Genomic DNA, 114,514 nt, shown 5'->3' on the forward strand with positions numbered 1-114,514 from the left:
CGGCATCCTTGTCGAGGTCGGTGACCAGCACCGCCGCGCCCGCCTCGGCCAGCGCGGTCGCCACCGCCGAGCCGATGCCGCCAGCGGCGCCGGTGACCAGCGCCGCGCGGCCGGTCAGATCGAAGTAGCCGCCCATCAGTAACTCTTGGGCAGGCCGAGCACATTCGCCCCCAGGAAGTTCAGGATCATCTCCTGGCTCACCGGGGCGATCTTCATCAGCCGCGACTCGCGGAAGTAACGCGAGATGTTGTACTCCTCCGAATACCCCATACCGCCGTGTGTCTGCAGGGCGCGGTCGGCGGCGTCGAATCCCGCGTCGGCGCAGAGGTACTTGGCCATGTTGGCCTCGCGGCCGCACGGCTTGCCGTTGTCGTAGAGCCAGGTCGACTTGCGCAGGATCAACTCCGCCGCGTCGAGGCGGGCCAGCGAATCGGCCAGCGGGAACTGGATCCCTTGGTTCATGCCGATCTGCCGGCCGAACACCACCCGGTCGTTGGCGTAGCGCACCGCGCGGTCCAGCGCGACGCGCCCGATGCCGAGCGCCTCGGCGGCGATCAGCATCCGCTCCGGGTTGAGCCCGTGCAGGATGTACTGGAAGCCCTTGCCCTCGTCGCCGATTCGGTCCTCGACCGGCACGCGCAGGTCGTCGATGAACAACTCGTTGGAGCTGACGGCGTTGCGGCCCATCTTCTTGATCGGCCGGATGTCGACGTGGTCGCGGTCGAGGTCGGTGAGGAACAGCGACAGGCCGTCGGTCTTCTTCGTGACGTCGTCGTAGGGCGTGGTGCGAGCGAGCAGCAGGATCTTCTCCGACTCGAGCGCCTTGGAGATCCACACCTTGCGGCCGTTGACGATGTAGTGGTCGCCGTCTCGCTTGGCGAACGTGGTGATGCGCGACGTGTCCAGTCCCGCACCCGGTTCGGTGACGCCGAAGCAGACGTGCAGCGACCCGTCGACGATCCGGGGCAGCGTGGCCGCCTTCATCTCCTCGGAGCCGAACACCACCACCGGCTGCATGCCGAAGATCGACAGGTGAATCGCGCTGGCGGCGTTCATCGCACCACCGGACCGGGCCACCTCCTCGGCCAGGATGGTCGCCTCGGTGATGCCGAGGCCGTGCCCGCCGTACTGCTCGGGGATGGTCATCCCCAGCCAGCCGCCACTGGCGATGGCGTCGTAGAACTCGCGCGGGAACTCGTGCGCGAGGTCCTTCTCCATCCAGTAGGTGTCATCGAACTTCGAGGCCAGTTCCCGCACCGACTTGCGGATCAGTTCCTGGTCCTCGGTGAGCTCGAAGCTCATTCCGCCCGACACTGCAATCTCCGTCCTCGTCATCGAAATCTCTGCCCGGCGTCGCCGGATCGTGGAGCCGCGCCGGTGCTCTCAGTCCCTGGCGCCGCTGACGGCCTTCGCATTGGCCGCGAAGTCGGCGAAGTTGGCGCCCGTCTTCTCCTTCTTCGACAGCGCCTGGATCGACACGTCGTGGCCCTCGGCGGCCTTGCGCAGCGCCCCGACCGTCGCCTGCTCCTTCGGGACGTGCTTGAAGGGTTCGAAGTGGTACCAGCGCATGGCGTTCTCGTGGGTGATCTTGTTGATCTCGTCGTCGGGCACGTCGTATTTGTCGAACACCTTGCCGAGCTCTTCGGGCGCACCGGGCCACATCGAGTCGCTGTGCGGGTAGTCCATCTCCCAGCAGATGTTGTCGATGCCGATCTCGTGGCGGTTCTTCACCCCGACCGGGTCGGAGATGAAACACGTCAGGAAGTGCTCGCGGAACACCTCCGAGGGCAGCTTGCCGCCGAAGTCCTGATGGGTCCACGTCGAGTGCATGTCATAGGTGCGGTCCACCCGGTCCAGGAAGTACGGGATCCACCCGGTGCCACCCTCGCTCAGCGCGATCCTCAGGTCCGGATACTCCTTGATCGGCTTGGACCACAACAGATCCGCCGCGGCCTGCACGATGTTCATCGGCTGCAGCGTGATCATCACGTCCATCGGCGCGTCCGGCGCGGTGATCGCCAGCTTTCCCGACGAACCGATGTGGACGTTCATGATGGTCTCGGTCTCGACCAGCGCCTCCCACAACGGCTTCCAGTGCTCGAGGTCGTGGAAGGAGGGATAACCCAGAGTCGAGGGGTTCTCGGTGAACGTCAGCGAGTGCACGCCCTTCTTCGACACCCGGCGCACCTCGTCGGCGCACAGCTGCGGGTCCCAGATCGCCGGGATCGCCATCGGGATGAACCGGCCCGGGTTGGACCCGCACCACTCGTCGATGTGCCAGTCGTTGTAGGCCTGCACCAGCGCCAGCGAGAACTCCGCATCCTCGGTGGCGAACAGCCGCGCCGCGAAGCCGGGGAACGACGGGAAGTTCATGGTGGCCAGCACGCCGCCGGCATTCATGTCCTTCACCCGCTCGTTCGGGTCCCAGCAGCCCTTGCGGATCTCGTCGAGGCCCTGGGGTTCCAGGCCGTACTCCTCTTTGGGCCGGCCCGCGACCGCGTTGAGCGCGACGTTCGGGATCACCGTGTCGCGGAACTGCCAGGTGTCCGAGCCGTCCGGGTTGTGCACCAGTCGCGGCGCCTCGTCCCGGTACTTCGCGGGCAGATGGTTCTTGAACATGTCCGGCGGCTCGATGATGTGATCGTCCACGCTGATCAGGATCATGTCGTCGTAGTTCATCGCGGTTCCTTCCGATACCGGCCGCGCGGGCCGGTGACGTGTTGCCCGACTGTGTTCTCCTACTGAGAAAACTAGCTTCTCGCCCGGCGAGAATCAACGTAGACCATGATCGACCACAGGTTTCACCGGCGGCTGCGCCGCTGGTCACACGTCTGCTATTGACCATCGGGGCGAAAGATGGAAACCTCTTAGTCAGAAATGAGAACCGGATTCTCCTAAGTGAGAGTCGCTCGCTGGTCGCATACGAAGGGAGAGACCGTGCGCCTGGCCCCGTTGCCGGCAGAACAATGGGACGACGAGGTCGTCGGATCGCTGCGCGGCTTCCTCCCGCGCGCACGCCAGAACCCCGATGGGGCAGGCAACGCGATGTCGACCATGGTCCACCACCCCGCGCTGACCAAGGCGTTCATGCCGCTGAACCTGCACCTGCTGTTCAGCTCCACGCTGGACCCGCGGCTGCGCGAACTCGCGATCCTGCGGGTGGCGCACCGGCGCGAATCCCCGTACGAGTGGGCGCACCACACGTCGATGGCCAAGATGCTCGGCGTCACCGACGACGAGATCGAGTCGGTGCGTCGCGGTGAAGCCGCCGACGACTTCGAGCGGCTCGTGCTCGCCGCGGTCGACGAGCTCGACGACAACAACGGACTGACCGACGAGACCTGGACCGCCCTCGGTGAGCGTCTCGACGAGCGGCAGCGCATGGATCTGATCTTCACCGTCGGCACCTACAACATGCTGGCCATGGCCTTCAACACATTCGGCGTCCAGCTCGACAAGCAGGAGAGGTAACACACTGATGGCGTTCTTCCAGAAACCGGCCGCAGGCAGCTGGACCGAGAACTGGCCCGAACTCGGCACCGCCCCGGTCAACTACGAGGACTCGATCGATCCGGAGCACTGGCTGCTCGAGCAGCAGGCCATCTTCAAGAAGACCTGGCTCAAGATCGGTCGCGTCGAGCAGTTGCCGAAGAAGGGCAGCTACTTCACCCGTGAGCTGCCGTCGGTGGGCCCCGGTACCTCGGTGATCATCGTCAAGGACAAAGAGGAGGTCGTCCGCGCCTTCCACAACCTGTGCCGGCACCGCGGAAACAAGCTGGTGTGGAGCGACTTCCCCGGCGAAGAGGTGTCCGGCGTCTGCAGGCAGTTCACCTGCAAGTACCACGCCTGGCGCTACGCGCTCAACGGCGACCTCACCTTCGTGCAGCAGGAGGGCGAGTTCTTCGACCTGGACAAGTCCGACTACGGCCTGGTGCCGGTCCGCTGCGAGGTGTGGGAGGGCTTCATCTTCGTCAACTACGACGACGACGCCGCGCCGCTGCGGGAGTACCTCGGCGAGTTCGCCGAAGGGCTCGAGGGTTACCCGTTCCACGAGATGACCGAGCACTACAGCTACCGCTCGGAGATCAACGCGAACTGGAAGCTGTTCATCGACGCGTTCACCGAGTTCTACCACGCGCCGATCCTGCACATGAAGCAGGCGGAGAAGGAGGAGGCCGAGAAGCTGGCCAAGTTCGGCTTCGAGGCGCTGGCCTACGACATCAAGGGTGACCACTCGATGGTGTCGTCGTGGGGCGGCATGTCGCCGCCGAAGGATCTCAGCATGGTCAAGCCGATCGAGCGGATCCTGCACAGTGGTCTGTTCGGGCCGTGGGATCGTCCCGACATCAAGGGCATCCTGCCCGAGGAGCTGCCACCGGCCATCAACCCCGGACGGCACAAGTCCTGGGGCACCGACTCGTTCGAGTTCTTCCCGAACTTCACCCTGCTGTTCTGGGCGCCGGGCTGGTATCTCACCTACAACTACTGGCCCACCGCGGTGGACAAGCACATCTTCGAGGCCGACCTCTACTTCGTGCCGCCGAAGAACCTCCGCGAGCGGCTCTCCCAGGAACTGGCCGCGGTGACGTTCAAGGAGTACGCATTCCAGGACGCCAACACCCTCGAGGCCACCCAGACGCAGATCGGCACCCGGGTGGTGACGGACTTCCCCCTGTGCGACCAGGAGATCCTGCTTCGGCACCTGCACATGACGGCTCACCAGTACGTTGACAGGTACAAGGAGTCGCTGGCGAAGGGCAACGGTTCCCCGAACGGGAAGCATGCCGCCACCACGTCGGAAGACTCAGCGAAGGATTCAGTGAATGTCTAAGTTGCCCGAGGAGTTCGCCGATCTCGAGCGGTTCGCCGACTGGTGCCTGCCCACCGAGGAGGAGCGGTACGCGAAGCGGCTGAACTCGACGATGGCCGAGATGCAGGAGCTGTACGACGCGGGCATGGCCCGCCTCGAGGACATCATGGTCTACGTCGACGCCCGCTTCCCGCTCGCGGGGATGCCCGAGGACGCCAAAGCGCTGGTGCACCTTGGTCAGTCGATCGTCATGGTGAGTTTCCCGATCGAGGTGTGGAAGCAGCCGCGCGTGCTCGACAGCGGCGCGGCCTACATCAAGCTCATCAAGGAGCCGGTGGTCTAGTCGTGCTGACCCTCAGAGCGGCGGGTCTGGTCGACGTCGACACCGGTGAGGTCATCCGGCCGGGGATCGTCAGGATCGAGGACGACACGATCGTCGGAGTCGGGGGCGATCCCGAAGGCGAGATCATCGATCTCGGCGACTCGATCCTGTTGCCGGGCCTGATGGACATGGAGGTCAACCTGCTCATGGGGGGCCGGGGCGAGAACCCGGGCTTGTCCCAGGTGCAGGACGATCCCGCGACGCGCGTGTTGCGCTCCGTGGGCAACGCCCGCCGTACCCTGCGCGCGGGCTTCACCACGGTGCGTAACCTCGGGCTGTTCGTGAAGACCGGTGGCTATCTTCTGGATGTCGCGCTGAGCAAGGCCATCGACGCGGGGTGGATCGACGGTCCGAGGGTCATCCCGGCCGGGCACGCCATCACCCCCACCGGCGGGCACCTGGACCCGACGATGTTCGCCGCGTTCATGCCCGGCGCCCTCGAGCTCACCGTCGAGGAGGGCATCGCCAACGGCGTCGACGAGATCCGCAAGGCGGTCCGCTACCAGATCAAGCACGGCGCACAGCTGATCAAGGTCTGCGTCTCGGGCGGCGTCATGTCGTTGACGGGAGAGGCCGGCGCACAGCACTATTCGGACGAGGAGCTGCGGGCCATCGTCGACGAGGCGCACCGGCGCGGGTTGCGGGTCGCGGCCCACACGCACGGCGCCGAGGCGGTGAAGCACGCGGTGGCGTGCGGCATCGACTGCATCGAGCACGGCTTCCTGATGGACGACGAGGCGATCCAGATGCTGGTCGACAACGACCGGTTCCTGGTCACCACCCGGCGTCTGGCCGAGGCGATGGACGTCTCACGCGCTCCGAAGGAGTTGCAGGACAAGGCCGCAGAGATGTTCCCGAAGGCGCGGACGTCGATCAAGGCGGCCTACGAGGCCGGTGTGAAGATCGCCGTCGGCACCGACGCACCGGCGATCCCGCACGGCCGCAACGCCGACGAACTGGTCACCCTCGTCGACTGGGGGATGCCGCCCGCGGCGGTGCTCAAGGCCGCGACGGTGGTGGCCGCCGAACTGATCAACTCGACGAGGCTCGGCCGGATCGCCGAAGGCTATCTGGCCGACATCATCGCGGTGCCGGGTGACCCGATCGCCGACATCACCGTTACACGACATGTCAACTTCGTAATGAAGGGCGGTAAGGTCTTCAAGAATGACAGCGCCAACTGACGGCAAGCGGATATCCGATCTTGTCGAGATCCAACAGGTACTGGCCAAGTACGCCGTCACCATCACCCAGGGCGACATCGACGGGCTGGTCAGCGTGTTCACGCCGGACGGCACCTACAGCGCGTTCGGTGACACGTACACACTCGACCGGTTCCCCGTCCTCGTCGATGCGGCCCCCAAGGGGCTCTTCATGACTGGTACCGCCCTGGTCGACCTCGTCGACGGTGCGGACACCGCGAGCGGCACCCAGCCGCTGTGCTTCATCGAGCATTCCAAGCACGACATGCGCATCGGCTACTACAACGACACCTACGTCCGCACCGACGGCGGCTGGCGGATCAAGACGCGTGCCATGACCTTCATCCGACGCAACGGCGACCACGACCACGGCCGGCCGCATGCGATCGGCAGGCCGAGCGCGTGACGGATCTGTTCGAGCCGGCGACGTTCCGCACCGCCCTGCGGACCTGGCTGGACGACAACCCCGACCTGGCGCCGTCCGGCGACCACTCCCTGCAGGGACATGTCCGTCAGTTCGCGCGGGTCCAGCACGCGCTCTACGACGCGGGCTGGAGCCGCTACGGCTGGCCCGAGCACGCCGGCGGACTCGGCGGTCCGGCGATGCTGCGCGCCATCGTCGGCGAGGAGGTGGTGGGCCGGCGGCTGGCCGAGCCGGGGCCCTACTCCATGCTCGAGGTGCTGGCGCCGACGATGATCGACTACGCCCCCGCCGAACTGGCCGCCGAGATGGTGCCGAAACTGCTCAGCGGCGAAGAGCAGTGGTGCCAGGGGTTCTCCGAGCCCGGCTCGGGCAGTGACCTGGCGTCGCTGACCACCCGCGCGGCGCTCGATCCGGAGTCCGACCGCTACATCGTCAACGGCCAGAAGGTGTGGACCAGCTTCGCCCAGTACTCACACCGGTGCGTGCTGCTCACCCGTACCGGTGACGCGGACACGCCCAACCACGAGGCGATCACCGCCTTCTTCGTCGACCTCGACACCCCCGGCATCACCGTCCGGCCGTTGCGGACCATGCACGGTGTCGACGAGTTCTGCGAGGTGTACTTCGACGACGTCGCGATCGATGCGAACCGGATGCTGGGCAAGCCCGGTGACGGCTGGCGGCTGGCGATGGACCTGCTGCCCTACGAACGGTCGACGTGCTTCTGGCAGCGGATCGCCTACCTGTACTCGCGATTCGACGCGCTGATCAACGAGGTCAAGAACCTCGGCCAGGTCACCGACTCCGATCTGGGCGAGGCGTACCTGGCCCTGCACACCCTGCGTTGCCGGTCACGTGCCACCCAGTACCGGCTCGCCGACGGCGACAAGCTCGGCCCGGAGACCTCGATCGACAAGGTGCTGCTGGCCGGCGCCGAACAACGGCTCTACGACACCGCGCGCGAATTGCTGCCCGGCGTCATCGAACTCGAGGACACCGAGTGGCGCACCGAGTACCTGTACTCGCGTGCGGCCACCATCTACGGCGGCACCGCTGAGGTTCAGCGCAACATCATCGCCCGCCGCCTGCTCGACCTGGGGAAGGAATGACGATGACCCCGCCATCCGACACAGAGACGGACATCGACCTCGGCCTGCTCGAGGACGGACTGCGCAAGTCGATGTTGTCGCGCTCCGGCGCCGACCTCGACGCCGCGCTGGCCGAACTGGGCTGGGCGGAGATGCTCGCCGACCTGCCCGACGTGGCGATCCCACTGGTGTTCCGGCTGCTGGGTGAAACCGGTTCGCACGCATCGATCCTCAACGATGTGCTGCTGGAGACCATCGGCGGCCTTCCCGGCGGCACCCCGCCGCTGCCCTACGCCGGCGGCGCATGGGTGATCTGGGAGCGCGGCGAGGCGAGCGCCAACGAGACGCTTGGCGGGCTGCCGCTGCGCGTGATCCCCGACGGCGAGACGATGCGGCTGGGCGAGGCCCGTAAGGCGGTCGGCTGGTGGCTGTGCGGCACGGCGCGGGCGATGCTCGCGTTGGCCCGGCAACATGCGCTGGACCGGAAGCAGTTCGGTCGGCCGATCGCGGGCTTCCAGGCCGTGCGGCACCGGCTGGCCGAGACGCTGGTGGCCATCGAGGGCGCCGAGGCGACACTGGGCCTGCACGGCAATGAGAGTCCCGACCTGACCGCGATGCTGGCCAAGGCCGCAGCAGGGCGGGCCGCGCTGACCGCGGCCCGGCACTGCCAGCAGGTGCTCGCCGGTATCGGCTTCACCGAGGAGCACGATCTGCACCACCACGTGAAGCGCGCGCTGGTGCTCGACGGCCTGCTCGGCAACTCGAAGGAACTCACGCGCAAGGCCGGCGCGGGACTGCGGGCCCGCGGCTCGGCGCCGCGGCTCGCGCAGCTCTAGTCCTGCGCTACTTCACGTTCGACTTCATGTCGTCGAGGTTCACCAGCACCGGCCACCCGCTGACACTCAGCGCATTGCCGTGGCCGGTCTGGTGGATGTCGAACACCGACTGGATGGCGGCGTAGAAGCCCTGCACGTCGAGGGTCTGATTGACCGCGCGCTTGGCCTGACGCAGCGCGAAGGGCGGCATCGTGGCGATCTGCTCGGCCAGCGCCCTGGTCTCCGTGTCGAGGTCCGCCCGCGGCACCACCCGGTTGACCATGCCGGTCTTCTCGGCCTCCTCGGCGGTCAGCGGCCGGCCGGTGAACAGGATCTCCTTGGCCTTGCGCGGGCCGAGTTCCCAGGTGTGGCCGTGGTATTCGACGCCGCCGATTCCCATCAGCGCCACCGGGTCGGAGAACAGTGCGTCGTCGGCGGCCACGATCAGGTCGCACGGCCAGCACAGCATCAGCCCCCCGGAGATGCAGCGGCCCTGGACGGCGGCGATCGACGGCTTGGTCGTGTTGCGCCACTTGAGGGTGTACTCCAGGTAGCGCTTGTGCTCGTGCTGGATCAGGAACTCCAGCGTGATCTTGTCGGGCACCGGGCCGCCACCGCGCAGGTCGTGACCGGCGGAGAAGTGTTTCCCGTTCGCGCGCAACACGATCACCACGACCTCGGGGTCCTCGGCGGCCTTCGTCCATGCGGCGTCGAGTTCGTCGAGCAGTTCCGGGTTCTGGGCGTTGGCCGCCTCCGGCCGGTTGAGCGTGATGGTGGCGATCTTGTCGGCGACGTCGTAGTCGATGTACACGGTGGCGTCCTCTGTTCTGGTGGTCGATCAGGTCCGGGGCAGGCCGAGCGCCCGCTGGGCGATGATGTTGCGCTGGATCTCGGAGGTGCCGCCGGCGATGGTGCCGGCGAAGCTTCGGGTGTACCGCTCGAACCACCCGCACGAGTGGCCCTCGATGTTCAGCGGCGTGTACGGGCCGATGGTGGTCGGATGCGCCAGGCCGTCGGCGCCCGCGGCGGCCAGCGCGTACTCGGTCGCCGACTGGTTGGCTTCCGATCCGAGCAACTTGAGCACCGACAGCGCGGCCGGGTCCTCGTCGCCGCGCGCGGCGCGGGCGAGTGCGATGGAGCCCAACAGGCGCAGCGCCTCGGTGTCCATCGCCAGCGTCGCGTATCGGTCGCGGTCGAGTGTGGTGCTCGGCCGGAAGTCGTCGACGAGGTCGGTCAAGCGGTCGGCGTAGCTCAGCCACAGCATGTTCCGCTCGTGGCCGAGCGAACCGTTGGCCACCCGCCAGCCGTCGTTCTCCGGTCCGATCAAGTTGGCGGCGGGCACCCGGACGTCGTTGAAGAAGACCTCGTTGAAGTCGAGGTCGTCACGGTCGCACACGGATGCGAACGGCCTGCAGACCACACCGGGCAGGTCGGTCGGGATCATCAGCACGCTGATCCCCCGGTGCTTCGTCGCGTCCGGGTCGGTGCGGACGAACGTGAGCACCATGTCGGCGTCGTGGGCGCCCGACGTCCACACCTTCTGTCCGTTGACGACGTACACCGCGTCGTCGCCGCTGCCCTCCCGTACCGCCCGGGTGCGCAGCGATGCGAGGTCGGAGCCCGCGCCCGGCTCGCTCATGCCGAGCGCAGCGGTCTTCTCCGCCTTGAGGATCGGCACCGCCCACTGCTGCTGTTGCTCGGGCGTCCCGAACGAGATCAGCGATGCCGCGATGATGCCGACGCCCTGCGGGTTGAAACTCAGGTAGATCCGCCGCCGGGACAGCTCGAGCTGATGGACGTACTGCTGCAGCAGGGTGGCGTTGCGGCCGCCGAACTCCGGTGAGTGTCCGGGCAGCAACCAGCCGTGGTCGAACAGCTTGCGCTGCCACCTCCGCGCCCAATCGGGGATGTGCGCGGTGGACCGGGGCCGCTCGACCGCGTCGGCGTGCGGTGGGAGGTGTTCGTCCAGAAAGGCGGCGAATTCCGCCCGGAAAGCCTCGACATCGGCGTCAAATGACAGCTGCACGGCACTCCCGGGGCGCTCGCAAACGTGGAAAGCCTTCTCTAATCTTCAGAATGAGAATACTATTCTCATCGTGAGAAAGTTACAATCTCAGGCACGTCGGTCGCGAGGGGGTCCAGGACCACAATGCCAAGGCGTTCTCCGGTACAGTTCATCCATGTTCTCCCCAGTCGGCAAGCGTCTGAGCAGCCGGTGAGCACCCCCAGCGAAGAGCCGGCCTGGAAGCAGCGCGCGGTCGAGCGGTCCATCAAGACCGCCAAGCTGCGCGCCGCACAGCGGGTCCAGCGCTTCCTGGATGCGGCCCAGGCGATCATCATCGAAAAGGGCAGTACCGACTTCACCGTCCAAGAGGTCGTCGACCGTTCACGGCAGTCGCTGCGCAGTTTCTATCTGCAGTTCGACGGCAAACACGAGCTGCTGCTGGCGCTCTTCGAAGACGCGTTGAGCCGGTCGGCCGAGCAGATCCGCGCCGCGACGGCCAGCCACTCCGACCCGATCGAGCGCCTGAAGGTGGCCATTCAGCTGCTGTTCGAGTCGTCGCGACCCGATCCCACCGCCAAGCGGCCGCTGTTCACCGACTTCGCACCCCGGTTGCTGGTGTCCCACCCGGCCGAGGTCAAGATCGCGCACGCGCCCTTGCTCGCGCTGCTCACCGAGCTGATGGAAGACGCCAGTGAGGCGGGCCGGCTGCGGGAGGGGATCAACCCCAAGCGGATGGCGGCGATGACGATGCAGACCGTCATGTTCGTCGCCCAGTCCAGTGGCGGAAACGATGATGCCACCATCCACCCCATCGGTGCCGAAGAGGTGTGGGACTTCTGCTCCCACGGGTTCGCCGCCAGCTAGCGGAGAACCGAGTTCTCGGCTGCCGAGAGGGCATTCACATCGCGGACACGCCCGTGGTCGCCAACCGTTGCCGAGAATGGGATTCTCGTAAGCGGAGAGTATAAATCGCGCGGAATGAGCGCCTCATTGACACAATTGGACACCGGTGACAGAGTGCCCGATGAGAAGTGCTGTGCAATCGCCCAACATGCCACTGCCGACATCAGACACCGCGGACGTGTTCGACCGTCGGCGCCACATACACACCACGAAGTCCCCTGTGAAGAATCGAGGAATCAATGACCGGACGCGTAGAGGGCAAGGTCGCCTTCATCACCGGTGCCGCACGCGGGCAGGGTCGCGCGCATGCGGTGCGACTCGCCCAGGAGGGCGCGGACATCATCGCCGTCGACATCTGCAAGCAGATCGACAGTGTCCGGATCCCGCTGTCCACGCCCGAGGATCTGGCCGAGACCGCGGATCTGGTCAAGAACGCGGGCGCCCGCATCTACACGGCCGAGGCGGACACGCGTGACTACGACACGCTGAAGGCGGCCGTCGACGCCGGCGTCGAGGAGTTCGGTCGGCTCGACATCATCGTGGCCAACGCCGGCATCGGCAACGGCGGCGAGACGCTGGACAAGACCAGCGAGGGTGACTGGACGGACATGATCGACGTCAACCTCGGCGGCGTGTGGAAGACGGTCAAGGCCGGTGTCCCGCACATCCTCGCGGGCGAGCGCGGCGGGTCGATCATCCTCACCAGCTCGGTCGGCGGCCTGAAGGCCTACCCGCACACCGGTCACTACGTCGCCGCCAAGCACGGCGTCGTCGGCCTGATGCGCACCTTCGCGGTCGAACTGGGCGCCAAGAACATCCGCGTCAACTCGGTGCACCCGACTAACGTGAACACGCCGCTGTTCATGAACGAGGGCACGATGAAGCTGTTCCGCCCCGACCTGGAGAACCCGGGCCCCGACGACATGAAGGTGGTCGGCGAGTTCATGCACACGCTGCCCATCGGATGGGTCGAGCCCGAGGACATCGCCAACGCGGTGCTGTTCCTGGCCTCCGACGAGGCCCGCTACATCACCGGCGTCACGCTGCCGGTCGACGGCGGCAGCTGCCTCAAGTAGCTCGTCACGAATGCCCCGGGTGCGGACACCGTCCGCGCCCGGGCATTCGGCACTTCGGCCTAAACCCTCCGGCCGTCGGCGCCGGGATGGTTGCATGGTTTCCTGGGGCCGCGGGGAACCCCACTGCAGGAGCGCTGGGCGATCCGTGGGGCAGAAACGAGGTGGGGCGTGAAGCGGCTCAACGGCATGGACGCCATGCTGCTGTACAGCGAGACCCCGAACCTGCACACCCACACCATGAAGGTGGCGATCATCAACGCCGCCGAGTACGTGCCCGACCCGGCCGACGACGGCAATGCGGAATTCTCGTTCGATGTGTTCCGCCGCACCATCGCCCGCCGGCTGTACATGCTCGACCCGCTGCGCTACCGGCTGATCGACATCCCGTTCCGCCTGCACCATCCGATGTGGCTGGAGAACTGCCCGGTCGACCTCGACTACCACGTGCGCAGGGTGCGGGTCCCGGCGCCCGGCGGGCGGCGCGAACTCGACCGGGTGATCGGCGAGATCGCCGGCACCCCACTCGACCGCAGTCGTCCGCTGTGGGAGTTCTACTTCGCCGAGGACATGGCCGACGACCGGTACGCCCTGATCGGCAAGGTGCACCACACCCTGGCCGACGGGGTCGCCTCGGCGAATCTGCTGGCTCGCCTGATGGACCTCGCGGGCACGCCGCGCACGGAGCAGGACGAGTACGCCACCTGCGAGCTGCCGACGACGACCGAGCTGGTGCGGGAGGCCGCCCGCGACCACATGCACCAGATCTCGGAGATTCCGAGCCTGGTGCGCGACGCGGCCCGCGGCATCGCCCGGGTGCGGCGGCGTTCGCGCGAGAAGCACGACGACGCAGGGATGGCGAAGATGTTCGACACCCCGCCGACATTCCTCAACCACGTGGTGTCACCGGTGCGGACCTTCGCGACCGCCTCGGTGGCGCTGACGGAGGTGAAGGAGACCGCGAAGCACCTCGGGGTCACCTTCAACGACATCGTGCTGGCGATGGCCGCCGGTGGTCTGCGGGAACTGTTGCTGCGCTACGACGGTCGTGCCGACCGGCCGATCCTGGCCTCGGTACCGGTGAGCACCAACCGCTCCGCCGACCGGGTCACCGGCAACGAGATCAGCGGTCTGGCGGTGTCGCTGCCGGTGCACGTCGACGATCCGCTGGAACGGGTCCGGCTCACGTCGCAGGCGGCCCGCAGCGCCAAGGAGTTCAACGAGCTGCTCGGCCCGGGCCTGCAGGGCAGGATGATGGAATTCCTGCCCACCGCGGTCGCACCGGGCGCCTTCCGGTGGCAGTCCCAGCGCGCCGCGCACAACCGCATCATGAACGTCGCCGTGTCGAACGTGCCGGGACCCCGAGAACGCGGCCACATCGGCGGCGCCCCGGTGACCGAGATCTACTCCGTCGGCGTGCTGTCACCCGCCAGCGCGTTCAACATGACCGTGTGGAGCTATGTCGACCAGGTCGACATCTCGGTGCTGTCCGACGACCGGACATTCGACGACGTGCACGAGGCCACCGACGCGATGGTGCACGAACTGGCCGAGATCCGGCGCGCCGCAGGGCTGCCCGGACTCACCGAGGTCACCACCGCGATGAAGCCGGCTCCGGCGGCCGGCTAGTCGAGGTGCGCGCGCAGATCGTTGCGCAGCACCTTGCCGGTGCTGCCCCGCGGTAACTCGTCGAGCACGGCGATCTCGCGCGGCACCTTGTAGTTCGCCAGGTTCTCGCGGACGTGCTGTTTGAGGGTGTCCGGTGTGGTGGCGCCGCGGTCGGCATCGCCCGAGAGCACCACGAACGCCGCAAGGCGCTGGCCGTACTCGGCGTCGTCCACCCCGATCACCGCGGCCTCGGCCACGTCGGGGTGCTTGATCAGCGCCTTCTCCACCTCGATCGGGTACACGTTCTCGCCGCCCGAGACGATCATCTCGTCGTCGCGACCGACGACGAACAGCCTGCCCTCGTCGTCGAGATAGCCGAGATCGCCGGAGGCCATGAAGTCCTCGTGGAAGTCCTTGGTGGCCCCCGAGGTGTAGCCGTCGAACAGGGTTCCGCTGCGCACGTAGATCCCACCGGTCTCACCGGCGGGAAGCGGGCGGAACTCGGCGTCGAGGATGCGGATCTCGGTGCCCGGAGCCGGTTTTCCGGCGGTGTCGGGTGCGGCACGGAGGTCGGCCGGGGTGGCGGTGGCGATCATGCCTGCCTCGGTGGCGTTGTAGTTGTTGTAGATGACGTCACCGAACTGGTCCATGAACCGGATCACCACGTCGGGGTGCATCCGCGAACCCGACGCGGCCGCGAACCGTAGTGTCTTGCCGCTGTAGCGGTTCCGCACCTCGTCGGGCAGGTCCATGATCCGGTCGAACATCACCGGCACCACGATCAGCCCGGTCGCTCGGTGCTCGTCGATCAGGGCGAGCGTGGCCTCTGGGTCGAACTTCCGCCGGGTGACGATGGTGCACGCCATCAGCGCGGAGAAGAGCAGCTGCGAGAACCCCCAGGCGTGGAACATCGGTGCGGCGACGACCGTGGTCTCCTCGGCACGCCACGGTGTGCGGTCCAGGATCGCCTTCAGGTCCCCCGCGCCGCCGCCACCCTCGGCGCGCCGCGCTCCCTTCGGGGCGCCGGTGGTGCCGGACGTCAACAGGATCATCCGGCTCTTGCTGGTTGCCGGCTCGGGCCGCTTCCCGGCGTTCTCCTCGACGAGGCCCTCGACGGAGCGGATGCCGTCGCCGGCCGGCGCGTCGGTCCAGCCGAGGATCCGCACGGCGTCCGGCAGGGCGGCGAGTGCGGTGTCCACCACCGCCGTGAACTCCTCGTCGTAGATCACCACGTCGGCGCCTTCGCGCTCGACGACGTCGGCCAGCGCCGGACCGGCGAAGGAGGTGTTCAGTAGCAGGATGTCGGCGCCGATGCGGTTGGTGGCCACCAGTGCCTCGACGAATCCGCGGTGGTTGCGACACATGATGGCAACGGATTTCGGGGTGCCACCCGGCAGCCGCTGCAGGGCGACCGCGAGTGCATCGCACCGGTCGTCGAGTTCCCGCCAGGTCAGCGTGCCGATCTCGTCGATCAACCCGGCCCGGTCGGGGCAGCGCTCGGCAGCGGCGGCCACGCCCATGGTCGCGGTCAGTCCGACCCGTCGACCCGCCAACGCCATCCGCACGTAGCGGTCGGGCCGCATCGGTGCGATCAGCCGGGCACGCCAGAGGGTCTGCACGAATCCGAGGATGTCGGCCATCGTTCCTTCCTATCCGATCGGGAGCGCGAACCCCGCGGCCGGGATCAGCCCAGTATCGGGAAGCGGCGCTCGCGGGCCAATTCGTCCAGCGCGCTCTGCATGACCGACCGCACGTGCGCGTCGACCGCCTTGACGTCGGCGTCTTCGCCGAATTCCGCCACGACGTCGATCGGGTCGAGCACGCGGGCGACGACCTTGGCGGGCAGCGGCAGGTTGGGCGGGAAGATCGCGGAGAGTCCGAACGGGAACCCGAAGCTGACGGGCAGGATCTCCATCCGGAACTTCTTGAGTCCCAGCTTTCTGGCCAGCGAGTCGCCGCGGGCCAAGAACAGCTGCGTCTCCTGTCCACCGATCGACACCACGGGCACGATCGGCACGCCGGCGTCTATTGCCGTCCTGATGTAACCGGTGCGCCCGGCGAAATCGATCTTGTTCTCGAACGTCGGCCGGTAAGAGTCGTAGTCACCACCGGGGAAAACCAACACCACCGCGCCGTCGCGCAGTGCCTTGCCTGCGTTCTCGCGGCTGGCTCCGATGACCCCGAGGCGGCGCAGCAGGCTGCCGATGGGCGGCACGAAGACGCCGTCGTGGGCCAGCGTGTACACCGGCCGGTCGAATCCGAACTTGTCGTAGAAGGCCGGCGCGAAGATCAGCACGTCCGGCGTCAGCATGCCGCCGGAGTGGTTCGACACGACCAGCGCGCCACCGGTGCTCGGGATGCTGTCCAGCCCGCGCACCTCCGAGCGGAAATAGCGCCTGATGGCGGCGCCTGCCGTCTTCGCGATCGTCGCCGTGAATTCCGGGTCCCATTTCGCGACCTCCGGACGCTCCGCGGGTACCCAGTCCTGGTCGTCGCTCATCGCTCCCCCTGATGGCCGTTGATCAGCGATTACGTTACTCTCCCGAAAAGAGAACGACATACTCAGGTGACCGGATACCGGACGCCTCCCCCGTCGTCATAGGAGAACAATGTCAGATCCGGTGTTGGTGACCGGTGGTTTTGGGCTGGTGGGATCGCAGACGGTTCGGCGCCTCGCGGCGCTGGGCCGACGGGTGGTGGCCACCGACCTCGGGACAGAGGGCAATCGCAAGGCGGCAGCCGCGCTGCCCGATGGCGCCGAGGCCCGCTGGGCCGACCTCACCGACCCGGCCGAGGTCGACAGGCTGCTGACCGAGGTGGCGCCGGCGGCGATCATCCATCTCGCCGCGGTCATTCCGCCGCCGATCTATCGCAACCCGAAGATCGCCCGCAAGGTCAACGTCGACGCCACCGCCACACTGGTCCGTGCGGCGGAGAAGCTGGCCTCCCCACCCCGCTTCGTGCAGGCGTCGAGCAACGCCGTCTACGGTTCGCGGAATCCGCACCGGTACACCGAGCCGGTGCGCGCCGAGGATCCGCCGCACCCGACCGACCTGTACGGCGGCCACAAGCTCGAGGCCGAGGAGCTGGTGCGGGCCTCGACGCTGCCGTGGGTGGTGCTGCGCCTCGGCGGCGTGTTGAGCACCGACCCGAAGGCCATGCCGTTCACCACCGACGCGCTGTTCTTCGAGAGCGCGCTGCCGACCGACAACCGGATGCACAGTGTCGACGTGCGGGACGTGGCCTGGGCGTTCGCCGCCGCCACCACCGCCGACGTGGTGGGCGAGATCCTGTTGATCGCCGGCGACGACTCCCACAAGGTCCGCTACGGCGACGTGGGTCGCGCGCTCGCCGGCGCCCGCGGCATGGCCGGTGCGCTGCCACCGGGACGCCCTGGCGATCCGGACAAGGACGAGGCGTGGTTCGTCACCGACTGGATGGACACCACGCGGGCCCAGGAAGCGCTGCAATTCCAGCACCACACGTGGCCGGACATGCTCGCCGAGATGCGCAGCCAGGCCGGCTGGACGCGTTACGTGCTGCCGGTGCTCGCGCCGCTGGCGCGGGTGTACATCAAGCGCCACTCCGCCGCTCGCGTCGTGCCCGGCCGCTATTCCGACCCGTGGGCGGCGATCCGGCAGAAACTCGGCGAGCCCGGGCTCGACCGCCCCTAGGGCTCGCCGGAACCCGTGGTTGCCGGTCCGCGAGTGCTGAGTCAGGCGGCTGCCGGTGGTGGCTGCGGTTGAAACGGCTCGTACCACCACCAGTCGGCCCGTTCGCCGGTGGGCCCGGGACAGGGTGGGACATCGGGTGGTGGTGTGGTCGGCGGGCGGGCCAGTGATGTCGAACTCAGTTGCTCCCCTTCGCCATCGGTGACGATGAGGTGCTGCGCGGGTCCGGTGATGGTGATGCCGCCCCGATGGTGCATCCGGTGGTGATACGGGCAGACCAGAACCAGGTTGTCGAGTTCGGTGAGGCCGCCGTCCTCCCAGTGCCGAATGTGGTGGGCGTGCAGACCCCGGGTGGCCCCACACTCCGGGACCACGCAGCAGCGGTCCCGGTGCTCCAACGCCCGACGAAGCCGGCGGCTGATCTGTCGAGAGTCGCGCCCGGACCCGATGGGTTGCCCGTTCCGTTCGAGCCACACCTCGAAGGTGGCGTCGCACAGCAGGAATCGGCGGTCGCCATCAGTCAGCAGCGGGCCCAGATGCAACGACGCGACCCGGTCCTTGACATCCACGTGCGCCACCACCGTGGTGCGCTGCCCGTGCGGGCGGCGGGCTACCTCGGCATCCCAGCCGGCCTCGACGACGCTCATGAACGCATCGACAGTCGTGGGCATCGGCGGCGCCTGCTCCGATGCACCGTCGGCGTGGTCGCGTTTCCAGTCGACGACCATCCGGTCGAGATGGGCCGCCACCGCGGCGTCGAGCTTGGCCGCCTCCAGATGCGGCAGAAAGATCCGGTAGGTGGTGCCGTGTTCGTCGCAGTTCTTGGCGTATGACGGTGTGGGTTCGGGTTTCGGATCGGGTTCAGGTCGCGGTTCGAGCTTGATCGCGGTGCGCAACTGGTTCACCGTCGCGGCGGTGACCAACTGGGCGTAGTGCGCATCAGAGCCCGGCCCGGCCTTCTCGGCGATCACCCCGACCTGATCGAGTGACACCCGACCGTCGCGCAAGAGTTGGGTGCAGCGCGGCAATTCCTCCCACCGCTGCGCGACGGCGGTGACGATTTCAGCGTTGCGCGGTGACGACCCGGTCTTCCACGCCACCATCGCCGCCACCGACCGCGCGCCCGTCATGCCCCACAACCCGTCGCGGTCAATCTCGGCGACGATCTCCACCAACCGCCCGTCGATCGCATTGCGCTGACCGCACAGCTCCGCGATCTCGTCGAACAACACCGCCAGCCGGTCCTTCGGCCGCACCGAAGGAACGAAAGCTGTTGCGCTCGAGGACATGACCCCATCATCGCAGAGGGGTCCGACAAATCTGAGCCGCAGCGGATTCCGTGTAGCCCCGTTCCGCAGCTAAGCCGGCGGCCCCAGCGTCGCGGCACCGGACTGCGGATGGCGGTACCAGCCGCCCGCCGCATGGGTACCGCCGTCGACGTGGATGGTCTGACCGGTGATGTAGCTCGACATGTCGGACGCCAGGAACACCGCCGCCGAAGCCATCTCGTCGACGTGGCCGGGCCGGCCGAGCGGCACCGTGTGGTTCAGCTTGTCGGGCAGACCGCCGGGCGACATCGCCAGCAGGCCCTCGGTGACGGTGATATCGGGCGCCAGCGCGTTGATCCGGATGCCGTGCGGCGCCAGCTCGAAAGACGCGGTCTGGGTGTAGTTGATGACGCCCGCCTTCGCCGCCGCGTAGGCCGCGTAACCGGGAGCGGCACGCACCCCCTCGATCGAGGTGACGTTGATGACGCTGCCCGACAGCCCCGCCGCCGCCAGTTGCCGCGACACCCGCTGCGTGCACAGCAGAACGTGGCGCAGATTCGCTTTGTAGAGGGCGTCCCAGCCGTTTTCGCTGGTGTCGAGCAGCGGGGACGGGAACACGCCGCCGGCGTTGTTCACCAGGATCCGCACCGGGCCGAGTTCGTTGGCGGTGCGCTCGAGCGCCGCGTCGACCTGTGCGGCGTCGCGCACGTCGGTGACGATTCCCATCGCGCCGATCGAGTCCGCTGCGGCCGCACAGGTGCCGGGATCACGCTCCCAGATCGCGACGCGTGCGCCGAAAGCCGCCAGGCCTGCAGCGATTCCGCGGCCGATGCCCGCTCCCCCGCCGGTCACCACCGCCGTGCGGCCGGTGAGCAGGATCTGCGACGGGTCGATGGTCATGTCAGTGAGCTAACCAAACAGCTCAGCGGGTGACCTTGCGGGGCCGGTGCGACGGCGGTGCGTGTCCGATCACGTCGTCGGCCTCCAGCTCGGCGATCTCCGCCGCGGACAACCCGAGCTCGGTGAGCAGTTCAACGTTGTGCTGGCCCAGCAGCGGGGCGGGGTGGCGATGGAACCGCTGCGGCCCCGGCGACAGCCGGAACGGCAGCGCACTGTGCGGCGTCGGGTCGTTGACAGGGTGGCCGACGTCTTCGAAGAAGCCGCGTGCGGTCAACTGTGGCAGCTCGGTCTGCCGGTGCGGCTGCATCACCTTGGCCACCGGAACCCCTGCCGCCCATAGCGTTTCGATGACGTCGTCGGCGGTGCGCTGCGCCGTCCACTCCCCGAGCCGGTCGTCGACGAGGTCGTGGTGCGCCCGCCTGCCCGCGACGGTCGCCAGCTCCGGAGCCGTCGCCCAATCCGGACGGCCGAGTGCGTCGACCAGCGAGGCCCACTGCTCGTCGCTGGCGACGGCCACGGCCACCCAGCAGTCCTCTCGGCCGAACTCGTCGATCCCGCAGGTGCGGTACAGGTTCTGTGGTGCGGCGGTGGGGCCGCGGTTGCCCGCCCGCTGCAGCACCGCGCCGTAGGCCGAGTACTCGATGACCTGTTCGGCGGCCACGTTGAGGGCGGCGTCCACCATGGCGGCCTCCACCAGCACACCCTCGCCCGTGCGGCGACGGTGCTCGATGGCGAGCAGCAGACCGTTGAGCGCGTGGATCCCGGCATTCGGGTCGCCGACCGAGTACGGCTCGTTCGGGTTGCGATCGGCATAACCGGTGAGCCAGCTGATCCCGGCGGCGGCCTCGATGACGTAGGCGAATGCCGGGTTGTCACGCCACGGCCCGTCCAGCCCGAAGCCGGGCATCCGCACCATGATCGCGTCGGGCCGCAGCGACTGCACCTTCGCGAAGTCCAAGCCGATCTGGTCGAGCACCCGCGGGGTGAAGTTCTCGACGATCACGTCGCAGGTCGGGATCAGCCGGTCGAGCAGGGCACGGCCCCGCTCGGACTGCAGGTCGAGGGTCAGGCCCTTCTTGTTGGTGTTGAGCCCCGAGAAGATCGGCGAGCGCTCCCACCACTGCGGTTCGGTCGCCGGAATCCCGGCGATCAGTCGGGTGCCGTCCGGGTGGCGGGTGGACTCGACGTGGATCACCTCGGCGCCCAGCAGCGCGAGGATGTGCGTGCACGACGGCCCCGCCCAGAACGTCGTCATGTCCAGCACCCGCATCCCCTCGAACGGCAGCTGCGCCGGAACCGGGGGTACCTCCCGCTTGCGGGGGCCATTCCCGGTCGTCAGGCCGCGCTCTTGATCGCCGGGAATGCAGTTCCGGCGATGAGCCTCGGTGTGTTCGCCCAGACGGGGCGCGGGGCGGGGCGGGCTGAGCAGCGGCGGCGAGGTCCGGTACGGCGGGCCGGGCCGGTCGAAGCCGTCGCGCGGATCGGTGGTGAACGAGCCGCGCTCGCGGAAGTGGTCGAGTTCGGTGATGTTGGCGCCGTTGGCCACCGGTGCGTTGGGAATGCGGAATGCGGTGGCGAGGTCGCGGATGTCGTCGACGACCTGGCTACGCACCCAGGCGTACAGTTCCTCGGCCTTCTCGTTGGCCTGCTGGGTGATCGACAGGGACGAGTCCTCGTCGATCCACTCCTCGTGGCCGGTCATCGCGCACAGGTCGAACCACTGCTGCGCGGTGCCGCACCCGATGTCGACGAGCCCGTCGGCGGCCTGCGCGATGCCCGGGACGGTGAGGCGGCGGGCGTCGCGCCACGGCCTGCCGAGCATCTCGTGGAACGTCACCGGGTAGTAGGTCAGGCCGAGGATCTGCGTCTCCAGCATCGACAGGTCGATGAGGGCGCCGCCGCGGTGCTGCGCGGCGAGTGTGGCGGCGGCGGCGTACGCGCCGGCCAGGTATTCCCCGACCTGCCCGCCGACGTACACCGGCGCGCGGTCGGCGGCTCCCCGGCCGAGGCCGACGATCCCGCCCGACCAGGCCTGCAGGGTGAACTCGGTGGCCGCCCGATCGCGCCAGGGTCCGGTCAGGCCGAAGGGTGTGATCGCGGTGACGGTGAGCCGGGGATGACGCCCGTGCATGTCCGCCGGCGAGAACCGCGGGTGCTCAGCCACATCGGAGCCGCGCGACCAGACGACGGCGTCCGCCCCCGCCAGCAGCCCGTCGACGAAGTCGGCGTCTGACCCGTCCGTGGGATCGGCCACCACGCCGTGCTTGGAGCTCGCGAGGAAGGTGAACAGCGCGCCGTCGGCCCCGGCGGCGATGTCGGCGCCCGAGGCCGACCACCGCCGCAACGGGTCACCCTGCGGCGGTTCGACTTTGACGACCTCGGCGCCGCCGTCGGCCAGCAGCTTGGTGCAGTAGGCGCCGGCGATGCCGGTGGACAGGTCGATGACGCGGTAGCCGGCCAGCGGCGGCACGCTCACTCCTTCTTCGCGCGGTTCGACTTGCTCAGCCGGAAGTCGGGCGGGAACTTGCTGTCGTTGTCGTTCACCGCGCCGGCCAGGCCGCTGCCGATGGCCTCGTTCATGTCGAGGTCGTCGGCGTCGTCGTTGGCCACGCCGCTGCCCATCGACTCGAAGAACGCCGACAGCAGGCTGCCCATGTACTCCCCCTGGTGCTGCTTGAACACCTCGAAGAACAGCTTCTGCTGGAACACCGTGTCCACCGGCCGGTTACGCGCACACGCCCGGGCGTACTTGGCCGTCTCGGCCTCCAGGTCCTCCCGGGGGACGACCCGGTTGAGGAAGTTGCAGTCGTACATCTCCGCAGCGGTGAAGGGCCGGCCGGTGAACACCATCTCCTGGAATTTGCGCAACCCCATCATCTGGATCCAGGTCCACATCCGGGGTCCCCAGCCGTAATACCGGAACGACGGATGCCCGAACAGCGCGTCGTCGCTGGAGATCACCAGATCGGCGTCGGCGCACTGGTAGAAGTGCCAGCCGTAGCAGTACCCCTTGGCCTCGACGATGCTGATCTTCTTGAGCTCCTGCAGCGGCCGGTTGCCCGCCTGCACGTTGGCGTACCAGGCACTGATCGTCGCGCCGTTGCGGAAGGTGCCCTTCGGCGGATAGGTCACGTCGCCGACGCCCTCGTCCTCGAGGCGCAGCTCGGCCAGCCGCAGTTCGGGGTTGTCGTTGCCCTCCATGAACTCCGGGAGGTCGGCGCCGCTGCCCAGGTTGTCCCCGACGCCGCGGATCACCAGCACCTTGACGTCGTTGTCGACGGTGGCCGCGCGGCAGAGGTCGGCGTAACGCAACCGCGCCGCCGACGTCGGCGCGTTGAGGAACTCCGGCCGGTTGAAGGTGATCGTCGCGATCTTGGTCTTCGGGTCCTTCTCGTAGAGGATGATCTCCTCCGGCGAGGGCCGGTCAGCCATGCGTGACGCCGACCGTCGCACCGGTGTGGTTCGGACTGGTGGTCAGCACCTCCGGGCCGGAGTCGGTGACCAACACGGCATCCCGCTGGAACACCGCGCCCACGCCCGGCTCCCACACGTACGCCGTGACGGCCAGCACCGTCCCGGGGTCGAGCCGTTCGGCAGCAGAGGTGGCAGGCAGATCGGGCGAGACCACCGGAGGGTCGAAACCCAGCCCGAGGCCGTGAGCCACCGGAATGGGCGGCAGCGCCTCACCGGCAGCCTCGTATGCGTCGAGCAGAGCACTGGCGGGCGCACCGGGGTGGCACGCGTCGAGTAGCCGCTCCCACAGGTCATTCGAGCGGCGATACAACGTGTCGGCACCCTCGACCTCGCCCACGGGGTAGGTGCGCCCCACCTCGCCGACGTAGCCGTCTGCCAGTGCACCGGCGGCGAGCGCCACCAGATCACCCTCGGCGATCCGGCCGTCGCGGCGCCCGACCCGCCACGCATGCTCGCGCGAGGTGACCCACACCCCGTCCTGGGTGGCCGAGGTGCTGAACCCGCCGGCCGCCATCGCCTCCATGAGCACACCGTTCAGCGCCTGCTCGGTGATGCCGTCCGCGAGGCCGGACACCGCTGCGGCAAGCCCACGTTCGGCCACCGCGAGCGCTCGGCGCAGCACCACGAGCTCGTCGACGGTCTTTCCCCGCCGCGCCGCCTTCATCGCGATCTCCCCGTCCGCGAATTCGGCGTTGGGGAACGACAGGGGCAGCAGCTGCGCGAACGTCGGGGACATGGCGTCGGTGCCCACGCGGCTCGCGTCCGCCGCTCCGTCGATTCCCTTGAGCACCTCGATCAGCGTCATCGGATTCCACGCCAGGCCGTAGAGGTGGTCGTGGCCGATCTCCTCCGGTATGCCCTCGTCCCAGCTGCTGTTGAGGTGGATGTCTCCGGTGGCGCGGACCAGCACGCAGATCGGGGCGAACGGCCGGGTACCCGCGACCCAGAGCTGCGGGGCGCCGGTGACGTAGCGGACGTTGGCCTGCCGGCCGAGCACCAGGATGTCGAGGTCGTGAGCCGCCATCTGCGCCAGCACCCGCTGCCGTCGTCCGGTCCGCAGGGCCAGGTCGTCGGGAACGATCTCGTCACTCATTTTTGTAGGCCTATCCGTGTCTGCCCGTACGGCGCGTAGGGGTAGTTCGTGATCGATTGACACCCGTCCTCGGTGATCACCACGATCTCCTCACTGCGGTAGCCCCCGGTGCCGTCCTCCCAGATGACGGGTTCGAGCACCAGCAACATCCCCGCGGGGAAGACGAAGTTGTCGTCGAACTCCTGGCCGAGATCCGTTCCGATCATCGGCATTTCGGCGGCATTCGTGCCGATGCCGTGACCGAGGTAGAAATGCGGCAGCCAGGGTTTGCTGCCGCCGTTGGCCGCGATCGCCGCGCGGGCGAGGTCACCGGAGGTGGCGCCGGCCTTCGTCACCGCCAGCACGGCGTCGAGGATGTGGCGCCACTTGGCGAACTGGTCCTGCTGGCGGGGCGTGGGTTCTCGCCCCACGACCCAGGTGCGTCCCCAGTCCGAGCAGTACCCCTCGTAGGTGATGCTGATGTCGGTCCACAGCACGTCACCCTCGGCCAGTTCCTGCTGCGTCGGCAGCAGCGGCAACGCCAGATCGCCCGTGGTGGTCCACACCGCGCCGCTGTCCCGCGTCGTCGGCATCACCTGCCAGATGGCTTCGATCATGTTCGTGGTGGCGCCGAGCTCGAAGGCGCGGCGGACGAAGTGCGCGGACAGGTCCATCTGGCGCACACCGGGGGCGAGTGATGCCTGCACGTCGGCGACCGCCTCTTCGGTGATGCGGCAGGCCTTCCGGACGGCCGCGATCTGGTCGACGGTCTTGACCAGTTTGGCCGGGCCGATCACCTGCGCCGCGTCCGAGGGCGGGCCGGCAGGGAACAGGCGGTCCGCGGCGCGGCGCATCGCACCGGTGAGTTCGTCGACCGCGATGGAAGTCCCCGGTGGCGCGAGTGCGGCCAGCACCCGGCCGAAGTGCTCGACGCCCTCGTCGAATTCGAGGTACAGCGGCCCGTGCACGTGGTCGGTCGGCACCTCGGTGTCGAACGCGCTGCCCTCCTTGAAGGGCATGAACAGATGTGGGTGCTCATCGTCCGCCAGAACGACGGCCACCGGCCGCTCGACATGGGACAGACCCGCATCCAGTAGCGGCCAGCTGGCGCCGGTCGCGTAGACGACGTTGCCGTTGCCCAGCAGGACCAGCGCGCCGACGCCTTTGGCCTTCATGGACTCCCGCAGTCGCGCACCGCATTCGCGGTACATCCGCTCGCGGTCGGGCAGGTCGGGGATGTCGAGCTGGGAGAGCCCGCTCGACGTGGCGAAAGTGGCGGTCATCAGACTCCCAGGAAGTTCTTGATGTTGGAGCTGATGATCTTTGCGGCGTTCTCCGGCCCGACCGCATCGACCACGGTGGCCAGCGACTTCTCCGAATACCCGAACGTGCTCTCGTTGTGCGGGTAGTCCGACGACCACATCACGTTCTCGACGCCGATCCGGTCGATGAGCGCCAAGCCGAGCGGGTCCACCATGAACGACGCGCTCATGTGGTTGTCCCAGTAGTGGCGGACGCCGTGCTCGAGCTCATGGTTGAACATGTGCCGGTACGACGCCAGCATGTGCTCGGCATCCTGCAGTGCGGTGGGCACCCAGGCGATCCCGCCCTCGAACCAGCCGATCTTCAACGACGGGTGCCGGTCCAGGATGCCGGAGAACACGTACTTGGCGAACTGCTCGCGGAACGAGTCGACGTTGACCATCATGCCGACGACCACGCTGTTGTGCTGGCACGGCGTCTTCGGAGGGGTCTCGCCGATGTGGTGGCTGACCGGCAGTCCGGCCGCCTCGATCTCGTCCCAGACGGCGTCCATGGAGGTGCTGCCGTAGTCGTAGATGTTGCCATCGTCGTCCTTGCCGGGGTTGAGCGGCAGCAGGAACGTCTTGAGGCCCAACGCCTTCAGCTCTTCGAGCGTGCTGCGGGTGCCCTTGGGGTCCCACCAGTTGATCAGGCCGACGCCGTAGAAATGGCCGTTGCTGCGCTCCTGCAGATCGGCGATGTGCTCGTTGTAGATCCGGAAGACCCGCTCGCGCAACGACTTGTCGGGGTAGTGGAACAGCGCCAGCACGGCATTGGGGAACGCGAGTTCCTTGTCGATGCCGTCCTCTTTGAGCTCCCGGATGCGCGCCTCGATGTTGTTCGACGCCGCCCCGGCCAGGTCGTCGTACTGCATGAGGACGCGGCCGAAGTCGCCACCGGTCCAGGCCTTGCCCTTCATCCCGACCATGTAGGCGCCGTCTTCGTACCAGATGCGCGGCGCGGCGCCCTTGAGTTCCTCGGGGAAGCGTTCGTAGAAGATGTCGTCGGCCACCGAGATGTGGTTGTCGGCGGAGAAGATCTCGGTGCCGGCGGGAAGGCCGAGGTCTTGGGTGGCGTGGCCCTTGCGGAACTTGGGCGCACCCCAGCCCTCGGGCGGATAAAGGGTTGACTGTGAAGGGACGGTAGGCGTGGACATCGGTGTCTCCAATCGGGCTGGTGGTTTAGCGGCCGGTCACCAGGTGACGGGCAGTTCGTAGACGCCGTAGGCGAGCCGGTCGTGCTTGAACGGCACCTCCTCGAGCGGGATGGCCAACTTCAGCGTGGGGATGCGGCGCAGCAGGGTGTGGAAGACGATCTGCAGTTCGGCGCGCGCCAACTGCTGTCCGACGCACTGGTGGCGGCCGTAGCCGAAGCCCAGCTGTTGTCCGGGGCCGCGGGTGAAGTCCAGCTTCTCCGGCTCGGGGTAGGCGTTGGCGTCCCAGTTCGCCGGCGCCAGGTCGATGATGATGCCCTCGCCGGCGCGGATGGTCTCGCCGCCGATCTCGATGTCCTCGATGGCGACGCGGCGCTGTCCGTTCTGGATGATGGACAGGTATCGCATCAGTTCCTCGGCGGCGTTGGCGATGAACTTCGGGTCGTCCGAGTCACGCAGCAGCGCAGCCTGTTCGGAGTTCTCCAGCAACGCGAGCACGCCGATGCCGATCATGTTGGCAGTGGTCTCGTGTCCGGCGATGAGCAGGCCGGTGCCCAGCTGGGCGGCCTCCTTGACGCTGATCTCGCCTGCGGTCACCCGCTCGGCCAAATCCGACACCGCGTCCTCGGCCGGATTGGCCTGCTTCTCCTCGACGAGGTCGATGAGGTACTGATGCAGGCTCATCGCGCCCTTCTGCATCGCATCCGCGGCCGCGTAGCGGGCCAGCCCGGCGTTCGCGTGCTCCTGGAAGAACTCGTGGTCCTCATACGGCACGCCGAGCATGTCGCTGATCACCTTGGTGGGCACCGGCAGCGCGAGCTTGGCGACGATGTCGGCGGGCTGCGGGCCGGCCAGGATCGCGTCGATGCACTCGTCGGTGACCTGCTGGATGGTCGCGCGCAGCGCCTCGACCCGCTTGAAGGTGAACGGCTTGGACAGCATCCGGCGGAACCGGGTGTGCTCCTCGGCATCCGAGGTGAACACCGAGCGCGGCCGCTTGTTCACGGTGGAGAGCATGTGCTCGTTCCAGTGCGGGAAACCCTCGCGGCGGTCGTCGACGCTGACGCGGGCATCGGCGAACAGTTCCCGGGCGACGGCGTGACCGGTGATCAGCCACGGGGTGCTGCCGTTCCAGATCCGCACCCGCGACAGCGGTTTGGTCTCGTTCATCTGCAGCATCAGCGATGGCGGCGCGAACGGGCAGCGGGCGTCGCGTTCCATCGGGTAGTCGGGGATCTCGGCCGTGACGTCGGCCTCAGTTCCGGTCAGGGTGTCCGACATGGTGGGTGTTTCACTCCTCGATGTGGATGGCCAGCGCCGGGCAGGCTGCCGCCGCGTCGCGGGTCGGTCCGGCCAGGTCGGCCGGTGGGCTGTCGACGAGCAGGACGACGACGCCGTCCTCGTCTCGCTGGTCGAAGACGTCCGCGGCGTTCAGCACGCACTGGCCGGACGACACGCACCTGTCCTGGTCGACGGTGATCTTCATCAGGGTTCCTCGGAGACCGGCGCGAGCCACAACCCGACGATCGCGTCGATCAGACCCGACGCCGCCCCGGACCAGGACGCCCGCGGCACGGCGGTGCCCTGCGCCATTCCGCGTTCGCGGTCGGCGCAGCTGTGCATCAACAGGTTGCGCCCCATGACGTTTCGTTCCGCGCGGACGTCGGCGGGCAATTCCGGCAGGCAGGCGGCGATGCCGTTGATGACCTCGACGAGCGACGGCGACGACAGTGCGTCCCTGACGATCATGCTGTGGTAGGCCGGGTCGGTCATCACCTGCGCGGCGAACCGCGCGTACCAGGTCGGGTTGCCGAGCGCCTCGAGGTGGTCGGTGAGGGGGCGCACCAGGCAGCTGACCCAGTCACGCATATCCGGCGCGGGCCCGAGCTCGGCGACCATCTTCTCGCGCAGCCGCTCGATGGGTCCGCGGTGCTTCTCCTCGATCGCGCGTACCAGGTCGGCCTTGGTGCCGAAGTGGTAGCCGACGGCGGCGTTGTTCCCCTGTCCGGCGGCCTCGCTGACCTGCCGGTTCGACACCGCGAAGACCCCGTGTTCGGCGTAGAGCCGCTCGGCCGCCTTGAGGATCGCCTCCTGGGTTCCGCTGGCCCGGTCGGCGCGGGCAACTCTCGCAGTGGTCACCTTCATAGTGAAGCCGGTCACAGCCTTTAAGTCAAGCGACTGATTTATGACCGACTACCGTCATGCCGACGGCTTCTCCTTGCGCGCGATGACCTTGCCTGCCACCGTGCCCCCGTCGATCGGGAGGATGGTCCCGGTGACGTAGCGTGACCGGTCCCCCGCCAGGTACAGCGCCGCCTCCGCGACGTCGTCGACAGTGCCTTCCCGCTTGAGCGGGCGGTCGCTGCGCATCTGCGCACGGATCCTCGCCTCGAACTCCTCGAGTCGCGCCGCGTCCTCGCCTGTCGCCGACTTCCGCACGATCGCGGTGCGGATGTTCCCCGGCGCGATGGCGTTGACCCGGACCTCCCAGTGCGCCAGATCGATGGCGGCACACTTGGTGAACTGGATGACGGCGGCCTTCGACGCCCGGTAGGTCATCACGCCGCCGCCGGCCTGGATGCCGCCGATCGACGTCAGGTTGATGATCGAGCCGCCGCCGTGTTCGGACATGTGCCGTGCGGCGTCCCGGGTGCCTGCCATCACCGCGAGCACGTTGACCGCCATCACCTGGTGGAAGTCGGCGAGGTCGTCGTCGAGGAACTTCGGGAACATTTTCCCCGAGACCCCTGCGTTGTTGATCATCACGTGCAGACCGCCGTGCTCCGCGACCGCCGTCGACACCAGCGTGCCCACCTGGCCGATGTCGGAGACGTCGGTCTCGATGAACTCGGCGCGTGCACCGAGTTCATCGCCCAGCGCCGCGCCGAGTTCGGTGTCGATGTCGCCGAACACCACCGTCGCGCCCTCGGCGTGGAATCGTCGCACCAGCCCTTCGCCGAGTCCCGACGCCCCACCCGTGATCACGGCGACCTTGCCCTCGAGTTCACCGGTGGTCATTGTGCGGGCACCTCTCTGTGGGCGACGTCGGCCAGGAACTCCGACAGCAGGGCGTCGACCGCCGCGGGTCGCTCGATCTGTGGGCAGTGCCCGGCGTCGTCGACAACCGCGGAGCGGGCGCCGGCGATCTGGCCGGCGATCTCGGCCGCCCAGCCCGCGGGCAGGAGCTTGTCGCTGCCACCTTCGACGATCAGCGTCGGCACGGTGATCCGATGGTAGGCACGCCTACTCGACGGCAGCGGAGGCGGCTCGAGGCCCGGCCGGCGAAAGCGCGCCGCGGCCAGCGCTTCCCACGCTCCCGGTGCGATGCTGGACTCGTAGCGCCGCTGCACGTAGTCGTCGTCCTCGGGATACGAGGGATCGGCGAAGAGCGCCGCGACGATGCGGCGCATCGCCGGCAGGCTGGCGTCGTAGTCGTAGAGCGCCCCGGAATGCTCGTTGCGCTGGATTTCCCCGCCACCGCAGATGATCGTCATGCTGCGCACCGGTAGCACCGGCGCCTCCGACGTGGCGTCCACCAGCAGATTGATCGCGCCCATCGAGTTCCCGACGAAGTGGGCGGCAGTGACGCCGAGGGTCTCGCAGAAGCGGGCGACGTGGCGGATCCGCATCCCGCGGCCGTCGGTGAAGTCGACCACCTTGGCCGAGCCGCCGAACCCCAGCATGTCGGGGGCCAGCACCCGATACTTCGACGCGAGAGCGGGAATCAGTCGCTCCCAGCTGATCTCGGCGGTGACGCCGAACTCGCCGCCGTGCAGCAGCACGACCGGGTCGCCGTCGCCGGCCTCCAGGTACGCGGTGACCAGACCGTCGACCGTCGTCGACCGCCGCGTGAACGTCACGTGGTGTTCCTGTGCGCGCGGGCGAAGGTGAGCACCTGGCCGGCCAGCATGTCGAGCTGGTTGCGCACCGGCTCGTCGACGAGTTCGCCCGCCTCGTCCCAGATCCGGTCGGCCGAGTTGATCGCCACGCCCAGCGGCGTCGGCCAGGCCCGCAGCGCGTGGCCGATCGACCGCAGCTGCCCCAGGGTGCCGACCGCGGCCTGCCACCCGTAGGCGCAACTGATGCAGCCCCACGGTGTGTCGTCGAGGTACACCCGCGCGTCCTCGCGCAGGTCCTCGATGTAGTCGAGCGCGTTCTTGACGAGTCCGGACACGGCGCCGTGGTAGCCCGGCGACCCCACGACGACGGCGTCGGCATCGCGAAGCGCCCCGACGAGCTCGAGTGCCTTCGGGGTGCGCTCGAGCTGGTGCGGGGCGTACATCGGCAGGTCGAGGTCCGGCCCGGCGAACATGCGGATGCGGCCGCCTTCGCGCTCGACGGACTGCAGGCAGTGCCGCACCGCGCGTTCGGTCGACGAGTTCTCCCGCAGGGTGCCGCCGAGCCCCACCACCAGCGGCCGCTGCGCGCTCTCGGTCTGCGCCGCCGCCGTTTCCGTCACGGTCATGTCGTCTCCCGTCATTTGATGGCGATCGGATTCACCGGTGAGCCCACGGCGCCGGTGAAGCGCAGGGGCGGTGCGATCAGCTGGAATTCGTACACGCGGTCCGCGGCACAGTCGGCGGACAGCGCGGTCAGGTCCCAGTACTCGCCCAGCATCAGGCCCATGTCGCGCAGGCAGAGCATGTGCAGCGGCAGGATCGTCCCCTCGATGCCCGACACCGGGTCCTCGACCATCAGGTTGTCCGCGGCGATCGCAGCGATCTCGTGATCGTGCAGCCACGAGGCGCACCGCCAGTCCAGGCCGGAGTACGGCTCGGTGCCGTCGCGGTTCTCCAGGAATCGCGCCCACCAGCCGGTGTGGATCAGCACGACGTCGCCGCGTTCGACCGTGACGCCCTGCGCGCGGGCCACCTCGTCGAGTTCCTCGGGGGTGATGGGATTTCCGTGTTCGAGGAAAGTCTGCGCGCCGCGGTGACGGACCAGGTCCAGCAGCACCCCGCGGGTGGTGATGCCCTTCGGATCCACCTTGTCGATCCCGCAGTGGAACGCGCCGAGGCTGGTCACCGAATTCGCGGGAAACCCGTTGTACAGCTTGTCGTCGTAGTAGACGTGCGACAACGCGTCCCACTGCGTGGCGGCCTGCAGCGGCATGATCACCATGTCGTCGTTGAACCGGAACGGATTGTCGACGAAGTACCCCGAGAGCTGCTGGGCCACCGTGTTCTTGAACCAGTCCGGGCCGTACTTGACCAGCGTCTCGGCATCGCCGCCGTCGACGGTCATCACGTGAATCGGATTGGGCCGGTACTGGAATGCGCCCTGCGGCCCCGACGAGCCGAAGTCCACTCCCAGCGAGAACACCTTGCCGTGCCGCACCAGGCCGGCAGCCTGCGCCACCTTCTCGGCGGTGATGAAGTTCAGGGTGCCCAGTTCGTCGTCGTCACCCCAGCGGCCCCAGTTGCGGACGTCGTCACCGAGTCGGCGGAAGTCGTTCAGGCTCGCCATCGTTTCACTCCTGCGCGCTGTCGGCGGTGCGGCGCGGCACCGAGGCGGCGAGGTCGCTCTCGCCGACGGTGCCGCCGTCCACCCAGATCACCTGACCGGTGATGTAGCTGGCGGCAGCGCTGTTGAGGAAGACCAGCACGCTGGCCTGTTCGTCCGGCGTTGACACCCGGCCCAGCGGCGTTCGGAAGGCGTCGAGGAAGTCCTGGCCGTAGGCGGTGCGCAACTGGTCGAGGATCGGGGTATCGGTGACCCCGGGTGCGGTGCAGTTGATGCGAATGCCCCTGGCGCCCAACGCGCAGACCTGCGCCATGCCGTAGAGGATGATGGCCTCCTTGGCCAGCCGGTAGCCACCGCCGTCGGCCAGGGCCTCCGGGTTGGCCGCGCACCACTCGAGGCCCTCGTCGATCGTCGCTGTCTCCACCAGTCCGGCTGTCACCGTGGCGTTCTCGCGGTATGCCGATGCCGCCAGCGAGGACACGTTGGCGATTGCCGACCCGGGCGGCATGGCGGGGACGATCGCCTCGGTGAACCGCCTGGTGCCGAGGAAGTTGATGGTGACCACCCTCCGCGGATCACCGATGCCCGACGACACGCCCGCGACGTTGAACAGGGCGTCGACCCTGCCGCCGATCGAGGCGGCGGCGTGGTCGATCGACGGCTCGCTGGACAGGTCGAGGTCGATGAACGACGCGATCTGCACCGCGGGCGGCCGGAGGTCGAGTCCGATGACCTCACCGCCGAGCGACGTGACCTGCTGGGCCACGTGCGCGCCGATCCCGGACGCGACGCCGGTGACGACCACCCGCTTGCCGTCGTAACGCCATCGATCGCCGACCTCGTTCACCGCCGTCAGCCCGCCTGCTCGCGCGCTGCCTTCTCCGCCTGCGCCGCCTTCACGCGGCCTTCGTTGATCTCGGCCATCGCCTCGGGGATCTCACCGGCGGTGAACTTGCCGCCGCGGCCGGTCGGCAGGCCGCCGAATGAGTAGGTCTCGTCGAAGAGCGGCGCGTCGGACGCTTCGCGCCGCGACTCCACCTTCTCGATGACGGGCTCGAGGCGTTTCGCCTTGTCCGTCACGGCCTTCTGGTCGCGCTCGATGAACTCGGGCAGGATCTCTTTGCCCATGATCTCGATCGATTCCATGGTGCCCTCATGGCTGCGCGGGTTGAGCAGCAGGATGATCTCGTCGACCCCGCTGGCCTCGTAGCCGCGCAGGAACTCCCGCACCGTGTCCGGCGAGCCGATCGCGCCGCGGCCGGGTCCGTAGGCCAGCGTCGGGTCCTCCTTGACCGCCTGCTCGTAGAGCTCCCACACGCCGGTGCGGCCGGGGGTGTGCATCCCGGTCATGTAGTAGTGCATGATGCCGAACGAGAAGAAGCCGCCACCGATTCCGAGCTTTTTCAGCGCCTCGTCGTCACTCTTGGCGACCATCATCGACAGGTCGCCGCCGATGGCGAGCAGGTTCGGGTTGATCGCCGGGGTGATTGGAGTGCCCTTCTCCTCGAACTCCCGGTAGTAGCCGTCCACCCGCTCCTTGAGCGCCTCGGGTCCGGTGTAGGCGAAACTCAGTGCGCCGATCGCCTTCTGGGCGGCCATCTGCACCGACGACGGCCTGGTGCAGGCCACCCAGACCGGCGGGTGGGGCTGCTGCAGCGGCTTGGGGATCACGTTGCGGGCGGGCATCTCCACGTGCTCGCCCTTGAAACCGGAGAACGGCGCCTCGGTCATGCACCGGATCGCGACCTCGAGGGCCTCCTCCCACTGTGCGCGCTTGTCGGCCGGGTCGATGTTGAAGCCACCGAGCTCGGCCACCGACGACCCCTCGCCGGTGCCGAACTCGACACGGCCGTTGGACAGGTGGTCCAGCGTCGCGACCCGCTCGGCGATGCGGGCGGGGTGGTTGATCGGCGGCGGCAGGTGCATGACACCGAAGCCCAGCCGGATGTCCTTGGTGCGCTGGCTCGCCGCGGCCAGGAACATCTCCGGAGCGGTCGAGTGACAGTACTCCTCGAGGAAGTGGTGCTCGGTGAGCCAGACGGTGGAGAAGCCGGCCTTGTCGGCGGCCTCCACCTCGTCGAGGCCGTGCTGGAACAGCTGGTGCTCGTCGTCGTCAGACCACGGCCGCGGCAGCGGGAATTCGTAGAACAGCGAGATCTTCATGGTTACCTCCGTGGGCTGTCGAGGGTCGAGTGGTGGGGGATCGAGGAGTGGGTAATCGAGAGAGTGCCTGCGGTGTCGCCGCCGGCGATGTGCCGGGCGGCCACGTAGCCGAACGTCATGGCGGGGCCGATGGTCGCGCCTGCCCCGGCGTAGCTGCGGCCCATCACCGCGGCCGATGCGTTGCCCACCGCGTAGAGGCCGGCGATCGGTGTGTCGTCGTCGCGCAGCACCCTGGCGAACTCGTCGGTGCGCAGGCCACCCGAGGTGCCGAGGTCGCCGAGGATGATCTGGAACGCGTAGTAGGGCGGCTTGCCCAGCGGGTGCAGGTTCGGGTTGGGCAGGGTCGGGTCGCCGTAGTAATTGTCGTAAGCGCTGTCACCGCGGTTGAAGTCGTCGTCGTGGCCGCCGCGCGCCAGTTCGTTGAACCGCTCGGCCGTCCGCCGGAGCTGCGCCGGCGGCACGCCGATCTCGGCGGCGAGCTCCTCGAAGGAGTCACCCGCCTTGACGATTCCCGACTCGAGCCAGGCCTTCGGGACCTTCCACCCGGTGGGCACCGGTGCGAACGGGATCTTCGGCAGCGGCAGGTGGCCGCCGACGACGTAGCGGTGGAACGAGCGGATGTCGGTGACCAGCCAGCACGGGATGTGCTCCACACCGGTGCGCTCGCCCTCGATCATCGCGTGGGCGAAGTCCATGTAGGGGGCCGCCTCGTTGATGAAGCGCTCCCCCGCCCCGTTGACGACGAACTGCGCGGGCATCATCCGTTCGTTCAGCATGAACTGCAGCCGCCCGTCCGGCCAGCACATCGCCGGGAACCACCACGCCTCGTCGAGCAGCTCGGTGGCCGCGCCGACCTTCTGTCCGGCCCGGATGCCGTCACCCGTGGCGGCCGGATTGCCGAAGCTCCAGTCCTTCTCCAGCTCGGGCAGGTACTCACGGCGCCAGGTCATGTCGTGGTCGAAGCCACCGGCGGCGATGATCACCCCGCGCCGCGCGTGGATGCGCACCGACCGGCCGTCCTTCTCGACGACGGCACCGATCACCGCTCCCCCGTCGTCGGTGACGAGCTCGCTCATCGGTGCGTCCAGCCACAGCGGGATGTCCTGCTGCTTCATCGCCAGCCGCATCCGCGCGGCCAGCGACTGGCCGATCGCCGCCATCCGGTCGCCGAACACCCGGGCCCGGACCATCCGCCAGATCAGTTTGAGCAGCACCGCCTTGCCGCGCCAGTTCTGCCTGACCTGATAGAACAGCCGCAGATCCTTGGGGGCGAACCAGATTCCCTTCGGCGCAAGGGCGAGCGGTGCAAGCAGCTGCTGCTCCTCGTCGCCCAGCTCCCGCAGGTCGATGGCAGGCACGTTGATGGTGCTGCCGAGCGCCGAGCCGCCGGGCAGTTCCGGGTAGTAGTCGGCGTAGCCGGGTTTCCAGACGAATTCGAACCACGTGCTGCGCTGTTCGAGGAACTCCATCATCTCGGGCGCGCGGTCGACGTAGGTGCGTAACCGCGCGTCGCTGACCAGTCCGCCGGTGATGGTCCGAAGGTAGGTGAACACCTCGTCGGGATCGGGCACGTAACCCGCCCGGCGCTGCGACGGTGCACCCGGCACCCAGATGCCGCCGCCTGACAGCGCGGTGGAGCCGCCGTACTGCGACGCCTTCTCCACCACCAGCGTGTCGAGGCCGGCCGCGTCGGCGGTCAGCGCGGCGGTCATCCCGCCTCCGCCGGAACCGATCACGAGCACGTCGACCTCGGTGTCGAAGCCCGCGGTGCCCGCCGCTGCGGACGTCATACGGCGACCGCCGTCCGGATCGCGAAGCCGGCGATCAGGTCCGGCGCCGCCCGGTAGAACCGCTGTTCGGTCCGGTAGCCACCCGCGGCGGCCTGCAGTGCCGCGAAAGCCGCCACCCAGGTGCGGATCTCGTGTCCGGAGTTGCCGCCCTCGCGGGCGATGAACGGGTTGGACCAGCCGTCCAGGTCGGTCAGCCAGCCCTCGTCGAGGATCTCCAGCAGGGTCTGGTCCCACACCGGGTTCAGTGGTTGCAGCCGGCTCTCGCCACGGGCGAACTGTTGGGCGGCATCGATCACCGCGGCCTGCCGCGCCATCCGCGCCTCGGTGCTGATCGGGGCCCCGTGCACGATGCGCTCCAGCGCGGCGGGCGGCGCCGTCGCCAGCGTCGGCACCGGCGGGTCGTGTGACAGCCCGCCCGAACCGATCACCAGCACCCGCTTGCCGAGTCCGGCGAGGAAGCCGCCCACCGCCGCACCGAGCATCCGGGACCGTTTGAGCGGGCCCAACGGGGTGGCGACGGAGTTGATGAAGATCGGCAGCACCGGGCGCGACGTCGGATCGCCGAACAGCTTCTCGAGCGGTTGGACGGTGCCGTGGTCGACGTCCATGCTGGCCGAGATCGCCACGTCGACACCGGCCTCCCACACCGCGCTCGCGCAGTCGTTGGCCGTCGACTCCGGCACGTCGAGCGGCCCGGCGTGGGTGCCGAAGTCACCGACACCGCGGGCGGACGTGCCGATGCAGAACGGTGGCATCAGCCGGTAGAAGAAGCCGTTGTAGTGATCGGGCGAGAAGATCACGACGAGCTCCGGGTCGAAGGCGGTGACGAAGTCTCGGGCGTCCGCGATGGCCGTCCCGATGTCGTCAAGGAGTTCCTGCGACGGTCCCGGAAGATTCAACAGTGGACTGTGCGACATGCAGCACAGCGCCACTTCCGTTGTGGAGGTTCCCATCTGGTTCGTTGCCTCCTCTCTGGGTGACATGCAGCACCGCGAACAGTGCTTCGCTGGTCTCGGGTGCGCGCTGGGCGATGCAGGCGCCGGCGATGCAGCGGTCCGGCCGCAGGAACAGCACCGACTCGGTGTGCGCGTCGAACCAGGCCTTCACCGCGCCGGTCCGGTCGCCGACGATCACGACGTCGGGGTCGTCGTGTCCTGTCCAGTGCAGCTGGGTCACCGGTCGGGCGGCGACGAACCTGGCACCCAATGCCTTCCAGCGGTTGAAGATCTGCTCGCCGAGCAGGGCGCGCGGGTTGTTGTTCCAGCACAGCACCGCGAATCCGGTGCCGAGGACGTCGTCGAGCAGCACGCCCGCCTGCTCCCGGGTGTCGACGCGGGGCTGGATGAACAGCGTGCCGGTGGGCGACGTCGGCGTCGGCGCGTGGTCGTGGTGGACCGCACCCTGCTCGTAGCGCGGCATCGGCTTGAACCGCATCTCGAGCACGTAGCGCTTCAGCGTCGGGACGACGGACGCGCCACGGATCACCCTGTCGCGCAGCGCCGCAACGCGACGGTTCGTCGGGGAGATGACGCGGCCCACCATCGTGGACAGGTCGATCATCGCCCGGGCGTGCTTGCGGCGTTCGACGTCGTAGGTGTCCAACAGCGCGTCACCGGCCTGGCCCTTGATCACCGAAGCCAGCTTCCAGCCGAGGTTGGCGGCGTCGCGGATGCCACTGTTGTACCCCTGCCCCTGCCACACCGGCATCAGGTGTGCGGCGTCGCCGGCCAGGAACATCCTGCCGGCGCGGAATGCGCCGGCAATGCGGGAGTGGTGGGTGTAGACCCGGTGCCGGATCACGTCGACGCGCTGCGGGTCCGGAACGAATCTGCCGAGCATCCGCTCGATGAACGCCGGCTCCTCGACCTGCTCGTCGGACTCGTCGGCGTGGATCATGAACTCGAACCGGCGGATTCCGTGCGCGATCGAGATCGAGGCGTACGGCCGCTCCGGGTCCGCACCGACCTCGCTGTTGGGGTGGCCCAGCGGATCGTTGGCCACGTCGACGACCAGCCACCGGGTGGCCGATGTGGTGCCCTCGAACGACACTCCCATCAACCTGCGGGTGGCGCTGCGGCCGCCGTCGCACCCCACGAGATACCGCGCGGTGACCGGGTTCTCGTCACCCGACAGCCGCACCGTGACGCCGCCTTCGGTCTCGGCGCACGCCTCCATCCGGCTGCCCCAGGCCACCTGCACGTGGTCGAAGCGATCGAGGCCGGCGAGCAGTTCGGCGTCGACCATCGGCTGGACGAATCCGTTGCGCTTGGGCCAGCCGAAGCGGGCGTCGGGCGGGGCCATCTCGGCGAGCAGCCGCCGGTTGCGGTCGAAGAAGCGCAGGATCTGGTTCGGCACGGTGTGCGGCAGCACCTTGTCGACCAGGCCGATCGCCTGGAATGTGCGCAGCGCCTCGTCGTCGAGGCCGACGCCCCGCGGGTAGTCGATCAGACTGTCGCGCTCGTCGACGACGAGTGTGCGTACGTCCTGCAGGCCGAGGATGTTGGCCAGCGTGAGCCCGACCGGCCCGCCTCCGACGATGACGACGTCGGCGTCGTTCATCACTGCCGCCCCAGGAGGAAGTCGAGGTGCAGCCGGTTGAACGTCTTCGGATCCTCGTACTGCGGCCAGTGTCCGCAGCCGGGCATCACCTCGAAGCGGGCGCCCGGGATCATCTCCGCGATCCGCCGGCCCTCGCTGACGTCGGCTGTCGGGTCGTCACTGGTCCACAGCACCAGCGTGGGCGCGGAAATCGCGCCGTAGTCATCGGGTTTCATCAGATTGCGGGCACGGATCTCGGGGTCCTGCAGTGCCATGATGTCGCGCATCGCGTCGACGAAGCCCGGTTGCCGGTACACCCGCTGCCGGCTGGCGACGATGTCGTCGTAGCCCTTCGACTTGTCGGCCATCAACCACTTGATGCGTGCCTGCACGGTCTCCCACGTGGGGTTCTCGGCGGCGGCCATGGACAGCGTGATGATCCGCTTCATCACCTCCGGATCGGCCTGCGAGCCGCCGGCGGTGTTGAGCACCAGCCGCTCGAGCCGGTCGGGGTGGTCGACCGCGAACCGCGATGCCACCCAGCCGCCCAGCGACTCGCCGCTGATATGGGCCCGCTGCGCGCCGATCGCGTCGAGGACCGCCAGGAGGTGATCGACGTAGTGGCGCACCTCCAGCGGGTGGCCCGGCCTGTCGGTGTAGCCATGGCCCAGCATGTCGACCGACCAGGTCGAGAAGTGTTCCGCATGGGACTCGAGGTTGCGCACATAGGCCTCGGCATGCCCGCCGGAACCGTGCAGCAGGACCAGCGCCGGCAGGGACGGGTCACCTGCGTGCAGATAACGGGTCCGCACGCCGCCGACATCGAGGTACCCCTGCGAGAACGCGACGCCCTGGAGATCGCTCCACACGCTCTCGTGCTCGGACATGGTCCCCTTCCCGGCGAGTCTGCTGCTCGGCTGGCGGAAATGACGTTCTCGCTCAGTGCGAACAATGTGTGCTAATATCGCACCGTTATGTGCACTATGTTAAGAGCATCACTCTCGCAATGACGTCTGTCAAGGGAGACGGCCCCAATCCGCCGGACAAGCTCGCCGCCGGGTCCCAGACCCTCGCGCGCGGGCTCTCTGCCCTGCAGGCGGTCGCCACCTCGCCGACCGGGCTGACGGTGCAACAGGTCGCCGACTTCGTCGGCGTGCACCGCACCATCGCCTACCGGCTGCTCGGCACCCTGGCGCAGTTCCGCTACATCACCAAGGGCGAGGACGGGCGCTATAGACCGGCGTCGGGCCTCGCCCTGCTCGGGGCGTCCTTCGACAACAACGTGCGTCAGCTCAGCGTGCCGGTGCTGCGCGGACTGGCCGACGAACTCGGCGCCACCGTCTCACTGCTCATCGCCGAGGGTGATCAGCAGGTCGCGATCGCGGTGATCGCCCCGACCCACGTCTACTACCAGCTGTCCTTCCACGAGGGCAGCCGCTACCCGCTGGACCGGGGCGCCGCGGGCATCGCCCTGCTGTCGAGCATGCCGCCGCGACCGGGCGAGCGCGATCTGGTGCCGCAGACCCGAGAGCACGGCTGGGTGATCACCCACGGCGAGGTCGAGCCCAACACCTACGGTCTGGCCGTGCCGGTACGCCGGCGACCTCCGTCTCCGCCCACCTGCATCAACCTCATCTCGCACCGCGAAGACGTGGTGCGAGAAGGCCGGGCGGCGGTCATCGACGCCGCCGCGAAACTGTCCACGATCCTGTCCTAGAGGATCGCCCAAAAGGAGATGACTGCGGTGACCGAGTGGAACCACGCGACCGACGTGGTGGTGCTGGGCAGTGGCGGCGCCGGGCTGACCGCAGCACTGACCGCGGCCGCCGACGGCGCGGCGGTCGAGGTGTACGAGAAGGCCGCCACCGTCGGCGGCACCACCGCGGTGTCCGGCGGGATCGTGTGGATCCCCGCGCACGACCGCGCACCCGACGGCGAACTGACCGCCGAGGACGCGCTGAGCTACCTGCGCGCCCAGTCGCTGGGCTACATGGACGACGACCTCGTCGAGACGTTCGTTCGGACCGGCCCGGCGATGCTCGACTTCGTCGAGGCGCACAGCGACCTGCGGTTCGTCGTCGCGGAGGGCTTCCCCGACTACAAGCCCGAACTGCCCGGCGGCCGGCCTGCGGGCGGGCGCTCGCTGAACGCCACGCCGTTCGACCTGGCGAAGCTGGGTGACTGGCACGACCGGATCACGTCGTTCCCCGCCGACTTCAGCAACGTCGGCATCGACGCCGAGACCCGGGCCCGCATCCACGCGACCGCCGACGAATCCCTGACCGAACCGTGTGTGGCGGGTACCGCGCTGATCGCCGGGCTGCTCAAGGGCCTGCTCGACGCCGGCGTCACGCCGACCACGCAGGCGCGGGCGGTCGAGCTGATCGCCGAGGACGGTCGCATCGCCGGAGTGCGGATCGACCACGGCGGCACGCAGATCCAGGTCCGGGCCCGGCGCGGCGTCGTCCTGGCCAGCGGTGGTTTCGAGTGGGATCCCGCCCTGGTCGACGCATTCCTGCGGGGACCGATGCGCGGCCCCGTCTCACCGCCCAACAACACCGGTGACGGCCTGCGGATGGCGATGGCCCACGGCGCGGACCTGGCCAACATGGGTGAGGCGTGGTGGGTGCCGATCGTGCAGATCCCCGGCGACACCATCGACGGCCACCCGCGCAGCCGCAGTGTCCGCCTGGAACGCACGCGGCCGCGCAGCATCATCGTCAACCGCGCAGGGCAGCGGTTCGTCAACGAGGCGGGCGAGTACAACTCGATGGCCGGCCCGTTCCAGTACCTCGACCCCAAGGGCGGGTACGTCAACGACCCGGCATGGATCGTGTTCGACTCGCTGCACCTGAAGAAGTACGGCTTCCTCGGGGTGGAGCCCGACGGGCCTGCGCCGGGCTGGTTCTCGAAGTCCGCCGATCTCGCCGAACTGCAGGAGAAGACCGGCATCGCCGCCGAGGGGCTGGCCCGCACCCTCGAGGCGTGGAACCGCAACGTCGCCGAGGAGGTCGACCCCGAATTCGGCCGCGGGTCGAGTGTCTACGACGGCTACTGGGGCGACCAGAGCGCCGGCTCACCGGCGCTGCAGACGCTCGGGCCCATCGACACGGCGCCGTTCTACGCGGTCCCGGTGTCCATCGGCGCGATGGGCACCAAGGGCGGCCCGCGCACCGACCGCGACGGCCGGGTGCTGCACGTCAGCGGCACGCCGATCGCCGGCCTGTTCGCGGCGGGCAACGCAATGGCGGGCGCGACCGGAAAGGCCTACGGCGGCGCGGGCGGCACCCTGGGTCCGGCCATGGTCTTCGGGCTGCGCGCCGGGCACGCCGCGGCCACCGGCGAATCGCTGGGCTGACGCACTCAGCGGGGCATGCGCGCGGGCTACGCCGTCTGCGACCGGCGCCGTGCCTCGCTGCGTGCTTCGGCTCCGCTCTCCTGGACCTCGGCGTCGTACTGCGGACTGGTACGGCCGACGTAGCTGCCGTCCTCGCCATCGTCATTCGCCCGCGATCCCGCGACGGCTGCGTCACCCGAAACGTCGGACTCGCCCTTCTCCTGACGAGCCCGATGCCCGTCCTTCGACGCGCCGACCAGACGGCCTACCTTGTTCTTGACACCATCGAGAATTGCCACGAGTCTCCATCCGGGCCCTGGGGCCCCATCGGTGTGCGGCATACCCGCAGGCGGCGGGGCGAATCCTGGTCTCGGCAGACGTCACAGACGGGTCACGCGGCGACTGTCACCCTGTTCGCGCGGATCGGCTAGGCGCCCGGCTATACCCTGACGGGGTGCTCGCAGATTCCGCCACCGACGGCCGATTCGCCGCGATCCCGCGCTCGGCGGCGCAGCTGCGCGTGCTGGACGCCGCGCTGGCGTTGATCTCCGAGCGCGGGGTGAGCGCAACGTCGCTGCAGATGATCGCCGACCGCATCGGGGTGACCAAAGCCGCCGTCTACCACCAGTTCCGCACCAAGGACGAGATCGTCATCGCCCTGACGGAGCGGGAACTCGGCGGGCTCGAGGACGTGCTGGAGGCCGCGGAGGCAGAGTCCGACCGCGTGCAGGCCCGCGAGCTGCTGCTGCGCCGGGTCGTCGACCTCGCCATCGAGCGTCGCACCGCGGTCAGCGTGCTGCAGTTCGATCCCGTCATCGTGCGGTTGCTGGCCGAGCACCGGCCGTTCCAGCGCTTCATCGACCGGCTCTACACGGCGATGCTCGGCGACGAGACCGGCAGCCGGGCCCGGCTGCACGCGGCGATGCTGTCCGGCGTGATCAGCGTCGCGGTGATGCACCCGCTGGTGGTGGACATCGACGACGAGACGCTGCGCGCCGAGCTGCTGCAGACGATGCGCCGCATCGTCGACCTACCCGGCTGACTCCTCGGGCGCGGCGAACAACTGCTCGGCAGCGGTGTACGGGTCGACACTGCCGTCGGCGACGCGTTCGGCCAGCCCGCCCAGCGCCGGATGCGTGCGGAGCAGCGTCTGCGCCAGCGACAGGATCTGCGTGCGGGCGCGCGCGGCACGCCGCTCGGCCGTGTCCGACCGGTGATGGGCGTCGATCGCCTCGGCCAGTTCGGTGACGCCCTCGCCCTGCGCGGCGACCAGTTTGAGGATCGGCACGCTCACCTCACCGCGCAGATCGCGCACGGTCTGCTCGGCGCCCTCGCGGTCGGCCTTGTTGACCACCACCAGGTCGGCGACCTCGAGCAGGCCGGCCTTGGCGGCCTGCACGGCGTCGCCGGCACCCGGGTTGAGCACCACCACCGTCGGGTCGGCGATCGCGGCGATCTCGATCTCGGACTGGCCGACGCCGACCGTCTCGAGCACCACCAGGTCGTAGGACAGCGCCGCAAGCAGCCGGATCGCGGCGGGCACCGCGGCTGCGAGCCCGCCCAGGTGCCCGCGGGTCGCCACCGATCGGATCAGCACATCGGGGTCGTTGATGTGGGCCGCCATCCGGATCCGGTCACCGAGCAGTGCGCCACCGCTGTAGGGCGACGACGGGTCGACGGCCAGCACCGCCACCCGCAGGCCGCGGCCCCGGTAAACGGCGACCAGCGCGGCGACCGTCGTCGACTTGCCCGCACCCGGCGGCCCGGTGAACCCGACGACGCGCGCTTCGTGCACACCGACCGCCGCGAGCACCTCCTCGCGGCGCGAGCCCTCGACGAGGCTCAGCAGCCGGCCCGCCGCACGGGCCGATCCGCCGCGGGCTGCGGCGACGAGCTCGTCGACATCCATTCCGGGGTGAATCCGGGATTGCGGCATCAGCGGAGCCTAGGGTGCCGCGACCTCGATCACGGTCGCCGAGCCCATTCCACCGCCCGCGCACATGGCGGCGACACCGATGCCCCCGCCGCGGCGGCGCAGTTCGTGGACCAGCGTCACCAGCATCCGCGCTCCGGTGGCGGCGACGGGGTGGCCGAGCGAACACCCGCTGCCGCTGACGTTGACCCGGTCCGGATCGATGCCGAGCAGCTTGACGGTCGCCACGCACATCGCGGCGAATGCCTCGTTGATCTCGAAGAGGTCGACGTCGGACACCGCAAGGCCGGCCCGCTTGAGCGCCTTGGGGATCGCCTCGACGGGCGCGAGGCCGGTGAAGGCCGGGTCGACACCGACCGACGCCCATGACCGAACGGTCGCCAGCGCGGGCAGGCCGAGCCGGTCACTGGCGATGGTGAGCGCCGCCGCGCCGTCGTTGGCGCCGCAGGCGTTGCCCGCGGTGATCGAGAAGCCCTCGATCTCGGGGTGCAGTGGCTTGAGTCCGGCCAGCTTCTCGAGGCTGGTGTCGCGGCGCGGATGCTCGTCGGTGTCGAAGACGCCGTGCGGCGTGTCGATCGCGACGATCTCCTCCTTGAAGCGGCCCTCGTCGATTGCCGCGATGGCCTTGCGATGCGACCCGTAGGCCCACTCGTCCATCTCCTCGCGACTCACCCCGGCCCGCACCGCCGCGTTCCAGCCGACAGTGATCGACATGTCCATGTTCGGCGCGTCGGGCCGGTTCGGGTGCGTCGGCGGGAACCAGTCGACCAGCTCCGCATCTTTCTCACTGCTCACCCGCCGCTTGAACCGCGGCGACGTGGACGCCGAGTTCACCCCGCCGGCGATGATCAGCTCATCCATGCCGGCGCGGATGCTCGCCGCGGCGCTCTGCACGGCTGCCTGTCCCGCCGCGCAGTGCCGGTTGTTCGACAGCCCGGGCACCGACTGCAGACCTGCGGTGATGGCGGCGTGCCGGGCGATGACACCACCGCCGTAAAGACCCTCGCCGAGGATCACGTCGTCGACGCGCGTCGGGTCGAGTTCGGCCGCGGCGGCGGACACCACGTGGTCGGCCATCGTGTAGGCGTCGGTGTCGCGCAGCGTGCCCTTCATCGCGGTGCCGATGGGGATACGCAGTGCGTTGACGATCACGGCCTCGGGCATCGCGGACTCCTCTTGACTCGGGTGAGAATGTTATTCTCACAGTCCGAGAGTGTCAGTTGCAAGAAGGGGAACCGCATGCAGATCGCGGGAAGCGCGGCGATCGTCGTCGGTGGTACCGGCGGACTCGGTGAGGCGACGGTCCGCCGTCTGCACGGCGCGGGCGCCAAGGTCGTGGTCGCCGATGTCGCCGACGACAAGGGCCGCGAGCTGGAGTCCGAGCTGGGCGTGCGCTACGTGCACACCGATGCGACGTCCGAGGAGTCGGTGAAGGCGGCGATCGCCGAGGCGCAGTCGCTCGGCCCGCTGCGCATCTCCGTCGACACCCACGGCGGCCCCGCCAGCGGCGGCCGGCTGATCGGCAAGGACGGCTCGCCGCTGGACCTCGACGGCTTCAAGCGGACCATCGAGTTCTACCTGACGGCGGTGTTCAACGTGATGCGGCTGTCGGCCGCGGCGATCGCCACGAGCGAGCCGCTCGACGAGGGCGCCCGCGGCGTCATCATCAACACCGCCTCGATCGCGGGATACGAGGGCCAGGTCGGCCAGCTGCCCTACGCCGCAGCCAAGGGCGGTGTGCTCGGCATGACTCTCGTTGCCGCCCGCGATCTCTCGCCGCTCGGCATCCGCGTGGTCAGCATCGCACCCGGCACGATCAACACCCCTGCCTACGGGAAGGCCGCCGACCAGCTCGAGCAGTACTGGGCGCCGCAGGTGCCCTTCCCCAAGCGGATGGGCCGCTCGACCGAGTACGCCCAGCTCGCGCAGAGCATCATCGAGAACGACTACCTCAACGGCGAGGTCATCCGCCTCGACGGGGCACTGCGCTTCCCGCCCAGGTGACGTCGTCCCTGACGGGAAAGGTCGCGTTCGTCGCGGGCGCCAGCCGCGGCATCGGCGCGACCGTCGCCAGGGCGCTGGCCGCCGAGGGTGCGGCCGTCGCGGTGGCCGCCCGTTCCGAGGAGCAGGGCAAGCTGCCGGGCACCATCGGCTCGGTCGCCGACGCGATCACCGCGGCGGGCGGACGAGCGCTTCCCGTGCCGTGCGACGTCACCAGCGAGGCCTCGGTGGAAGCCGCTGTGGCGGCGACCGTTTCGGAGTTCGGCGGGATCGACGTGCTGATCGCCAACGCGGGCGTGCTGTGGTTGGGACCGGTCGAGTCGACCCCGCTCAAGCGCTGGCAGCTGTGCCTCGACGTCAATCTGACCGGCGTGTTCCTCGTGACCAAGGCCGTGATCCCGCATGTGCGGGCGCGCGGCGGCGGCTCGCTGATCGCGGTGACGACCACCGGTGTCGGGATGGTCGACGCCGGGTCGAACGCCTACTGGGTGTCCAAGGCGGCCGTCGAGCGGCTCTACCTCGGGCTGGCCTCCGATCTGGAGGCCGACGGCATCGCCGTCAACTGCCTGAGCCCGTCGCGCGTGGTGCTCACCGAGGGCTGGCAGGCCGGCGGCGCCGGGATGGAGATCCCGCCGGAGATGGTCGAGCCACCCGAGGCGATGGCCCGCGCGGCGGTGCTGCTGGCCGGCCAGCGGGCCGACGGCATCACCGGCACGGTCCAGCGCTCGGAAGAACTCACGTCCCGTTGACTCTGCGTCCAGGGCGTGCCTCTCTCGCACATCGCCGCCCTGAACGCAAAGTCAGCGCACGTCAGATCGCGTCGAACGGTTCGCCGTCCAGCGCCACCGACGGCAGGCCGTCCGGCCCGACCGGCACGTCGCCGACCAGCGTCACGCGGTAGAGCCTGCGGTCGTCGTCGGTGGTCAGGTCCGACGGCGCGAGGTGCACGGTCGAGCGGTTGTCCCAGAACGCGATGCTGCCCGGCTCCCACTTGAACCGGACTGTGTGCTCCGGGCGCGACAGCTCGTCGTAGAACAGCCCGAGCAGACGGCGGCTCTCGTGCGGCGACACCCCGACGATGTGGCTGGTGAAGCCCGGGTTCACGTACAGCGCGCGCTCCCCCGTCTCCGGATGCACACGCACCACGGGATGCTCGGTGAGCAGCGGCCGCCGGCTGACCCGTTGCCGGTAGTCCTCCGTAGCGGTGGTGCCGTCGGGCGGCGAGAAGCGGTGCACCGCACGCAGGCCGTCGGCGAGCCGCCGTACCGGCTCCGACAATCCTTCATATGCGGCAACGGTGTTCGACCACTGCGTGTCTCCCCCGTAGGGCGGGATCACCTCCGCCCGCAGGATGGACGCCGCCGGTGGATTGACCGCGGCGGTGACGTCGGCGTGCCAGTTCGCCCTGTCGAAGCCGCGGCTGGCGCCGTACCGGGACTTGAAGCGGTCGCGGAAGATCGGATAGATCGTGGGGTACTGCGGGTCCGGGATCGCGTCGAACAGCGGGTGCGCCGGAGTGGGATCGCCGAATGCCGAGGCGAACCGCAGGTGGTCGTCGTGCCCGATGAACTGGTCCCGGAAGAACACCACCTTCCACTTCAGCAGTGCGGCGCGGATTTCGGCGACGTGCGCGTCGCTCAACGGTGCGGTGAGATCGACGCCGTGGATCTCGGCGCCGGTCCAGCCGGACTGGGGCCGGACGTCGAGCGCCTGGGCTACCTGTGTCACTCGTGACTCCTTCTCTCGAAATTCTGGGAACTGTCGGGACTCTCGTGGCCGATCACTGTTCGATGGGGCGGGGCTGTACACCGTCGAGTTCGTTCTGCGCCGTGACGATGTCGTTGTAGCGGCCGTCGACGTAGGACGCGACGTCGACGCGGGTCTTGGTGGTGCCGGTGTCGAAGAGTCCGTCGGCGACGGTCTGGAACAGGGCGGTCGACGAGGCGTCGATCGGGTAGTAGGAGGCGATGCCGTCCTCCTCGTAGAGCTTCTTGCCCTGGTCGAACGTGATGCCCTGCTGCTTGACGTAGTACTCGTCGATCCACTCGTCGGCGTGGGTGTCCTTCCAGTTGTTGGCCGCCACCGCCCGGCCGACGTAGTCGCCGATCGCCGCCACCTTCGCGGGATCGTCGAGGATGTCCTTGCGCACGATCAGGCTCTGGATCCCGGTGTTGATGCCCTTGCCGTCGCCGAGGATCGGCGGTTCGCCGAGTTGGTAGTACTGGTTGCCCAGCACGATCGCCGCCTCCACCGCGCCGGCGGCGAACGTCGGAACCACCTCGGCCCCGGCCAGTTCCACCGGCTGCACGTCGGTGCGCAGGTCCAGCCCATGCTGCTTGAGCAGGGCGGCGGTGACCATGTGGCGGCCCGAACCCGGCGGGTAGGCCACCCGCTTGCCGCGCAGGTCCTCGATCGTGTTGACGCCGCTGTCCGGCCGTGCCACCAGGTAGTAGCCGCCCGAGGTGCCGGGATTGGCCTGCAGCCCGATGGTCACCAGGTCGGTGACACCGCTGTCGACCGCGATGGGCACCGGCGCCTCACCGATGGAGCCGACGTCGGCGGCGCCGGACCGCAGCGCCTCGATCACCGCCGCGCCGCCGCTGAAATCGGCGAACTCGACGCTGTAGGGCGTGTCCTTGCCCGCGCCGGCGAGGTTCCACGGCAGCGACTGTGTCGCGTTCTGCTCGGCGACAACCAGTTTGGCGCCGGGCGGTACCTCCCCCTTGGTGGCGATCTGGACCGAGTCGATCGCTTCGCCTGCTTCGTCGTCGGAGAGGCCACAGGCGGCGGCCAGCAGTGTGGCCGTCAGTGCGACAGAGAGTTTCCATCCGGATCTGGGCATGCGTTGTTCCTGTTCTGTGTGCGGAAGGTCATTGGTCGTCGGTGACGCCGAGCTCGGTCAGCAGCCGGGTCCGCAAGCTTGCGAACTCCGCGGACGCGCGCCTGCGCGGCTTGGGCACCGCCACCTCGGCATCGAGCGAGATGGTGCCGTCGGTCAGCACCACGACGCGGTCGGCCAGCAGGATGGCCTCGTCGACGTCGTGGGTGACCAGGAGCACGGCGGGCGTGTGGCGGCGGCACAGGTCCTGAAGCAGCCCGTGCATCTTGATGCGGGTGAGCGCATCGAGGGCGCCGAAAGGCTCGTCGAGCAGCAGCAGTTCGGGTTCGCGCACCAGTGCGCGGGCCAGCGCGACGCGTTGCGCCTCGCCGCCGGACAGGGTGCGAGGCCACGCCTTGGCCTTGTCGGCGAGGTTGACCTCGGACAGAGCGGCAAGGGCCTGCCTGCGCACCGCGCCGTTGGACGGCAGGCCGACGGTCACATTGGTCTGCACGCGCTGCCACGGCAGCAGCCGCGGATCCTGGAACACGATGGCGCGTCGCTCCGGCACCCGCACGAAGCCGTCGACCTCACCGTCCAGCGCGCCCAGTGCGCGCAGGAACGTGCTCTTGCCCGAGCCGCTACGGCCGAGCAGGGCGACGAATTCGCCCGCGCGGATCTGCAGATCCAGGCCGTCGAGAACGGTGGTGTCGCCGAACTGCTTTCGCAGGTTGCGGACCAGGACCACCGTCTCGGTCAGCGTGTCAGTCTCCGTCATAGGCCCGTCTCCAGGTGAGCAGCCTGCTCTCCAGGAAGCGCACGATCAGGATCGACGACAGCCCGAGCGCGGCGTAGACGGCGATCAGCACGAAGACGACGTCGACCTGGAAGTACTCCCGTGCGTCGGTCATCATCCGGCCGAGGCCCTTCTTGGCGTTGATGGTCTCGGCGAAGATCAGCGCCAGCCACGAGGCGGTGAGACCGAGGCGCAACCCCACCAGGAATCCGGGCAGTGATCCGGGCAGGACGACGCGGTAGATCAGCTCCGTGCGGCCTGCGCCGAAGGATCGGGCCGCCTCGACGAGGCCGGCATCGACGCTGCGGATGGCGCTGAACGTGTTGATGTAGATGGAGACCGCCACCGCGATGGTGATGAGCGTGATCTTGGGCACCTCGCCGATGCCGAACCACACGATGAGCAGCGGCACCAGGGCGAAGTTGGGGATGGCGTTCAGCACTTCCATGTTCGCGTCGACGAAGTTCTCGCCGATCCGCGACAGCCCGGCGATCAGCGCCAGTCCCAGCCCGAGTGCGATGCCGAACACCAGCCCGTACCCGACCCGCAGCAGGCTGGTCGACAAATGCTCCTGCAGCGACCCGTCCAGGATGAGTTGGTACCCGGCACGCACCACCCGGGTCGGCGGTGGCACCGTGCGGGAGTCGAAGGCGCCGGTGGAGGAGAGCAGCTGCCACAGACCGACCAGCAGCACCGGCCCGAGCAGGCGCTGCAGCTGGCGTGGGACGCGGCGCTTGGGACGGCTCTCGCGGTGTGCCGCCCGCGGATCGACGAGCCTGGCCGCGGATCCGCTGCCCGCCGCCCGCGGGGTCAGCACCGTCGCCATCTCAGGCGGCCCCGAAGAACTCACCGGAGATCGACTCGGACGCCCGGCCGTCGGGCCCGACCGGCACGTCGCCGACCAGCGTGATGCGGTGCAGCACCCGGTCGCCCTCGACGTGCTCGAAATCGCGCGGCGCGAGGTGTAGGGCGGCGCGGTTGTCCCAGAAGGCCACGCTGCCCGGCTCCCACTTGAAGCGCACGGTGTACTCGGGCCGGCCGATCTGCTCGAACAGCAAATCCAGCACGTGCCTGCTCTCCCGCGGCGACAGGTCGACGATCTCCCGGGTGAACGACGGATTCACGTACACCACACGCTCTTTGGTCTCGGGGTGGACACGGACCACCGGATGGATCGACGCCAGCGGATTGGCGCGCACCAGGTCGCCGATCTTCTCACTGCTCCGGTCGGCCGAGAACGTCGCGCCGAAGCGGTGTTCGGCGCGCAGGCCGTCGATGAACGCCCGCACCTCGGGCGCCAGACCCTGGTAGACCGCGGCGACATTGGTGAACTGGGTGTCGCCGCCGTACGGCGGGACCGTCTCGGCGCGCAGGATCGAATGCGACGGGGGGTTGATCAGCGGCGTGACGTCGGCATGCCACTGCGGGCCGTTGGGGCTCTGCTTCTTGCGGTACCTGGTGCCGTAGCGGTGATCGTAGGCAGCCGGTGAGACCGTGTGGATCTGTGGGAATTCCGGTGGCGCCGAGTCACCTTCGTACGGGTGCCCCGGTGTCACGTCGCCGAAGCGGGCGCCGAACGCGATCTGCGCCGCGTGGTCGAGTGTCTGGTCGCGGAAGAACACCACCTTCCACTTGTGCAGCGCCGAGCGGATGACCGCCGTCTCCTCGTCGGACAGCGGCGCCGACAGGTCGACACCCGTGATCAAGGCACCTGTCCAGCCGGACAGCGGAGTCACCTGCAGGGCGGTCTTGGTGGCAGTGGTCATCGTCTTGTCCCCTCGAAGTCATACCGTCGTCAGCGATTCGAACGCTAACGGCATGACTCCGGGGCGCTACCGGTTTAGATCGCCCTGAATTTGTCGTTGATCCTGCGGCCACGGCGACGAGCACTCGCACATTCGCGCCGCGGGCGCAGAGTCAACGCATTCGGGGGCCTATTTGCTCTTGGCGATCAGACCGTCGACGATCCGGTTGAAGTCATCGGTTCCGAACGAGACGTATTCGGACAGGTTGGCGTAGTCCAGCGACGCCATCACCGACTTCTCGAGTTGGATGTTCATCAGCCGCTTGGTGGCTTCCAGCGCCTGCTGCGGCAACTCCATGATCTTCTTCGCGCACGCGATCGCCTCGGTGAGCGGATCGGCCACCACGTGGTTGGCCATCCCGAGTTCGAGGGCGCGGGCGGCCTTGATCCGCACACCGGTGAACGCGAACTCCTTGGCCTGCAACAGGCTGATCTGCGACGGCCACACCAGTGGCCCGCCGTCGGCCGCGACCAGTCCGATCGACACGTGCGGATCGGCGAAGAACGCCGTCTCGGCCATGTAGACGATGTCGGACAGCGCGGCCAGGCTGCAGCCGAGCCCGACGGCCGGACCGTTGACCGCGGCGACCACCGGGATGCGGCATCGCACCATTCCGATGACGAGGTCGCGGCCGTGCTTGATCGTCTTCTGCCGCAGCGCCTCGTTGCTGCGCAGTTCGTCGAGGTAGTTGAAGTCGCCGCCGGCCGAGAACGCCCGTCCCGCACCGGTGATCACCGCCGCCCTCGCGTCGGCGTCCTCGTTCAGCGCCTCCCAGATCCGGGCCAGCCCCACGTGCAGCGGGTCGTTGACCGCGTTGAGCTCGTCGGGGCGGTTCAGCATGATGATTCGCAGACCGCCATCGGCACGGACGTCGATCTCGTCGGGCATGTCGTACATGTCAGTTCCTCTCGCTCACAATCCCAGGATGCGTTGCGCGATGATGTTCTTCTGGATCTGCGACGTGCCGCCCATGACGCTCTGCGCGCGGCTGTACATGTAGGCGCCGAAGAGATCCTCGTCGCCGGTACCCACCGTCGCGAGCGCGGCATGCCCGACCGACTGCTCGACCCACGTCATGAGCAACTTGTCCAGCGACCCGTCCGGTCCGTGCTTGATCCCGTCGAGCTGTTCGGAAAGTCGCCTACGGACGTGCAGCCGCAGCATCTCGGTCTGCACCCATGCCCAGGACAGCTCGTCGGGCGCCGGCCCGTCGACCCGGGAGGCCAACTGGCGCACCGTCTTCCCGTATCGCGCCGAGAAGCCCAGCGTCGACGGTTCGCGCTCGTGGCTGACCACCGTCATCGCAAGCTTCCAGCCTTCGCCCGGTGCGCCCACCATGTTGTCGGCGGGCACCCGCGCCCCGTCGAATTCGACCTGGCCGAACTCCCTGGTGACGCCGCTGATCATCTTGAGCGGGCGCTGCTCGATACCGTCCTGGTGCATCGACACGATGAACGCCGAGATGCCCTTGTGCTTCGGAACATCCTTCTCTGTGCGCGCGAGCACCAGGCACCAGTCGGCGACGTCGGAGTAGCTCGTCCAGATCTTGTGGCCGTGGATGACGTACTCGTCACCGTCGCGGACCGCCGTCGTGGTCAACGATGCGAGGTCCGACCCGGCGCCGGGCTCCGAGAAGCCCTGGCACCACCGCTCCGTGCCATTGATCATGCCGGGCAGGAAACGTTGCCGCAGTTCCTCGCTGCCGTGGTGACTCAGGCCGACGACGAGGTAACCCAGACTCGGCCGTGCCGGCGCGCCGGCCTTCGCGATCTCCTCGTCGACGATGACGTCGTAGACCGGTGGCAGGTCCTGGCCGCCGTACGCCTTCGGCCACGACGTGCCGAAGAATCCGGCCTGGAAGAGCGCCTGATGCCATTCGCCGGCCTTGGCCCAGTACTCGTCGCCCGAGGTCGGGAATTTGCCCTTCTGCTCGGTCAGCCACCCGCGCAACCGATCCCGGAACGCGGCCTCGTCGGGTCCGTCACGAAAGTCCAATGGTCAGCTCCTCCAACTTGACGGGCCAGGCCTCCGTGGCGGCCAGCACGCGACGCAGGTAGACGTGGGCCAGGCACTCCCAGGTGTTGCCGATGCCGCCGTGCACCTGGATCGACGTCTCGCACACGGTCAGTGCCGAACGCGCACAGTAGATCTTCGCCACCCGGCCGGCCTCGACCGCCTCGGTGACCGGCAGTTCGTCGACGGCCCAGGCCGCGTGCCGCGACACGCTGATCGCCCCCTCGATCAGCGCCAGGCTCTCCGCCAGCAGGTGCGCGACCGCCTGATACGACCCGATCGTCGATCCGTACTGTTCGCGGACCTTGGCGTACTCGCATGCCAGCGAATGGGCGCCGCGGGCCGCGCCGACGATGTCCGCCGTGGTCGCCGCGAGCGCGAGCGCATACCAGCGCTCCCGGTCCTCGCCCGACAGCTCGGCCAGCTCGGTGGGTGACTCGTCAACGCCGGCAAGGCTTCCGGTGAGGTCGACCGACGCGGGCGCGGTGTCGGGCGACGCCAATTCCCTGCCGAGCCTGCGCTGCAGGTCGTCGGCGAGCACCGGACCGAGGAACGGAACGTCGACCAGGCCGCGGCCGAACTCCTCGGCGACGATCGCCACCTCCACCCCGGACGCCTCGTCCGAGCGCAGCGACCGCCACCCGGTCGACGCGACGGTCTTCTCCAGCCGGGCGGCGCGGCCGTCGTCGTCGAGGTCGGCCACCGACCCCGGACCGAGGTCGTCGGCGAGCTTGGCCGCAGCGTCCCGGAGCTGCTGTTGTTCACTGGTCAGTCGGACGTCCATGAGCCTCCTTGAGCACGCGGCGCAACACCTTTCCGGACGGTAGGCGGGGAATCTCGGGCACGAACACCACCCGGCGGGGCTGCTTGTAGCGAGCGAGCCGGTCGCCCACCAGTCCGACGAGTTCCTCGGACGACACCGGCACGCTGGTGGTCACGGCCGCGATGACGGCCTCGCCGTCGGCCGCGTCGGGCACCCCGAACACCGCGCAGTCCTCGACCGCCGGGTGGCCGTGCAGCACCGCCTCCACCTCGGCGGGCGCGACCTGGAAGCCGCGCACCTTGATCATCTCCTTGAGCCGGTCGGTGATCCGCAGCCAGCCGTCGGCGTCGAGCGCGCCGACATCGCCTGTGCGGTACCAGCCGTCGCTGAAGACTTCGGCCGTCGCCTCGGCGGGCAGGTAGCCGGCCATCACGGCATCGGACCTGACCTGGATCTCGCCGGTCTGCCCGGGCGGCAGCACCGCCGCCGTCTCGGGGTCGACGATGCGCACACTCACCCCGGGGACGGGCCGGCCGACGGTGTCCAGCCGTGCGCCGTCGACGGGGTTGGCCGCGATCACCGGGACCTCGCTCGTGCCGTAGGCGGCGACCCACCGCACGCCGACGCGCCGGGTGACGCTGTCGGCGACGCTCTGGGTGACCGGGGTGGCGCACCACATGATGTAGCGCAGCGAGGACAGGTCGTGGCTCTCGAGCTGCGGATGCCCGGCGATGGCCAGCGCGATCGGGGCCACCGACATCTCGATGGTGATCCGGTCGGCCGCGATGTGACGCAGCATCGCGTCGACGTCGAAGCGGCGATGCAGCCGGATCCACGCCCCGGTGTCCAGTGCCATCGCGATGTTGAGCAGGCCGAGGATGTGCGACGGGGGCGTCATGATCTGCATCCGGTCCGTCGCCGACAGTTCCAGCGCGTCGCGCCACTGCCGCACGGCGGCGGCGAACGCGCGGTGGGTGTGACGGACCGCCTTGGGCATGCCGGTGGTGCCCGAACTGAACACCAGTAGCGCGTCGGAACCGGGCGGCGGCGCGAGGAACGTCCGCATGCCGGGCGCGATCGGTTCGTCGAGATGCAGCATCGGCACGAGTTCGGCCAGCAGAGCCTGGTCGCCGACGGCGTGCGACGCTCCAGTCAGTGTGAGGGCGTTCTGCACCTCGAGGCGCTTCCATGCCGGGCTGATCAGGACGACGGCCGCGCCCAGCCGCCAGATCGCCCGCAGGGCGACGACGAACTCGGGGCGGTTGGACGACATCAGTGCAACCCGGTCACCGGCGCGCACACCGCGGTGCTCCAGGGTGGTGGCCATCCCGTTGGCCATCGCGTCGAGTTGTGCCAGGGTGAACTCGCGATCCTCGAAGGCGAGAGCGACCGGGTCAGTCACGTGTCGGCCTCCTCGCACACCGCCGCTTACGCCCTCCTCGTGCCGCACCGAGCCGGTGCCGAACTCGTCTTGAGAAGAGCCTATCATTAGAAGAGAATAGAGTTCTCTTATAACCAGAATGACGATGCCCAGAGGAGTCTGATGACGGCCGAACCGATGACCGACGCTTCCGCCGGACCGGGTGAGATCACTTTCATCTTCGATCGCGCGAAAGTGTCGGTGGTCGGCCGCCCCGGCGAGACGCTGCTGGAGAGCGCCCGCCGCGGCGGGATGACGCCACCGTTCTCCTGCGAGGCGGGCAACTGCGGCACCTGCATGGCCAAGCTGACCGAGGGCACCGCCACCATGCGGGTCAACGACGCCCTCGACGACGACGAGGTCGAGGACGGCTACGTGCTCACCTGCCAGGCGGTGCCGGACACCGCGGTCGTCATAGTCGACTACGACGACGTCTGAGCCTGCACCGGCAGGGGCGGCGGCGGCCGGTACTCGGGGCTGAACCCCGACACCCGCACCGGACTGCCGACGAGCCGGTACGGCCCCGCGTCCACCAGCGCCTCCGGCGTCGCGTCGAGCGCCTGCGGCAGGCTGCGCACCGCCGCGGCGGGGATGCCCAGCGGGCGCAACCGCGCCTCCCACCCGGCCGCGGTGTCGGTGCGCAGCGCCGCCGTGACGACCGCCAGCACCTCCTCGCGGCGGGCCGCACGCTCGGCCATCATCGGGAAGCCGTCGATGCCGGCCTCCGTGGCGAACAGCCGCCAGAACCCGTCATGGGTGATGAACAGCGCAAGATACCCCGCCGCGGTGGGAAACAGCTGCGCGGGAACGTAATACGAGTGCGCGCCGTTCGGGAAGCGGCGTGGCTCGACACCGTCGTTGAGGTAGGCCGCCGCGCGGTAGTTGAGCTGGGAGAGCATCACGTCGCGCAGCGAGACGTCCACCTGACCACCGCGACCAGACACGATCATCGCGAGCAGGCCAAGAGCAGCGGTCAGGCCGGTCGAGTTGTCCGCCGAGGAATACCCGGGCAGCGTCGGCGGTCCGTCCGGATCGCCGGTCATCGCCGCGACCCCGGTGGCGGCCTGGATCACGTAGTCGAACGCCGGGTCGTCGCCGCCGTCGAGGCCGAAACCCGTCATCGCGACGCACACGATCTTCTCGTTGTAGCGGCGCAGATCCTCATAGGTCAGGCCGAGCTTGCGGATCACCGAGGGCTTCATGTTGACCAGCAGCGCATGGGATTCCGCGACCAGCTCGCCCAGCCGGCGCTGCCCGTCGGGCGACTGCAAATCCAGGCAGATGTTCGACTTGTTGCGGTTCAGGCTGGCGAAGTAGCTGTCGCTGACCTGCCTGGAGATCTCACCGCCGGGCGGCTCGATCTTGATGACCTCGGCGCCCAGGTCGGCCAGCATCATCGTGGCGTAGGGGCCGGCCAGCATGACGCCGACCTCCAGGACGCGGATGCCTGCGAGCGGTCCCGGACCGCTCATCGCACCGCCTTGGCGAGCTCGGCGATCACCTCACGCGTGCGGTGCTTCGAGGCGATCAGCTCGTCGCGGTTGTCGCCGATCGGCAGCAGCCGCACCGACAGGTCGGTGACCCCGGCGTCGGCGAACATTTGGAATCGACGCTGAATCTGTTCCATATCACCCGCCGCGCAGAGATCGCCGACGTTGCGGGCGTCGCCGCGGTCGAGCAGCTTCTGGTAGTTCGGCGACGTCTCTGCCTCGGAGAGAATGCGATTCGCCCGCTCCTTGGCGGCGTCGATCTCGGAGTTCGCGCACAGGCACACCGGGATGCCCGCGACGATGCGCGGCGCCGGCTTGCCCGCATCCGCGGCAGCCTTGGTGATCTTCGGCGCGATGTGGTCGCCGATGGCCTTCTCGTCGGCCATCCACAACACGGTGCCGTCGGCGTGCTCACCCGCGAGCTGCAGCATCACCGGCCCGAGCGCGGCGACGAGCACCGGCAGCGGTGTCTCCGCGCCCAGCGCCGTCGGGTTGTGCACGGTGAAGTTGCCGTTCTCCACGTCCACCGGACCGGGACCGGACACCGCGGCGCTCAGCACCTCCAGGTAGTCGCGGGTGTAGCCGGCCGGCTTCTCGTAAGGCAGCCCCAGCATGTCGCGGATGATCCAGTGATGCGACGGGCCGACGCCCAGCGCCAGCCGTCCCCCGGCCATGGCGTGCACCGAAAGCGCCTGACGTGCAAGGGCGATGGGGTGCTGCGCCTGCAGCGGCACCACCGCGGTGCCCAGTTCGATACGCGAGGTGTGCGCGGCCATCAGCGCGACCATCGCCAGGCAGTCGAAGTCGTCGGGGACCTGCGGCATCCACGCGGTGTCCAGGCCCGCGGACTCCGCCCACTCGATGTCGGACACCAGCTTCTTGACCTTGCGGGCCATGTCGCCGCGCTCGGCCCCGATCATCACACCGAGTCTCATGTCACCGCACTTCCTTCGCCGAGTGTGAATCCTCGGCGGGATTCAGGGCCGAAAACCGCCGACGTTTCACATTCGTCACTGGGTCGCCTTGTCGGTCAGCGCACGCACGTCACGCACCAGGTCCTCCAGCGAGGTGCCGGTCGGGAAGACCGCGGCCGCACCCGCTTCCAGCAGCTTTGGCACGTCGCTCTGCGGGATCGTGCCGCCGACCACGACGGCGATGTCCCCCGCGTCGGCGGCCCGCAGCGCATCGACGGTGCGCGCGGTGAGCGCCACGTGCGCCCCGGACAGGATCGACAGGCCGACCAGCGAGACGTCCTCCTGCAGCGCGATCGACACGATGTCCTCGATGCGCTGGCGGATGCCGGTGTAGATGACCTCGAACCCGGCGTCGCGCAGGGTGCGCGCGACGATCTTGGCGCCACGGTCGTGTCCGTCGAGGCCCGGTTTGGCGACGAGCACGCGCGCGGGAGCTGACGCGGTCATCTAGAACACCACCGGCTGCTGGAACTCGCCCCACACCGACTTCAGCGTGGACACCATCTCGCCGACCGTGCAGTACGCGTTCGCGCAGTCGACCAGCTTGTGCATCAGGTTGTCGTCTCCCTCGGCCGACCGCGCGAGGGCGGCAAGTGCTTCCTTCACCGCGACGTTGTCCCGCTCGGCCTTGACCTTCGCCAGCCGCTTGAGCTGAAGGTCGCGCCCTTGCGCGTCGAGTTCGTAGGTGTCGATGTCCGGCGGCGGTTCGGCGGTGACGAACTTGTTGACGCCCACCACCGGCCGCTCCCCCGACTCGACCTCTTTGTGGATCTTGTAGGCCTCGTCGGCGATCAGGCCCTGGAGGTAGCCGTCCTCGATGCAGCGCACCATCCCGCCGTGCGCCTCGAGGTCGTGCATGATCTCGACGATCTTCTCCTCGGTGGCGTCGGTGAGCGCCTCGACGAAGTAGGACCCGCCCAGCGGGTCGGCCACCCGGGTCACCCCGGTCTCGTAGGCCAGAATCTGCTGGGTGCGCAGCGCGAGCGTCGCCGACTCCTCGCTGGGCAGCGCGAACGGCTCGTCCCATGCGGCGGTGAACATCGACTGCACGCCGCCGAGCACCGACGCCATCGCCTCGTAGGCGATGCGCACCACGTTGTTCTGCGCCTGCGGTGCGTACAGCGACGCGCCGCCGGACACGCAGCCGAAGCGGAACATCGACGCCTTGTCACTGGTCGAGCCGTACCGCTCGCGCACGATCGTCGCCCAGCGCCGCCGGCCCGCGCGGTACTTGGCGATCTCCTCGAAGAAGTCGCCGTGGGTGTAGAAGAAGAACGAGATCTGCGGCGCGAACTTGTCGATGCTCATCCGGCCGCGTTCGACGACGGTGTCGCAGTAGGTCACGCCGTCGGCCAGGGTGAACGCCATCTCCTGCACGGCGTTGGCGCCGGCGTCGCGGAAGTGCGCACCGGCCACCGAGATCGCGTTGAACCGCGGCACCTCGGCGGCGCAGAACTCGATGGTGTCGGCGATCAGCCGCAGTGACGGCTCGGGCGGCCAGATCCAGGTCCCGCGCGACGCGTATTCCTTGAGGATGTCGTTCTGGATCGTGCCGGTGAGCTTCTCGCGGGGCACCCCGGCCTTCTCCGCCGCCGCGACGTAGAAGGCGAGCAGGATCGCCGCTGTGCCGTTGATGGTGAAGCTGGTGCTGATCTTGTCCAGCGGGATCGAGTCGAACAGGATCTCCGCGTCGGCGAGCGTGTCGACCGCGACGCCGACGCGGCCCACCTCCTCGCCGTACTCGGGATCGTCGGAGTCGTAGCCGCACTGGGTGGGCAGGTCCAGCGCGACGGACAGCCCGGTGCCGCCCTGGTCGAGCAGGTACCGGTAGCGGCGGTTCGACTCCTCGGCGGTGCCGAATCCGGAATACTGCCGGAACGTCCACAGCTTCCCGCGGTACCCGGACGCGAAGTTGCCGCGGGTGAACGGATAGCCGCCAGGGGGCGGCGGGTCGGCTTCCCGGTCGGCGGGCCCGTAGACGGGCTCGAGCGGGATGCCCGAGGAGGTCTGCACGGAGTCGGTCATCGATGGATAACGTACTTGCAAAAAATGAGAATGCCAATACCACTTGCGGGAAATGAGCGCCCACGTCCGCGCCTCACCTGCGCCTGATGACCCCCTGCCCGCACCGGACACCCCCGCGCCGACCTCGGCGGCTCGTGAGAGACAATCGATGATTACGGCACTTGCGTCAAAAGAGAATGCCAATACCATCGAGGGCAAGTCCGAGGAGGCCCATGTCCAGCGAGCAAGCGTTCACCGACCGCACCATGGTGGTCTCCGGCGGCAGCCGGGGCATCGGCCTGGCGATCGCGATCGGCGCCGCCCGGCACGGGGCCAACGTCGTGCTGCTGGCCAAGACCGCCGAACCACATCCCAAGCTGCCCGGCACCGTGCACACCGCGGTCGCCGACATCGAGGCCGCGGGCGGCAAGGCCGTGCCCGTCGTGGGCGACGTGCGCAAGGAAGAGGACGTCGCGCGCGCAATCGAGGCCGCCGTCGAGCACTTCGGCGGGATCGACATCGTGGTGAACAACGCCAGCGCGATCGCCACCGAGCCGACCGAGGCGCTGGCCGCCAAGAAGTTCGACCTGATGATGGACATCAACCTGCGCGGCACGTTCCTGCTGACCAAGGCCGCGCTGCCGCACCTGCGCAACTCGGCCAACGCCCACGTCCTCACGCTCGCGCCGCCGCTGAATCTCAGTCCGCACTGGCTGGGCGCCCACCCGTCCTACACGCTGTCGAAGTACGGGATGACCCTGCTGTCGCAGGGCTGGGCCGCCGAGTACGCGGAAGCCGGCATCGCGTTCAACTGCCTGTGGCCGCAGACCTACATCGCCACCGCCGCGGTCGCGCACATCGGCGAGAAGGCGCTCGAATCGGCCCGCAGCCCGGAGATCATGGCCGACGCCGCCGTCGAGGTGCTGTCCCGGCCTGCGCGTGAGGCCACCGGCAACTGCTACATCGACTCCGAGGTGCTGGCTTCGGCGGGAATCACCGACCTGACCCGCTACGGTGGCGGAGACAACCCCACCCTGGACATCTTCGTCGACGAGGCGGACCGGCCATGAGCATCTCCCTGCTGCTGGAGATGGCCTCGTCCAGCGATCCCGGCCGCACCGCCGTGGTCTCCAACGACCTGCGGCTGAGCGCGGGCGAGCTCAGCGCCCTCGCCGACGGCGGAGCGGGCGTGATCACCGCATCCGGCGCCGCGCACGTCGCCTATGTGGGCACCGGCGGGGCGATGTTGCCGCTGCTGCTGTTCGCCTCCGCGCGCGCCGCCGTGCCGTTCACCCCGCTGAACTACCGGCTCAGCCGCGACGGGCTGCGCGAACTGATCGAGCGGCTCCCCGACGCGCTGGTGATCGCCGACGCCGACTACCGCGACGTCGTCGGCGAGGCCGGACGCCAGACGATGACCTCCGACGACTTCCTCGCGGCCGCCCGCACGGCCGAACCGGTCGCCGAGTTCGCCGACCCCGATGCCGTCGCGGTGGTGCTCTTCACCTCGGGCACCACGTCGCGACCGAAGGCGGTCGAGCTCACCCACAACAACCTGACGAGTTACGTCACCGGCACCGTCGAGTTCGGCTCCGCCGCAGAAGAAGACGCCTCGCTGATCTGCGTGCCGCCCTACCACATCGCCGGGGTCGGCGCGGCGATGTCCAACCTCTACGCCGGCCGGAAGATGGTGTATCTGCCCATCTTCGACGCCCGCGAATGGATCCGGCTGATCCGCGACGAGCACGTCACGACGGCGACCGTGGTGCCCACGATGCTCGATCGCATCGTGACGGCGCTGCAGAGCGAACCGGTCGAGTTGCCGACGCTGCGCAACCTCGCCTACGGCGGATCCAAGGTGGCGCTGCCGCTGGTGCGCACCGCGCTCGAGCTCCTGCCCGACGTCGGCTTCGTCAACGCCTACGGCCTCACCGAGACCAGCTCGACGATCGCCGTGCTCGGACCCGACGACCACCGTGCGGCGTTCGGCGCCGACGATCCGGTCGCGGCGCGCCGTCTCGGCTCGGTCGGCCAGGTGGTGCCCGGCATCGAGGTGCAGATCCGCGCCGACGACGGCACCGTGCTCGGGCCCGGTGAGACCGGTGAGCTCTATGTGCGCGGCGATCAGGTGTCCGGTCGCTACGCCGAGATCGGTTCGGTGCTCGACGCCGAGGGCTGGTTCCCCACGAGGGACGTCGCGCTGCTCGACGAGCAGGGCTACCTGTTCATCGGCGGCCGGTCCGACGACACCATCATCCGCGGCGGCGAGAACATCGCGCCCGCCGAGATCGAGGACGTACTCGTCGAACACCCCGACGTCCACGACGTCGCGGTGATCGGGCCCGAGGACCCGCAGTGGGGCCAGATCATCGTCGCCGTCGTCGTCCCCGCCGCCGGAGCCGACCCCGACCCGGACCTGCTGCGCGAGCACGTCCGCAGCCACCTGCGCGGCTCGCGCACCCCCGACCGCGTGGTGTTCCGCGACGAACTGCCCACCAACGCCACCGGCAAGGTCCTGCGCCGCGAGCTGATCCACGAATTCCAGACGGCCACGAAGGAGCCAGCATGATCAAGAACGGCACCCGCCTGCAGAGCCAGGTCTGCGACACCCAGGTGATCGTGGTGCGCAGCGCCGAGAGCCTCGACGACCTGCGGGCCGGCGGCGCACCGATGGTGCCGCTGGACGGGGAGAAAGCGGCCGACGCGACCCTCGACCCGGCGCTGTCCGACGGGAACGTGATGGGCAAGCGCTACGTCGACGACAACGGCGCCGAAGTGTTGGTGACCAAGGCCGGAAAGGGCACGCTGGCCGTCGGGGACACCCCACTCAGCCTCAAGGAGGCCAAGCCGCTGCCCGCCAGCGACTGACGAGGTATCGGGGCGAGGGGTCGTGGCGCCGCCCGGCCGACTGCGCGCCAGATATGGCGCCGGACTCGCGCTTGCCTACCTACTGACCGCCGCCGAGGTGGTCGCGATCGCCGTCTCACTGAGCGCGCAGAGCGTCACCGACGCCCAGGCCCTGCTCAGCAGACAGAATCTGATCGCCACCGTCGTGCTGGTCGCCGTCGGCACCGCAGCCGTCTCGGTCGGCGGCGTCCTGCTGATCGAGCCGGCCCTCCGCCTGCTGAAGGGCGGCGATCGGGATCTGGGCAACCTTCGGACGGTCCGCAACCTGACCCACTGGCAGTCGGCGATCCTGTTGACGCCGTGGGCCGTTGCCGCCGCGGTGATGCTCTCCCTCAACGCTGATGAGGGCGGCGGCGTCATGGCGGTGATCGCCTTCGCGGTGCTGTTCGGGACGACCGCGACGGTGGCCACCGGCTTCCTGTTCACCCAGAGCACGCTGCGGCCGGTGATGACCGTGACCGCCGGGGACCTCGCGCACGCCGAGGCCGTCCCGGGTGTCCGCGCGCGGCTGATCCTGATGTGGACGGTGTGCACCGCGCTGCCCGGCGCCGGCATCGTCGCCCTGACCATGTTGCGCCGCAACGGCTGGCTGATCTCCCGGGACGCGTCGGTGGAGGTCCCGGTGCTGGTGCTCGCCATCGTCGCGGTCATGCTCGGCCTGCGGGCGATGATCGTCGTCTCGCGGTCGATCTCCGATCCGGTGCGCGACGTGGTGGCGGCGATGGCCGAGGTCGAGCGCGGCGACATCGGCCGCCTCGTCGACGTCTACGAACGGTCCGAGATCGGGCGTCTGCAGAGTGGCTTCAACCGGATGGTGATCGGGCTGCGCGAACGGGACCGGTTGCGCGACCTGTTCGGCCGCCACGTCGGTCCCGAGGTGGTCCGCCGCGCGATCGAGGGCACCGAAGCCGTCGCCGGTGACGTGCGCGAGGCCGCGGTGCTGTTCATCGACCTCGTCGGGTCCACCGAACTGGCCACCCACCGGGACCCCCAGCAGGTGGCCGACATCCTCAACGATTTCTTCCGCATCGTGGTCGCCGCCGTCGACGACAACCATGGCCTGGTCAACAAGTTCCAGGGCGACGCCGCGCTCGCGGTGTTCGGCGCACCGCTGCCCATCGATCGGCCGGCCACCGCGGCGCTGACCACCGCAAGAACCCTGAGCATCGAATTGGGATGCCTGTCAGTCGACTTCGGCATCGGGGTGTCGGCCGGTCCGGTGTTCGCCGGCAACATCGGCGCGGAGAACCGCTACGAGTACACCGTCGTCGGCGACGCAGTCAACGAGGCCGCGCGGCTCGCCGACCGCGCCAAGGGCGTCGATGCCCGGGTGCTGTGCTCAGGCGTCGCGCTGCGCGCAGCCGACGACACCGAACGGCGACGGTGGGCCGAGCACAGCCGGGAGGTGCTGCGCGGCCGGGCCGAACCCACCGACATGTGGGCGCCGACCGCCGCCCGCTGATCCGGTCGCGATCGGCAGGTTACATCCCGAACGCCACCGGGAACCCCCGGACATGACCTCCGATGTCAGGGCCGCCGAACCGGCGGCGGTACGCCAGGCCGTGCGCGGTGCGGCGATCGGCAACACCGTCGAATGGTTCGACTTCGCCGTCTACGGGTTCCTCGCCACCTACATCGCCGCGAAGTTCTTCCCGTCCGGCGACGAGACCGCCGCACTGCTGAGCACCTTCGCCATCTTCGCCGCCGCGTTCTTCATGCGGCCGCTGGGCGGACTGTTCTTCGGGCCGCTCGCCGACCGGATCGGGCGCCAGCGGGTGCTCGCGCTCGTCATCCTGCTGATGTCGGCGTCGACCTTCGCCATCGGCCTGGTGCCCAGCTACGACTCGATCGGCGTGTTCGCCCCGGCGCTGCTTCTGGTGCTGCGGTGCCTGCAGGGCTTCTCCGCCGGCGGCGAGTACGGCAGCGGAGCATGCTTTCTCGCGGAGTACGCGCCAAACCGCCACCGCGGCTTCGTGGTGGCGTTCCTGGTCTGGTCGGTGGTGATCGGCTTCCTGCTCGGGTCCATCACCGTCACCCTGCTCGAGGCCGCGCTGAGCGAGCAGGCGATGGAGAGCTACGGGTGGCGCATCCCGTTCCTGATCGCCGGAGTGCTCGGCGGCGTCGGCCTCTACATCCGTCTCCGCCTCGGCGACACACCGGAGTTCGAGCGGCTCAAGGAGTCCGGCGAGGTCTCCGAGTCACCGCTGCGCGAGGCGGTCACCACCTCGTGGCGCCCCATCCTGCAGATCATCGGCCTGGTGATCATCCACAACGTGGGTTTCTACGTGGTCTTCACCTTCCTGCCGAGCTACTTCACCGAGACACTTGGCTTCACCAAGACCGACGCGTTCGTCTCCATCACGGTGGCCAGCGTCGTGGCGCTCGTGCTGATCCTCCCGTTGGGTGCGCTGTCGGACCGGGTGGGCCGCAAACCACTGCTGATCGCGGGCGCAGTCGGGTTCGCGGTGTTCAGCTATCCGCTGTTCTGGCTGCTGAACTCGGGATCGCTGGCGGCGGCCGTCGCCGCCCATGCCGGCCTGTCCGCGCTGGAGGCGGTGTTCGTCTCGGCCTCGCTTGCCGCGGGCGCGGAACTATTCGCCACCAAGGTGCGCTCCAGTGGCTACTCGATCGGCTACAACACGTCGGTCGCCCTGTTCGGCGGCACCACGCCCTACATCGCCACCTGGCTGACCGACCGCACCGGCAACGAACTCGCCCCTGCGATCTATCTCGTCGTCGCCGCCGTCATCACCCTCGCCACCATCATGACGATGCGGGAGACCGCGGGCCGACCGCTGCGCGACATCGTCGAATAAGCCTGCCGGGCGGGCGATCACGCGATACCGTGACCCATGACCACCCCCGCGGGCTTGCCGCCGCGCACCTCGGGTCTGCGGGTCGCGCTGGCCAGCTTCATCGGCACCACCGTCGAGTACTACGACTTCCTGATCTACGGCACCGCGGCCGCCCTGGTCTTCCCGAGACTCTTCTTCCCCGACGTCTCGCCCGCGATGGGACTGCTGCTGTCGTTCGCCACCTTCGGGGTCGGGTTCTTCGCCCGGCCGCTGGGCGGAATGGTGTTCGGGCACTTCGGTGATCGCATCGGCCGCAAACGGATGCTGGTGTACTCGCTGCTGCTGATGGGCCTGTCGACGGTGCTGATGGGGCTGTTGCCGACCTACGCACAGATCGGGTGGGCCGCGCCGGTCCTGTTGACCCTGCTGCGATTGGTGCAGGGGTTCGCGGTCGGCGGCGAGTGGGGCGGCGCCACACTGATGGCCGTCGAGCACGCGCCGGCGGCCAGAAAGGGCCTCTACGGCGCCTTTCCGCAGATGGGTGCGCCCGCGGGCACCGCGACGGCCACACTCGCCTTCTACGCGGTGTCGCTGCTGCCCGACGACCGGTTCCTGTCCTGGGGCTGGCGAATCCCCTTCCTGGCCAGCGCACTTCTCATCGTCATCGGACTGGTGATCCGGCTGTCCATCGCGGAGAGCCCGGATTTCACCGCGGTGCGTGAGCGCGCCGCCGTGGTGCGTATGCCGATCGTGGCGGCGTTCCGCAGGCACTGGCGTGAGATCCTGCTGGTGGCCGGCGCCTACCTGTCCCAGGGTGTGTTCGCCTACATCTGCGTGGCGTACCTGGTGTCCTACGCCACCACGGTCGCCGGGATCAGCCGGGCGCAGGCGCTTTTCGGCGTGTTCGTCGCCGCACTGGTGGCGGTGGTGCTCTACCCGCTGTTCGGCGCGCTGTCGGACCGGGTGGGGCGCAAGCCGGTGTTCCTGACCGGCGTGGTCGCGATGGGTGTGTCCGTGGTGCCCGTTTTCGCGCTCATCGACACCGGTGACCCCGGGTTGTTCCTGCTCGCGCTCGTCCTGGTGTTCGGCATCGCGATGGCGCCCGCGGCAGGCGTGACGGGGTCGTTGTTCAGCCTGGTGTTCGACCCCGACGTGCGCTACAGCGGGGTGTCGGTGGGCTACACCCTGTCGCAGGTGGTCGGTTCGGCGTTCGCACCGACCATCGCCACCGCCCTCTACGCCGCCACCGGGACCAGCGACTCGATCGCGGCGTACCTGATCGGGGTTTCGGTGATCTCGGCGATCGCGGTGAGTCTGATGCCCGGCCCATGGCGGGGCAACCCGGCCGCGTGACCGCGTGTCAGGTGTCGATCGCTGCGATCGCCTCGGCGGTGCGTAGGTCGGCGTAGGCGAACGAATAGCGTTGCGCCAGGGCCAGAGCGATGTCGGGGCGCTGCCACAGTTCGCCCGCGCTGGCGGTGCACAGCCACAGCGTCAGACCGTGTGCCACCGACGCCCGGTAGCGCAGCCAGACCTCGTCGGACGACGGCGCCTCGTCGGCGGGCAGGCCGAGCGAACCGCGGTACTCCTCGAGCAGGTCGCGTTCGCTGCTGCGACGGTCCTCGGTGGTCAGCGCGCCCTGCAGGAAGTACCCCAGGTCCAGCGACCAGTTGCCGCGCCGGGCGACCTGCCAGTCCAGGAATCCGATCTCGCCGGTGGGCAGCAGGTAGGTGTTGCCGATGTGCGGATCGCCGTGCAGCAGTGTCTGCGGCGACTTCGTCAGGCTGCGGATGTAGGGCGCCCAGATGTCGCCGATGAGTCCGCCGATGGTCAGTGCCATCACCTCGTCCGGCGCGTCGTCACCCAGTCGGTCGAGCGCGGCCTGCAGGGGCGCCGCGCCCATGCCCTCCCAGGGCACGAACGATTCCAGCCATTCCAGTTCGGGTGTCTGCGACCGTGCGCCCCAGTACTTTCCGTGCATCCGGGCCAGACCCCGCACCCCGGTCGCCGCCTGTTCGGCGGTCAGCGGGCGGGTGGCGTCGCGCGGGTCGGCGTCACGGGCCGTCAGGTCCTCCATGACCAGGATGAAGTCCTCGCGGGCCTCGTCGATCACGGCGGCGTACACGGTCGGGTGTTCCAGCGGCAGCTCGACGCCCGAGTTGAACAATCGGGGCTCGTGGAAAAGCCCACTGGTCAGCCGCACCAGATCGCGATGGCCGGGGTCGACCGCCTTGACGAACACCGTCTCCGGCCCCGAACCCGAGGTGTAACCCAGCCGCAGCCGGGCCCGCCGGTTGGTGCCGTCGTCGCGCAGGTCGACACTGACCGAGCCCACCACCGCGTCCGGGTGGTGATCACTGAGCGCCGCGGTCATCCAGACACCGGTGATGTCGTCCCAGTCGTTCGGGACCGTCAACTCGACGCTGGTCATCGGACGATGGCGGGCATCGAATCCCAGCCGCGCACAGTCGAAGTGGGCGAGAGGGCGGCGTTGGCCATGTCGACGTCCCATTCCGGGAAGCGTTTGAGGATCTCCTCGAGCGCGATGCGGCCCTCCAGCCGGGCCAGCGCCGAGCCGAGGCAGTAGTGGGTGCCGACACTGAACGCGAGGTGCTGGCGCGGTTCGCGGTGGATGTCGAACACGTCGCCGTCGGGCGGGAACTGCCGGTGATCGCGCACCGCCGCGCCGATCAGCATCATCATCACGCTGCCCTCCGGCACGGTCTGGCCGTGGATCTCGACGTCCCGGGTGACGTAGCGCGCGACGTGCGGCGCGGGCGGCTCGAAGCGCAGCAGCTCCTCGATCGCCTGCGGGATGAGCGACGGGTTCTCGACGAGTTCGCGGCGCTGGTCGGGATGTTCGGCGAGCACCTTGGCCGCCCAGCCGATCAGGCGGGTGGTGGTCTCGTTGCCCGCGCCGGCGACGACGTTGATGTAGATCAGCAGTTCCTCGCGGCTGAGGTGGCGCTTGACCCCGTGCTCGTCGGTGAATTCGACGTTGAGCAGCTCGGTCATGATGTCGTCGGAGGGGTTCTCCGTGCGCCAGTCGATGTAGGCCTCGAAGATGGAGCCGTCGACCAGGCCGTCCTGCGCGGCTGCCATCGGCTTGCCCGCCTCGGTGCGCAGCTGCGCGTTGCCGTGGTCGCGGATCTTCTCCTGGTCCTCCTCGGGTATGCCGAGCAGTGCGCTGATCACCCTCATCGGCATGATGGCGCCGAAGTCGGTGATGAAGTCGAACCGTCCCGACTCCATCGCCGGATCGAGGCTCTGGGCGCAGAATTCGCGGATCTTGGGCTCCAACGCGTTGACCTTGCGCGGGGTGAACATCCGGGCGAGCAGCTTGCGGTGGATGTCGTGGATCGGCGGGTCCTCGAAGATCACCGTGCCCGGCGGGATGTCGATGTTGGCCTTGATGAGCTCGACGATCGCACCGCGCGCGGAGCTGAACGTGCCGTGGTCGACGAGCGCCTTGCAGACGTCCTCGAACCGGCTCACCGCATAGAAGTCGTGCTGGGCGTTGTAGTAGAGCGGCGCCTCTTCGCGCAGGCGCTTGAACATGGGATAGGGGTCGGCATTGAGTTCGACATCGTAGGGATCGAAATAGGGGTCGAAGTAGACGCCGGGGCTGGCACTCACGGTCACGGAAAACCCTCTCTTTACGCGAGAGGCAGCTTACACGCGTAAGTATTACAAGTAACCCCCGATCTGTTAAGCGGTCGGCTTAGTGATCAGGTCGATTCGCGCTGGATCAGCGTGGCCACGTGGTCGATGCCCGGGTCGTGCTCGGTGGGGTAGCCGAGCTCGGCCATCATCGCGGCGACGGACACCTCGACGATCACCCGTGCGTCGAAACCCACAGAGGTCAGCGGCGGTCCGCTCACCGCGCCGAGCGGGCGGGCGTCGACGCCCATCACGGCCAGGTCCTCGGGGCAGCGCAGACCCGCCTGGCGCAGCCCGTGCAGCACCACGAAGGCCGTCTCGTCGCTCTGGGCGCAGACCGCTGTCACTCCGTCGTCGACGAGCGTGCGCACCTGATCGGCCGCGCCGGTCCCGTCGGTGGCGAAGGTGGCGACCTCGAGGTCGGGCATGCCTCGCGCACGTGTTGCGATACGCAACCCCTCGAGCCAGTAGTCCCCCAGCGGGCGCAGGCGGTCGATGTCGGAGTGGGCGAAGGCGATCCGGCGGTGCCCGCGCTCGGCGAGGTGGCCGATCCGCAGCTCGCCGATGGACAGGTGCAGCGCGCCCATCGCGCGCAGCTGGGCGCTGCCGAGGTGGATCTGCGGGATGCCGCGGGCGCTCACCGCCGCCAGCGCGGCACCGGTGAGGGGGAACACGCTGGTGACAGCCGCCGGATCGAGGTCGGTGACGGCGTCGATCACATTGCGGTCGTCGTCGGTCTCGAACTGCAGCGACAACACGATGCCGTGGCGGGCCAACGCGGTGGTCAACCGGCTGCCGACCTCCATGGGCAGTTCGCCGAGCGCGATCCGCGGGACGATGTAGAGCACCACACCGCTGCCGCCGACGGCGAGGTTGCGGGCCGCGAGATTCGGCCGGTAGCCGAGGCGGTCGGCGGCGTCGCGCACCGCCGCCCTGGTCTGCGGCGAGATCCGCTGACCCTCGACGTTGTTGAGCACGTAGCTGACCGTGGCCGTCGAGACCTTCGCGAGGCGTGCCACGTCGGCCTTGGTCGGCCTCGCCGCTCCTCTCACTGCCACGGGGTCATCGTCGCACGTCAGGCCACAGACCGACGGGCCTCGGCACCGCCGGCTGCCAGCGGGCGGCCCGCGGACTCCCGCAGCGTCAGCAGGGTCGCCGCCGACACCACCGCCGCGACGATCAGGTAGACGGCCGGCGCGAGGTTGTTCCCGGTCTCGCTGATCAGCCAGGTGACGACGTAGGGCGTGGTGCCGCCGAACACCGCGACCGAGATGTTGTAGCCGATCGAGAAGCCGCTGTAGCGGACCCGGGTGGCGAACAGTTCCACCCCCGCGGTCACCGCCGCGGCCACGTAGACCGACTCGACGGCCGCCAGCACACAGTGCGCGACGACGGCGGCGACCACCGAGCCCGAGTTCAGCAGCAGGAACAACGGATACGCCCCCACCGCGAATGCCACCGCCCCGCCGATGAGCAGCGGCCTGCGACCGATCCGGTCCGACAGCGCCGCGAGAGGCAGGATCAGCACCAGCGCGACCAGGCTGGCCAGCGTGACCGAGACGAACGACGTCGTCCTGCTGAGCTGCAGCGTGCTGATCATGTAGGTCGGCAGCACCGTGAACACCACGTAGTAGCCGACGTTGAAGACGACGAACAGGCCGATCACCTGCAGGATGGGCCGCAGCGCCGTGGTGGCGGCCTCACGCAGCGGCGAGGCGGCGACGTCGTCGGACGCGCTGAGCGCTTCGAACTGCGGGGTGTCGTCCAGCTTGAGCCGGATGTAGAGGCCGACCAGGCCGAGCGGTGCGGCGATCAGGAACGGGATGCGCCAGCCGTAGCTCTCCATCACCGCGGTGGACAGCGTCGCCTGCAGGACGGTGACGGTGATCGAGCCGAGCAGGAAGCCCAGCACACCGGACCAGGCGATGAACGTGACGGTCAGCCCGCGCCGGCGATCGCGGGCGTACTCTGCGAGATACACTGCGCCACCGCCGTATTCGCCGCCGGCGGAGAAGCCCTGCAGGCAGCGCAGGACCAGCAGCAGCAGCGGGGCCGCGACGCCGATCGCCGAATAGGTGGGCAGCAGGCCGATCCCGAGTGTGGCGGCCGACATCAGCAGGATCACCAGGGCCAGCACGCGCTGCCTGCCGATGCGGTCGCCCAGCGGCCCGAACACGAATCCACCGAGCGGACGCATGAAGAAGGCCGCCGCGAAGATCGCGAACGTCTTGAGCAGTGCGGCGGTGTCGTCGCCGGAGGGAAAGAAGTTCGCCGCGATGAACGTCGCCAGGAAGCCGTAGATCGCGAAGTCGAACCACTCGACGGCATTGCCGATCGACGCGCCGGTGACGGCCTTACGCACCGCGGCGGTGTCGGCCTGGCGGACCGGGGCGGGCTGGCTGTCCATGGCGAGACGGGAGCCTACACCGCACTTACCCGCATAAGTAGTGGTTCAGAGCCCGAGCCGGACGGGCCTCGCCGGTCAGAGCCGGCTGATCGCCTCCGACGCCTCGGACGCCGAGATCCGGCGCCTGTCCAGGGCCTCGCTGATCGCCTTGACGTCGGACACCATCTCCACGTACTCACGCAGCCGCATCAGTTGCCGCTTCATCGGCCTTCCTTTCGTCGCCTCTTCGTTCAATCCAACGCCGCGGCGCCGCCGCCGACGTCGCGGAGCGCGGTGAGGTCGGTCACGACGGCGGTGACGTTGCGCACTGCGGCAACCGATCCGGATGCAGGCCACACGATCGCGTCACACCGGGCCCGCCGGGTTGCATACTGCTCACATGTCAGGTGTGCGATGAAAGCCGTGAGCTGTCGGGCCGGTGCGCTGGAGGTCGTCGAGTTGGCCGACCCGACGCCGGCCGACGGTCAGTTGGTGCTCGACGTGACGCGCTGCGGCATCTGCGGTACTGATCTGCACGCCCGCCACCACGCCGACGAGCTGCTCGGGGTGATGGACGTGGTCGGCTACCGGGACTTCATGCGCAGCGACACTCCCGTGGTGATGGGGCATGAGTTCTGCGGGACTGTCGCCGAACGCGGCCGCCGCGCCGCGAAGGAGTTCAAGGCGGGCACCACCGTGGTGTCGTTCCCGTTCATGCGCGCCGACGGCGGCGTCCATCTCACCGGCCTGTCACCGAAGGCGCCGGGCGGCTATGCCGAACAGGTTGTGGTCGAGGCGGCGATGAGCTTCGTCGTGCCGAACGGGCTCGCCCCCGACATCGCCGCACTCACCGAGCCGATGGCGATCGCACTGCACGCCGTGCGACGCAGTGAGATCGCCAAGCGCGACACCGCGATCGTGCTGGGCTGCGGGCCGGTCGGGCTCGCCGTCATCTGTCACCTCAAGGCGCTCGGCGTGTCCAAGATCGTGGCGAGCGACTTCTCCCCCGGCCGCCGGGCGCTGGCCACCCGCTGCGGCGCGGACTTGGTAGTGGACCCCGCCGTCGACTCGCCGTACTCCGCCGCCTCCCAGAAGGGCGCGATCACCGACGTGCCCGCCCTGTACGAGCTCGCTATGTCGTCGATGGAGAAGCTGCGACGGCTCCCCGGCTGGGCGCACGTGTACCGGGCGGCCGACGCGCTGGGCGCCGCGGGCCCGAAGCGGCCGGTCGTCTTCGAATGTGTCGGCGTCCCCGGCATGATCGACGGCGCCCTCGCCGGCGCGCCGCTGCAGTCGCGGGTGATCGTCGTCGGCGTCTGCATGGGCGAGGACATGCTGCGGCCGTCGATGGGCATCGCCAAGGAGATCGACCTGCGCTTCGTGTTCGGTTACACCCCGCTGGAGTTCCGCGACACCCTGCATCTGCTCGCCGACGGCAAGGTCGACGCGTCGGCACTGGTGACCGGCATCGTGGGCCTCGACGGCGTGGCAGCCGCGTTCGAGGCGCTCGGCGATCCGGAGGCGCACGCGAAGATCCTCATCGACCCCGCGAGCAGCGCGACGGCTCCGGTGGCCACGGCGTGACCGACACACCGGCGCCCACCGGGGTCGCCGGCGAGGTGGTCGGCAGCCTCGGCCCGAACTGGTTCGCGTCGGTGATGGGCACCGGCATCGTCGCGACGGCCGCGGCGACACTGCCCGTGCACCTGCCCGGACTGCGCGCCTTCGCCCAGGGCGTGTGGGTGTTCGCCGCCGCGCTGCTCCTGGTGCTCGTGATCGCGGTGACGCTGAACTGGGCACGGCACCCGACCATCGCGCGCGGTCATGCCCGCAACCCGCAGATGATCCACTTCTACGGCGCCGCACCGATGGCGTTCCTCACCGTGGGGGCGGGCACGTTGCTCCTCGGCGCCGATCTGATCGGCACGGATCTGGCCGTGGACATCAACTGGCTGCTCTGGTCCGTCGGCACCGCGGGCGGGTTGTTCACCGCGATGACCATCCCGTTCCTGATGTTCACCCAGCACGAGGTGGAACCGGACGCCGCGTTCGGCGGGTGGCTGATGCCGGTCGTCCCGCCGATGGTGTCGGCGGCGACCGGTGCGCTGCTCATCCCCCACATGGCACCCGGCGCCGGACGGGCCACCATGCTCTACGCCTGTTACGCGATGTTCGGCATGTCACTGGTGGCCGCGCTGATCATCGTCACGATGATCTGGAGCAGGCTGACGCACTACGGCACATCGGGGACCGCACGGGTGCCGACGCTGTGGATCGTTCTCGGCCCGGTCGGCCAGTCCATCACCGCCGCAGGCACACTCGGCGGGCAGGCCCACCTCGCGGTGGACGCGCCGATCGCGGAGGCTTTCAACCTGCTGGCGATCCTGTACGGCGTCCCGATGTGGGGTTTCGGCGTGCTGTGGGTGGCGCTGGCGACATCGCTGACCGTACGGACGCTGCGGCGCGGGATGCCGTTCGCCCTGACGTGGTGGAGCCTGACCTTTCCCGTCGGCACCTTCGTCACCGGCACCTCGCAACTGGCCCTGCACACGGGCCTGCCCGCGCTGCGGGTCGCGGCGGTGCTCGCCTATGCGGGGCTGCTGTGCACCTGGCTGCTGGTGGCGGTGCGCACCGCGCTGGGCAGCGCGCGCGGGGACCTGCTGCACCCGCCGCTGAACCCGGGCCCGGTACGGGCGCGTAAGGATCCCGCCCGCTGAGGCACGGGGCCGTCCCAACGGATCGCCCGATCCAAGTAAGGTGACCCTAATTTTGGATCGCCCGCGTGCGCCGCGGGGAAGCGAGGGGAGGCAACCGGTGTCCGACGGTTCGGAGTTCTCACTGGTGATCGGCTATGCCAGTGACATGGGGTCGGCCGAGTACGTCGCCTACCAGCTCGCCACAGCGCTCAAGGAGATCGGCATCGACGCCACCGAGACCGAGCTCAACGACATCGGCTACGACGACCTGCGCGGCGCCACCCACTTCATCGTCGTGGCATCGACATGGGGCGACGGCGAGCTGCCGGACAACGGCACCCTGTTCTGGGAGATGCTGAGCGCGCAGGACGCCGACCGGCTGGACCACCTCGATTTCGCGGTCTTCGCCCTCGGCGACAGCGGCTACGAGCTGTTCTGCAACGCGGGCAAGATCATCGACGAGCGGCTGGCCGAACTGGGAGCGACGCGCGTCGCCGACCGGGTCGACTGCGACGGCTACTACGAGTCGGAGTCCGAGGCGTGGATCCCGGACATGGTCAAGCTGCTGGAGGCGACCCGCGCGGCGACCGGAGGCGCACCGAGCGTGGTGGCCGTCGCGGCGCAGGAGGCCGATGCACCCGCACCGTGCCCGTGGACCCACCACAACCCGTACGCCGCCCGTCTGGTGGTCAACCGTAGGCTCAACGCCGCCGCCTCCGACAAGGAGGTGTGCCACTTCGAGATCGACCTCGGCGACTCGGGGATCACGTACGCGGCAGGCGATTCGATCGCCGTACACCCCGTCAACGATCCGGCGCTGGTCCAGGCGATGCTCAGCCGGCTGGGAGTCGGGGTGGATCACGAGGTCGACGGCCACGACCTGACACTCGACGAACTGCTCCTCGAGCACTTCGAGATCCGGACGCCGTCGCGGGCGCTGCGGGATCTCGTCGCGTCGCGCATCGGGGACACCCCGGCCGACGTCGACGTGCTCGACCTGATCGACATGGCGGACCTGGATGTGCACGAGGTACTGGACACGTTGCGGCCGTTGCAGTTCCGCGACTACTCGATCGCCTCCAGCCCGCTGGAGCACCCGAACCGCGTACACCTCACGGTGGCAACGGTGCGGCACGCGGTTCGCGACCGCCGCCGCGGCGGCGTCGCGTCGACGTACCTGGCCGACCGGTGCCAGACCGTCCGGATGCACCCGCGGCCGAACCACCACTTCCGGCTGCCCGCTCCCGACGTGCCGATCATCATGGTCGGGCCGGGCACCGGCATCGCGCCGTTCCGCGCCTTTCTGCAGGAGCGGCGGGCCACCGGGGCGAGCGGGAAGTCCTGGCTGTTCTTCGGTGACCGCAGGCGCGCAACCGATTATCTCTACGGCGACGAACTGCAGGGGTTCCTCGATGCAGGCGTGCTGAGCCGGCTGGATCTGGCGTTCTCTCGGGACGGACGCGACGAAGGCCGCCTCAAGGATTATGTGCAGCACCACATGCTGGCCGGCGCTACGGACCTGTACGCGTGGCTGGAGGACGGCGCGTACTTCTACGTCTGCGGCGACGCCGACCACATGGCCCGCGACGTCGACCGCGCACTGCACGACGTCGTCGCGACCGCGGGCGGCAAGTCGGCCGACGACGCCCACGCCTATGTCAACGACCTGATCCGCAGCCACCGCTACGTGCGCGACGTGTACTGAGTGCGGGCGGTGGGACTCGAACCCACAAACTCTTTCGAGCACCGGCACCTAAAGCCGGCATGTTTGCCAGTTTCATCACGCCCGCGACGAAGCGATCTTAACGCCGGCATCTCGGTGAACTGTCGGTAGCGCCGCCTAGTGTTCGCTGTACAACGAGAGGAACAGCGCACGGTGCGGTCAGCCGAGGAATACGACGAGGTCCAACGTCTGATCGCGTGCGGAGGGAACGACTGTGAGATCGCACGTCGTACCGGCATTCCTCGGCGGACGATCTGTGACTGGCGACGGAAGTCCGCGCGCCTGACAAGAGATCCCGCCGAGGGCTGCGGCGCAACACACGATTTCACTGCGCTCCCCCCTAGCGCGTATGCCTACGTGCTCGGGATGTACTTGGGCGACGGCTGCGTATCTCGCAGGACACGCTCGTGGGTCCTGCGGATCACATGCGACACCCAGTATCCACTCATCGTCAGTCGCTGCCGGGCTGCCATCGATGCGTTCATGCCGGGCCAGCGTTCGAACACAGTGCGCCGGAAAGGGCAGTGCCAGATTGTCTATCTCGTGTCCAAGCACTGGCCATGCCTTCTCCCCCAACACGGACCGGGCCGCAAGCATCACCGGCGCATCGCCCTCGAGCCGTGGCAGCAGGCGCTTGTCGACCAAGCCACCGAGGAGTTCGTCTGCGGCCTGATCCACAGTGACGGTTGCCGGGTCGTCGCCAACGACCGCGGTGTACGCAGTGTCCGCTACCACTTCTCCAACCGGTCAGAGGACATCCTCGGCCTCTTCACCGCCGCGCTGGATTCGCTCGGGACCCCTTGGACCCGGTCCACGAAACACATAGTGTCGATCTACCGCAAAGCCGCCACCGCGCGCCTTGACGAATTCATCGGTCCGAAGGACGGCGCGGTACCGTTGGACAATGTCCACTACACGGCGTAGGAGACCGGCGCTCATCGCGCTGGTGACCCTCGGCGCCGCCGGCTGCCTCGCCCTGGCGTGGTGGCAGTGGACCCGCTACGAGTCGGCGTCCGGTTCGTTCCAGAACCTCGGCTATGCGCTGCAGTGGCCGATGTTCGCCGGCTTCTGCTTCTACGCGTACTACAAGTTCGTCCGCTACGAGGACGCCCCACCCGAACCGACTCGCGGCGACGACGTCACCGAGATCCCCGCCGGCCTGCTTCCCGAGCGGCCCGCGGCGGCCGACGCACCCGACGACGACGATCCGACCCTGCGCGAGTACAACGCCTATCTGGCCGAACTCGCCCAGAACGACAACGAAGGCAGGACCAAACCATGACCGCCCCCGAGACACCGCAGGCCCCCACGCCCGTCGGCGTGAGCACCGAGACGATCCGCAAAGCGCTGCTCGGCTACCGCGTGCTGGCCTGGACAACCGGTATCTGGCTGATCGCGCTCTGCTACGAGATGGTGATGAAGTACGCCTTCGACAACGACTCGCTGAGCTGGATAGCCGTCGTGCACGGCTGGGTCTACTTCGTCTACCTGCTGTTCGCCGCCAACCTCGCGGTCAAGGTGCGCTGGCCGATCGGCAAGACCATCGGCGTGCTGCTGGCCGGCACCATCCCCCTGCTCGGCATCATCGTCGAGCACTTCCAGACCCGCGACATCAAGGCGCGGTTCGGGCTGTAGCCCCGGCGGGCGCCGTCTCCGCGTCGTCCGCAGAGGCGTCCTCGCGGGCCGGGATCAGCAGCGCCATCACCGTCGCCAGCGCCGCCGCGCCCGCGGCCACCACCAGCGCGATCCGCAGCGCGTTCAGCGTCGGGAAGACCGCACCGCCGACCGTCACCGTCAGTCCGGCGAGGATCGCGCCGATCACGGCGCTCGAGATCGACGTGCCGAGTGCGCGGGCCAACGCGTTGATGCCGTTGGCCGCCGCGGTCTCCGACATCGGCACCGCGGCGTTGATCAACGCGGGCAGGCTCGCAAACGCCAAGCCGACTCCCACGCTGACCAGCACGTTGAACACCATGACCTGCCAAGGACTCTGGATCAGCGCAAGTCCGGACAGGTACGACGCCGACACCACCGCTCCGCCGATCACCAGGGTGAATCTGGGGCCACGTACCGCCGCGATCCGGGCGGCGACGGGCGCCGACACCATCATCGCCAGGCCGCCGGGCGCCAGCCACAACCCGGTGTGCAGCATGCTCTGGCCGAGGCCGTATCCGGTCGACGCGGGCAACTCGAGCACCTGCGGCCCGATCAGCGACATGGCGAACAGCGCGAACCCCACCGCGATCGACGCCAGGTTGGTGGTCAGTACCGGCCTGCGCACCGTGGTCCGCAGATCCACGAGCGGCATCGGGGTGCGCAACTGCCACCATCCGAACACCGTGAGCACCACCGCTGACCCGGCGAACATGCCCAGCGTCGTCACGCTCGTCCAGCCCCAGCCGCCGCCCTTGGAAATGGCGAGCAGCAGCAGCACCAGGCCGGCCGCCAACCCCACCGCGCCCGGTCCGTCGAAGCGGTCGGCCGACGCCGACGGGATGCGTGGCACCAGCGCCGCGAACAGCAGTCCGGACACCGTGCCCAGCGCGGCGGCGAACCAGAACAGCGCGTGCCAGTCGAAGCTGTCGGCGATGACGGCCGACAGCGGAAGCCCCAGTGCGCCGCCGACGCCGAGCGAGGCGCTCATCAGTCCCATGGCGGTGCCGACGCGGTGCGCGGGCACCGACGCCCGCAGCACGCTGATGCCCAGCGGGATGATGGGCATGCCGAAGCCCTGCAGGGCGCGGCCCACCACCATCAGCAGCAGCGAACTGCTCAGGGCGGCGATCAGCGAGCCGATGGTCAGCAGCACCGTGCAGATGATGAGAATCGGCTTGGGCCCGTGCATGTCACCGAGCCGGCCGAACACCGGTGTCGCGACCGCGGCCGTCAGCAGGGTGGCGGTGATCGCCCACGACGCATTCGACGCGCTGGTGTTCAGCAGCGTCGGCAACTCGGGGATCAGCGGGATGACGAGCGTCTGCATCAGCGACACGCTGATGCCCGCGGCCGCCAGCACCGCGACGATGATCCCGGGATGACGACGCACGCCGGGGATGCTACCCCTTAGGTCATCTATGCAAACCCGGGCGGTGTCCGTCTCACTGCGACGGCGCGAGCTCCCCGAGCGCCTTCTCGGCCCCGCGGTTCAGCGGCACCGGGCCGGTGTCACGTGCTGTCTCGACCTTGATGCCCTTCGCGGCGCCCACCGCCTGCTCCAGCTGCGACTTGCGGTCGAACAGCGTCTTGGTCAGCACGCACGCGAGGTTGGCGTCGATGTCGTCGCGCACCAGCAGCAGGTTCGGCACCACGATGGTCTTCGCATCGGCAGCGGCGCCGTAGGTCGCCGCGGGGATGACGCCCTCCTCGTACACCGGGCTGATCTCCTGCATCTTGGCCAGCTGCGGGGTGATGTCGAGGAACGTCACGGCGTCGCGCCGCGTGGTGAACAGGTCGGTGATACCCGGCGTCGGCAGACCGCCCGACCAGAACATCGCGTCGATCGAACCGTCCTTCATGCCGTCGACCGTCTTGGTCAGGTCGAGGCGCTGCGCGGCGACGTCACTCTGCGGGTTCAGCCCGGCCGACTCGATCAGCCGGTTGGCGATCACCTCGGTGCCGGAACCGGGCGAACCCGTCGAGACGCGCTTGCCGCGCATGTCGGCGATCGACCTGATGCCCGCATCGGACCGGACCACCACCTGGGTGTAGTTCGGGTAGAGGCGCGAGATCGCCTGGATGGGTTGCTTCTCGCCGTCGAAGCCGCCCTCGCCCTCGACGGCGTCCGATGCGGTGTCGGCCAGTGAGAACGCCACCTGGTACGCCCCGCCGACGAGCTGCTGGATGTTCTGCACCGAGGCGCCGGTCTCGGCGGCGGTGGCCTTGACCTTCCCGTCGGTCGCCGACGAGATCTGTTCTGCGTAGGCGTTTCCCAGCGAGAAGTACACGCCGGTGGCATTGCCGGTCGCGATCGCGATCCGGGTGTCACCGGTCACCTCGCAGGTCACCTCGCCGCCGGTGTCGGCGGCCGGTTTGTCTTGACGGCCACCGCATCCGGTGATCGCCGCACCGACCATGAGCAGTCCCGCGCCCACCGCGATCGCACGTCTCATTCTCGTCTCCTCTTGTCGATGATGGCCAGCGCGACCGCCACGAGCAGGCACGCCAGTCCCGCCACGATGGTGACGGGATCGAGGAACAACAACAGCAGGGCGGATACGGCGCCGAACACCCGCGACACGCGGTTGGCCTCTCCAACGCCGAACACCCAGCCGCCGACCGCGACCGACAGCGCCGCGATCCCCGCGCACGCCGCCGCGGTCACCCACAGCACACCGATGACCGAACCGCGGCCCAGCAGATGCTCGCCCGGTTCGGTCACCACGAAGGCGATCGGCACCAGGAACGCAGGCAGGCCGTAGCGCAGCGTGTGCCACATCGTCGGGATGGCCCGCCCGCCCGTCACGGCCGACGCACCCACCGCCGCAAGGGCCGTCGGCGGGGTGATCTCCGAGAGCACCGAGTAGTAGAAGACGAACATCGCCGCTGCGGGCGCGGGCACGTCGAGCTCGAGCAGCGCGGGCCCGATGATCACCCAGCCGATCACGAACGACGCCGTCACCGGGATCGCCAGGCCGAGCACGGCCAGCGCGACCGCGGCGAAGACCGCCGTCAACGCGAGCATCAAGGTGCGGTTGTCGGTGATCGCGTCGACACCGCGCACCAGCACCGACGAGAACTGGGCGCCGAGGCCGGTCTTGGTCGTCATCGCGGTGATGACCCCGGCCGCCGCGCAGACCGCGACGACGGGCAGCACACCGCGCACGCCGGAAGCCAGCGCGTCAAACGTCCGGTGCGGCGTCAGCCGGTGCCTGCGGTCGAGGAACGACAGCGCGAACGCCAGCACCGTGGCGTACACCACGGCCCGGGTGGCGCTCACCCCGAACGCCAGCAGCACGACGATCGCGATCAGCGACGAGAAGTGATAGCCGAAGCGCAGCAGGAGTTTCCACGCCGACTGCGCTTCGAACTCGGCGGGCCGCACGCCGAACCGGCGGGCGTCCATCTCCACGGCCAGCAGGATGCCGAGGTAGTACAGCAGCGTCGGGATGGTGGCCCAGCCCAGCACCGTGAGGTAGGAGACCTCGAGGTACTCGGCGACGATGAACGCCGCCGCGCCGAGCGTCGGCGGCGACAGCAGCGCCCCGACGCCGGCCGCCGCGAGCACGCCGCCGGCCCGCTCCGGTGTGTATCCGGCCTGCTTCATGATCGGCCAGGTGACCGCGCCGGTGCTGACGGCGGTCGCGGTGCCCGATCCGGAGACCGTGCCCAGCAGGAAGCCCGACGCCACGGTGGTGCGGCCCGCCGCGCTGCGCGAGCGGCGGAAGGCGGCCACCGACAGGTCGACGAAGAACCGGGCCGCACCGGACCGTTCGAGCACCGCACCGTAGATGGTGAACAGCACGATGTAGGTGGCGGCCACATCCAGCGGGGTGCCGAAGAACCCGCTGCCCGAGTTGTACAGCGCGTCGATGATCTGGTCGAAATCCAGTCCGGCGTGCGCGATGTCCCAGCCCTGCGGCAGCAGTCCGCCGTAGTACCCGTAGGCGAGGAACACCGCGCACACGATCGGCAACGCCCACCCCGTGGTGCGGCGGCAGGCCTCGAGGATGAGCACCAGCAGCAGCGCGCCCATCACCACATCGGTGGGTTCCAGCAGACCCTGCCGGTCCAGGAACGCGTTGTACCCGCCGCCGCCCGAGCCCAGCGCCATCGGCAGCACCGGGTACAGGCACACGAGCAGGGTGACGAAGGCCAGCACCCAGTCGAGAACACCGGGCCGGTCCTCGGGGTCGATGCGCGGCAGTCCGGACCGGTAGACCAGATACACCAGCGGCAGGGTGCCCGCCAGGAAGATGATCAGGTAGTACTGGCTGCCCTGCGGCAGCGGCCGGAACACCTGCCAGATCGTCAGGATCGCCACCGCGAACGCGATCACCGCGACGGCGCGGTCCACCCAGCCGCTGAGCTGACGACCCGGGCGCTCCTGGTCGTCGGCCTGCGGGATGTCGGTGAGAGCCGCCGACGGCGGTGGGGTCGACGGCGCAGTGGCAACCGACGTCGAGGGGCCGGGCTCTTGCGGCGTTGACCTCTCCATCGAGAGAGACGTTATGCCGCAGCGCCTGCGTTCGTGGCTGATTGCGGTGAGTCGGCGCGATTGCCCGGAGGTCAGCCCCCGGTGAGCGCCCGCAGCGCCGGGATCAGCTGCGCCAGAGCTCGGCCGCGGTGTGACGCCGCGTCCTTCTCGGCGGGGCTGAGTTCGGCTGCGGTGCGGTCGTTTCCGTCCGGCAGGAACACCGGGTCGTAGCCGAATCCGCCGTCACCGCGCGGCGCCACGACGATGCGCCCCCGCCACTCACCGCGTACGACGGTGGTGTGCGCCGGGTCCGGTCCGGTGACCAGCGCGCACGCCGACACGAATGCCGCGCCGCGCCGCTCGTCGGGTACGTCGCGCATCTGGGCCAGCAGCAGCGCGGTGTTTCGGGCGTCCTCGCCATGGGTGCCGCACCAGCGCGCCGACAACACCCCCGGCATGCCGTTCAGCGCGTCCACCGCCAGGCCGGAGTCGTCGGCGACCGCGGGCAGTCCGCTCGCCCGCCATGCGTCGCGCGCCTTGGCGACGGCGTTTTCCTCGAACGTGGCGCCGGTCTCGGGCGCCTCCTCGAAGGGCGCCACGTCGTCGAGCGAGCGCAGCTCCAGCCCCGACACCCCGGCGGTGTCGAGGACGCGGCGCAGTTCGGCCAGCTTCTTGCGGTTGCGCGTTGCGACCAGGACGTCGACCACGACCGTCAGCTGCCGAACGCCTTCTTCGGCGGCGACGACGGCTCCGGCAGCACGCCAGGGTAGGGCAGTTCGAGCGCCTCGCGCTGCACGACGAACAACTGGTCGCAGGCGGCGAGCGCGACGTCGAGCAGCTTGTCCAGTGTCGAGCGCGGGAAGGTCGCGCCCTCCCCCGTGCCCTGCACCTCGACCAGCGTGCCGGTGTCGGTGGCGACCACGTTCATGTCCACCTCGGCGCGCGAGTCCTCCGTGTAGGGCAGGTCGACGCGCACCCGGCCGTCGACGACGCCGACGCTGACCGCGGCGATCGCGCAGGACAGCGGGCGCGGGTCGGAGAGCTTGTCGGCGGCCGCGAGGTAGGTCACCGCGTCGGCGAGGGCGACGTAGGCGCCGGTGATCGCCGCTGTGCGGGTGCCGCCGTCGGCCTGCAGCACATCGCAGTCGATGGCAATGGTGTTCTCGCCGAGGGCATTGAGGTCGATGCAGGCCCGCAGCGAGCGGCCGATGAGCCTGCTGATCTCCTGCGTACGACCGCCCACCCGGCCCTTGACCGACTCGCGGTCCGAGCGGTCATGCGTGGCGGCGGGCAGCATCGCGTACTCGGCGGTGAGCCAGCCCTGGCCGGAGCCCTTGCGCCACCGCGGAACGCCCTCGGTGACGCTGGCGGTGCACATGACCCGGGTCTGGCCGAACTCCACCAGCACCGAGCCCGCCGGATGGGTGGTGAAACCGCGGGTGATCACGACGGGCCGCAGTTCGTCGTCGAGGCGGCCGTCTTCTCGTCTGGACACGCGCCAACCCTAACCGGTGAGCCGGGTGATTCAGCGCCGCGGGACGTCGAACGTCTCGCCGCAGACCACGGCGTGCACCGGGCCGTCGAATTCGGCCTTGGCTTCGCTGATCACGTCCTCGCGGGAGGTCCACGGCGGGATGTGGGTGAGCAGCAGCTCCGACACCCCGGCCGCGGCCGCCATCTGGCCGGCCTCGGTTCCGGACAGGTGCAGTTTCGGCGGCCGGTCCGGTGAATGCGTCCAGGACGCCTCGCACAGGAACACGTCGGCGCCGCGGGCCAGCTCCACCAGCGCATCGCAGACGCCGGTGTCCCCGCTGTAGACGAACGAGGCGCCGGACGGATCGGTGAACCGCATGCCGTAGGACTCCGTCGGGTGGCACACCAGCCGGGGCAGCACGTTCAGGGATCCGATGTTCACGGCCTCGCCGTCGACCCACGGCCGGACGTCGAAGATGTCGGAGAAGTCGTCGATCTCGCCGCCCTCAGGAGACGACGCGGCGCCGAGCCGGGCCCAGGTGTTGGCCGGGCCGTACATCACGCCGCGGGCGGGCGCGGGTGTCGGGCCGTAGCGGCGCCACACGAACAGCCCCGGCAGGTCGAGACAGTGGTCGGCGTGCAGGTGCGACAGCAACACCTGGACGTCGTTGGGATCGGCGTAGCGCTGCAGCGCGCCGAGCACGCCACCGCCGAAGTCGATCACCAGTGGCGGGGTGTCGGGCGCGGTGAGCAGATATCCGGACGCCGGCGAATCAGGCCCGGTAACGCTACCGGAGCAACCGAGCACGGTGATTCGCACGCCCACTAGCTTGCCATGCCCGATACGCCGAGGACGAAAACATCACCGCTTTGCATCCGGCCGAAAGTCATACGTCACATCCTCGCGTCGGCGTGACGGCGAACCGGCCGGACACCGTCCAGACCGGGACCCAGGAAACGGGCCGCAAGGGTGGTGAACGCGTCGGGATCTCCGGTCGCCTCGAAGCTGCGCACCGGCGGTTCGGCGACGGGGTCCTCGGGGTGCGGGCGCAGCAGATCGCGCTCGGTGAGCACGCGCAGCAGGTCCTTGGCGGTCTCCTCGGCGCTGGACACCAGGGCCACCTCGTCGCCCATCGCCAGCTGGATGAGCCCCGACAGCATCGGGTAGTGCGTGCAGCCCAGCACCAGGGTGTCCACCCCGGCGCGCTGCAGCGGCTCGAGGTAGCCCTCGGCCAGGCCGAGCACCTGACGCCCGCTGGTCACCCCGCGCTCGACGAAGTCGACGAACCGGGGGCACGCGACGGCGGTGACGACGGTGTCGCGGGCAGCGGCGAACGCGTCCTGGTAGGCGCCCGATGCGACGGTCGCCGCGGTGCCGATCACCCCGATGCGGCCGTTTCGGGTGGTGGCCGCCGCGCGCCGCACCGCGGGCCGGATCACCTCGACGACGGGCACCGGTGCGTAGCGTTCGCGGGCGTCGGCCAGGCACGCCGACGAGGCGGTGTTGCAGGCGATCACCAGGGCCTTGACGCCGCGGGCGACGAGGTCGTCGCCGATGGCGAGCGCATGGGCCCGGATCTCGGGGACGGTCAGCGGGCCGTAGGGACCGTTGCCGGTGTCGCCGACGTACACGATGTTCTCGTCGGGCAACTGGTCGATGATCGCCCGCGCAACGGTGAGGCCGCCGACGCCGGAGTCGAAGATGCCGACGGGAGCGCTGACATCCGTCACGACGTCAGGTACGGGTTCGCCGGGGTCTTGCGGCGCTCGCGCGCGGCGCGTTCCGGCTTCGACAGCAGATAGGCCGCGACGACGCCTGCCACGGCGCCGCACAGATGGCCCTGCCAGGAGACTCCCGGGGTGCCGGGCAGCACGCCCAGCAGCACGCCGCCGTAGACGAACAGCACGATGACGCCGACCACGATCTCCCACACCTTGCGGGTGAAGAAACCGAACACGATCAGGAACGCCAGCCAGCCGAAGATCAGGCCCGACGCGCCGATGTGATTGGTCTCGCACCGCACGCCGACGTACGGGCAGTGCGCGCCGATGTTGCCGATCAGCCAGGTGCCGAGACCGCCGAGGATCCACACGATCGCGGTCGCGTAGATGAACCGCGACAGCCCGGCGAGCGTCATCAGGAAACCGAGCACGAGCGCAGGCACGGTGTTGGCGATCAGGTGGTCCCAGTTGGAGTGCAGCATCGGGGCGAACACGATGCCCCAGAGCCCGTCGGACTCCAGCGGCCGGATCCCGTTGTCGTCCAGGCGGTGCCCGGTGATGTTGTCCCAGATCTCGATGACGTAGAGCAGCGCCACGAAGCTGAGCACGGTGAGGCCGCCGACGAGCCATGCCGGCCGCTTCTTCGGCTTCGGCGGTTGCCCGGCGGCGTATCCACTGCCACCGCCGTACCCGCTCATGCCCATAGCTGCCCTTCCAGCGCGTCCTCGGCGTCATCCAGGCTACCGGCGTACGCGCCGGTCGACAGGTACTTCCACCCGGCGTCGCACACCACGAACGCGATGTCGGCGCGCTGTCCGGCGGCCACCGCCTTGGCCGCCACCCCCAGCGCGGCGTGCAGGATCGCGCCGGTGGAGATGCCGGCGAAGATGCCCTCGATCTGCACCAGCTCGCGGGTGCGCCGGATAGCGTCGAACGACCCGACGGAGAACCGGCTGGTGAGCACGTCGGGGTCGTAGAGCTCCGGAATGAAGCCCTCGTCGATGTTGCGCAGCGCGTACACGCCCTCGCCGTACCGCGGTTCAGCGGCCACGATCGCGATGTCGGGCACCTGCTCACGTAGGTAGCGGCCGGTGCCCATCAGTGTGCCGGTGGTGCCGAGGCCCGCGACGAAATGCGTGATCTCGGGCAGATCCGCCAACAGCTCAGGGCCGGTGCCCTCGTAGTGCGCGGCCGAGTTGGCCGGATTGCCGTACTGGTAGAGCATCACCCATTCCGGGTTCTGCGCGGCCAGCTCCTTGGCGTGCGCGACGGCGGTGTTCGAGCCACCCTCTGCCGGCGAGTCGATGATCCGGGCGCCGTACAACTCGAGCAGCTGCCTGCGCTCGATCGAGGTGTTCTCCGGCATCACGCAGATCATCCGGTAACCCTTGAGCAGCGCGGCCATCGCCAGCGAGATGCCGGTGTTGCCGCTGGTGGGTTCCAGGATGGTGGCGCCAGGGGCGAGCAGGCCGTCGCGTTCGGCCTGCTCGATCATCCGCAGGGCGGGGCGGTCCTTGATCGAGCCGGTGGGGTTGCGGTCCTCGAGCTTGGCCCACAGCCGCACATGCGGGGCCTCGCCCTCGTCGTGCCACCGCGGCGAGAGCCGCTGCAGACCGACCAGGGGCGTGTTGCCGAGCGCCTCCAGCGGCGAGTCGTATCTCACCCGCCGGCCACCGCGGGGAGGATGGTGACCGAATCGCCGTCGGCGACCGCGGTGTCGAGCCCGCCGGAGAACCGCACGTCCTCGTCGTTGACGTAGATGTTGACGAAGCGGTGCAGCTTGCCCGGCTTGTCGGGGTCGATGAGCCGGTCGGAGATGCCCGAGTAATTCGCCTCGAGGTCGCTGATCACCGCGGCCAGCGTGGCGCCGGACGCGGTGACGCGCTTCTCGCCGCCGGTGTGCGTGCGCAGGATGGTGGGAATCGAGACAGTGACGCTCATGGTGGTCCTCTTTCGGAGCTGGTGGGCGGGGCTGGTGTCAGTAGGCGGTGTCAGTAAGCCGTGACGACGGTGACGGGTTCCTCGGTGACGACACCGTCCACGATGCGGTAGCTGCGCAGCTCGTGGTAGTCGGCGTCGCGGGTGGACACCAGGACGTAGTGGGCGTCGGGTTCGGACGCATACGAGATGTCGGTGCGGCTCGGGTAGGCCTCGGTGGCGGTGTGCGAGTGGTAGATGACGACGGGCACCTCGTCGGCGTCGTCCATCGCCCGCCACACACGCAGCTGCTCCTGGGAGTCGAACCGGTAGAAGGTCGGCGACCGTTCGGCGTTGAGCATCGCCACGAACCGTTCCGGACGGTCCGAGCCCTCGGGGCCCGCGATGATGCCGCAGGCCTCGTCGGGGTGGTCGGCACGGGCGTGCGCGACCATGGCGTCGACCAGGTCGGCGCGAATCGTCAGCACGGGTACCTCCTCGTCGCACTCGTCGCGCGCCTGCTCATCCGAACGCTCCGGGCAACAGGCTCCGGTATGTCGGTATTCCGGCCACCGGTTCGGCGGCCAGGACGCCGACCAGCACCGCCCGGGCCAGGCAGTCGGCCGCGGCGGCCCCGACGCTGGTGATCAACGCCATCTCGGGCGTCATCGACGCCGGGGTGTCCGGCGGCGGGGCGACCTCGATCGCGCCGGTGGCCAATGCGAACACGGTATCGCCGTCGTGCGGGGTGTGGGACGGGCGCAGGGTGCGGGCCAGTCCGTCGTGGGCGGCGAGGGCGACGCGGCGGCAACCGGCCGGGCTGAGCGCGGCGTCGGTGGCCACCACCGCGATGGTGGTGTTGAGCGGGCTGTGCTCGACGTGGCGGTCGAGATACGCGGCGATCTCGTCGGCCGGCGGTCTGCGCAGCCCGAACTCCTCGGTGAGGTACGCCGTCCACGGCAGCCCGGTGGCGGTGTCGACCGCGTCGCCCGCCGCGTTCACCACGACGAGCGCGCCGACGGTGACCCCGGAGTCCAGCATCGTCGACGCGGTGCCCACGCCTCCCTTGAGCACACCCACGCGGGCGCCGACGCCGGCGCCGACGGTGCCGAGGGCCACCTCGGTGCCCGCTGCGGCCGCGGCGGTGTAGCCGAAGTCGGCGGTCGGCCTGCAGCCCCAGCCGCCGACCGGAAGATCGAAGATGACCGCGCCGGGCACGATCGGCACCACGCCGCCGTCGAGTGCCACCCCGCGGCCCTGCTGCTCCAGCCACGTCATCACACCGTCGGCGGCGGCGAGGCCGAAGGCGCTGCCACCGGTGAGCACCACCGCGTCGACGTGGCGGACCGAGTTCATCGGGTCCAGCAGATCGGTCTCGCGGGTGCCGGGTGCGCCGCCCCTGCCGTCGACCGCGCCGACGGTGCCGGGCGGGGTGAGCACGACGGTGGTGCCGGTGGCCCAGCCGGAGCCCAGCGTGGCGTCGTCGTCGAGGCGGTGGTGCTGGCCGACCAGGATTCCGCCGACGTCGGTGATGGAACCGCTCATCTGGCCTTGCCCATCAGCGCCAGCACCAGGTACTCCTGCAGCACCGTGAGCCACTGGTACACGTCGAGGTGGCCGGCCATCGGATGGTCCGGCGGCAGCTCGTCGGGCCCGCCGTCGCCGATGTCGAGCATGGTGCCCAGCGCAAGCCGCACGTCGTTGACGGCGGCAACCCAGGACTCGGCGTCGTCCTCGGACAGCTCGAACTTGCCGCCACCGCCCGGTAGCGTATCCAGCAAACGTTGTCCCGCTTGCCTTTTCGCATCGAGAATGGTCGGCTCGTGCAGGCTGCGCAGCGCACTGTTGAGACTCTCGGCCGTGCCGGACCCGGCCGGATGGTCGTTGTGCGGCTTGAAGAAGTCGGGCAGCAGCCGCTTCATCGTCTCATCCTGCGGCGGCTGGGAATTGCCGGTGCGCATACCGGTGATCGCCTCGAGTTCGTCTGCCGGCGAGGAGGATTGACGTTCCTCGAGCATGCCCAACAGAGATGTCACCAGGTTCTGCAGCAGCGCCGCCTCGTGCTCGGCGAGCGCCGACCGGAACCGCGGGCCGCCTGCACCGTCGATCCGTTTCCATTTGCGCACCGCGGATCAGCGGTCCTGCTGCATCGTGGCCCACAGCCCCGCGGCGTGGAGTTTGGACACGTCGACCTCCATCGACTCGCGGCTGCCTGCCGACACCACCGCCTTGCCCTCGTTGTGCACCTGCAGCATCAACTTGGTGGCGTGCGGCTCGCTGTAGCCGAACAGCTTCTGCAGGACGTAGGTCACGTAGGTCATCAGGTTGACCGGGTCGTCCCACACGATGGTCACCCACGGGGTGTCGGTGGCCGATGCGGTCGCGACATCGCGTTCCTCGCGGGTTCCCGGTCGGGCCTTCGCCGGCGTCACCATGCCCGCAAGGATACCGATGTGGTGGATCCGCTCCGCCGACCACTACCGTGGCAGCTGTGACGGCCGCGCTGCTGACCGACAAGTACGAGCTGACCATGCTGGCCGCCGCGCTGCGTGACGGCACCGCACACCGGCGCACCACGTTCGAGGTCTTCGCGCGGCGGCTGCCGGAGGGCCGTCGCTACGGGGTGGTCGCCGGCACCGCGCGATTCCTGGAACTGCTGTCGCAGTTCACTTTCGACGCCGCCGCGCTGGAGTCGGTGTCGGGTTTCCTGGACGACGACACCCTGTCCTACCTGTCGTCGTACCGCTTCGGCGGCGACGTCGAGGGCTACGCCGAGGGCGAGCTGTACTTCCCCGGCTCCCCCGTGCTGTCGGTGCGCGGCACCTTCGCCGAGTGCGTGATCCTCGAGACGCTGGCGCTGTCGGTGTTCAACCACGACAGCGCCATCGCCTCGGCCGCCGCCCGGATGGTCAGTGCCGCCGAAGGCCGCCCGCTCATCGAGATGGGCTCGCGGCGCACCCATGAGCAGGCGGCCGTCGCCGCGGCCCGCGCCGCATACCTCGCCGGCTTCAGTGGCACGTCGAACCTCGAGGCGCAGCGCCGCTACGGCGTGCCCGCCCTCGGCACCAGCGCACACGCCTTCACCCTGCTGCACACCACCGCGGACGGGCCCGACGAGGCGGCCGCCTTCCGGGCCCAGGTCGAGGCGCTCGGGTTGGGCACCACGCTGCTGGTCGACACCTACGACATCACCGCCGGGGTGGCCACCGCCGTCGAGGTGGCCGGCCCGGCGCTGGGCGCGGTGCGTATCGACTCCGGCGAGCTCGGCGTCCTGGTCCGCCAGGTGCGCGAGCAGCTCGACGGCCTCGGCGCGACCGGCACGCAGATCGTGGTCTCCAGCGACCTCGACGAGTTCGCCATCGCCGCGCTGCGCGCCGAGCCGGTCGACAGCTACGGCGTCGGCACGTCGGTGGTGACCGGATCGGGCGCGCCGACGGCCGGAATGGTCTACAAGCTCGTCGAGGTCGACGGTCTGCCCGTGGCGAAACGCAGCAGCCACAAGGAGTCCCACGGCGGACACAAGCAGGGGCTGCGGCTCGCCAAGCCGTCGGGCACCATCGTCGAGGAGGTGGTGCACCCGGCGGGCCGGCCGCCCACCGACTCCGCAGGCCTCGAGTCGAGCTCGCTGACCGTCGACCTGGTGCGCGCCGGTGAACCGCTCGGCGACCCAGGGCTGGACGCGGCTCGCCGACTGGTGGCCGCCGGCCTGGGCAGCCTGCCGTGGGACGGGCTGAAGCTCTCCAGGGGCGAGCCCGCGATCCCGACCCGCATGGCATAGGAGGAGTCACGGGCGCCAACGCACACGCCACCGGCGCACGAGCCGTCGACGACGTCACGGCTCTGCTGGACGCCGCGGTGGCCGCCGTGGGCGGGGCGCGCCGCGACGGACAGGTCGAGATGGCGCAGGCGGTGGCGCGGGCCTTCGACACCGGGGAGCATCTCGCCGTGCAGGCCGGCACCGGCACCGGCAAGTCGCTGGCCTACCTGGTGCCGGCGATCGCCCGGGCGGTGGCGGCCGAGGAGCCGGTGGTCGTGTCGACGGCGACGATCGCACTGCAGCGCCAGCTGGTGGACCGCGACCTGCCCCGGCTGGCGGACGCACTGGCGGGCGCGCTGCCTCGCCGGCCGACCTTCGCACTTCTCAAGGGGCGCGGGAATTATTTGTGCCTCAACAAGATCCACAACGGGTCAGCAGGCTCGACGGAACCGGAGGACAGGCCGCAGGACGAGCTGTTCGACGCCGTCGCCGCCACGGCACTGGGCCGTGACGTCAAGCGGCTCACCGCATGGTCGTCGGATACCGAGACCGGGGACCGCGACGAGCTGAAACCCGGTGTACCGGACCGCTCCTGGAGTCAGGTCAGCGTCTCGGCGCGCGAATGCATCGGGGTGGCGCGGTGCCCCTTCGGCACCGACTGCTTCGCCGAGCGGGCCCGCGACAAGGCCGGACACTCCGACGTGGTGGTCACCAACCACGCACTGCTGGCGATCGACGCCATCTCCGATGCGGCGGTGCTGCCCGAACACCGGTTCCTGATTGTCGACGAGGCGCACGACCTGGTGGACCGAGTGACGTCGGTGGCGACCGCGGAGCTGTCGGCGACGTCGCTCGGCATCGCCCACCGGCGGGCCGCGCGGCTGATCGACGCCGAACTCGCGCAACGCCTCGAAGCCGCGACCGCGACGTTCGCCTCGCTCATCCACGACACCTCGCCCGGCCGGATGGACCGGCTCGACGACGAGCTGGCCGCCCACCTCACCGCGCTGCGCGACGCCGCCCACCGCGCCCGCTCGGCGATCGACACCTCCCCCGCCGACCCGAAGGCGGCCGCGGCGCGGTCGGAGGCCGTCACCGCGCTGACCGATCTCGGCGACACCGCCTCACGCGTCCTCGACTCGTTCGGCCCGGCGATCCCCGACCGCACCGACGTGGTCTGGCTCGATCACGAGGACAACCGCGGCACCGTGCGGGCGGTGCTGCGGGTGGCGCCACTGTCGGTCGCCGGGCTGCTGCGCGCCAGGCTGTTCGGGCATTCGACCGCCGTGCTGACGTCGGCCACGCTCACAGTTGGCGGCAACTTCGAAGCGATGGCAGGCGCCTGGGGCCTGGCGGGCGGCGACGAGGAGTCCGAAGCGTCCGCCTCCCCCGAGTCGCTGCGCTCCAGCCCACCGGCCTGGCGCGGTATCGACGTCGGATCGCCGTTCCAGCACGCGAAATCCGGGATCCTCTACGTGGCAGCGCATCTGCCGGCGCCGGGTCGCGACGGGACCGGCTCCGCCGAACAGCTCGACGAGATCGCGGGACTGATCACCGCGGCCGGCGGGCGCACCCTCGGACTGTTCTCGTCGATGCGTGCGGCCCGCGCCGCGGCAGGGATCATGCGCGACCGGCTCGACACACCCGTGCTGTGCCAGGGCGAGGACACCACGTCGGCGCTCGTCGAGCGCTTCGCCGCCGACCCGGCCACGTCACTGTTCGGCACGCTGTCACTGTGGCAGGGCGTCGACGTGCCAGGGCCGTCGCTGTCACTGGTCCTCATCGACCGCATCCCGTTCCCGCGGCCCGACGACCCCTTGCTCACCGCGCGCCAGCGGGCCGTCACCGCGCACGGCGGCAACGGTTTCATGGCCGTGTCGGCCAGTCATGCCGCGCTGCTGCTGGCCCAGGGCGCGGGCCGGTTGTTGCGCGGCACCCAGGACCGCGGTGTGGTGGCGGTGCTGGACTCGCGGATGGCGACGGCGCGCTACAGCAGCTACCTGCGGGCGTCGCTGCCGCCGTTCTGGGCGACCACCGACAGCGCACGGGTGCGCGGTGCACTCGAACGGTTGCGGGATCAGGCGTAGCCGACCCAGCCGCGGAAGGTGAACGCCGAGTAGAACTGCACGACGTCGGTGAACCCGGCGTCGCGCAGGACGGCTTCGTCCTGCTCGGGCGTCAGTATCGGAACGTCGGAATCGACCGTGGCGCAGGCGCGTTCGGTGATCTCCCTGCTGATCCCCGAATCGTGTGCGTATTCGGCGTAGCGGGACAACCACATCCCGCGTTCGGCGGCGTCGCGCTGCGGCAGGCTCATGTGGGCCACCACGAAGGGCGCCCCGGGGGCCAACCGGCGGCGCACCTCCGCCGCGGTGCGGCGCCGCTCGTCGAGGCCCAGGAAGTGCAGTGTCAGGAAGCTCGTCGCGGCGTCGAAGGGCCCGGCCGGTGCGTCGTCGATGTAGCCCTCGTGCAGCCGGGCGCGAGACGTCAACGGGCCCAGGGTCTTCTCGGCGAGGTCGAGCATGGGCCGCGCCGGGTCGACGCCGTCGAACGACCAGCCGGGCCGCGCCTCGGCCAGCGCCTTGATCTCAAGGCCGCCGCCGGCCCCGAGCACGAGCACCCGCGCCTGCTCGGGGGCCCGTTCGGAGATGAGGATCGCCGCAAGACGGTGGATCTCGCGGTACCCCGGCACGAATTTCGGCGGGTTGTCGGCGTAATCGTCGGCGAACTGCAACTGGTGGAACACGCTCGTGTTGTCGCTCATCCCGCCAGTGTCGGCACCGAACCGCCCACCCGGCAAGAAGAGTTGCCGTTCAGGCAAACGCCGTCAGACCTTCTTGGTGGTGCCGTACCAGGCGAGCACCGCGTCGGACTGGTCGGTCGACCGGGTCAGGAACGCGTAGGAACGGATGAACGACTCGCCGACACAGCCGTCGATCTTCACCCGGAAGTTGCTGATCATCACCCATGGATCGGCGCCGGTGAACTCCTTCTTGGTGACCGGGACGATGTTGATGATGCCGGGTTTGAGGCCGACGGTGACACCGCCGCCGAGGTTGCCGCCCAGCCCCGGGACGATGCCGTCCGGGATCGGCGAGATGAGGTCGGTGCCGATCACGCCGATCGACGGGTTGATGCCCGCCGTCGCGGTCAGCGAGACACCGTTGGAGGTGCTCATGTCGATGCCGCAACCGATCTCGTAGCCGACCTCGAGGGTGCCGTGCGGCGGCTCGCCGTCGTCAGGTCCGGTCAGCTCGCCGTCGTAAGTGCCGCCCACGACGTACTCGCGCGAGGACAGCGCCGTGGTGAGCGGCGGGATGATCGCCTGCGTCTCGTCGCGCGCCGACAGTGTCAGCACCCAATCGTCGGGCGTGGTGACGGTGGCAGGCGGCGTCGACTCCACCCGGCCCGGGTCGGGAGGCGGCGCACCCTCGGGCGGCGGTGCGCCCTCCGGCGGCGGCGCCTCGGCGGCGACCGGCTGAGGTTCGGGTTCCGCGGCCGCGGTCGGCGACAGCCCGCCCAGCGTCGCGCACATCCATCCCGCCGCGGCCACCGCTGTGAGTGCCCGCCACCACCGTCCCCGATCCGTCACAGCGCCGAACCTACCGCGAGCTACGTCACGGGTTTACGGATAGCCGCCAGAACGTCAGCGGCGTCAGATCGGCAGCCGCAGCACGAACCCGGTCTCCAGCGCGATCCAAGGCGCCCCGTCCGGTCCGATCGCCAGCCCGTGCGGCTCGCTTCCGGGCGGCAGATCGATGGTGATCACCTCGCCGTCGCCGCTCACCCGGGCGATCTGGCTGGACCCCCACAGGCTCACCCACACCCCGTCGGCGGGGTCGGCGACCACGGCGTGCGGCTTGCCGGGCAGGTCGAGTTCCTCGATCGCCCCGTCCATCGGGATGCGGCCGAGTTTCTCGGCGAGGATCTCGGTGAACCACACCGCGTCGTCGTGGGTGGCGGCGATACCGACCGGACCTGCGCCGCTGGTCGGCAGCTCGCGCACCGTCAGATCACCCGCCGGTTCGAGCCGGCCGACGGCGTTGCCCTGGTTGAGGGTGAACCACAGCGCACCGTCCGGGCCGGCGGTGATCATCGCGGGGAAGCCGCCGAGCCCGGCCTCGCGGGTGACCCGGCCGTCGGTGGTGATGCGGCCGACCTCCCCCGATGTGGTCCCGGTGAACCACAGCGCACCGTCGGGGCCCGCGGTGATGCCGTACGGCCCACTGCCGTCGGCCACCGGGAACGAGGTCTGCTCCCCCTCGGTGGTGATGCGGCCGATGCGGTCGTCGCCGGTGCGGGTGAACCACATCGCACCGTCCGGGCCCGCGGTGATCAGCGACGGCCGCGAGCCGGGCGCCACCGGGTACACCGTCACGTCGTCGTCCGGCCTGCCGTCCCCGCCGATCCGGGCGACGGCGCCGCCGTGCACGAGCGTCACCCAGATCGCCCGGTCCGGACCCGCCGCCAGCGCGTACGGCCCGCCGTCGAGCGCGACCTTCAGTGCACGATTCACGCCAGCGTGACGAGGCCGAGCTCGTTGTCGGCGGCCAGCAGCGGATGGTGCGGCAGCACCCGAACCGTGTAGCCCACCGGGCCCGCGACGGGCAGCGGCGTGGTGGTGGAGAACACCTCGGTGCCGCCGTCGGCGGTGCCGGTGTGCGCCATCGCCACCGTCGCCGGTTCCTTCAGCGCGTCGCTCTCGTCGACGCGGCCGAGCACCGCCTCCACGGTGACCTCGTCGGGCCGCAACCCGGCCAGCTGGACGTTGGCGGTCAGCGTCAGCTCGGAGCCCAGCAGCGGCGTATCGGGCAGGCCATAGCTGTCCACGTCGGTGATCTGGATCTTCGGCCACGCCTCTGCGGCCCGCCGCCGGTAGTCGGCCAGTTCCCCGGCCGCGCCGAAGGCTGTTCCGTTCACGGGCTCCACGGTCTTGCGCAGCGACCGGGCCGCGGGTGCGTAGTACTTCTCGGTGTAGTCGCGGACCATCCGCGACGCGAGCACCTTCGGGCCCAGCGCCTGCAGGGTGTGCCGGACCATCTCCACCCACCGGGTCGGCACGCCGTGCTCGTCGCGGTCGTAGAACTTCGGCGTCACCGACTTCTCGAGCAGGTCGTAGAGGGCGGCGGCCTCGAGGTCGTCGCGGCGGGTCTCGTCGGCCAGCCCATCGGCGGTCGGGATCTCCCAGCCGTTCTCGCCGTCGTACCACTCGTCCCACCACCCGTCGCGGATCGACAGGTTGAGTCCGCCGTTGAGTGCGCTCTTCATGCCGGACGTGCCGCACGCCTCGAGCGGCCGCAGCGGGTTGTTCAGCCAGACGTCGCAGCCCCAGTACAGCTGGCGTGCCATCGACATGTCGTAGTCGGGCAGGAACGCGATCCGGTGGCGCACCTCGGGCCGGTCGGCGAACTTCACGATCTGCTGGATCAGCGCCTTGCCGCCGTCGTCGGCGGGATGCGACTTGCCTGCCACGATCAGCTGGATCGGCCGCTCGGTGTCGAGCAGCAGCCGCTCGAGCCGTTCGGAGTCGCGCAGCATCAACGTCAGCCGCTTGTAGGTCGGCACCCGGCGGGCGAACCCGATGGTGAGCGCATCAGGATCGAAAGCCGTTGCGATCCATCCGAGTTCGGCATCGGAGGCGCCGCGTTCCAGCCACGAGCGGCGCACCCGCGCCCGGACGTCCTCGACCAGGGCGCGGCGCAGCTTCGACCGGATCGACCACAGGTGGCCGGAGTCGACCTCCTGCAACCGCTGCCAGGTGTCGGGCTCGCGCAGCGAGTCGAGGTTGTCCGCGCCGAGCATCTCCCGGCCCAGTTCGATCCACTCGGGCGCCGCCCACGTCGGCGCGTGCACGCCGTTGGTGATCGACCCGATCGGCACCTCGTTCGGGTCGAAGCCCGGCCACAGCTCGTTGAACATCTCGCGGCTGACCCGTCCGTGCAGCAGCGACACCCCGTTGGCACGCTGGGCCAGCCGCAGTCCCATGTGGGCCATGTTGAACTTCGCCGGGTCGTCCTCTTCCCCGAACGCAATCACCCGGTCCAGCGGCACCCCCGGCAGCAGCCGGGAGTCCGCGCCCGACGGGGTGCCAGGCGCGCTACCGAAGTAGCGCTTGACCATCTCGACCGGGAACCGGTCGATGCCCGCGGGCACCGGCGTGTGGGTGGTGAACACGGTCGAGGACCGCACCACGGTGAGAGCGGTGTCGAAGTCCAGACCGGCGTCGATCAACTCACGGATGCGTTCGACACCGAGGAACCCGGCGTGGCCCTCGTTCATGTGGAACACCTCCGGCGAGGGCAGGCCCTCCACCTCGGTGTACGCCCGGATCGCCCGCACCCCGCCGATGCCGGCGAGGATCTCCTGTTTGATGCGGTGCTCCTGGTCGCCGCCGTAGAGCCGGTCGGTCACACCGCGCAGGTCGTGGTCGTTCTCCGGGATGTCGGAATCCAGCAGCAGCAACGGGATCCGGCCCACCTGCGCGATCCACACCCTGGCCCGCAGCGGATTGTCATCGGGCAGCGCCAGCTCGACGAGCACCGGGTCGCCCGCCGCGTCGGTCAGCAGCCGCAACGGCAGGCCCTGCGGATCCAGCGACGGATAGTTCTCGCGTTGCCACCCGTCGGCGGTCAGCGACTGCCGGAAGTAGCCCGACCGGTAGTACAGGCCGACCGCGATCAGCGGCAGGCCGAGGTCGGACGCCGACTTGAGGTGGTCGCCCGCTAGGATGCCGAGACCTCCGGAGTAATTCGGCAGCACCTCGGCCACCCCGAACTCCATCGAGAAGTACGCGATGCCGTTGGGCAACGGGAACTCAGTCGCGCCGTCCGCCTGAACCTGCTGATACCACAGCGGACGGGTCAGGTAGTCGTCCAGATCCGCGGCCAGCCCGTCGAGCCGGCGCAGGAAGGACTCGTCGACGGCGAGGGCGTCAAGACGTTTGGGGCTGACCCCGCCGAGCAGCGCGACCGGGTCGCAGCCGAGCCGGCGCCACAGGTCCGGGTCGATGGCCTCGAACAGGTCCTGTGTAGGCCTGTCCCAGGACCAGCGCAGGTTGATGGACAGCCGTTCCAGCGCCGACAACCGATCCGGTAGATGGGCGCGGACAGTGAACCTTCGCAGGGCTTTCACGTGGCTCAACCTTACTGACAAATCCGGGCGGCGCAGTGCGCTGCCCACATCCGATCCCTCTCGTTTGATTGGGCCGGACACTACGGTGGGTATAGGGCGCTCAGGGACTTCGCGGTGTCGGCATCAGACCACCGCGGCGTTCGTACGAGCTTTCTCGTACCTCGATCTCGAACATCCGCGGTCCCGGTGGCCGCGCCAGTGTGAGGAGCAAGTGGGTGGCCGGTCGTATCGGTATCGATGACGTCGCGCCCGTCGTGTCAAACGGCAGGTATCCGGCCAAGGCGGTCGTCGGCGAGGTGGTTCCGGTCCGGGCCACGGTGTGGCGCGAAGGCCATGATGCGGTGGCGGCGACCCTGGTGGTGCGCTATCACGGCACCAACTACCCCGACCTCGCCGAGGCGCCGGCGGTGGCTGTGAGCCCGAGCGAACCCGTCCCGATCCAGGAGGTCGTCAACCCGCAGGCCAAGGTGCGGCCACAGGCGCTGCCGATGGCGCCCGGGCGCACACCCGACGTGTTCCACGGGCAGTTCGCGCCCGACCGGGTCGGGCTGTGGACGTACCGGGTGGACGGCTGGGGCGACCCGATCGCGACGTGGCGAAAAGCGGTCACCGCCAAGCTCGACGCCGGCCAGAGCGAGGCCGAGCTGAACAACGATCTGCTGGTCGGCGCCAAGCTGTTGGACCGCGCGGCCACGGGTGTACCGCGCCAACATCGGTACCCGCTGGCCGAGGCGGCCGCCCAGCTGCGCGAGCCGGGTGATCCGTTCACCCGTGCGGGCGCAGCCCTCGCCCCGGACCTGATGGAGATGCTCGCGGAGTATCCGCTGCGCGAATTGGTCACCCGCGGTGAGCAATACGGCGTGTGGGTGGACCGGCCACTGGCCCGGTTCAGCTCGTGGTACGAGTTGTTCCCGCGGTCCACCGGCGGCTGGGACAATCAGGGCCATCCGGTGCACGGGACGTTCGCCACCGCCACCAAGGCACTTCCCCGGGTAGCCAGGATGGGCTTCGACATCGTCTATCTGCCGCCCATTCACCCGATCGGCAAGGTGCACCGCAAGGGCCGCAACAACAGCGTGACGGCGGCCCCCGATGACGTGGGCTCGCCGTGGGCGATCGGCAGCGACGAGGGCGGCCACGACGCCGTGCATCCGGACCTCGGCACGATCGAGGACTTCGACGGGTTCGTCGCCGCCGCGCGCGACGAAGGCCTCGAGGTGGCACTCGACCTCGCCCTGCAGTGCGCCCCCGACCACCCCTGGGCGCGCGACCACCCCGAGTGGTTCACCGTGCTGCCCGACGGGACCATTGCGTACGCGGAGAACCCGCCGAAGAAGTACCAGGACATCTATCCGCTGAACTTCGACAACGACCCGGCCGGGTTGTACGAGGAAGTGCTGCGGGTGGTGCGGTACTGGGTGTCGCACGGCGTCAAGGTGTTCCGCGTCGACAACCCGCACACCAAGCCGCCGAACTTCTGGGCCTGGCTGATCGGCGAGGTCAAGCGCGAGGATCCGGACGTGCTGTTCCTGGCCGAGGCGTTCACCCGGCCGGCGCGGCTACTCGGCCTGGCCAAGCTGGGCTTCACGCAGTCCTACACGTACTTCACCTGGCGCACCGCGAAGTGGGAGCTCACCGAGTTCGGCCAGCAGATCGCCGAGCACGCCGACTACTGCAGGCAGAGCCTGTGGGTGAACACCCCCGACATCCTGCACGAGAGCCTGCAGCACGGCGGGCCCGGCATGTTCGCCATACGCGCGGTCCTGGCGGCGACGATGAGCTCCACCTGGGGCGTCTATTCGGGCTTCGAGCTGTTCGAACACCGGGCGGTCCGCGAGGGCAGCGAGGAGTACCTGAATTCGGAGAAGTACGAGCTGCGGCCCCGCGACTTCGACGCGGCCATGGCCGACGGCGAGTCGCTGGAGCCGTTCATCACCCGGCTCAACGAGATCCGCCGGGTGCATCCGGCGCTGCACGAGCTGCGCACCATCGCGTTCCACTACCCGGACAACGACGCGGTCATGGCCTACAGCAAGTTCGACCCGGTCACCGGTGACCAGGTGCTGGTAGTGATCAAGCTCAACCCGTTCGGGCCCGAGGAGGCCACCGTGTGGTTGGACATGGCCGCATTGGGAATGCAACCTTACGACCGCTTCTGGGTGCGCGACGAGATCAGCGGCGAGGAGTACCAGTGGGGTCAGTCGAACTACGTGCGGCTCGATCCCGCCAAGGCGGTGGCACACGTGTTCAACATGCCCCAGATACCGGCCGAACAACGACTCAACCTGCTTCGTAGGGAGTGATCGACACCATGGCTAAGGCCCCCGACCTGACCAACGAGGTCACCAGTCCGCATCTGCGGCCACACACCGCCGACCTGAACCGCCTGCTGTCCGGCGAACACCACGACCCGCACTCGGTGCTCGGCGCGCACGAGTACGACGACCACACGGTGCTGCGTGCCTACCGGCCGCACGCCCTCGAGGTGGTCGCGGTCGTCGGCGGCGACCGGCACGTGTTCTCCCACATCGAGAGCGGCTTGTTCGCGGTGGCGCTGCCCTTCACCGGGCTCGTCGACTACCGGCTCGAGGTGAGCTACGACCACGGCGGCGAGACGCCGCACGTGCACCGCACCGCCGACGCCTACCGGTTCCTGCCGACCCTCGGCGAGGTGGACCTACACCTGTTCTCCGAGGGCCGCCACGAGCGACTGTGGGAGGTGCTCGGGGCGCATCCGCGCAGCTTCACCACCGCCGACGGCGTGGTCGAGGGCGTGTCGTTCGCGGTGTGGGCGCCGAATGCCAAGGGCGTCAGCGTGATCGGTGACTTCAATCACTGGAGCGGCACCGAGGCGCAGATGCGGGTGCTGGGTTCCACCGGCGTGTGGGAACTGTTCTGGCCCGACTTCCCCGCTGACGGGCTGTACAAGTTCCGGGTGCACGGCGCCGACGGCGTGGTGACCGAGCGGGCCGACCCGATGGCCTTCGCCACCGAGGTGCCGCCGCAGCGGGCGTCGCGTGTCACGCAGAGCCATTACACGTGGGCCGACGAGGACTGGATGACCCGGCGCGCGCTGCGCAATCCGGTGTTCGAGCCGATGAGCACCTACGAGGTGCACCTCGGCTCGTGGCGGCCCGGCCTGAGCTACACCGAACTCGCCGAGCAGCTCACGCAGTACGTCGTCGAACAGGGCTTCACCCACGTCGAGATGCTGCCGGTCGCCGAGCATCCGTTCGGCGGCTCCTGGGGTTACCAGGTGACGTCGTACTACGCGCCGTCCTCGCGCTTCGGCAGCCCCGACGAATTCCGGCACCTCGTCGACTCGCTGCACCAGGCCGGCATCGGCGTGCTCGTGGACTGGGTGCCCGCGCACTTCCCGAAGGACGCCTGGGCGCTCGGCCGGTTCGACGGCACCGCACTCTACGAGCACGCCGATCCGCGTCGTGGTGAGCAGTTGGACTGGGGCACCTACGTTTTCGACTTCGGCCGGTCCGAGGTGCGCAACTTCCTGGTGGCCAACGCGCTGTACTGGCTGCAGGAGTACCACGTCGACGGGCTGCGGGTGGACGCGGTGGCGTCGATGCTCTACCTGGACTACTCGCGCCCCGAAGGTGGCTGGACACCCAACATCTACGGCGGCCGGGAGAACCTCGAGGCGGTGCAGTTCCTGCAGGAGATGAACGCCACGGTGCACAAGGTCGCCCCCGGCATCGTCACGATCGCCGAGGAGTCCACGTCATGGCCCGGCGTCACCCGGCCGACGAATCTCGGCGGCCTCGGCTTCTCGATGAAGTGGAACATGGGCTGGATGAACGACACGCTGGCGTTCATCAGCCGCGACCCGATCCACCGCAGCTACCACCACCACGAGATCACCTTCTCGATGATCTACGCGTTCAGCGAGAACTTCGTCCTGCCGATCAGCCACGACGAGGTCGTGCACGGCAAGGGCACGCTGTGGGGCCGGATGCCCGGCGACGACCACGCCAAGGCGGCGGGGATCCGCGGCCTGCTGGCCTACCAGTGGGCACATCCGGGTAAGCAGTTGCTGTTCATGGGCCAGGAGTTCGGTCAGCGTGCCGAATGGTCCGAGGAACGCGGCGTGGACTGGTGGCAGCTCGACGAGCAGGGCTTCTCCGACGGGATCCTGCGGATGATGCGCGACATGAACGGCATCTACGGCAGCCGCCGGGCACTGTGGTCGCGCGACACCACGCCGGAGGGCTACTCCTGGATCGACGCCAACGACTCGGCGAACAACGTCCTGAGCTTCCTGCGCTACGGCGACGACGGCTCGGTGATGGCGTGCGTGTTCAACTTCTCCGGATCCGAGCACTCGCGGTACCGCCTCGGGCTGCCGCACACGGGGACCTGGCGCGAGGTGCTCAACACCGACGCCGACGTCTACCACGGTTCGGGCATCGGCAACTTCGGCGCGGTCGAGGCCACCGACGATCCCTGGCACGGCCGGCCGGCGTCCGCGATGATGGTGCTGCCGCCGCTGGCCGCGCTGTGGTTCGAGTACGAGCAACCCGGCCTCGGGCGCGGAGACGCTCAGTAGAGCGCGTTGGCCAGCTTTCGGCGGCCGGCGATCACCTCGGGGTCGGCGGCGTCGAACAGGTCGAACAGTTCGATCAGCCGCGTGCGGACCTTCGTGCGGTCGTCGCCGGCGGTGCGCTTGACCAGGGCGATCAGCCGGTCGAATGCGGGCTCGACCTGCTGCTGCATGATCTGCACATCGGCCGCGGCGAACGCGGCGTCGATGTCGTCGGGAGCGGTGTCGGCCGCCGTCACCGCGTCGGGATCGTGAGCGGTAGCGCGCTGCAGGAACACGATCTGGCGCACCGCGCCCTTGGCCTCCGGATGGTTCGGAGTGGCGGCCAGGATCGCCTGGTAGGCCGAGAGTGCGGCGTCGAAGTCACCGGCGTCGAGGTGCTCGCGAGCCTGTGCGACCGCGGGGTCGACCTGCTCGGGCTGTTCGGCATCGCCTGTGCCGGAGAGCTTCCCGGCGGTCGCCTCGAGCAGCGAGTCGATCCAGCCGCGTAACTGCTCCGCGGGCTGAGCGCCCTGGAAGCTCGAGATCGGCTGTCCGCCGGCGAGCGCGACAACGGTGGGCACCGCCTGCACACCGAACATCTGCGCCACCCGCGGTGTGGTGTCGACGTTCACCAACGCCAGCGACCACTTGCCGCCGTCGTCGGCCGCGAGCGCCGCGAGGGCCTCGCCGAGCGCCACGCTGGCGTCGCTGCGCGGCGTCCAGAGCAGCACCACGACGGGCGCCTGACTGGACCGGACCAGCACCTCGGCTTCGAGGTTGGCCTCGGTGACCTCGGTGACGTATGCGCCACCCTGACCACCGGGCGCGGTCGCTTCGGTGGGTGCGGCGGCGCGCTGCTTGAGCGCCGAAAGGTCAACCGCACCGGCCAGTGCGGGCCCGACGGAAGGTCGTGGACGAGTCACGCGACCAAGTCTGTCACGTCGTTTCCGGTGCCGTCCGGCCCGGTTGCGAGATCGGCGCCGACGCAGCCGCGGACGCGGCGGCGGGCCCCATCCGACCGGTCCGGTCGGCCCATATGAGGAAGATCACAGTGGCCAGTGGCACGACGCTGGCCAGCAACGCCAGCAACCATGTCGTGACGCCCCACCGGAACGCCACACCGGCGGCCACCGCTGCCACGACGAACCCGATGAAGATGCCGCCGTGGATGGGCCCGAAGATCTTCACGCCGATCTCGGTGCTGGGGCTTCCGACGTACTTGAAGTACATCCCGACCAGCAGACCGACCCAGCTGACCGCCTCCAGCAGACCGACCAGGCGCAGCCACCCGGCCACCGAACGCAGATCGAAAGCACGTGTCATGGCCGCCATTGTGCCTGATCGGCGAGCCAGCTACTACGCCTCGTCGTAGCGCGGTGCCGCCCGGCGGTCGCGCAACCTCAGCGGCGCAGGATCAGGGCGTCGCCCTGCCCGCCCGCGCCGCACAACGCGGCCACCGCGTACTTCCCGCCGGTGCGCTGGAGTTCGAGCGCCGCGTGCAGGGTGATGCGGGCGCCGGACATCCCGATCGGATGGCCGATCGCGATGGCCCCACCGTTGGTGTTGACCTTCTCCTGATCGACGCCGAGTTCCTTGGTGGAGGCCAGGGCGACCGCCGCGAAGGCCTCGTTCAGTTCGATCACGTCGAGCTGGTCGGCGGTGATGCCCTCCTTGGCGATCGCCTTCTTGACGGCGTTGGCCGGCTGGCTCTGCAGCGTGGAATCCGGTCCGGCGACCACGCCGTGGGCGCCGATCTCGGCGAGCCAGCTCAATCCCAGCTCCTCGGCCTTGGCCTTGTTCATCACGACGACGGCGCAGGCGCCGTCGGAGATCTGCGACGCCGATCCCGCGGTGATGGTGCCGTCCTTGCGGAACGCCGGCTTGAGCCCGGCCAGCGACTCTGCGGTGGTGTTGGCCCGGATGCCCTCGTCCTCGGTGAACTCGATCGGATCGCCCTTGCGCTGCGGGATCGACACCGGTACCACCTCGTCGGCGTACACCCCGTCCTTCCACGCCGCGGCCGCCCGCTGATGGGACTGCGCCGCGTACTCGTCCTGCTCGGCGCGGGTGAACTGGTCGACGTCGTTGCGCTGCTCGGTGAGCGCGCCCATCGGCTGGTCGGTGAACACGTCGTGCAGGCCGTCGTAGGCCATGTGGTCGACCGCGGTGACGTCGCCGTACTTGTATCCGGCCCGGCTGTTCACCAGGAGGTGCGGCGCCTGGCTCATCGACTCCTGGCCGCCGGCCACCACCACGTCGAACTCCCCCGCGCGGATCAGCTGGTCGGCCAGGGCGATCGCGTCGATGCCCGAGAGGCACATCTTGTTGATGGTCAACGCCGGCACGTCCCACGGGATGCCTGCGGCCACTGCGGCCTGACGGGCGGGCATCTGCCCGGCGCCCGCGGTCAGCACCTGGCCCATGATCACGTACTCGACGGCGGACGGGGCGACGCCCGACTTCTCGAGCGCGGCCTTGATGGCGACGGCCCCCAGATCGCTGCCCGAGAAGTCCTTCAGCGAACCCATCAGCCTGCCTACCGGTGTGCGGGCTCCAGCAACGATCACCGACGTCGTCATACCAACCTCCATCACGGTTTAGAGCGGCTCCGACGAGGCTATCCACTAGACCGTCAGTATCGAAACCGAGGCCCTTAGGTTACCTTTGCGTTATGACCGCCGATCAAGTTGACGCCCGTCCAGTCCTCGCCACGGCCCTGGTCACGGCTATCGACCACGTGGGCATCGCAGTGCCGGATCTCGACGCCGCGATCAAGTGGTATCACGATCATCTCGGCATGATCGTGCTGCACGAAGAGGTCAACGAGGAGCAGGGCATCCGCGAGGCGATGCTGTCGGTGCGCGGCGCTCCCAAGGGCAGCTCCCAGGTCCAGCTGATGGCGGCACTCGACGAGACGTCGACCATCGCGAAGTTCATCGACAAGCGCGGTCCCGGCCTGCAGCAGTTCGCCTACCGCGTCAGCGACATCGACGCGCTCACCGAGCGCCTGCGCGAGCAGGGCATCCGGTTGCTCTACGACGTGCCGCGCCGGGGTACCTCGAACTCGCGGATCAATTTCATCCACCCCAAGGACGGCGGCGGGGTGCTGATCGAACTCGTCGAGCCCGCGGCGGACACCGAACACTGACGCTGGTCACGACCAGCGTCGCGTCGGGCCCCGGTGGGCCCGGTTCGCCCAGCACGGCGTGTGCCAGTGCCTGCGGTCATCGACCGCCGACTCCCCCGCGTCCGCCGGCCACACCACCAGATGCGCTGTCCCGACCCTGATCTCGTGATCACAGCCGGGGCACCGGTAGACCTTGGTGGCGCGCGACCCGGCGATCGGCCGCACCTCGTAGTCGAAGCCGTCCGCTCCCGTCTCGACCCGCCGCGCGGCGAGGGACGGTGGCAGCGGACGCGGCTGCCTCGGCGGAGTCCGGCGCCTGGGCATGCCGCCGAGTCTACGGGCTCAGAACAGCCGGTACTCGTCGCTGTCCATTCCGCGCATCTGATCGTAATCCAGTGTGACGCAGCGAATCCCGCGATCAACCGCGAGCGTGCGGGCTTGCGGCTTGATCTGCTGGGCGGCGAACACCCCGCTGACCGGCGCCAGCAGTGAGTCCCGGTTGAGCAGGTCCAGGTAGCGGGTGAGCTGCTCGACACCGTCGATCTCGCCGCGCCGTTTGATCTCGACGGCGACCGAGCGTCCGGTCTCGTCGCGGCACAGCAGGTCGACCGGGCCGATGGCGGTCATGTACTCGCGGCGCACGAGGGTGTACCCCACGCCGAGCAGTTCGACGTGTTCAGCCAGCAGCTTCTGCAGATGCGCCTCGACCCCGTCCTTGACCAGCCCCGGGTCGATGCCGAGGTCGTGGCTGGAGTCGTGCTCCACCGCCTCGACGGTGATGCGCAATTGCTCGCCTGCCTTGTTCTCCACCACCCACACCGGCAGCGGCCCGTCGGTGTCCTCGACGAGTCGGCACGGCGGGCTCATCCAGTTCAGCGGCTTGTAGGCCCGGTCGTCGGCGTGCACGCTCACCGACCCGTCGGCCTTGACCAGCAGCAGCCGGCGAGCTGACGGCAGATGGGCGGTGAGGCGGCCGACGTAGTCGACGGTGCACTGGGCGATCACGAGTCGCACGTCGACAACCTTAGGGTCTCGGGCGGCTGCGAATTACTCTGACATCACGATGACCACCAAGACGAGCGTGCCACAGCGGCTGGGCAAGGTGTTGGAGGCGCTCACCCGTCAGAGCGGCCGGCTCGCCGGAACGCCGGACTACGGCTCCTGGCTGCTCGGCAAGCCCTCGGAGAGCCAGCACCGCAGGCGCATCCGCATCCAGGTCATCCTGACGTTCTTCCTGCTCTTCACCAATATCCTCGGCATCGGGGTGTCGCTGCTGCTCAACGCCGTCGCCATCCCGGTGCCCAGCGTCTTCACCGACGCGCCGGCCTGGCTCACCTGGGGCGTCGTCCCGGCCTACATGCTCGTTGCGCTGCTCCTCGGCACCGCGTGGATCACCTCCCGCACCGTGGGCTCGCTGCGGTGGTCGATCGAGGAGCGTCAACCCACCAAGACCGACCAGCAGAACGTCTTCGCCGCTCCGTGGCGGGTGGCCAAGAAGCTCCTGCTGCTCTGGGGCACCGGCGCCGTCCTGTTTACGGTGTTGTACGGCCTGCAGAACTCCGCGTTCATCCCCCGGTTCCTGTTCGCGGTGGGCTTCCCCGGCATCGTGGTGGCCACCGCCTGCTACATGATCACCGAGTTCGCCCTGCGGCCGGTCGCCGCCGAGGCGCTCGAGGCGGGCCGCCCACCCCGGCGGCTGGCGCACGGGGTGATGGGCCGGACGATGACCGTCTGGTTGCTCGGTTCCGGCGTGCCGGTCCTCGGCATTCTGCTTCTCGCGCTGTTCTCCGTGTCGCTGCAGAACCTCACCTCGACCCAGTTCGCGGTGGCCGTGATGATCCTCGCGGTGGTCGCCCTGACCTTCGGACTGATCCTGATGTGGTTGTTGTCCTGGCTCATCGCGACACCCGTGCGGGTGGTGCGGTCGGCGCTCAAGCATGTCGAGGAGGGTGACCTCGACTGCGAACTGGTCGTCTTCGACGGCACCGAACTCGGTGAGCTGCAGCGCGGCTTCAACTCGATGGTGCACGGGCTGCGCGAACGCGAACGCGTGCGCGACCTGTTCGGCAGGCACGTCGGGCGCGAGGTGGCGCTGGCCGCCGAGCAGCAGAAGATCAAGCTCGGCGGTGAAGAACGCCATGCCGCAGTCGTTTTCGTCGACATCATCGGCTCGACGCAACTGGTCACCGCTCGGCCGGCCGTCGAGGTGGTCGAACTGCTCAACCGGTTCTTCGCGGTGATCGTCGAAGAGGTGGACCGCCACCACGGATTCGTCAACAAGTTCGAGGGCGACGCGGCGCTCGCGGTGTTCGGCGTGCCGGTCACCCTCGAGAACGCCGAGAACGAGGCCCTGGCGGCCGCCCGAGCCATCGCCCGGCGGCTGTGTGACGAGGTGCCGGAATGCCAGGCAGGCATCGGCGTGGCGGCCGGCGAGGTGGTGGCGGGCAACGTCGGCGCCAGGGAACGCTTCGAGTACACCGTGATCGGCGAACCGGTCAACGAGGCCGCGCGGTTGTGTGAGCTCGCGAAGGACACCGACGCCCGACTGGTGGCGTCGGCGGATGCGGTGTCCAACGCCACCGACGACGAGCGGGAGCACTGGTCACTGGGTGACACGGTGACGCTGCGGGGCCACGACGAGCCCACTCGGCTGGCCCTGCCCGTCTGATCCGTCACACCGTCCCGCAGGTTAGTGATACCGCGCGTAACGCTTACTACACTCAGTGGCATGACGACCGAGGGCCTGCTGCAGATCGAGGACTGCCTGGACGCCGACGGCGGCATCGTGCTGCCGCCCGGGGTCAACCTGATCTCGCTGATCGAACGCAACATCACAAGCGTCGGCGACGAGGTCGCATACCGCTACCTCGATCACACCGGCACGGCCGACGGTCACGCCGTGGAGCTGACGTGGTCGCAGCTCGGCCGCCGGCTGCGGGCGATCGGCGCGACCCTGCAGCGCATCGCCGTGCGCGGTGACCGGGTGGCGGTGCTGGCCCCGCAGGGCCTCGATTACATCGCCGGCTTCTTCGCCGCCGTCAAGGCGGGGATGATCGCCGTGCCGTTGTTCGCCCCGGAGCTCCAGGGTCACGCCGAGCGCCTCGACGTCGCCATGCGCGACGCGCGACCGTCGGCGGTGCTCACCACCGCCTCCGCCGCCGAAGGGGTCCGCGACTATCTGGCGCAGCGCGACTTCGGGCGGGCGATGGAGATCGTGGTCGTCGACGAGGTGCCCGATTCCGCGGGCGCCGCCTTCAGCCCGGTCACGCTCGACGTCGACGACGTGTCGCACCTGCAGTACAGCTCCGGATCGACGCGGTCACCCGTCGGCATCGAGATCACCCACCGCAACGTCGGCACCAACCTGCTGCAGATGATCCTGTCCATCGACCTGCTGGACCGCGACACCCACGGGGTCAGCTGGTTACCGCTGTATCACGACATGGGACTGTCGATGATCGGCTTCCCGGCCGTGTACGGCGGCCATTCGACGCTGCTGTCCCCCACCGCCTTCATCCGCAGGCCGCAGCGGTGGATCCGGGCACTGTCGGACGGTTCGCGGCGCGGCCGGGTCGTCACCGCCGCCCACAACATCGCCTACGAGTACACCGCGCAGCGCGGCCTGCCCGACGCCGGCGTAGACATCGACCTGAGCAACGTCGTGATGATCATCGGCTCCGAGCCGGTGAGCATCGAGGCGATCCGCGCCTTCGAGGCGGCCTTCGCGCCGTACGGGCTACCGCCGCAGGCGATCAAGCCGTCGTACGGCATCGCCGAGGCGACGCTGTTCGTGTCGACCATCGCACCGCCGGCGCGTGCGGAGGTGGTGCACTTCGACCGCAAGCTGCTGGCCGAGGGCAGGGCTGTGCGGACCACAGCGAACGCAGGGGCCGACGCCGACGGAACCGTTCCGCAGGTGTCCTGCGGCCAGGTGGCGCGCAGCCAGTGGGCGGTGATCGCCGATCCCGAAACGGGCACCGAGCTGGCCGACGGGCACATCGGCGAGATCTGGTTGCACGGCGACAACATCGCCCGGCGCTACTGGCGGCGCCCAGAGGAATCGAGCCACGCCTTCGACGCCACGCTCGCGTCACGGCTCGAATCCGGCAGCCATGCCGACGGCGTCCCGGCCGGGGCCGGATGGCTACGCACCGGGGACCTGGGGGTGCACCTCGACGGGGAGTTGTACGTCACCGGCCGGCTGGCCGACCTGATCGTCATCGACGGCAGGCAGCACTACCCGCAGGACATCGAACACACCGCCGCGGAGGCGTCCCCCATGGTGCGACGGGGTTACGCCGCGGCGTTCGGCACGCCCGGTGACCGGCTGGTGATCGTCGCCGAACGCGCCTCGGGCACGCGACGTGCCGACCCGGCCCCGGAGATCACCGCGATCGGCGACGCGGTCGCGCGCCGCCACGGAGTGACAGTCGCCGACGTCCGCTTCGTGCAGGCCGGCGTCATCCCCCGCACCACTAGCGGAAAGCTGGCCCGCCGCGCCTGCCGCAGCGAGTACCTCTCGGGTGGCTTCACGACCAGGTCCACCGCCTGAGCGCGAGTGCCCGTACGCTGCGCCGAATTTGGTGCGCCGAACCCTTCACCGGATGTCCTAGCGTGAACTGACAGACGAGAAGGGCGGCCGATGACCGAGACACCTGTGCTGACACGACGTCCGTTCCCGGGCATCAGCTCACGCGCCTGGGAACACCCCGCCGACCGCATCGCACTCACCGCGCTGCGCCGGCTCAAGGGTTTCGACCAGATCCTGAAGGTGTTGTCCGGCATGCTTCGTGAGCGCCAGCACCGGCTGCTGTACCTGGCCAGCGCCGCCCGCGTCGGTCCGCGCCAGTTCGCCGACCTCGACGCGCTGCTCGAGGACTGCGTCGCCGTGCTCGACGCGCCCGTCGAACCGGAACTCTTCGTGCTGCAGTCACCGACGGCGAACGCCTACACGATCGGCATGGACCAACCCTTCATCGTGATCACCTCCGGGATGTACGACCTGATGAGCGCCGAGGAGATGCGATTCATCATCGGACACGAACTCGGCCACGCACTCAGCGGGCACGCCGTGTACCGCACCATGCTCATGCACCTGATGCGGCTGGCATCGTCGTTCGGGTTCATCCCGATCGGCGGCTGGGCACTGCGGGCGATCGTGGCGGCACTCATGGAATGGCAACGCAAATCGGAGTTGTCGGGCGACCGGGCCGGCCTGCTGTGCAGTCAGGACTTCGATGCCGCGATCCGGGTCCAGCTGAAGTTGGCCGGCGGCGGCCGGCTCGACAAGATGGACTCGCAGGCGTTCCTCGCCCAGGCCCGCGAGTACGACCGCACCGGTGACATGCGCGACGGCCTGCTCAAGCTGCTCAACCTGGAGTTGCGGACCCATCCCTTCTCGGTGCTGCGGGCGGCCGCGTTGACCCAGTGGGTGGACTCCGGCGGCTACGGCGCAGTGCTCGGCGGCGACTACCCGCGGCGCGTCGAGGACGAGTCCGCCTCGTGGAGTGACGATGTCGGTGCGGCCGCGCGCACCTATCGGGACGGGTTCGACCAGTCCGAGGACCCGCTGGTCCGTGGCCTGCGGGATGGAGTGTCCGGCGTCGTCGACGGGGTCGGGCGGGTCGCCACCAACGCCGCTGATTCGTTCGGCCGCAAGGTGGCCGGCTGGCGACGGGCGAACGGCGGGCCTCCCGAGAGCTAGCCACGACCGACGCCTGCCCGTCGGCTGGCAATTTCCCGGCGTCTCCTGGCCTCGCGGTCCCTTTCCCGGCGTTCAGCGAACCTCGACCATGGCAGCCATGCATGCACAGATCGTGTTGTTCGACGGCTTCGACCCCCTCGACGTCATCGCGCCCTACGAGGTGCTGGTAGCCGGAAGTGACTATGCCGGGGGTGATCTCGACGTCGTGCTGGTGTCCGCCGAGGGGCCGCGGCCGGTGGTCAGCGGTTCGCGCGGCCTGACGTTGCAGGCCACCGCCCAGCTCGATCCGGCCAAGCCCGGCTTCGTGATCGTGCCCGGCGCGTCCGGCCCGCTGGAAGGCGATCCCGACGAGGGCGCCGAGACGATCCCGGTCCTGCTCGCCCGGTTCGGCGAGACCGAAGCGGTGCCGTTGATGCGCCAGGCGATGCAGAATCCCGACATCACCGTGGCGACGGTCTGCGGCGGGTCGCTCGCACTTGCCATGGCCGGCCTGATCGACGGTCGCCATGCCAACACCCACCACCTCGGTGTCGATGTGCTCGAGGCCACCGGCGCGGTACCGGTGCATGCCCGCGTGGTCGACGACGGTGACCTCGTCACCGCCGGTGGGGTGACCTCCGGTCTTGACCTGGCGCTGCACCTGCTCGACCGCAGTTACGGTCCCCGCATCCCGCTGGCCGTCGAGCAGATGTTCGCCTACGAGCGCCGCGGCACAGTGTGGACCGACACCGGACGCGAACCGAAGGCCGTCTGAGCGTGGACATCGTTGGCGACTGGGACGTCACCATCAAGACGCCGGTGGGATCGCTGCAGATCGTGTACAGCTTCGCCGACCGGGACGGCGTGATCACCGGCAGCGCCGCAGGCAGGCACGAGACCGTGGAGGTGACCGACATCGTCGTCGCCGACGACGGCCGGCAGGTCAGCTGGCGGCAGACGGTGACCAGACCGATGCGACTCAACCTCGCCTTCGACGTGCTCGTCGACGGCGACCGGTTCACCGGACATTCGCGGGCGGGTCGGTTACCACGGTCGGCGGTGTCGGGCGTGCGCCGACGCTGAGACTTTCGCGGCCCCTCCATTCGTGGCGCCTCGCCACGACCATGTCGGTTTTCCGCCAGTGATGTCAGTGGCGACGTGTAAGAGTCAAGGTGTGCACGAGGATTTCGAGCGGTGCCTGAGGGCGGTGCAGTCGAAGGACGCCCGCTTCGACGGCTGGTTCGTCACCGCCGTGCTGACCACCGGGATCTACTGCCGGCCAAGTTGTCCGGTACGTCCGCCGTTCGCCCGCAACATGCGCTTCTACCCCACCGCGGCCGCCGCGCAGGCCGCCGGCTTCCGCGCGTGCAAGCGTTGCCGTCCGGACGCCTCACCGGGGTCACCGGAGTGGAACATCCGCGGCGACGTGGTGGCCCGGGCGATGCGGCTGATCGCCGACGGCACCGTCGACCGCGACGGGGTCACCGGCCTGGCCGCACGGCTCGGCTACACGACGCGCCAGCTGCAGCGCATCCTGCAGGTCGAGGTCGGCGCCAACCCGCTGGCCCTTGCCCGGGCGCAGCGGACCCAGACCGCCCGCGTCTTGATCGAGACCACGGACCTGCCGTTCAGCGACGTCGCCTTCGCCGCCGGGTTCGCCAGCATCCGACAGTTCAACGACACCGTCCGTGCCGTCTGCGACCTCACGCCCACGGCGCTGCGACTGCGGGCGAGCGCACGATTCGGCCGGACGCCGGCAGCCCCCGGTGCGATGTCCCTGCGGCTACCGGTGCGCACCCCATTCGCCTTCGAGGGACTGTTCGGGCATCTGGCGGCGAGCGCGATCCCGGGGGTCGAGGAGGTGCGCAACGGCGCCTACCGCCGCACCCTGCGGTTGCCGTCGGGCTGCGGGATCGTATCGCTCACACCGCATCCCGACCACGTCCGGTGCGAGCTCATACTCGACGACCTGCGCGACCTGGCCACGGCGATCGCCCGCTGCCGTCGACTGCTCGACCTCGATGCCGATCCCGAAGCGGTGATCGATGCGTTGAGCGCCGACGAGCGGCTCCGTGCCCTCGTGGCGAAGGCGCCGGGACAACGCATCCCCCGCACGGTAGACGAGGCGGAGTTGGCCATCCGGGTGGTGCTCGGTCAGCAGGTCTCGGTGAAGGCCGCCGGTACGCACGCCGCCCGTATCGTCGCCCGGCACGGCAGGACGGTAGAAGACCCGGGCGGCGGCCTGACCCACGTGTTCCCCGGCGTCGATGACCTGGCCGATCTCGACCCGGCGCACATGGCGTTCCCGACGGCGCGACGACGGTCGCTCCTCGGCATGGTCAACGCCCTCGCCGAGGGCACCGTCACGCTCGACGCGGGTTGCGACTGGGTCCGTGCCCGCGAGGCACT

The 114,514-nt window shown here is 69.2% G+C and carries 110 protein-coding genes and 1 tRNA gene (1 of these 111 cut by a window edge); 40 read left to right on the forward strand and 71 right to left on the reverse strand.

The window, feature by feature from the left end:
* Positions 1–135 precede the first annotated feature (135 nt).
* Entirely contained in the window at positions 136–1,302 is a 1,167-nt protein-coding gene (locus H7I41_RS14320) for an acyl-CoA dehydrogenase family protein (RefSeq protein ID WP_264013260.1), read from the reverse strand.
* Between the two features lie 81 nt (positions 1,303–1,383).
* The gene (locus H7I41_RS14325; RefSeq protein WP_264013261.1) at positions 1,384–2,679 is read right to left on the reverse strand and encodes an amidohydrolase family protein; all 1,296 of its coding nucleotides are present in this window, start codon (positions 2,677–2,679) and stop codon (positions 1,384–1,386) included.
* Positions 2,680–2,937: 258 nt separating this feature from the next.
* Here H7I41_RS14325 and H7I41_RS14330 point away from each other — a divergent pair, with 258 nt between their 5' ends.
* The 7 genes from H7I41_RS14330 to H7I41_RS14360 are packed head-to-tail and all read left to right on the forward strand — an operon-like array spanning position 2,938 to position 8,742.
* Complete coding sequence (locus tag H7I41_RS14330; protein WP_264013262.1) at positions 2,938–3,471, forward strand: carboxymuconolactone decarboxylase family protein; 534 nt, start codon at positions 2,938–2,940, stop codon at positions 3,469–3,471.
* Between the two features lie 7 nt (positions 3,472–3,478).
* Positions 3,479–4,831 (forward strand): aromatic ring-hydroxylating oxygenase subunit alpha, encoded by a 1,353-nt coding sequence (locus H7I41_RS14335; protein ID WP_264013263.1) that lies wholly within the window; start codon positions 3,479–3,481, stop codon positions 4,829–4,831.
* Positions 4,824–5,153 (forward strand): hypothetical protein, encoded by a 330-nt coding sequence (locus tag H7I41_RS14340; protein WP_264013264.1) that lies wholly within the window; start codon positions 4,824–4,826, stop codon positions 5,151–5,153. Before H7I41_RS14335 ends, H7I41_RS14340 begins: the two co-directional genes overlap by 8 nt.
* Before the next feature lie 2 nt (positions 5,154–5,155).
* Entirely contained in the window at positions 5,156–6,376 is a 1,221-nt protein-coding gene (locus H7I41_RS14345; protein ID WP_264013265.1) for a metal-dependent hydrolase family protein, read from the forward strand.
* A complete protein-coding gene (locus tag H7I41_RS14350; protein ID WP_264013266.1) occupies positions 6,360–6,800 on the forward strand; it encodes a nuclear transport factor 2 family protein in 441 nt (146 codons plus the stop codon). The genes H7I41_RS14345 and H7I41_RS14350 overlap by 17 nt, the downstream gene beginning before the upstream one ends.
* A complete protein-coding gene (locus H7I41_RS14355; protein ID WP_264013267.1) occupies positions 6,797–7,927 on the forward strand; it encodes an acyl-CoA dehydrogenase family protein in 1,131 nt (376 codons plus the stop codon). The genes H7I41_RS14350 and H7I41_RS14355 overlap by 4 nt, the downstream gene beginning before the upstream one ends.
* A 2-nt stretch (positions 7,928–7,929) precedes the next feature.
* On the forward strand, positions 7,930–8,742 hold the full coding sequence (locus H7I41_RS14360) for an acyl-CoA dehydrogenase family protein (RefSeq protein WP_264013268.1): 813 nt from the start codon (positions 7,930–7,932) through the stop codon (positions 8,740–8,742).
* A gap of 7 nt (positions 8,743–8,749) precedes the next feature.
* Here the strand turns inward: H7I41_RS14360 and H7I41_RS14365 are convergent, their stop codons facing one another.
* Entirely contained in the window at positions 8,750–9,532 is a 783-nt protein-coding gene (locus tag H7I41_RS14365) for an enoyl-CoA hydratase (protein ID WP_264013269.1), read from the reverse strand.
* A 27-nt stretch (positions 9,533–9,559) separates the two neighbouring features.
* Positions 9,560–10,747 (reverse strand): acyl-CoA dehydrogenase family protein, encoded by a 1,188-nt coding sequence (locus H7I41_RS14370; RefSeq protein ID WP_264013270.1) that lies wholly within the window; start codon positions 10,745–10,747, stop codon positions 9,560–9,562.
* 189 nt (positions 10,748–10,936) lie between these two features.
* Between H7I41_RS14370 and H7I41_RS14375 the strand changes: the two genes are divergently transcribed.
* The 3 genes from H7I41_RS14375 (at position 10,937) to H7I41_RS14385 (ending at position 14,331) form a co-directional block, all read left to right on the forward strand.
* Positions 10,937–11,590: a TetR/AcrR family transcriptional regulator gene (locus H7I41_RS14375; protein WP_264013271.1), complete on the forward strand. Its 654-nt coding sequence runs from the start codon at positions 10,937–10,939 to the stop codon at positions 11,588–11,590.
* A 278-nt stretch (positions 11,591–11,868) separates the two neighbouring features.
* Entirely contained in the window at positions 11,869–12,705 is an 837-nt protein-coding gene (locus H7I41_RS14380; protein ID WP_264013272.1) for a mycofactocin-coupled SDR family oxidoreductase, read from the forward strand.
* A gap of 168 nt (positions 12,706–12,873) precedes the next feature.
* Entirely contained in the window at positions 12,874–14,331 is a 1,458-nt protein-coding gene (locus H7I41_RS14385) for a WS/DGAT/MGAT family O-acyltransferase (protein ID WP_264013273.1), read from the forward strand.
* On the opposite strand, the gene fadD12 is transcribed toward H7I41_RS14385, so the two are convergent.
* Positions 14,328–15,950 carry an acyl-CoA ligase FadD12 gene (gene fadD12 / locus H7I41_RS14390; protein ID WP_264013274.1) on the reverse strand — a complete coding sequence of 541 codons (1,623 nt, stop codon included), beginning with the start codon at positions 15,948–15,950 and terminating at the stop codon, positions 14,328–14,330. The genes H7I41_RS14385 and fadD12 overlap by 4 nt on opposite strands.
* 44 nt (positions 15,951–15,994) lie before the next feature.
* Positions 15,995–16,810: a lysophospholipid acyltransferase family protein gene (locus H7I41_RS14395; protein ID WP_264013275.1), complete on the reverse strand. Its 816-nt coding sequence runs from the start codon at positions 16,808–16,810 to the stop codon at positions 15,995–15,997.
* Between the two features lie 109 nt (positions 16,811–16,919).
* On the opposite strand from H7I41_RS14395, the gene H7I41_RS14400 reads away from it, so the two are divergent.
* Positions 16,920–17,984, forward strand: a complete 1,065-nt coding sequence (locus tag H7I41_RS14400; protein WP_264013276.1) for an NAD-dependent epimerase/dehydratase family protein — start codon at positions 16,920–16,922, stop codon at positions 17,982–17,984.
* 41 nt (positions 17,985–18,025) lie between these two features.
* On the opposite strand, the gene H7I41_RS14405 is transcribed toward H7I41_RS14400, so the two are convergent.
* The 20 genes from H7I41_RS14405 to H7I41_RS14500 all read right to left on the reverse strand — a co-directional run bounded on the left by H7I41_RS14405 (position 18,026) and on the right by H7I41_RS14500 (position 39,991).
* Positions 18,026–19,270 carry an HNH endonuclease signature motif containing protein gene (locus H7I41_RS14405; RefSeq protein WP_264013277.1) on the reverse strand — a complete coding sequence of 415 codons (1,245 nt, stop codon included), beginning with the start codon at positions 19,268–19,270 and terminating at the stop codon, positions 18,026–18,028.
* Between the two features lie 69 nt (positions 19,271–19,339).
* Positions 19,340–20,149 carry an SDR family NAD(P)-dependent oxidoreductase gene (locus H7I41_RS14410; RefSeq protein ID WP_264013278.1) on the reverse strand — a complete coding sequence of 270 codons (810 nt, stop codon included), beginning with the start codon at positions 20,147–20,149 and terminating at the stop codon, positions 19,340–19,342.
* A gap of 22 nt (positions 20,150–20,171) precedes the next feature.
* On the reverse strand, positions 20,172–22,619 hold the full coding sequence (locus H7I41_RS14415; RefSeq protein ID WP_264013279.1) for a CaiB/BaiF CoA-transferase family protein: 2,448 nt from the start codon (positions 22,617–22,619) through the stop codon (positions 20,172–20,174).
* Positions 22,620–22,621: 2 nt separating this feature from the next.
* Entirely contained in the window at positions 22,622–23,581 is a 960-nt protein-coding gene (locus H7I41_RS14420) for an enoyl-CoA hydratase/isomerase family protein (RefSeq protein ID WP_264013280.1), read from the reverse strand.
* The gene (locus H7I41_RS14425) at positions 23,574–24,716 is read right to left on the reverse strand and encodes a M24 family metallopeptidase (RefSeq protein ID WP_264013281.1); all 1,143 of its coding nucleotides are present in this window, start codon (positions 24,714–24,716) and stop codon (positions 23,574–23,576) included. Before H7I41_RS14425 ends, H7I41_RS14420 begins: the two co-directional genes overlap by 8 nt.
* The gene (locus H7I41_RS14430; RefSeq protein ID WP_264013282.1) at positions 24,713–25,978 is read right to left on the reverse strand and encodes a M24 family metallopeptidase; all 1,266 of its coding nucleotides are present in this window, start codon (positions 25,976–25,978) and stop codon (positions 24,713–24,715) included. Before H7I41_RS14430 ends, H7I41_RS14425 begins: the two co-directional genes overlap by 4 nt.
* Positions 25,978–27,153 (reverse strand): amidohydrolase family protein, encoded by a 1,176-nt coding sequence (locus tag H7I41_RS14435; RefSeq protein ID WP_264013283.1) that lies wholly within the window; start codon positions 27,151–27,153, stop codon positions 25,978–25,980. Before H7I41_RS14435 ends, H7I41_RS14430 begins: the two co-directional genes overlap by 1 nt.
* 36 nt (positions 27,154–27,189) lie before the next feature.
* Positions 27,190–28,431, reverse strand: a complete 1,242-nt coding sequence (locus tag H7I41_RS14440) for a cytochrome P450 (RefSeq protein WP_264013284.1) — start codon at positions 28,429–28,431, stop codon at positions 27,190–27,192.
* 10 nt (positions 28,432–28,441) lie between these two features.
* Entirely contained in the window at positions 28,442–28,636 is a 195-nt protein-coding gene (locus H7I41_RS14445) for a ferredoxin (protein WP_264013285.1), read from the reverse strand.
* Positions 28,636–29,295, reverse strand: a complete 660-nt coding sequence (locus H7I41_RS14450) for a TetR/AcrR family transcriptional regulator (RefSeq protein WP_264013437.1) — start codon at positions 29,293–29,295, stop codon at positions 28,636–28,638. Before H7I41_RS14450 ends, H7I41_RS14445 begins: the two co-directional genes overlap by 1 nt.
* Before the next feature lie 54 nt (positions 29,296–29,349).
* Positions 29,350–30,168, reverse strand: a complete 819-nt coding sequence (locus H7I41_RS14455; protein ID WP_264013286.1) for an SDR family NAD(P)-dependent oxidoreductase — start codon at positions 30,166–30,168, stop codon at positions 29,350–29,352.
* Complete coding sequence (locus H7I41_RS14460; RefSeq protein ID WP_264013287.1) at positions 30,165–31,010, reverse strand: alpha/beta fold hydrolase; 846 nt, start codon at positions 31,008–31,010, stop codon at positions 30,165–30,167. The genes H7I41_RS14455 and H7I41_RS14460 overlap by 4 nt, the downstream gene beginning before the upstream one ends.
* Positions 31,007–31,615: an NADPH-dependent FMN reductase gene (locus tag H7I41_RS14465; protein ID WP_264013288.1), complete on the reverse strand. Its 609-nt coding sequence runs from the start codon at positions 31,613–31,615 to the stop codon at positions 31,007–31,009. The genes H7I41_RS14460 and H7I41_RS14465 overlap by 4 nt, the downstream gene beginning before the upstream one ends.
* 11 nt (positions 31,616–31,626) lie before the next feature.
* Positions 31,627–32,616, reverse strand: a complete 990-nt coding sequence (locus H7I41_RS14470) for a cyclase family protein (RefSeq protein WP_264013289.1) — start codon at positions 32,614–32,616, stop codon at positions 31,627–31,629.
* Between the two features lie 4 nt (positions 32,617–32,620).
* Positions 32,621–33,460 carry a coniferyl-alcohol dehydrogenase gene (locus H7I41_RS14475; protein ID WP_264013290.1) on the reverse strand — a complete coding sequence of 280 codons (840 nt, stop codon included), beginning with the start codon at positions 33,458–33,460 and terminating at the stop codon, positions 32,621–32,623.
* Positions 33,461–33,465: 5 nt separating this feature from the next.
* The gene (locus H7I41_RS14480) at positions 33,466–34,776 is read right to left on the reverse strand and encodes an LLM class flavin-dependent oxidoreductase (RefSeq protein WP_264013291.1); all 1,311 of its coding nucleotides are present in this window, start codon (positions 34,774–34,776) and stop codon (positions 33,466–33,468) included.
* Between the two features lie 2 nt (positions 34,777–34,778).
* Positions 34,779–36,566, reverse strand: coding sequence for an FAD-binding protein (locus tag H7I41_RS14485; RefSeq protein ID WP_264013292.1), 1,788 nt, complete (start codon positions 36,564–36,566; stop codon positions 34,779–34,781).
* Positions 36,563–37,483: a 3-carboxyethylcatechol 2,3-dioxygenase gene (locus H7I41_RS14490; RefSeq protein WP_264013293.1), complete on the reverse strand. Its 921-nt coding sequence runs from the start codon at positions 37,481–37,483 to the stop codon at positions 36,563–36,565. Before H7I41_RS14490 ends, H7I41_RS14485 begins: the two co-directional genes overlap by 4 nt.
* Positions 37,431–39,125 carry a bifunctional 3-(3-hydroxy-phenyl)propionate/3-hydroxycinnamic acid hydroxylase gene (locus tag H7I41_RS14495; protein WP_264013294.1) on the reverse strand — a complete coding sequence of 565 codons (1,695 nt, stop codon included), beginning with the start codon at positions 39,123–39,125 and terminating at the stop codon, positions 37,431–37,433. The genes H7I41_RS14490 and H7I41_RS14495 overlap by 53 nt, the downstream gene beginning before the upstream one ends.
* The gene (locus tag H7I41_RS14500; protein WP_264013295.1) at positions 39,125–39,991 is read right to left on the reverse strand and encodes an alpha/beta fold hydrolase; all 867 of its coding nucleotides are present in this window, start codon (positions 39,989–39,991) and stop codon (positions 39,125–39,127) included. The genes H7I41_RS14495 and H7I41_RS14500 overlap by 1 nt, the downstream gene beginning before the upstream one ends.
* Positions 39,992–40,110: 119 nt before the next feature.
* On the opposite strand from H7I41_RS14500, the gene H7I41_RS14505 reads away from it, so the two are divergent.
* Together H7I41_RS14505 and H7I41_RS14510 are read left to right on the forward strand one after the other, a co-directional pair.
* Positions 40,111–40,821, forward strand: a complete 711-nt coding sequence (locus H7I41_RS14505; protein WP_264013296.1) for an IclR family transcriptional regulator — start codon at positions 40,111–40,113, stop codon at positions 40,819–40,821.
* A gap of 27 nt (positions 40,822–40,848) precedes the next feature.
* Positions 40,849–42,462 (forward strand): FAD-dependent oxidoreductase, encoded by a 1,614-nt coding sequence (locus H7I41_RS14510; RefSeq protein WP_264013297.1) that lies wholly within the window; start codon positions 40,849–40,851, stop codon positions 42,460–42,462.
* A gap of 26 nt (positions 42,463–42,488) precedes the next feature.
* On the opposite strand, the gene H7I41_RS14515 is transcribed toward H7I41_RS14510, so the two are convergent.
* Positions 42,489–42,701: a hypothetical protein gene (locus tag H7I41_RS14515; protein WP_264013438.1), complete on the reverse strand. Its 213-nt coding sequence runs from the start codon at positions 42,699–42,701 to the stop codon at positions 42,489–42,491.
* A gap of 194 nt (positions 42,702–42,895) precedes the next feature.
* Between H7I41_RS14515 and H7I41_RS14520 the strand changes: the two genes are divergently transcribed.
* Positions 42,896–43,483, forward strand: a complete 588-nt coding sequence (locus tag H7I41_RS14520) for a TetR/AcrR family transcriptional regulator (RefSeq protein ID WP_264013298.1) — start codon at positions 42,896–42,898, stop codon at positions 43,481–43,483.
* On the opposite strand, the gene meaB is transcribed toward H7I41_RS14520, so the two are convergent.
* The gene (gene meaB / locus H7I41_RS14525) at positions 43,472–44,350 is read right to left on the reverse strand and encodes a methylmalonyl Co-A mutase-associated GTPase MeaB (RefSeq protein WP_264013439.1); all 879 of its coding nucleotides are present in this window, start codon (positions 44,348–44,350) and stop codon (positions 43,472–43,474) included. The genes H7I41_RS14520 and meaB overlap by 12 nt on opposite strands.
* A 36-nt stretch (positions 44,351–44,386) precedes the next feature.
* Positions 44,387–45,538 (reverse strand): thiolase family protein, encoded by a 1,152-nt coding sequence (locus H7I41_RS14530; RefSeq protein ID WP_264013299.1) that lies wholly within the window; start codon positions 45,536–45,538, stop codon positions 44,387–44,389.
* Positions 45,539–45,613: 75 nt separating this feature from the next.
* Between H7I41_RS14530 and H7I41_RS14535 the strand changes: the two genes are divergently transcribed.
* Positions 45,614–46,378, forward strand: a complete 765-nt coding sequence (locus H7I41_RS14535; RefSeq protein ID WP_264013300.1) for an SDR family NAD(P)-dependent oxidoreductase — start codon at positions 45,614–45,616, stop codon at positions 46,376–46,378.
* Positions 46,375–47,124, forward strand: a complete 750-nt coding sequence (locus H7I41_RS14540; protein ID WP_264013301.1) for an SDR family NAD(P)-dependent oxidoreductase — start codon at positions 46,375–46,377, stop codon at positions 47,122–47,124. The genes H7I41_RS14535 and H7I41_RS14540 overlap by 4 nt, the downstream gene beginning before the upstream one ends.
* 61 nt (positions 47,125–47,185) lie before the next feature.
* Here the strand turns inward: H7I41_RS14540 and H7I41_RS14545 are convergent, their stop codons facing one another.
* The 9 genes from H7I41_RS14545 to H7I41_RS14585 all read right to left on the reverse strand — a co-directional run bounded on the left by H7I41_RS14545 (position 47,186) and on the right by H7I41_RS14585 (position 55,972).
* On the reverse strand, positions 47,186–48,103 hold the full coding sequence (locus H7I41_RS14545; protein WP_264013302.1) for a TauD/TfdA dioxygenase family protein: 918 nt from the start codon (positions 48,101–48,103) through the stop codon (positions 47,186–47,188).
* A 52-nt stretch (positions 48,104–48,155) separates the two neighbouring features.
* The gene (locus tag H7I41_RS14550) at positions 48,156–49,217 is read right to left on the reverse strand and encodes a PhnD/SsuA/transferrin family substrate-binding protein (protein WP_264013303.1); all 1,062 of its coding nucleotides are present in this window, start codon (positions 49,215–49,217) and stop codon (positions 48,156–48,158) included.
* Positions 49,218–49,245: 28 nt separating this feature from the next.
* Positions 49,246–49,953 (reverse strand): ABC transporter ATP-binding protein, encoded by a 708-nt coding sequence (locus H7I41_RS14555; RefSeq protein ID WP_264013440.1) that lies wholly within the window; start codon positions 49,951–49,953, stop codon positions 49,246–49,248.
* 4 nt (positions 49,954–49,957) lie between these two features.
* The gene (locus H7I41_RS14560) at positions 49,958–50,839 is read right to left on the reverse strand and encodes an ABC transporter permease (RefSeq protein WP_264013304.1); all 882 of its coding nucleotides are present in this window, start codon (positions 50,837–50,839) and stop codon (positions 49,958–49,960) included.
* Complete coding sequence (locus H7I41_RS14565) at positions 50,817–51,755, reverse strand: TauD/TfdA dioxygenase family protein (RefSeq protein WP_264013305.1); 939 nt, start codon at positions 51,753–51,755, stop codon at positions 50,817–50,819. The genes H7I41_RS14560 and H7I41_RS14565 overlap by 23 nt, the downstream gene beginning before the upstream one ends.
* A 168-nt stretch (positions 51,756–51,923) precedes the next feature.
* Positions 51,924–52,691, reverse strand: coding sequence for an enoyl-CoA hydratase/isomerase family protein (locus H7I41_RS14570; protein WP_264013306.1), 768 nt, complete (start codon positions 52,689–52,691; stop codon positions 51,924–51,926).
* Positions 52,692–52,706: 15 nt separating this feature from the next.
* Entirely contained in the window at positions 52,707–53,789 is a 1,083-nt protein-coding gene (locus H7I41_RS14575; RefSeq protein WP_264013307.1) for an acyl-CoA dehydrogenase family protein, read from the reverse strand.
* A complete protein-coding gene (locus tag H7I41_RS14580; protein WP_264013308.1) occupies positions 53,776–54,591 on the reverse strand; it encodes an acyl-CoA dehydrogenase family protein in 816 nt (271 codons plus the stop codon). The genes H7I41_RS14575 and H7I41_RS14580 overlap by 14 nt, the downstream gene beginning before the upstream one ends.
* Complete coding sequence (locus H7I41_RS14585; protein WP_264013309.1) at positions 54,569–55,972, reverse strand: class I adenylate-forming enzyme family protein; 1,404 nt, start codon at positions 55,970–55,972, stop codon at positions 54,569–54,571. Before H7I41_RS14585 ends, H7I41_RS14580 begins: the two co-directional genes overlap by 23 nt.
* Before the next feature lie 141 nt (positions 55,973–56,113).
* Between H7I41_RS14585 and H7I41_RS14590 the strand changes: the two genes are divergently transcribed.
* Positions 56,114–56,428, forward strand: coding sequence for a 2Fe-2S iron-sulfur cluster-binding protein (locus H7I41_RS14590; protein ID WP_264013310.1), 315 nt, complete (start codon positions 56,114–56,116; stop codon positions 56,426–56,428).
* On the opposite strand, the gene H7I41_RS14595 is transcribed toward H7I41_RS14590, so the two are convergent.
* From H7I41_RS14595 to H7I41_RS14610, 4 genes are all read right to left on the reverse strand, one after another.
* The gene (locus H7I41_RS14595; protein ID WP_264013311.1) at positions 56,413–57,462 is read right to left on the reverse strand and encodes a CaiB/BaiF CoA transferase family protein; all 1,050 of its coding nucleotides are present in this window, start codon (positions 57,460–57,462) and stop codon (positions 56,413–56,415) included. The genes H7I41_RS14590 and H7I41_RS14595 overlap by 16 nt on opposite strands.
* The gene (locus H7I41_RS14600) at positions 57,459–58,415 is read right to left on the reverse strand and encodes an LLM class F420-dependent oxidoreductase (RefSeq protein ID WP_264013312.1); all 957 of its coding nucleotides are present in this window, start codon (positions 58,413–58,415) and stop codon (positions 57,459–57,461) included. The genes H7I41_RS14595 and H7I41_RS14600 overlap by 4 nt, the downstream gene beginning before the upstream one ends.
* Positions 58,416–58,490: 75 nt before the next feature.
* Positions 58,491–58,901, reverse strand: coding sequence for a cobalamin B12-binding domain-containing protein (locus tag H7I41_RS14605; protein ID WP_264013313.1), 411 nt, complete (start codon positions 58,899–58,901; stop codon positions 58,491–58,493).
* Positions 58,902–60,479 carry a methylmalonyl-CoA mutase family protein gene (locus tag H7I41_RS14610; RefSeq protein ID WP_264013314.1) on the reverse strand — a complete coding sequence of 526 codons (1,578 nt, stop codon included), beginning with the start codon at positions 60,477–60,479 and terminating at the stop codon, positions 58,902–58,904.
* Between the two features lie 212 nt (positions 60,480–60,691).
* Here H7I41_RS14610 and H7I41_RS14615 point away from each other — a divergent pair, with 212 nt between their 5' ends.
* Genes H7I41_RS14615 through H7I41_RS14640 form a run of 6 tightly spaced genes read left to right on the forward strand, consistent with a single transcriptional unit; the run spans position 60,692 to position 67,513 of the window.
* A complete protein-coding gene (locus H7I41_RS14615; protein WP_264013315.1) occupies positions 60,692–61,528 on the forward strand; it encodes an SDR family oxidoreductase in 837 nt (278 codons plus the stop codon).
* A complete protein-coding gene (locus H7I41_RS14620; RefSeq protein WP_264013316.1) occupies positions 61,525–63,027 on the forward strand; it encodes a class I adenylate-forming enzyme family protein in 1,503 nt (500 codons plus the stop codon). Before H7I41_RS14615 ends, H7I41_RS14620 begins: the two co-directional genes overlap by 4 nt.
* Complete coding sequence (locus H7I41_RS14625) at positions 63,024–63,326, forward strand: hypothetical protein (protein WP_264013317.1); 303 nt, start codon at positions 63,024–63,026, stop codon at positions 63,324–63,326. The genes H7I41_RS14620 and H7I41_RS14625 overlap by 4 nt, the downstream gene beginning before the upstream one ends.
* 22 nt (positions 63,327–63,348) lie before the next feature.
* A complete protein-coding gene (locus tag H7I41_RS14630; protein WP_264013318.1) occupies positions 63,349–64,827 on the forward strand; it encodes an adenylate/guanylate cyclase domain-containing protein in 1,479 nt (492 codons plus the stop codon).
* 52 nt (positions 64,828–64,879) lie between these two features.
* Positions 64,880–66,181 carry an MFS transporter gene (locus H7I41_RS14635; RefSeq protein WP_264013319.1) on the forward strand — a complete coding sequence of 434 codons (1,302 nt, stop codon included), beginning with the start codon at positions 64,880–64,882 and terminating at the stop codon, positions 66,179–66,181.
* Positions 66,182–66,217: 36 nt separating this feature from the next.
* The gene (locus H7I41_RS14640) at positions 66,218–67,513 is read left to right on the forward strand and encodes an MFS transporter (RefSeq protein ID WP_264013320.1); all 1,296 of its coding nucleotides are present in this window, start codon (positions 66,218–66,220) and stop codon (positions 67,511–67,513) included.
* A gap of 7 nt (positions 67,514–67,520) precedes the next feature.
* Here H7I41_RS14640 and H7I41_RS14645 read toward each other — a convergent pair whose 3' ends face one another.
* The 5 genes from H7I41_RS14645 to H7I41_RS14665 all read right to left on the reverse strand — a co-directional run bounded on the left by H7I41_RS14645 (position 67,521) and on the right by H7I41_RS14665 (position 72,431).
* Positions 67,521–68,591, reverse strand: coding sequence for a phosphotransferase (locus H7I41_RS14645; RefSeq protein ID WP_264013321.1), 1,071 nt, complete (start codon positions 68,589–68,591; stop codon positions 67,521–67,523).
* A complete protein-coding gene (locus H7I41_RS14650; protein ID WP_264013322.1) occupies positions 68,588–69,802 on the reverse strand; it encodes a cytochrome P450 in 1,215 nt (404 codons plus the stop codon). The genes H7I41_RS14645 and H7I41_RS14650 overlap by 4 nt, the downstream gene beginning before the upstream one ends.
* Before the next feature lie 86 nt (positions 69,803–69,888).
* Complete coding sequence (locus tag H7I41_RS14655) at positions 69,889–70,878, reverse strand: LacI family DNA-binding transcriptional regulator (RefSeq protein ID WP_264013323.1); 990 nt, start codon at positions 70,876–70,878, stop codon at positions 69,889–69,891.
* Positions 70,879–70,895: 17 nt separating this feature from the next.
* A complete protein-coding gene (locus tag H7I41_RS14660) occupies positions 70,896–72,227 on the reverse strand; it encodes an MFS transporter (protein ID WP_264013324.1) in 1,332 nt (443 codons plus the stop codon).
* 75 nt (positions 72,228–72,302) lie between these two features.
* Positions 72,303–72,431: a hypothetical protein gene (locus H7I41_RS14665; RefSeq protein ID WP_264013325.1), complete on the reverse strand. Its 129-nt coding sequence runs from the start codon at positions 72,429–72,431 to the stop codon at positions 72,303–72,305.
* A gap of 189 nt (positions 72,432–72,620) precedes the next feature.
* Between H7I41_RS14665 and H7I41_RS14670 the strand changes: the two genes are divergently transcribed.
* The 3 genes from H7I41_RS14670 (at position 72,621) to H7I41_RS14680 (ending at position 76,607) form a co-directional block, all read left to right on the forward strand.
* The gene (locus H7I41_RS14670; protein ID WP_264013326.1) at positions 72,621–73,790 is read left to right on the forward strand and encodes a zinc-binding dehydrogenase; all 1,170 of its coding nucleotides are present in this window, start codon (positions 72,621–72,623) and stop codon (positions 73,788–73,790) included.
* Positions 73,787–74,923 carry a TDT family transporter gene (locus tag H7I41_RS14675; protein WP_264013327.1) on the forward strand — a complete coding sequence of 379 codons (1,137 nt, stop codon included), beginning with the start codon at positions 73,787–73,789 and terminating at the stop codon, positions 74,921–74,923. The genes H7I41_RS14670 and H7I41_RS14675 overlap by 4 nt, the downstream gene beginning before the upstream one ends.
* A 97-nt stretch (positions 74,924–75,020) precedes the next feature.
* A complete protein-coding gene (locus H7I41_RS14680; RefSeq protein WP_264013328.1) occupies positions 75,021–76,607 on the forward strand; it encodes a diflavin oxidoreductase in 1,587 nt (528 codons plus the stop codon).
* Between the two features lies 1 nt (position 76,608).
* Here H7I41_RS14680 and H7I41_RS14685 read toward each other — a convergent pair.
* Positions 76,609–76,692 (reverse strand) — tRNA-Leu (locus H7I41_RS14685).
* A 416-nt stretch (positions 76,693–77,108) separates the two neighbouring features.
* Here H7I41_RS14685 and H7I41_RS14690 point away from each other — a divergent pair.
* Genes H7I41_RS14690 through H7I41_RS14700 form a run of 3 tightly spaced genes read left to right on the forward strand, consistent with a single transcriptional unit; the run spans position 77,109 to position 78,260 of the window.
* Positions 77,109–77,549, forward strand: a complete 441-nt coding sequence (locus tag H7I41_RS14690) for a hypothetical protein (RefSeq protein ID WP_264013329.1) — start codon at positions 77,109–77,111, stop codon at positions 77,547–77,549.
* Entirely contained in the window at positions 77,530–77,907 is a 378-nt protein-coding gene (locus H7I41_RS14695; protein WP_264013330.1) for a hypothetical protein, read from the forward strand. The genes H7I41_RS14690 and H7I41_RS14695 overlap by 20 nt, the downstream gene beginning before the upstream one ends.
* Entirely contained in the window at positions 77,904–78,260 is a 357-nt protein-coding gene (locus H7I41_RS14700) for a DUF3817 domain-containing protein (RefSeq protein WP_264013331.1), read from the forward strand. The genes H7I41_RS14695 and H7I41_RS14700 overlap by 4 nt, the downstream gene beginning before the upstream one ends.
* Here H7I41_RS14700 and H7I41_RS14705 read toward each other — a convergent pair.
* The 14 genes from H7I41_RS14705 to clpS form a co-directional block, all read right to left on the reverse strand.
* Complete coding sequence (locus H7I41_RS14705) at positions 78,238–79,671, reverse strand: MFS transporter (protein ID WP_264013332.1); 1,434 nt, start codon at positions 79,669–79,671, stop codon at positions 78,238–78,240. The two genes, H7I41_RS14700 and H7I41_RS14705, sit on opposite strands and share 23 nt — an antisense overlap.
* Before the next feature lie 52 nt (positions 79,672–79,723).
* Entirely contained in the window at positions 79,724–80,734 is a 1,011-nt protein-coding gene (locus H7I41_RS14710) for a TAXI family TRAP transporter solute-binding subunit (protein ID WP_264013333.1), read from the reverse strand.
* Positions 80,731–82,779 carry a TRAP transporter permease gene (locus H7I41_RS14715; protein ID WP_264013334.1) on the reverse strand — a complete coding sequence of 683 codons (2,049 nt, stop codon included), beginning with the start codon at positions 82,777–82,779 and terminating at the stop codon, positions 80,731–80,733. Before H7I41_RS14715 ends, H7I41_RS14710 begins: the two co-directional genes overlap by 4 nt.
* 71 nt (positions 82,780–82,850) lie before the next feature.
* Positions 82,851–83,465 carry an RdgB/HAM1 family non-canonical purine NTP pyrophosphatase gene (rdgB, locus tag H7I41_RS14720; protein ID WP_264013335.1) on the reverse strand — a complete coding sequence of 205 codons (615 nt, stop codon included), beginning with the start codon at positions 83,463–83,465 and terminating at the stop codon, positions 82,851–82,853.
* A 5-nt stretch (positions 83,466–83,470) separates the two neighbouring features.
* Positions 83,471–84,253, reverse strand: coding sequence for a ribonuclease PH (rph, locus tag H7I41_RS14725; protein ID WP_264013336.1), 783 nt, complete (start codon positions 84,251–84,253; stop codon positions 83,471–83,473).
* 30 nt (positions 84,254–84,283) lie between these two features.
* A complete protein-coding gene (locus H7I41_RS14730) occupies positions 84,284–85,057 on the reverse strand; it encodes a cyclic nucleotide-degrading phosphodiesterase (protein ID WP_264013337.1) in 774 nt (257 codons plus the stop codon).
* A gap of 68 nt (positions 85,058–85,125) precedes the next feature.
* Positions 85,126–85,962: a glutamate racemase gene (gene murI, locus H7I41_RS14735; RefSeq protein ID WP_264013338.1), complete on the reverse strand. Its 837-nt coding sequence runs from the start codon at positions 85,960–85,962 to the stop codon at positions 85,126–85,128.
* Complete coding sequence (locus H7I41_RS14740) at positions 85,959–86,657, reverse strand: rhomboid family intramembrane serine protease (RefSeq protein ID WP_264013339.1); 699 nt, start codon at positions 86,655–86,657, stop codon at positions 85,959–85,961. Before H7I41_RS14740 ends, murI begins: the two co-directional genes overlap by 4 nt.
* Positions 86,648–87,616 carry a cysteine synthase gene (locus tag H7I41_RS14745; RefSeq protein ID WP_264013340.1) on the reverse strand — a complete coding sequence of 323 codons (969 nt, stop codon included), beginning with the start codon at positions 87,614–87,616 and terminating at the stop codon, positions 86,648–86,650. Before H7I41_RS14745 ends, H7I41_RS14740 begins: the two co-directional genes overlap by 10 nt.
* On the reverse strand, positions 87,613–87,894 hold the full coding sequence (locus tag H7I41_RS14750; RefSeq protein WP_264013341.1) for a MoaD/ThiS family protein: 282 nt from the start codon (positions 87,892–87,894) through the stop codon (positions 87,613–87,615). Before H7I41_RS14750 ends, H7I41_RS14745 begins: the two co-directional genes overlap by 4 nt.
* Before the next feature lie 50 nt (positions 87,895–87,944).
* Complete coding sequence (locus H7I41_RS14755) at positions 87,945–88,358, reverse strand: M67 family metallopeptidase (protein WP_264013342.1); 414 nt, start codon at positions 88,356–88,358, stop codon at positions 87,945–87,947.
* 34 nt (positions 88,359–88,392) lie between these two features.
* Positions 88,393–89,415, reverse strand: coding sequence for a P1 family peptidase (locus tag H7I41_RS14760; protein WP_264013343.1), 1,023 nt, complete (start codon positions 89,413–89,415; stop codon positions 88,393–88,395).
* Complete coding sequence (gene aosR, locus H7I41_RS14765; RefSeq protein WP_264013344.1) at positions 89,412–89,996, reverse strand: oxidative stress transcriptional regulator AosR; 585 nt, start codon at positions 89,994–89,996, stop codon at positions 89,412–89,414. The genes H7I41_RS14760 and aosR overlap by 4 nt, the downstream gene beginning before the upstream one ends.
* Before the next feature lie 6 nt (positions 89,997–90,002).
* Positions 90,003–90,305, reverse strand: coding sequence for an ATP-dependent Clp protease adapter ClpS (gene clpS / locus H7I41_RS14770; RefSeq protein ID WP_264013345.1), 303 nt, complete (start codon positions 90,303–90,305; stop codon positions 90,003–90,005).
* A 56-nt stretch (positions 90,306–90,361) separates the two neighbouring features.
* On the opposite strand from clpS, the gene H7I41_RS14775 reads away from it, so the two are divergent.
* Positions 90,362–91,648 (forward strand): nicotinate phosphoribosyltransferase, encoded by a 1,287-nt coding sequence (locus H7I41_RS14775; RefSeq protein WP_372503744.1) that lies wholly within the window; start codon positions 90,362–90,364, stop codon positions 91,646–91,648.
* Positions 91,645–93,714 (forward strand): ATP-dependent DNA helicase, encoded by a 2,070-nt coding sequence (locus H7I41_RS14780; RefSeq protein ID WP_372503747.1) that lies wholly within the window; start codon positions 91,645–91,647, stop codon positions 93,712–93,714. The genes H7I41_RS14775 and H7I41_RS14780 overlap by 4 nt, the downstream gene beginning before the upstream one ends.
* Here H7I41_RS14780 and H7I41_RS14785 read toward each other — a convergent pair.
* The 4 genes from H7I41_RS14785 to H7I41_RS14800 all read right to left on the reverse strand — a co-directional run bounded on the left by H7I41_RS14785 (position 93,705) and on the right by H7I41_RS14800 (position 98,758).
* Positions 93,705–94,391: a class I SAM-dependent methyltransferase gene (locus H7I41_RS14785; protein WP_264013347.1), complete on the reverse strand. Its 687-nt coding sequence runs from the start codon at positions 94,389–94,391 to the stop codon at positions 93,705–93,707. The two genes, H7I41_RS14780 and H7I41_RS14785, sit on opposite strands and share 10 nt — an antisense overlap.
* 63 nt (positions 94,392–94,454) lie before the next feature.
* Complete coding sequence (locus H7I41_RS14790) at positions 94,455–95,162, reverse strand: MspA family porin (protein ID WP_264013442.1); 708 nt, start codon at positions 95,160–95,162, stop codon at positions 94,455–94,457.
* A 120-nt stretch (positions 95,163–95,282) separates the two neighbouring features.
* Complete coding sequence (locus H7I41_RS14795) at positions 95,283–96,143, reverse strand: Vgb family protein (RefSeq protein WP_264013348.1); 861 nt, start codon at positions 96,141–96,143, stop codon at positions 95,283–95,285.
* The gene (locus H7I41_RS14800; protein WP_264013349.1) at positions 96,140–98,758 is read right to left on the reverse strand and encodes a glycosyltransferase family 1 protein; all 2,619 of its coding nucleotides are present in this window, start codon (positions 98,756–98,758) and stop codon (positions 96,140–96,142) included. The genes H7I41_RS14795 and H7I41_RS14800 overlap by 4 nt, the downstream gene beginning before the upstream one ends.
* 215 nt (positions 98,759–98,973) lie before the next feature.
* On the opposite strand from H7I41_RS14800, the gene H7I41_RS14805 reads away from it, so the two are divergent.
* The gene (locus H7I41_RS14805) at positions 98,974–101,061 is read left to right on the forward strand and encodes an alpha-1,4-glucan--maltose-1-phosphate maltosyltransferase (RefSeq protein ID WP_264013350.1); all 2,088 of its coding nucleotides are present in this window, start codon (positions 98,974–98,976) and stop codon (positions 101,059–101,061) included.
* A gap of 8 nt (positions 101,062–101,069) precedes the next feature.
* The gene (glgB, locus tag H7I41_RS14810; protein ID WP_264013351.1) at positions 101,070–103,319 is read left to right on the forward strand and encodes a 1,4-alpha-glucan branching protein GlgB; all 2,250 of its coding nucleotides are present in this window, start codon (positions 101,070–101,072) and stop codon (positions 103,317–103,319) included.
* Here the strand turns inward: glgB and H7I41_RS14815 are convergent.
* From H7I41_RS14815 to H7I41_RS14825, 3 genes are all read right to left on the reverse strand, one after another.
* A complete protein-coding gene (locus H7I41_RS14815; protein ID WP_264013352.1) occupies positions 103,313–104,218 on the reverse strand; it encodes a tetratricopeptide repeat protein in 906 nt (301 codons plus the stop codon). The two genes, glgB and H7I41_RS14815, sit on opposite strands and share 7 nt — an antisense overlap.
* 13 nt (positions 104,219–104,231) lie before the next feature.
* Complete coding sequence (locus H7I41_RS14820; RefSeq protein ID WP_264013353.1) at positions 104,232–104,627, reverse strand: DUF3817 domain-containing protein; 396 nt, start codon at positions 104,625–104,627, stop codon at positions 104,232–104,234.
* A gap of 68 nt (positions 104,628–104,695) precedes the next feature.
* Positions 104,696–105,874 carry an acetyl-CoA C-acetyltransferase gene (locus H7I41_RS14825; RefSeq protein WP_264013354.1) on the reverse strand — a complete coding sequence of 393 codons (1,179 nt, stop codon included), beginning with the start codon at positions 105,872–105,874 and terminating at the stop codon, positions 104,696–104,698.
* A 92-nt stretch (positions 105,875–105,966) separates the two neighbouring features.
* Here H7I41_RS14825 and mce point away from each other — a divergent pair, with 92 nt between their 5' ends.
* Positions 105,967–106,443, forward strand: a complete 477-nt coding sequence (gene mce, locus H7I41_RS14830; protein ID WP_264013355.1) for a methylmalonyl-CoA epimerase — start codon at positions 105,967–105,969, stop codon at positions 106,441–106,443.
* Positions 106,444–106,449: 6 nt separating this feature from the next.
* Here mce and H7I41_RS14835 read toward each other — a convergent pair whose 3' ends face one another.
* Entirely contained in the window at positions 106,450–106,746 is a 297-nt protein-coding gene (locus tag H7I41_RS14835) for an Rv1322 family protein (protein WP_264013356.1), read from the reverse strand.
* An 18-nt stretch (positions 106,747–106,764) separates the two neighbouring features.
* Positions 106,765–107,436 carry an endonuclease NucS gene (gene nucS, locus H7I41_RS14840; RefSeq protein ID WP_264013357.1) on the reverse strand — a complete coding sequence of 224 codons (672 nt, stop codon included), beginning with the start codon at positions 107,434–107,436 and terminating at the stop codon, positions 106,765–106,767.
* Positions 107,437–107,485: 49 nt separating this feature from the next.
* Between nucS and H7I41_RS14845 the strand changes: the two genes are divergently transcribed.
* From H7I41_RS14845 to H7I41_RS14870, 6 genes are all read left to right on the forward strand, one after another.
* Positions 107,486–109,090 carry an adenylate/guanylate cyclase domain-containing protein gene (locus H7I41_RS14845; protein ID WP_264013358.1) on the forward strand — a complete coding sequence of 535 codons (1,605 nt, stop codon included), beginning with the start codon at positions 107,486–107,488 and terminating at the stop codon, positions 109,088–109,090.
* A gap of 60 nt (positions 109,091–109,150) precedes the next feature.
* Positions 109,151–110,974 carry a fatty acyl-AMP ligase gene (locus H7I41_RS14850; protein ID WP_264013359.1) on the forward strand — a complete coding sequence of 608 codons (1,824 nt, stop codon included), beginning with the start codon at positions 109,151–109,153 and terminating at the stop codon, positions 110,972–110,974.
* 90 nt (positions 110,975–111,064) lie between these two features.
* Positions 111,065–112,126, forward strand: a complete 1,062-nt coding sequence (locus H7I41_RS14855; RefSeq protein ID WP_264013360.1) for a M48 family metallopeptidase — start codon at positions 111,065–111,067, stop codon at positions 112,124–112,126.
* A gap of 97 nt (positions 112,127–112,223) precedes the next feature.
* Positions 112,224–112,880, forward strand: coding sequence for a DJ-1/PfpI family protein (locus H7I41_RS14860; protein ID WP_264013361.1), 657 nt, complete (start codon positions 112,224–112,226; stop codon positions 112,878–112,880).
* A 2-nt stretch (positions 112,881–112,882) separates the two neighbouring features.
* Entirely contained in the window at positions 112,883–113,188 is a 306-nt protein-coding gene (locus H7I41_RS14865) for a hypothetical protein (RefSeq protein WP_264013362.1), read from the forward strand.
* Positions 113,189–113,279: 91 nt separating this feature from the next.
* On the forward strand, positions 113,280–114,514 hold the 5' portion of the coding sequence (locus H7I41_RS14870; protein WP_264013363.1) for a DNA-3-methyladenine glycosylase 2 family protein. The gene runs 256 nt beyond the window's last position; only the first 1,235 of its 1,491 coding nucleotides appear in the window; it begins with the start codon at positions 113,280–113,282; its stop codon lies beyond the right edge, outside the window.

Origin of the sequence: [Mycobacterium] manitobense, from assembly GCF_025821665.1 — a bacterium.
Lineage (GTDB): Bacteria > Actinomycetota > Actinomycetes > Mycobacteriales > Mycobacteriaceae > Mycobacterium > Mycobacterium arseniciresistens.

Excerpts from the sequence above, each read along its gene's own strand:
- fadD12 (WP_264013274.1), bottom strand. The coding sequence starts at position 15,950 with ATGGCCGACATCCTCGGATTCGTGCAGACCCTCTGGCGTGCCCGGCTG.
- H7I41_RS14485 (WP_264013292.1), bottom strand. The coding sequence starts at position 36,566 with ATGACGTCCGCAGCGGCGGGCACCGCGGGCTTCGACACCGAGGTCGAC.
- H7I41_RS14595 (WP_264013311.1), bottom strand. The coding sequence starts at position 57,462 with ATGAGCGGTCCGGGACCGCTCGCAGGCATCCGCGTCCTGGAGGTCGGC.
- H7I41_RS14500 (WP_264013295.1), bottom strand. The coding sequence starts at position 39,991 with ATGTCCGAGCACGAGAGCGTGTGGAGCGATCTCCAGGGCGTCGCGTTC.
- H7I41_RS14610 (WP_264013314.1), bottom strand. The coding sequence starts at position 60,479 with ATGACCGACTCCGTGCAGACCTCCTCGGGCATCCCGCTCGAGCCCGTC.
- H7I41_RS14590 (WP_264013310.1), top strand. The coding sequence starts at position 56,114 with ATGACGGCCGAACCGATGACCGACGCTTCCGCCGGACCGGGTGAGATC.
- H7I41_RS14480 (WP_264013291.1), bottom strand. The coding sequence starts at position 34,776 with ATGAAGATCTCGCTGTTCTACGAATTCCCGCTGCCGCGGCCGTGGTCT.
- H7I41_RS14335 (WP_264013263.1), top strand. The coding sequence starts at position 3,479 with ATGGCGTTCTTCCAGAAACCGGCCGCAGGCAGCTGGACCGAGAACTGG.
- H7I41_RS14430 (WP_264013282.1), bottom strand. The coding sequence starts at position 25,978 with ATGACCGCCACTTTCGCCACGTCGAGCGGGCTCTCCCAGCTCGACATC.
- H7I41_RS14710 (WP_264013333.1), bottom strand. The coding sequence starts at position 80,734 with ATGAGACGTGCGATCGCGGTGGGCGCGGGACTGCTCATGGTCGGTGCG.
- H7I41_RS14455 (WP_264013286.1), bottom strand. The coding sequence starts at position 30,168 with ATGACCACCGGTGAACTCGAGGGCAAGGTCGCCGTGATCACGGGTGGG.
- H7I41_RS14505 (WP_264013296.1), top strand. The coding sequence starts at position 40,111 with ATGACGTCTGTCAAGGGAGACGGCCCCAATCCGCCGGACAAGCTCGCC.
- H7I41_RS14580 (WP_264013308.1), bottom strand. The coding sequence starts at position 54,591 with ATGGACGTCCGACTGACCAGTGAACAACAGCAGCTCCGGGACGCTGCG.
- H7I41_RS14820 (WP_264013353.1), bottom strand. The coding sequence starts at position 104,627 with ATGGCGGCCATGACACGTGCTTTCGATCTGCGTTCGGTGGCCGGGTGG.
- H7I41_RS14490 (WP_264013293.1), bottom strand. The coding sequence starts at position 37,483 with ATGTCGCACAGTCCACTGTTGAATCTTCCGGGACCGTCGCAGGAACTC.
- H7I41_RS14325 (WP_264013261.1), bottom strand. The coding sequence starts at position 2,679 with ATGAACTACGACGACATGATCCTGATCAGCGTGGACGATCACATCATC.
- H7I41_RS14670 (WP_264013326.1), top strand. The coding sequence starts at position 72,621 with ATGAAAGCCGTGAGCTGTCGGGCCGGTGCGCTGGAGGTCGTCGAGTTG.
- glgB (WP_264013351.1), top strand. The coding sequence starts at position 101,070 with ATGGCTAAGGCCCCCGACCTGACCAACGAGGTCACCAGTCCGCATCTG.
- H7I41_RS14715 (WP_264013334.1), bottom strand. The coding sequence starts at position 82,779 with ATGGAGAGGTCAACGCCGCAAGAGCCCGGCCCCTCGACGTCGGTTGCC.
- H7I41_RS14825 (WP_264013354.1), bottom strand. The coding sequence starts at position 105,874 with ATGACGACGTCGGTGATCGTTGCTGGAGCCCGCACACCGGTAGGCAGG.
- H7I41_RS14690 (WP_264013329.1), top strand. The coding sequence starts at position 77,109 with ATGCCGGGCCAGCGTTCGAACACAGTGCGCCGGAAAGGGCAGTGCCAG.
- H7I41_RS14405 (WP_264013277.1), bottom strand. The coding sequence starts at position 19,270 with ATGTCCTCGAGCGCAACAGCTTTCGTTCCTTCGGTGCGGCCGAAGGAC.
- H7I41_RS14495 (WP_264013294.1), bottom strand. The coding sequence starts at position 39,125 with ATGAACGACGCCGACGTCGTCATCGTCGGAGGCGGGCCGGTCGGGCTC.
- H7I41_RS14635 (WP_264013319.1), top strand. The coding sequence starts at position 64,880 with ATGACCTCCGATGTCAGGGCCGCCGAACCGGCGGCGGTACGCCAGGCC.
- H7I41_RS14565 (WP_264013305.1), bottom strand. The coding sequence starts at position 51,755 with ATGACCACTGCCACCAAGACCGCCCTGCAGGTGACTCCGCTGTCCGGC.
- H7I41_RS14340 (WP_264013264.1), top strand. The coding sequence starts at position 4,824 with ATGTCTAAGTTGCCCGAGGAGTTCGCCGATCTCGAGCGGTTCGCCGAC.
- H7I41_RS14530 (WP_264013299.1), bottom strand. The coding sequence starts at position 45,538 with ATGCCCGAGGCCGTGATCGTCAACGCACTGCGTATCCCCATCGGCACC.
- clpS (WP_264013345.1), bottom strand. The coding sequence starts at position 90,305 with ATGGTGACGCCGGCGAAGGCCCGACCGGGAACCCGCGAGGAACGCGAT.
- H7I41_RS14420 (WP_264013280.1), bottom strand. The coding sequence starts at position 23,581 with ATGGCTGACCGGCCCTCGCCGGAGGAGATCATCCTCTACGAGAAGGAC.
- H7I41_RS14380 (WP_264013272.1), top strand. The coding sequence starts at position 11,869 with ATGACCGGACGCGTAGAGGGCAAGGTCGCCTTCATCACCGGTGCCGCA.
- H7I41_RS14760 (WP_264013343.1), bottom strand. The coding sequence starts at position 89,415 with ATGAGCGGTTCCATCACCGACGTCGGCGGAATCCTGGTCGGCCAGCAC.
- H7I41_RS14550 (WP_264013303.1), bottom strand. The coding sequence starts at position 49,217 with ATGCCCAGATCCGGATGGAAACTCTCTGTCGCACTGACGGCCACACTG.
- H7I41_RS14320 (WP_264013260.1), bottom strand. The coding sequence starts at position 1,302 with ATGAGCTTCGAGCTCACCGAGGACCAGGAACTGATCCGCAAGTCGGTG.
- H7I41_RS14605 (WP_264013313.1), bottom strand. The coding sequence starts at position 58,901 with ATGACCGCGTCAGCTCCCGCGCGCGTGCTCGTCGCCAAACCGGGCCTC.
- H7I41_RS14625 (WP_264013317.1), top strand. The coding sequence starts at position 63,024 with ATGATCAAGAACGGCACCCGCCTGCAGAGCCAGGTCTGCGACACCCAG.
- H7I41_RS14400 (WP_264013276.1), top strand. The coding sequence starts at position 16,920 with ATGTCAGATCCGGTGTTGGTGACCGGTGGTTTTGGGCTGGTGGGATCG.
- H7I41_RS14410 (WP_264013278.1), bottom strand. The coding sequence starts at position 20,149 with ATGACCATCGACCCGTCGCAGATCCTGCTCACCGGCCGCACGGCGGTG.
- H7I41_RS14835 (WP_264013356.1), bottom strand. The coding sequence starts at position 106,746 with ATGCCCAGGCGCCGGACTCCGCCGAGGCAGCCGCGTCCGCTGCCACCG.
- H7I41_RS14425 (WP_264013281.1), bottom strand. The coding sequence starts at position 24,716 with ATGAGTGACGAGATCGTTCCCGACGACCTGGCCCTGCGGACCGGACGA.
- H7I41_RS14850 (WP_264013359.1), top strand. The coding sequence starts at position 109,151 with ATGACGACCGAGGGCCTGCTGCAGATCGAGGACTGCCTGGACGCCGAC.
- H7I41_RS14860 (WP_264013361.1), top strand. The coding sequence starts at position 112,224 with ATGCATGCACAGATCGTGTTGTTCGACGGCTTCGACCCCCTCGACGTC.
- H7I41_RS14350 (WP_264013266.1), top strand. The coding sequence starts at position 6,360 with ATGACAGCGCCAACTGACGGCAAGCGGATATCCGATCTTGTCGAGATC.
- meaB (WP_264013439.1), bottom strand. The coding sequence starts at position 44,350 with ATGGATGTCGACGAGCTCGTCGCCGCAGCCCGCGGCGGATCGGCCCGT.
- H7I41_RS14845 (WP_264013358.1), top strand. The coding sequence starts at position 107,486 with ATGACCACCAAGACGAGCGTGCCACAGCGGCTGGGCAAGGTGTTGGAG.
- H7I41_RS14445 (WP_264013285.1), bottom strand. The coding sequence starts at position 28,636 with ATGAAGATCACCGTCGACCAGGACAGGTGCGTGTCGTCCGGCCAGTGC.
- H7I41_RS14645 (WP_264013321.1), bottom strand. The coding sequence starts at position 68,591 with ATGACCAGCGTCGAGTTGACGGTCCCGAACGACTGGGACGACATCACC.
- H7I41_RS14620 (WP_264013316.1), top strand. The coding sequence starts at position 61,525 with ATGAGCATCTCCCTGCTGCTGGAGATGGCCTCGTCCAGCGATCCCGGC.
- H7I41_RS14665 (WP_264013325.1), bottom strand. The coding sequence starts at position 72,431 with ATGAAGCGGCAACTGATGCGGCTGCGTGAGTACGTGGAGATGGTGTCC.
- H7I41_RS14615 (WP_264013315.1), top strand. The coding sequence starts at position 60,692 with ATGTCCAGCGAGCAAGCGTTCACCGACCGCACCATGGTGGTCTCCGGC.
- H7I41_RS14785 (WP_264013347.1), bottom strand. The coding sequence starts at position 94,391 with ATGAGCGACAACACGAGCGTGTTCCACCAGTTGCAGTTCGCCGACGAT.
- H7I41_RS14435 (WP_264013283.1), bottom strand. The coding sequence starts at position 27,153 with ATGTCCACGCCTACCGTCCCTTCACAGTCAACCCTTTATCCGCCCGAG.
- H7I41_RS14395 (WP_264013275.1), bottom strand. The coding sequence starts at position 16,810 with ATGAGCGACGACCAGGACTGGGTACCCGCGGAGCGTCCGGAGGTCGCG.
- H7I41_RS14790 (WP_264013442.1), bottom strand. The coding sequence starts at position 95,162 with ATGTGCGCGACGCTGGGCGGGCTGTCGCCGACCGCGGCCGCGGAACCC.
- H7I41_RS14440 (WP_264013284.1), bottom strand. The coding sequence starts at position 28,431 with ATGTCGGACACCCTGACCGGAACTGAGGCCGACGTCACGGCCGAGATC.
- H7I41_RS14360 (WP_264013268.1), top strand. The coding sequence starts at position 7,930 with ATGACCCCGCCATCCGACACAGAGACGGACATCGACCTCGGCCTGCTC.
- H7I41_RS14660 (WP_264013324.1), bottom strand. The coding sequence starts at position 72,227 with ATGGACAGCCAGCCCGCCCCGGTCCGCCAGGCCGACACCGCCGCGGTG.
- H7I41_RS14465 (WP_264013288.1), bottom strand. The coding sequence starts at position 31,615 with ATGACCGTGACGGAAACGGCGGCGGCGCAGACCGAGAGCGCGCAGCGG.
- H7I41_RS14855 (WP_264013360.1), top strand. The coding sequence starts at position 111,065 with ATGACCGAGACACCTGTGCTGACACGACGTCCGTTCCCGGGCATCAGC.
- H7I41_RS14695 (WP_264013330.1), top strand. The coding sequence starts at position 77,530 with ATGTCCACTACACGGCGTAGGAGACCGGCGCTCATCGCGCTGGTGACC.
- H7I41_RS14600 (WP_264013312.1), bottom strand. The coding sequence starts at position 58,415 with ATGAGACTCGGTGTGATGATCGGGGCCGAGCGCGGCGACATGGCCCGC.
- H7I41_RS14740 (WP_264013339.1), bottom strand. The coding sequence starts at position 86,657 with ATGGGCATGAGCGGGTACGGCGGTGGCAGTGGATACGCCGCCGGGCAA.
- H7I41_RS14450 (WP_264013437.1), bottom strand. The coding sequence starts at position 29,295 with ATGAAGGTGACCACTGCGAGAGTTGCCCGCGCCGACCGGGCCAGCGGA.
- H7I41_RS14570 (WP_264013306.1), bottom strand. The coding sequence starts at position 52,691 with ATGTACGACATGCCCGACGAGATCGACGTCCGTGCCGATGGCGGTCTG.
- H7I41_RS14700 (WP_264013331.1), top strand. The coding sequence starts at position 77,904 with ATGACCGCCCCCGAGACACCGCAGGCCCCCACGCCCGTCGGCGTGAGC.
- H7I41_RS14470 (WP_264013289.1), bottom strand. The coding sequence starts at position 32,616 with ATGGCGAGCCTGAACGACTTCCGCCGACTCGGTGACGACGTCCGCAAC.
- H7I41_RS14750 (WP_264013341.1), bottom strand. The coding sequence starts at position 87,894 with ATGAGCGTCACTGTCTCGATTCCCACCATCCTGCGCACGCACACCGGC.
- mce (WP_264013355.1), top strand. The coding sequence starts at position 105,967 with ATGACCGCCGATCAAGTTGACGCCCGTCCAGTCCTCGCCACGGCCCTG.
- H7I41_RS14640 (WP_264013320.1), top strand. The coding sequence starts at position 66,218 with ATGACCACCCCCGCGGGCTTGCCGCCGCGCACCTCGGGTCTGCGGGTC.
- H7I41_RS14535 (WP_264013300.1), top strand. The coding sequence starts at position 45,614 with ATGCAGATCGCGGGAAGCGCGGCGATCGTCGTCGGTGGTACCGGCGGA.